This window comes from Bacillus sp. AK128 (genome assembly GCF_053903075.1).
The window spans coordinates 4,552,990-4,668,332 of record NZ_CP096379.1; the positions used below are offsets into that span (position 1 = coordinate 4,552,990).

Annotated in this window: 117 protein-coding genes, 10 tRNA genes, 6 rRNA genes and 2 other annotated features (2 of these 135 only partly in view); of the genes, 1 reads left to right on the forward strand and 132 read right to left on the reverse strand. The window is 39.5% G+C overall.

The genetic code is table 11. The annotated features are described in order from the left end of the window. From M1D60_RS22755 to metG, 126 genes are all read right to left on the reverse strand, one after another. A protein-coding gene (locus tag M1D60_RS22755; RefSeq protein WP_456277059.1) for an energy-coupling factor ABC transporter ATP-binding protein crosses the window boundary here: on the reverse strand, nt 1–171 show its 5' portion. Its footprint begins 699 nt before the window's first position; the window shows 171 of its 870 coding nt (coding positions 1–171); the start codon lies at nt 169–171; its stop codon lies beyond the left edge, outside the window. After that, complete coding sequence (locus tag M1D60_RS22760; RefSeq protein ID WP_456277060.1) at nt 162–989, reverse strand: energy-coupling factor ABC transporter ATP-binding protein; 828 nt, start codon at nt 987–989, stop codon at nt 162–164. The genes M1D60_RS22755 and M1D60_RS22760 overlap by 10 nt, the downstream gene beginning before the upstream one ends. Nucleotides 990–1,111: 122 nt before the next feature. Then, nucleotides 1,112–1,474: a 50S ribosomal protein L17 gene (gene rplQ, locus M1D60_RS22765; protein ID WP_456277061.1), complete on the reverse strand. Its 363-nt coding sequence runs from the start codon at nt 1,472–1,474 to the stop codon at nt 1,112–1,114. Between the two features lie 110 nt (nt 1,475–1,584). Further along, nucleotides 1,585–2,529: a DNA-directed RNA polymerase subunit alpha gene (locus tag M1D60_RS22770; RefSeq protein ID WP_456277062.1), complete on the reverse strand. Its 945-nt coding sequence runs from the start codon at nt 2,527–2,529 to the stop codon at nt 1,585–1,587. 182 nt (nt 2,530–2,711) lie between these two features. Next, nucleotides 2,712–3,101, reverse strand: a complete 390-nt coding sequence (gene rpsK / locus M1D60_RS22775) for a 30S ribosomal protein S11 (RefSeq protein WP_456277063.1) — start codon at nt 3,099–3,101, stop codon at nt 2,712–2,714. A 20-nt stretch (nt 3,102–3,121) separates the two neighbouring features. Further along, nucleotides 3,122–3,487: a 30S ribosomal protein S13 gene (gene rpsM, locus M1D60_RS22780; protein ID WP_456277064.1), complete on the reverse strand. Its 366-nt coding sequence runs from the start codon at nt 3,485–3,487 to the stop codon at nt 3,122–3,124. Between the two features lie 18 nt (nt 3,488–3,505). Next, the gene (rpmJ, locus tag M1D60_RS22785; RefSeq protein WP_003156543.1) at nt 3,506–3,619 is read right to left on the reverse strand and encodes a 50S ribosomal protein L36; all 114 of its coding nucleotides are present in this window, start codon (nt 3,617–3,619) and stop codon (nt 3,506–3,508) included. A gap of 40 nt (nt 3,620–3,659) precedes the next feature. Then, entirely contained in the window at nt 3,660–3,878 is a 219-nt protein-coding gene (gene infA, locus M1D60_RS22790) for a translation initiation factor IF-1 (protein ID WP_163181858.1), read from the reverse strand. Beyond that, nucleotides 3,856–4,191: a KOW domain-containing RNA-binding protein gene (locus tag M1D60_RS22795; RefSeq protein ID WP_456277065.1), complete on the reverse strand. Its 336-nt coding sequence runs from the start codon at nt 4,189–4,191 to the stop codon at nt 3,856–3,858. The genes infA and M1D60_RS22795 overlap by 23 nt, the downstream gene beginning before the upstream one ends. Before the next feature lie 16 nt (nt 4,192–4,207). Then, nucleotides 4,208–4,954 carry a type I methionyl aminopeptidase gene (gene map / locus M1D60_RS22800; protein WP_456277066.1) on the reverse strand — a complete coding sequence of 249 codons (747 nt, stop codon included), beginning with the start codon at nt 4,952–4,954 and terminating at the stop codon, nt 4,208–4,210. After that, on the reverse strand, nt 4,951–5,604 hold the full coding sequence (locus tag M1D60_RS22805; RefSeq protein ID WP_456277067.1) for an adenylate kinase: 654 nt from the start codon (nt 5,602–5,604) through the stop codon (nt 4,951–4,953). The genes map and M1D60_RS22805 overlap by 4 nt, the downstream gene beginning before the upstream one ends. 53 nt (nt 5,605–5,657) lie before the next feature. Then, nucleotides 5,658–6,953, reverse strand: coding sequence for a preprotein translocase subunit SecY (gene secY, locus M1D60_RS22810; RefSeq protein WP_456277068.1), 1,296 nt, complete (start codon nt 6,951–6,953; stop codon nt 5,658–5,660). Beyond that, nucleotides 6,953–7,393 (reverse strand): 50S ribosomal protein L15, encoded by a 441-nt coding sequence (gene rplO, locus M1D60_RS22815; RefSeq protein ID WP_456277069.1) that lies wholly within the window; start codon nt 7,391–7,393, stop codon nt 6,953–6,955. Before rplO ends, secY begins: the two co-directional genes overlap by 1 nt. 33 nt (nt 7,394–7,426) lie before the next feature. After that, nucleotides 7,427–7,609, reverse strand: a complete 183-nt coding sequence (gene rpmD, locus M1D60_RS22820; protein ID WP_163181864.1) for a 50S ribosomal protein L30 — start codon at nt 7,607–7,609, stop codon at nt 7,427–7,429. 13 nt (nt 7,610–7,622) lie between these two features. Then, nucleotides 7,623–8,123: a 30S ribosomal protein S5 gene (rpsE, locus tag M1D60_RS22825; protein WP_456277070.1), complete on the reverse strand. Its 501-nt coding sequence runs from the start codon at nt 8,121–8,123 to the stop codon at nt 7,623–7,625. An 18-nt stretch (nt 8,124–8,141) separates the two neighbouring features. Beyond that, nucleotides 8,142–8,504, reverse strand: coding sequence for a 50S ribosomal protein L18 (gene rplR / locus M1D60_RS22830; RefSeq protein WP_456277071.1), 363 nt, complete (start codon nt 8,502–8,504; stop codon nt 8,142–8,144). A 32-nt stretch (nt 8,505–8,536) separates the two neighbouring features. Next, nucleotides 8,537–9,073 carry a 50S ribosomal protein L6 gene (gene rplF / locus M1D60_RS22835; protein WP_456277072.1) on the reverse strand — a complete coding sequence of 179 codons (537 nt, stop codon included), beginning with the start codon at nt 9,071–9,073 and terminating at the stop codon, nt 8,537–8,539. Nucleotides 9,074–9,104: 31 nt separating this feature from the next. Continuing rightward, a complete protein-coding gene (gene rpsH, locus M1D60_RS22840; RefSeq protein WP_456277073.1) occupies nt 9,105–9,503 on the reverse strand; it encodes a 30S ribosomal protein S8 in 399 nt (132 codons plus the stop codon). A gap of 31 nt (nt 9,504–9,534) precedes the next feature. After that, nucleotides 9,535–9,720: a type Z 30S ribosomal protein S14 gene (locus M1D60_RS22845; protein ID WP_053217608.1), complete on the reverse strand. Its 186-nt coding sequence runs from the start codon at nt 9,718–9,720 to the stop codon at nt 9,535–9,537. Nucleotides 9,721–9,756: 36 nt separating this feature from the next. Continuing rightward, the gene (gene rplE, locus M1D60_RS22850; RefSeq protein ID WP_456277074.1) at nt 9,757–10,296 is read right to left on the reverse strand and encodes a 50S ribosomal protein L5; all 540 of its coding nucleotides are present in this window, start codon (nt 10,294–10,296) and stop codon (nt 9,757–9,759) included. A gap of 22 nt (nt 10,297–10,318) precedes the next feature. Beyond that, a complete protein-coding gene (rplX, locus tag M1D60_RS22855) occupies nt 10,319–10,630 on the reverse strand; it encodes a 50S ribosomal protein L24 (RefSeq protein ID WP_246945560.1) in 312 nt (103 codons plus the stop codon). A 50-nt stretch (nt 10,631–10,680) separates the two neighbouring features. Continuing rightward, entirely contained in the window at nt 10,681–11,049 is a 369-nt protein-coding gene (gene rplN, locus M1D60_RS22860) for a 50S ribosomal protein L14 (RefSeq protein ID WP_163181870.1), read from the reverse strand. A gap of 43 nt (nt 11,050–11,092) precedes the next feature. Next, entirely contained in the window at nt 11,093–11,356 is a 264-nt protein-coding gene (gene rpsQ / locus M1D60_RS22865) for a 30S ribosomal protein S17 (RefSeq protein ID WP_456277075.1), read from the reverse strand. 25 nt (nt 11,357–11,381) lie between these two features. Next, a complete protein-coding gene (gene rpmC / locus M1D60_RS22870) occupies nt 11,382–11,579 on the reverse strand; it encodes a 50S ribosomal protein L29 (protein ID WP_149221290.1) in 198 nt (65 codons plus the stop codon). After that, entirely contained in the window at nt 11,569–12,003 is a 435-nt protein-coding gene (gene rplP, locus M1D60_RS22875) for a 50S ribosomal protein L16 (RefSeq protein ID WP_456277076.1), read from the reverse strand. Before rplP ends, rpmC begins: the two co-directional genes overlap by 11 nt. 2 nt (nt 12,004–12,005) lie before the next feature. Further along, nucleotides 12,006–12,662, reverse strand: a complete 657-nt coding sequence (rpsC, locus tag M1D60_RS22880; protein WP_456277077.1) for a 30S ribosomal protein S3 — start codon at nt 12,660–12,662, stop codon at nt 12,006–12,008. A 3-nt stretch (nt 12,663–12,665) separates the two neighbouring features. Next, the gene (rplV, locus tag M1D60_RS22885) at nt 12,666–13,007 is read right to left on the reverse strand and encodes a 50S ribosomal protein L22 (protein WP_456277078.1); all 342 of its coding nucleotides are present in this window, start codon (nt 13,005–13,007) and stop codon (nt 12,666–12,668) included. Between the two features lie 17 nt (nt 13,008–13,024). Next, nucleotides 13,025–13,303, reverse strand: a complete 279-nt coding sequence (gene rpsS / locus M1D60_RS22890; RefSeq protein ID WP_163181875.1) for a 30S ribosomal protein S19 — start codon at nt 13,301–13,303, stop codon at nt 13,025–13,027. Nucleotides 13,304–13,360: 57 nt separating this feature from the next. Next, nucleotides 13,361–14,191 (reverse strand): 50S ribosomal protein L2, encoded by an 831-nt coding sequence (gene rplB, locus M1D60_RS22895; RefSeq protein ID WP_456277079.1) that lies wholly within the window; start codon nt 14,189–14,191, stop codon nt 13,361–13,363. A 27-nt stretch (nt 14,192–14,218) separates the two neighbouring features. Then, nucleotides 14,219–14,506, reverse strand: a complete 288-nt coding sequence (rplW, locus tag M1D60_RS22900) for a 50S ribosomal protein L23 (protein WP_456277080.1) — start codon at nt 14,504–14,506, stop codon at nt 14,219–14,221. Continuing rightward, nucleotides 14,506–15,129 carry a 50S ribosomal protein L4 gene (gene rplD / locus M1D60_RS22905; RefSeq protein ID WP_456277081.1) on the reverse strand — a complete coding sequence of 208 codons (624 nt, stop codon included), beginning with the start codon at nt 15,127–15,129 and terminating at the stop codon, nt 14,506–14,508. Before rplD ends, rplW begins: the two co-directional genes overlap by 1 nt. A gap of 26 nt (nt 15,130–15,155) precedes the next feature. Continuing rightward, nucleotides 15,156–15,779: a 50S ribosomal protein L3 gene (gene rplC / locus M1D60_RS22910; protein ID WP_456277082.1), complete on the reverse strand. Its 624-nt coding sequence runs from the start codon at nt 15,777–15,779 to the stop codon at nt 15,156–15,158. A 36-nt stretch (nt 15,780–15,815) separates the two neighbouring features. Further along, a complete protein-coding gene (gene rpsJ, locus M1D60_RS22915) occupies nt 15,816–16,124 on the reverse strand; it encodes a 30S ribosomal protein S10 (protein WP_456277083.1) in 309 nt (102 codons plus the stop codon). A gap of 695 nt (nt 16,125–16,819) precedes the next feature. Continuing rightward, a complete protein-coding gene (gene tuf / locus M1D60_RS22920) occupies nt 16,820–18,010 on the reverse strand; it encodes an elongation factor Tu (RefSeq protein ID WP_456277084.1) in 1,191 nt (396 codons plus the stop codon). Nucleotides 18,011–18,149: 139 nt separating this feature from the next. After that, nucleotides 18,150–20,228 (reverse strand): elongation factor G, encoded by a 2,079-nt coding sequence (gene fusA, locus M1D60_RS22925; protein ID WP_456277085.1) that lies wholly within the window; start codon nt 20,226–20,228, stop codon nt 18,150–18,152. A 125-nt stretch (nt 20,229–20,353) separates the two neighbouring features. Next, nucleotides 20,354–20,824, reverse strand: coding sequence for a 30S ribosomal protein S7 (rpsG, locus tag M1D60_RS22930; RefSeq protein ID WP_456277086.1), 471 nt, complete (start codon nt 20,822–20,824; stop codon nt 20,354–20,356). A gap of 44 nt (nt 20,825–20,868) precedes the next feature. Then, nucleotides 20,869–21,291 (reverse strand): 30S ribosomal protein S12, encoded by a 423-nt coding sequence (gene rpsL / locus M1D60_RS22935; protein WP_456277087.1) that lies wholly within the window; start codon nt 21,289–21,291, stop codon nt 20,869–20,871. A gap of 113 nt (nt 21,292–21,404) precedes the next feature. Beyond that, nucleotides 21,405–21,653, reverse strand: coding sequence for a 50S ribosomal protein L7ae-like protein (locus tag M1D60_RS22940; protein ID WP_456277088.1), 249 nt, complete (start codon nt 21,651–21,653; stop codon nt 21,405–21,407). A gap of 100 nt (nt 21,654–21,753) precedes the next feature. Then, nucleotides 21,754–25,392: a DNA-directed RNA polymerase subunit beta' gene (rpoC, locus tag M1D60_RS22945; RefSeq protein ID WP_456277089.1), complete on the reverse strand. Its 3,639-nt coding sequence runs from the start codon at nt 25,390–25,392 to the stop codon at nt 21,754–21,756. A gap of 184 nt (nt 25,393–25,576) precedes the next feature. After that, nucleotides 25,577–29,113 carry a DNA-directed RNA polymerase subunit beta gene (rpoB, locus tag M1D60_RS22950; RefSeq protein ID WP_456277090.1) on the reverse strand — a complete coding sequence of 1,179 codons (3,537 nt, stop codon included), beginning with the start codon at nt 29,111–29,113 and terminating at the stop codon, nt 25,577–25,579. Between the two features lie 288 nt (nt 29,114–29,401). After that, nucleotides 29,402–30,010, reverse strand: coding sequence for a class I SAM-dependent methyltransferase (locus M1D60_RS22955; protein ID WP_456277091.1), 609 nt, complete (start codon nt 30,008–30,010; stop codon nt 29,402–29,404). A 101-nt stretch (nt 30,011–30,111) separates the two neighbouring features. Continuing rightward, complete coding sequence (gene rplL, locus M1D60_RS22960; protein WP_456277092.1) at nt 30,112–30,471, reverse strand: 50S ribosomal protein L7/L12; 360 nt, start codon at nt 30,469–30,471, stop codon at nt 30,112–30,114. 56 nt (nt 30,472–30,527) lie between these two features. After that, nucleotides 30,528–31,028 (reverse strand): 50S ribosomal protein L10, encoded by a 501-nt coding sequence (gene rplJ / locus M1D60_RS22965; protein WP_456277093.1) that lies wholly within the window; start codon nt 31,026–31,028, stop codon nt 30,528–30,530. Nucleotides 31,029–31,071: 43 nt separating this feature from the next. Further along, nucleotides 31,072–31,214, reverse strand: a sequence feature (ribosomal protein L10 leader region). 44 nt (nt 31,215–31,258) lie between these two features. Then, nucleotides 31,259–31,963: a 50S ribosomal protein L1 gene (gene rplA / locus M1D60_RS22970; protein ID WP_456277094.1), complete on the reverse strand. Its 705-nt coding sequence runs from the start codon at nt 31,961–31,963 to the stop codon at nt 31,259–31,261. 116 nt (nt 31,964–32,079) lie between these two features. Next, a complete protein-coding gene (rplK, locus tag M1D60_RS22975) occupies nt 32,080–32,505 on the reverse strand; it encodes a 50S ribosomal protein L11 (RefSeq protein ID WP_163181892.1) in 426 nt (141 codons plus the stop codon). Nucleotides 32,506–32,666: 161 nt separating this feature from the next. After that, the gene (nusG, locus tag M1D60_RS22980) at nt 32,667–33,200 is read right to left on the reverse strand and encodes a transcription termination/antitermination protein NusG (protein ID WP_456277095.1); all 534 of its coding nucleotides are present in this window, start codon (nt 33,198–33,200) and stop codon (nt 32,667–32,669) included. A gap of 457 nt (nt 33,201–33,657) precedes the next feature. After that, entirely contained in the window at nt 33,658–33,840 is a 183-nt protein-coding gene (gene secE / locus M1D60_RS22985) for a preprotein translocase subunit SecE (RefSeq protein WP_456277096.1), read from the reverse strand. Between the two features lie 45 nt (nt 33,841–33,885). After that, entirely contained in the window at nt 33,886–34,032 is a 147-nt protein-coding gene (gene rpmG / locus M1D60_RS22990) for a 50S ribosomal protein L33 (protein ID WP_456277097.1), read from the reverse strand. Between the two features lie 285 nt (nt 34,033–34,317). Then, nucleotides 34,318–34,938 (reverse strand): RNA polymerase sporulation sigma factor SigH, encoded by a 621-nt coding sequence (gene sigH, locus M1D60_RS22995; protein ID WP_456277098.1) that lies wholly within the window; start codon nt 34,936–34,938, stop codon nt 34,318–34,320. Between the two features lie 101 nt (nt 34,939–35,039). Further along, the gene (locus tag M1D60_RS23000) at nt 35,040–35,549 is read right to left on the reverse strand and encodes an NYN domain-containing protein (protein ID WP_456277099.1); all 510 of its coding nucleotides are present in this window, start codon (nt 35,547–35,549) and stop codon (nt 35,040–35,042) included. 5 nt (nt 35,550–35,554) lie between these two features. Beyond that, the gene (gene rlmB / locus M1D60_RS23005) at nt 35,555–36,304 is read right to left on the reverse strand and encodes a 23S rRNA (guanosine(2251)-2'-O)-methyltransferase RlmB (RefSeq protein ID WP_456277100.1); all 750 of its coding nucleotides are present in this window, start codon (nt 36,302–36,304) and stop codon (nt 35,555–35,557) included. Continuing rightward, nucleotides 36,305–36,718 (reverse strand): Mini-ribonuclease 3, encoded by a 414-nt coding sequence (locus tag M1D60_RS23010; protein ID WP_456277101.1) that lies wholly within the window; start codon nt 36,716–36,718, stop codon nt 36,305–36,307. After that, on the reverse strand, nt 36,715–38,115 hold the full coding sequence (gene cysS / locus M1D60_RS23015; protein ID WP_456277102.1) for a cysteine--tRNA ligase: 1,401 nt from the start codon (nt 38,113–38,115) through the stop codon (nt 36,715–36,717). The genes M1D60_RS23010 and cysS overlap by 4 nt, the downstream gene beginning before the upstream one ends. Then, complete coding sequence (gene epsC / locus M1D60_RS23020; protein WP_456279525.1) at nt 38,096–38,752, reverse strand: serine O-acetyltransferase EpsC; 657 nt, start codon at nt 38,750–38,752, stop codon at nt 38,096–38,098. Before epsC ends, cysS begins: the two co-directional genes overlap by 20 nt. Before the next feature lie 129 nt (nt 38,753–38,881). Next, nucleotides 38,882–39,110, reverse strand: a binding site (T-box leader). A gap of 289 nt (nt 39,111–39,399) precedes the next feature. Next, nucleotides 39,400–40,857 carry a glutamate--tRNA ligase gene (gene gltX, locus M1D60_RS23025; protein ID WP_456279526.1) on the reverse strand — a complete coding sequence of 486 codons (1,458 nt, stop codon included), beginning with the start codon at nt 40,855–40,857 and terminating at the stop codon, nt 39,400–39,402. A 193-nt stretch (nt 40,858–41,050) separates the two neighbouring features. Beyond that, nucleotides 41,051–41,533, reverse strand: coding sequence for a 2-C-methyl-D-erythritol 2,4-cyclodiphosphate synthase (ispF, locus tag M1D60_RS23030; RefSeq protein WP_456277103.1), 483 nt, complete (start codon nt 41,531–41,533; stop codon nt 41,051–41,053). 11 nt (nt 41,534–41,544) lie between these two features. Beyond that, a complete protein-coding gene (ispD, locus tag M1D60_RS23035) occupies nt 41,545–42,231 on the reverse strand; it encodes a 2-C-methyl-D-erythritol 4-phosphate cytidylyltransferase (RefSeq protein ID WP_456277104.1) in 687 nt (228 codons plus the stop codon). A 125-nt stretch (nt 42,232–42,356) separates the two neighbouring features. Next, nucleotides 42,357–43,442, reverse strand: a complete 1,086-nt coding sequence (locus M1D60_RS23040) for a PIN domain-containing protein (protein ID WP_456277105.1) — start codon at nt 43,440–43,442, stop codon at nt 42,357–42,359. A gap of 156 nt (nt 43,443–43,598) precedes the next feature. Then, nucleotides 43,599–44,672: a DNA integrity scanning diadenylate cyclase DisA gene (gene disA / locus M1D60_RS23045; protein ID WP_456277106.1), complete on the reverse strand. Its 1,074-nt coding sequence runs from the start codon at nt 44,670–44,672 to the stop codon at nt 43,599–43,601. 4 nt (nt 44,673–44,676) lie between these two features. Beyond that, entirely contained in the window at nt 44,677–46,050 is a 1,374-nt protein-coding gene (gene radA / locus M1D60_RS23050; RefSeq protein WP_456277107.1) for a DNA repair protein RadA, read from the reverse strand. Nucleotides 46,051–46,186: 136 nt separating this feature from the next. Continuing rightward, nucleotides 46,187–48,631, reverse strand: coding sequence for an ATP-dependent protease ATP-binding subunit ClpC (gene clpC / locus M1D60_RS23055; protein ID WP_456277108.1), 2,445 nt, complete (start codon nt 48,629–48,631; stop codon nt 46,187–46,189). After that, nucleotides 48,628–49,728, reverse strand: coding sequence for a protein arginine kinase (locus M1D60_RS23060; RefSeq protein WP_456277109.1), 1,101 nt, complete (start codon nt 49,726–49,728; stop codon nt 48,628–48,630). Before M1D60_RS23060 ends, clpC begins: the two co-directional genes overlap by 4 nt. Nucleotides 49,729–49,730: 2 nt before the next feature. After that, nucleotides 49,731–50,282, reverse strand: coding sequence for a UvrB/UvrC motif-containing protein (locus tag M1D60_RS23065; protein WP_456277110.1), 552 nt, complete (start codon nt 50,280–50,282; stop codon nt 49,731–49,733). A 32-nt stretch (nt 50,283–50,314) separates the two neighbouring features. Further along, complete coding sequence (locus M1D60_RS23070; RefSeq protein WP_456277111.1) at nt 50,315–50,776, reverse strand: CtsR family transcriptional regulator; 462 nt, start codon at nt 50,774–50,776, stop codon at nt 50,315–50,317. Between the two features lie 137 nt (nt 50,777–50,913). Further along, on the reverse strand, nt 50,914–51,582 hold the full coding sequence (locus tag M1D60_RS23075; protein ID WP_456277112.1) for an MgtC/SapB family protein: 669 nt from the start codon (nt 51,580–51,582) through the stop codon (nt 50,914–50,916). A gap of 780 nt (nt 51,583–52,362) precedes the next feature. After that, nucleotides 52,363–52,478: ribosomal RNA gene (gene rrf / locus M1D60_RS23080) — 5S ribosomal RNA — on the reverse strand. Nucleotides 52,479–52,543: 65 nt separating this feature from the next. Next, nucleotides 52,544–55,468: ribosomal RNA gene (locus tag M1D60_RS23085) — 23S ribosomal RNA — on the reverse strand. Between the two features lie 204 nt (nt 55,469–55,672). Continuing rightward, nucleotides 55,673–57,211: ribosomal RNA gene (locus M1D60_RS23090) — 16S ribosomal RNA — on the reverse strand. Between the two features lie 153 nt (nt 57,212–57,364). Then, nucleotides 57,365–57,440: transfer RNA gene (locus M1D60_RS23095), tRNA-Ala, on the reverse strand. A gap of 16 nt (nt 57,441–57,456) precedes the next feature. Next, nucleotides 57,457–57,533 (reverse strand) — tRNA-Pro (locus M1D60_RS23100). 9 nt (nt 57,534–57,542) lie between these two features. Continuing rightward, nucleotides 57,543–57,619, reverse strand: a tRNA-Arg gene (locus tag M1D60_RS23105). A gap of 23 nt (nt 57,620–57,642) precedes the next feature. Continuing rightward, nucleotides 57,643–57,731 (reverse strand) — tRNA-Leu (locus M1D60_RS23110). A gap of 14 nt (nt 57,732–57,745) precedes the next feature. Continuing rightward, nucleotides 57,746–57,820: transfer RNA gene (locus tag M1D60_RS23115), tRNA-Gly, on the reverse strand. 34 nt (nt 57,821–57,854) lie between these two features. After that, a tRNA-Leu gene (locus tag M1D60_RS23120) sits at nt 57,855–57,939 on the reverse strand. 8 nt (nt 57,940–57,947) lie between these two features. Then, nucleotides 57,948–58,023 (reverse strand) — tRNA-Lys (locus M1D60_RS23125). Between the two features lie 8 nt (nt 58,024–58,031). Beyond that, nucleotides 58,032–58,107: transfer RNA gene (locus M1D60_RS23130), tRNA-Thr, on the reverse strand. Nucleotides 58,108–58,314: 207 nt separating this feature from the next. Beyond that, nucleotides 58,315–58,390 (reverse strand) — tRNA-Val (locus M1D60_RS23135). A 12-nt stretch (nt 58,391–58,402) separates the two neighbouring features. Then, a 5S ribosomal RNA gene (rrf, locus tag M1D60_RS23140) occupies nt 58,403–58,518 on the reverse strand. A gap of 127 nt (nt 58,519–58,645) precedes the next feature. Further along, nucleotides 58,646–61,570 (reverse strand): 23S ribosomal RNA (locus M1D60_RS23145). 204 nt (nt 61,571–61,774) lie between these two features. Next, nucleotides 61,775–63,313: ribosomal RNA gene (locus tag M1D60_RS23150) — 16S ribosomal RNA — on the reverse strand. The 16S, 23S and 5S rRNA genes sit together here with 9 tRNA genes alongside, the layout of an rRNA operon. Nucleotides 63,314–63,829: 516 nt before the next feature. Continuing rightward, nucleotides 63,830–65,332, reverse strand: a complete 1,503-nt coding sequence (lysS, locus tag M1D60_RS23155; RefSeq protein ID WP_456277113.1) for a lysine--tRNA ligase — start codon at nt 65,330–65,332, stop codon at nt 63,830–63,832. Nucleotides 65,333–65,450: 118 nt separating this feature from the next. Next, on the reverse strand, nt 65,451–66,452 hold the full coding sequence (gene dusB / locus M1D60_RS23160; protein ID WP_456277114.1) for a tRNA dihydrouridine synthase DusB: 1,002 nt from the start codon (nt 66,450–66,452) through the stop codon (nt 65,451–65,453). A gap of 14 nt (nt 66,453–66,466) precedes the next feature. Further along, nucleotides 66,467–66,676, reverse strand: coding sequence for a helix-turn-helix domain-containing protein (locus M1D60_RS23165; RefSeq protein WP_456277115.1), 210 nt, complete (start codon nt 66,674–66,676; stop codon nt 66,467–66,469). After that, entirely contained in the window at nt 66,628–67,143 is a 516-nt protein-coding gene (folK, locus tag M1D60_RS23170) for a 2-amino-4-hydroxy-6-hydroxymethyldihydropteridine diphosphokinase (RefSeq protein WP_456277116.1), read from the reverse strand. The genes M1D60_RS23165 and folK overlap by 49 nt, the downstream gene beginning before the upstream one ends. Next, entirely contained in the window at nt 67,140–67,502 is a 363-nt protein-coding gene (gene folB / locus M1D60_RS23175; RefSeq protein WP_456277117.1) for a dihydroneopterin aldolase, read from the reverse strand. The genes folK and folB overlap by 4 nt, the downstream gene beginning before the upstream one ends. After that, nucleotides 67,495–68,343: a dihydropteroate synthase gene (gene folP / locus M1D60_RS23180; protein ID WP_456277118.1), complete on the reverse strand. Its 849-nt coding sequence runs from the start codon at nt 68,341–68,343 to the stop codon at nt 67,495–67,497. Before folP ends, folB begins: the two co-directional genes overlap by 8 nt. Nucleotide 68,344: 1 nt before the next feature. Then, nucleotides 68,345–69,208, reverse strand: coding sequence for an aminodeoxychorismate lyase (gene pabC / locus M1D60_RS23185; protein WP_456277119.1), 864 nt, complete (start codon nt 69,206–69,208; stop codon nt 68,345–68,347). Continuing rightward, nucleotides 69,193–69,795: an aminodeoxychorismate/anthranilate synthase component II gene (gene pabA, locus M1D60_RS23190; protein ID WP_456277120.1), complete on the reverse strand. Its 603-nt coding sequence runs from the start codon at nt 69,793–69,795 to the stop codon at nt 69,193–69,195. The genes pabC and pabA overlap by 16 nt, the downstream gene beginning before the upstream one ends. A gap of 16 nt (nt 69,796–69,811) precedes the next feature. Next, the gene (gene pabB / locus M1D60_RS23195; protein WP_456277121.1) at nt 69,812–71,233 is read right to left on the reverse strand and encodes an aminodeoxychorismate synthase, component I; all 1,422 of its coding nucleotides are present in this window, start codon (nt 71,231–71,233) and stop codon (nt 69,812–69,814) included. A 167-nt stretch (nt 71,234–71,400) separates the two neighbouring features. Then, nucleotides 71,401–72,324, reverse strand: a complete 924-nt coding sequence (cysK, locus tag M1D60_RS23200; RefSeq protein WP_456277122.1) for a cysteine synthase A — start codon at nt 72,322–72,324, stop codon at nt 71,401–71,403. Nucleotides 72,325–72,396: 72 nt separating this feature from the next. After that, nucleotides 72,397–73,311, reverse strand: coding sequence for a peptidyl-prolyl cis-trans isomerase (locus M1D60_RS23205; protein WP_456277123.1), 915 nt, complete (start codon nt 73,309–73,311; stop codon nt 72,397–72,399). A gap of 21 nt (nt 73,312–73,332) precedes the next feature. Beyond that, the gene (gene hslO, locus M1D60_RS23210) at nt 73,333–74,208 is read right to left on the reverse strand and encodes an Hsp33 family molecular chaperone HslO (RefSeq protein ID WP_456277124.1); all 876 of its coding nucleotides are present in this window, start codon (nt 74,206–74,208) and stop codon (nt 73,333–73,335) included. 22 nt (nt 74,209–74,230) lie between these two features. Continuing rightward, the gene (locus M1D60_RS23215; RefSeq protein WP_456277125.1) at nt 74,231–75,004 is read right to left on the reverse strand and encodes a type III pantothenate kinase; all 774 of its coding nucleotides are present in this window, start codon (nt 75,002–75,004) and stop codon (nt 74,231–74,233) included. Between the two features lie 208 nt (nt 75,005–75,212). Next, nucleotides 75,213–77,153: an ATP-dependent zinc metalloprotease FtsH gene (gene ftsH / locus M1D60_RS23220; protein ID WP_456277126.1), complete on the reverse strand. Its 1,941-nt coding sequence runs from the start codon at nt 77,151–77,153 to the stop codon at nt 75,213–75,215. 117 nt (nt 77,154–77,270) lie between these two features. Beyond that, on the reverse strand, nt 77,271–77,813 hold the full coding sequence (gene hpt, locus M1D60_RS23225) for a hypoxanthine phosphoribosyltransferase (RefSeq protein WP_456277127.1): 543 nt from the start codon (nt 77,811–77,813) through the stop codon (nt 77,271–77,273). A gap of 24 nt (nt 77,814–77,837) precedes the next feature. Next, nucleotides 77,838–79,220, reverse strand: coding sequence for a tRNA lysidine(34) synthetase TilS (tilS, locus tag M1D60_RS23230; protein WP_456277128.1), 1,383 nt, complete (start codon nt 79,218–79,220; stop codon nt 77,838–77,840). A gap of 80 nt (nt 79,221–79,300) precedes the next feature. Then, complete coding sequence (locus M1D60_RS23235; protein WP_456277129.1) at nt 79,301–80,323, reverse strand: protein kinase domain-containing protein; 1,023 nt, start codon at nt 80,321–80,323, stop codon at nt 79,301–79,303. After that, complete coding sequence (locus M1D60_RS23240; RefSeq protein ID WP_456277130.1) at nt 80,289–81,026, reverse strand: VWA domain-containing protein; 738 nt, start codon at nt 81,024–81,026, stop codon at nt 80,289–80,291. The genes M1D60_RS23235 and M1D60_RS23240 overlap by 35 nt, the downstream gene beginning before the upstream one ends. A 108-nt stretch (nt 81,027–81,134) precedes the next feature. Further along, nucleotides 81,135–83,618 carry a stage II sporulation protein E gene (gene spoIIE / locus M1D60_RS23245; protein ID WP_456277131.1) on the reverse strand — a complete coding sequence of 828 codons (2,484 nt, stop codon included), beginning with the start codon at nt 83,616–83,618 and terminating at the stop codon, nt 81,135–81,137. A gap of 224 nt (nt 83,619–83,842) precedes the next feature. After that, a tRNA-Met gene (locus M1D60_RS23250) sits at nt 83,843–83,916 on the reverse strand. Nucleotides 83,917–84,528: 612 nt separating this feature from the next. Then, nucleotides 84,529–84,972 (reverse strand): S1 domain-containing RNA-binding protein, encoded by a 444-nt coding sequence (locus M1D60_RS23255; protein ID WP_456277132.1) that lies wholly within the window; start codon nt 84,970–84,972, stop codon nt 84,529–84,531. A 72-nt stretch (nt 84,973–85,044) separates the two neighbouring features. Then, on the reverse strand, nt 85,045–85,428 hold the full coding sequence (locus tag M1D60_RS23260; RefSeq protein ID WP_456277133.1) for an FtsB family cell division protein: 384 nt from the start codon (nt 85,426–85,428) through the stop codon (nt 85,045–85,047). Nucleotides 85,429–85,444: 16 nt separating this feature from the next. Beyond that, nucleotides 85,445–86,044: a spore cortex biosynthesis protein YabQ gene (gene yabQ, locus M1D60_RS23265; protein ID WP_456277134.1), complete on the reverse strand. Its 600-nt coding sequence runs from the start codon at nt 86,042–86,044 to the stop codon at nt 85,445–85,447. After that, on the reverse strand, nt 86,041–86,346 hold the full coding sequence (yabP, locus tag M1D60_RS23270; RefSeq protein ID WP_456277135.1) for a sporulation protein YabP: 306 nt from the start codon (nt 86,344–86,346) through the stop codon (nt 86,041–86,043). The genes yabQ and yabP overlap by 4 nt, the downstream gene beginning before the upstream one ends. Nucleotides 86,347–86,417: 71 nt before the next feature. Next, a complete protein-coding gene (locus M1D60_RS23275; RefSeq protein WP_456277136.1) occupies nt 86,418–86,693 on the reverse strand; it encodes an RNA-binding S4 domain-containing protein in 276 nt (91 codons plus the stop codon). Between the two features lie 211 nt (nt 86,694–86,904). Next, entirely contained in the window at nt 86,905–88,368 is a 1,464-nt protein-coding gene (yabN, locus tag M1D60_RS23280) for a bifunctional methyltransferase/pyrophosphohydrolase YabN (RefSeq protein WP_456277137.1), read from the reverse strand. Nucleotides 88,369–88,394: 26 nt separating this feature from the next. Further along, nucleotides 88,395–89,990, reverse strand: a complete 1,596-nt coding sequence (locus tag M1D60_RS23285; protein WP_456277138.1) for a putative polysaccharide biosynthesis protein — start codon at nt 89,988–89,990, stop codon at nt 88,395–88,397. Between the two features lie 174 nt (nt 89,991–90,164). Next, a complete protein-coding gene (gene spoVT / locus M1D60_RS23290; protein ID WP_456277139.1) occupies nt 90,165–90,701 on the reverse strand; it encodes a stage V sporulation protein T in 537 nt (178 codons plus the stop codon). Between the two features lie 173 nt (nt 90,702–90,874). After that, on the reverse strand, nt 90,875–94,417 hold the full coding sequence (gene mfd / locus M1D60_RS23295; protein ID WP_456277140.1) for a transcription-repair coupling factor: 3,543 nt from the start codon (nt 94,415–94,417) through the stop codon (nt 90,875–90,877). Between the two features lie 150 nt (nt 94,418–94,567). Next, the gene (locus M1D60_RS23300; protein ID WP_456277141.1) at nt 94,568–94,798 is read right to left on the reverse strand and encodes an anti-sigma-F factor Fin family protein; all 231 of its coding nucleotides are present in this window, start codon (nt 94,796–94,798) and stop codon (nt 94,568–94,570) included. A gap of 127 nt (nt 94,799–94,925) precedes the next feature. Next, complete coding sequence (gene pth / locus M1D60_RS23305; RefSeq protein WP_456277142.1) at nt 94,926–95,489, reverse strand: aminoacyl-tRNA hydrolase; 564 nt, start codon at nt 95,487–95,489, stop codon at nt 94,926–94,928. A 566-nt stretch (nt 95,490–96,055) separates the two neighbouring features. Then, nucleotides 96,056–96,688, reverse strand: a complete 633-nt coding sequence (locus M1D60_RS23310) for a 50S ribosomal protein L25/general stress protein Ctc (protein WP_456277143.1) — start codon at nt 96,686–96,688, stop codon at nt 96,056–96,058. A 276-nt stretch (nt 96,689–96,964) separates the two neighbouring features. Continuing rightward, nucleotides 96,965–97,915: a ribose-phosphate diphosphokinase gene (locus M1D60_RS23315; protein ID WP_456277144.1), complete on the reverse strand. Its 951-nt coding sequence runs from the start codon at nt 97,913–97,915 to the stop codon at nt 96,965–96,967. A gap of 24 nt (nt 97,916–97,939) precedes the next feature. After that, nucleotides 97,940–99,313: a bifunctional UDP-N-acetylglucosamine diphosphorylase/glucosamine-1-phosphate N-acetyltransferase GlmU gene (gene glmU / locus M1D60_RS23320; RefSeq protein WP_456277145.1), complete on the reverse strand. Its 1,374-nt coding sequence runs from the start codon at nt 99,311–99,313 to the stop codon at nt 97,940–97,942. Between the two features lie 614 nt (nt 99,314–99,927). Continuing rightward, nucleotides 99,928–100,218 carry a septation regulator SpoVG gene (spoVG, locus tag M1D60_RS23325; RefSeq protein WP_163181994.1) on the reverse strand — a complete coding sequence of 97 codons (291 nt, stop codon included), beginning with the start codon at nt 100,216–100,218 and terminating at the stop codon, nt 99,928–99,930. A gap of 286 nt (nt 100,219–100,504) precedes the next feature. Then, nucleotides 100,505–100,879, reverse strand: a complete 375-nt coding sequence (locus tag M1D60_RS23330; protein WP_456277146.1) for a RidA family protein — start codon at nt 100,877–100,879, stop codon at nt 100,505–100,507. Further along, nucleotides 100,876–101,739 (reverse strand): pur operon repressor, encoded by an 864-nt coding sequence (gene purR, locus M1D60_RS23335; RefSeq protein ID WP_456277147.1) that lies wholly within the window; start codon nt 101,737–101,739, stop codon nt 100,876–100,878. Before purR ends, M1D60_RS23330 begins: the two co-directional genes overlap by 4 nt. 59 nt (nt 101,740–101,798) lie before the next feature. Beyond that, nucleotides 101,799–102,668, reverse strand: a complete 870-nt coding sequence (gene ispE / locus M1D60_RS23340) for a 4-(cytidine 5'-diphospho)-2-C-methyl-D-erythritol kinase (protein WP_456277148.1) — start codon at nt 102,666–102,668, stop codon at nt 101,799–101,801. 192 nt (nt 102,669–102,860) lie between these two features. Then, complete coding sequence (locus M1D60_RS23345; protein WP_456279527.1) at nt 102,861–103,019, reverse strand: small, acid-soluble spore protein, alpha/beta type; 159 nt, start codon at nt 103,017–103,019, stop codon at nt 102,861–102,863. Nucleotides 103,020–103,131: 112 nt separating this feature from the next. After that, entirely contained in the window at nt 103,132–103,401 is a 270-nt protein-coding gene (veg, locus tag M1D60_RS23350; protein WP_456277149.1) for a biofilm formation stimulator Veg, read from the reverse strand. A 260-nt stretch (nt 103,402–103,661) separates the two neighbouring features. Further along, on the reverse strand, nt 103,662–104,537 hold the full coding sequence (gene yabG / locus M1D60_RS23355; protein ID WP_456279528.1) for a sporulation peptidase YabG: 876 nt from the start codon (nt 104,535–104,537) through the stop codon (nt 103,662–103,664). Between the two features lie 166 nt (nt 104,538–104,703). Further along, nucleotides 104,704–105,579: a 16S rRNA (adenine(1518)-N(6)/adenine(1519)-N(6))-dimethyltransferase RsmA gene (gene rsmA, locus M1D60_RS23360; protein ID WP_456277150.1), complete on the reverse strand. Its 876-nt coding sequence runs from the start codon at nt 105,577–105,579 to the stop codon at nt 104,704–104,706. Beyond that, nucleotides 105,576–106,145, reverse strand: a complete 570-nt coding sequence (gene rnmV, locus M1D60_RS23365) for a ribonuclease M5 (RefSeq protein ID WP_456277151.1) — start codon at nt 106,143–106,145, stop codon at nt 105,576–105,578. The genes rsmA and rnmV overlap by 4 nt, the downstream gene beginning before the upstream one ends. Before the next feature lie 164 nt (nt 106,146–106,309). Then, a complete protein-coding gene (locus tag M1D60_RS23370) occupies nt 106,310–107,506 on the reverse strand; it encodes a ubiquitin-like domain-containing protein (protein WP_456277152.1) in 1,197 nt (398 codons plus the stop codon). A gap of 225 nt (nt 107,507–107,731) precedes the next feature. Beyond that, on the reverse strand, nt 107,732–108,499 hold the full coding sequence (locus tag M1D60_RS23375) for a TatD family hydrolase (protein ID WP_456277153.1): 768 nt from the start codon (nt 108,497–108,499) through the stop codon (nt 107,732–107,734). A gap of 177 nt (nt 108,500–108,676) precedes the next feature. Next, on the reverse strand, nt 108,677–110,623 hold the full coding sequence (gene metG / locus M1D60_RS23380; RefSeq protein WP_456277154.1) for a methionine--tRNA ligase: 1,947 nt from the start codon (nt 110,621–110,623) through the stop codon (nt 108,677–108,679). A gap of 498 nt (nt 110,624–111,121) precedes the next feature. Here metG and M1D60_RS23385 point away from each other — a divergent pair, with 498 nt between their 5' ends. Then, entirely contained in the window at nt 111,122–111,406 is a 285-nt protein-coding gene (locus M1D60_RS23385) for an AbrB/MazE/SpoVT family DNA-binding domain-containing protein (RefSeq protein WP_456277155.1), read from the forward strand. Between the two features lie 165 nt (nt 111,407–111,571). Here M1D60_RS23385 and rsmI read toward each other — a convergent pair whose 3' ends face one another. The 6 genes from rsmI to holB form a co-directional block, all read right to left on the reverse strand. After that, nucleotides 111,572–112,447 (reverse strand): 16S rRNA (cytidine(1402)-2'-O)-methyltransferase, encoded by an 876-nt coding sequence (gene rsmI, locus M1D60_RS23390; RefSeq protein WP_456277156.1) that lies wholly within the window; start codon nt 112,445–112,447, stop codon nt 111,572–111,574. Continuing rightward, nucleotides 112,422–112,709: a GIY-YIG nuclease family protein gene (locus M1D60_RS23395; protein ID WP_456277157.1), complete on the reverse strand. Its 288-nt coding sequence runs from the start codon at nt 112,707–112,709 to the stop codon at nt 112,422–112,424. The genes rsmI and M1D60_RS23395 overlap by 26 nt, the downstream gene beginning before the upstream one ends. Continuing rightward, the gene (locus M1D60_RS23400; protein ID WP_456277158.1) at nt 112,696–113,439 is read right to left on the reverse strand and encodes a tRNA1(Val) (adenine(37)-N6)-methyltransferase; all 744 of its coding nucleotides are present in this window, start codon (nt 113,437–113,439) and stop codon (nt 112,696–112,698) included. The genes M1D60_RS23395 and M1D60_RS23400 overlap by 14 nt, the downstream gene beginning before the upstream one ends. 66 nt (nt 113,440–113,505) lie before the next feature. Continuing rightward, the gene (gene yabA / locus M1D60_RS23405) at nt 113,506–113,865 is read right to left on the reverse strand and encodes a DNA replication initiation control protein YabA (RefSeq protein ID WP_456277159.1); all 360 of its coding nucleotides are present in this window, start codon (nt 113,863–113,865) and stop codon (nt 113,506–113,508) included. A gap of 13 nt (nt 113,866–113,878) precedes the next feature. Beyond that, nucleotides 113,879–114,706, reverse strand: a complete 828-nt coding sequence (locus M1D60_RS23410) for a PSP1 domain-containing protein (RefSeq protein ID WP_456277160.1) — start codon at nt 114,704–114,706, stop codon at nt 113,879–113,881. A 1-nt stretch (nt 114,707) separates the two neighbouring features. After that, on the reverse strand, nt 114,708–115,343 hold the 3' portion of the coding sequence (holB, locus tag M1D60_RS23415; protein ID WP_456277161.1) for a DNA polymerase III subunit delta'. It continues 357 nt past the right edge of the window; the window shows 636 of its 993 coding nt (coding positions 358–993); its start codon lies beyond the right edge, outside the window — the gene reads right to left on this strand; the stop codon is at nt 114,708–114,710.

Here is a 115,343-nt window from a genome sequence, read left to right on the forward strand (position 1 = left end):
AAGTAGTCCATTGAGATGTTGTATGATGGTAGACTTTCCAGACCCTGTATGACCAATTATCGTCATGAAGGTGCCGGGCATAATATCTAAATCAATGTCAGCTAGAGCAAGTCTTTCAAATGGTGTGTTGGCTTGATAAAGGTGTGTTAAATGACGGATAGTTATTTCCATAATTCACTAATCAATCCTTCTACTGAAAATGGAACTTCCTTTAAAGATATCCCTTTTTCCTTAAGCTTCTGACCAAGTTTGATTGGAAAGGGAACATCGAGACCGATCTCCTCTAATTCCCGGTCAAGCTTAAATATCTCCCTTGGGGGACCTTCAGCAAAGATGGATCCCTCGTTAAATACTATCATTCGATCTGCCTGCGCAGCTTCTTCGAGATCATGGGTAATGGAAACAACAGTTATATCTTTATCTTGCTTCAATTTATTAATGGTCTGAATAACTTCTAATCTACCTTGAGGATCTAGCATCGAGGTAGCCTCATCAAGCAATAGAATAGCTGGCTGGATAGCCAATATACTTGCAATTGCCACGCGTTGCTTCTGGCCACCAGATAGATGGTGTGGTTCTTGATCTAGAAAATCATTCATTTTTACAAGGGTTAAGCAATCTTCTATTCTTGTAATCATTTCCTCGCGTGGAACCCCTCTATTTTCTAAGCCAAAAGCCACATCATCCTTAACGGTTGTTCCCACAAACTGATTATCTGGATTCTGAAAAACCATTCCGACTTCCGCGCGGTAATCCCATATTGTCTCTTCTGTTAAGGGAGTTTCATTATAGAGTAGAATGGTACCATTTGTTGGAAGGAGTAGACCATTAAGTAGCTTAGCCATTGTAGACTTTCCTGAACCATTATGACCAACAATTGCGAGCCATTCACCTTGAAATACAGTAAAACTAACTTCTTTTAAAGCTTGGACGTCTTGATTTGGATATTGATAGGACAATTGTTTTACGGTAATAATTGGCTCCCCCATGTTTTCCCTCCGACTATCAGCATAACTTTTCATTCATCATATGTATAAAATACCAAAAAAACAAAAAAGGGCATAGATCCAGTTTAGAACTGACCCGCCCTTTAGTAGTGATGTTTATAATATTACACTAATTCAATAATCACCATTGGTGCACCGTCTCCACGACGTGGTCCAAGCTTAAGGATACGTGTATATCCACCTTGACGTTCTGTGTAACGAGGTGCGATGTCACCGAATAGCTTTTGAATAGCGTCTTGGTTAGTTTCTTCGTTCGCTACTTCATGACGGATGTAAGCAGCTGCTTGACGACGTGCATGTAAGTCTCCACGCTTACCTAATGTAATCATCTTTTCAACAACTGATTTTAATTCTTTCGCTCTTGCTTCAGTAGTTTCGATACGCTCGTTGATGATTAAGTCAGTAGCTAGGTCACGAAGTAAAGCTTTACGTTGAGCACTTGTACGCCCTAATTTCTGATATGCCATCGGAAGTTCCCTCCTTTTGTTGAAATCTCTGTATCTTTTAGAAGAACTAAAGTCCCCTTTAAGCTCCTCGAATAATAGGCAATAACTAGTATAATAAAGTTGAAGCTAGATTAGTCATCCTTGCGAAGGCCTAAACCTAATTCTTCAAGCTTATGTTTTACTTCCTCAAGCGACTTGCGTCCGAGGTTACGAACCTTCATCATATCTTCTTCGGTTTTATGTGCAAGTTCTTGTACGGTATTAATACCAGCACGCTTTAGGCAATTGTAAGAACGAACTGATAAATCAAGTTCTTCAATTGTCATTTCAAGCACTTTTTCCTTTTGGTCCTCTTCTTTTTCTACCATGATTTCAGCATTTTGAGCCTCATCAGTCAGACCAACAAAAATATTAAGATGTTCGGTTAAAATTTTAGCCCCAAGTGCAACTGCCTCTTTTGGACCAATGCTTCCATCTGTCCATACATCAAGAGTCAGCTTGTCGAAGTTAGACACTTGACCTACACGTGTGTTCTCAACTTGATACGTAACACGTGAAACTGGTGTGTAGATTGAATCAATTGGAATAACTCCAATTGGCTGATCTTCTCTCTTGTTTAAATCAGCAGGTGTGTATCCTCTACCACGTCTTGCTGTCAAACGCATACGAAGAGTAGCGTCCTTTGAAAGTGTCGCGATATGAAGATCAGGATTTAAGATTTCTACATCACTATCATAAGTAATGTCAGCAGCAGTGACTGTTCCATCACCCTGCACATCAATCTCTAAAGTCTTTTCGTCATCTGAATAGATTTTAAGAGCTAATTTCTTAAGATTTAGGATGATCGTAGTAACATCTTCCACGACACCTTCAATAGTTGAGAACTCATGCTGTACACCGTCTATTTGTATAGCAGATACAGCAGCACCAGGTAGTGAGGATAATAGTATACGACGTAAGGAGTTACCCAAAGTTGTACCATATCCACGCTCAAGTGGTTCCACGACAAATTTACCATACTTGGCATCATCGCTGATTTCAACCGTTTCGATTTTTGGTTTTTCAATTTCGATCATTTATAAACCCTCCTCCAAAACGTCGAAACCCCGGCTAGACAGTAAGTCTAACCGAAATTCCCCATTAGGCAGTTCCCGTTTTGCGCACAACAACTTGATCAATTGTTTCTAATGAATGTATCTACAAAAATATTGTATCATATCCCATTATAGACAGGGTTTCAAAATCTATACAGAAAAAATTAAACGCGACGACGTTTTGGCGGACGGCAACCATTATGAGGTACTGGAGTTACGTCCCTAATCGCTGTTACTTCAAGACCTGCTGCTTGAAGAGCACGGATCGCTGCTTCACGACCTGCACCTGGTCCTTTAACAGTAACTTCTAAAGTTTTTAAACCATGTTCCATTGCAACCTTCGCAGCAGCTTCAGCAGCCATTTGAGAAGCGAATGGAGTTGATTTACGTGAACCCTTGAAGCCTAGTGCACCAGCACTCGACCATGATAATGCATTTCCGTGGGAATCAGTAATAGTTACAATCGTGTTGTTAAATGTAGAACGGATATGAGCTATACCAGTCTCGACATTCTTTTTAACACGACGCTTACGTGTATTCGTTTTACGAGCCATCGATCATTTACCCTCCTTTACTATTTCTTTTTATTTGCTACAGTACGACGTGGACCCTTACGAGTACGCGCGTTATTTTTCGTATTTTGACCACGAACTGGTAAGCTACGACGGTGACGTAAACCGCGGTAAGAACCAATTTCGATTAGACGCTTAATGTTTAATGAGATTTCACGACGAAGATCTCCTTCAACCTTTAAACGGTCAATTGCATCACGGATTTTTCCTAATTCATCTTCTGTAAGATCACGAACACGAGTATCTTCAGAAACACCAGCTTCAGCAAGTACCTGCTGAGCAGTTGTTTTACCGATTCCAAAGATATAAGTTAAGGAAATTACAACACGCTTATCACGTGGAACATCAACACCTGCAATACGTGCCATTAGTGCACCTCCTTCAAATTAACCTTGTTTTTGCTTATGTTTTGGGTTTTCACAAATAACCATGACTTTACCTTTTCGGCGAATAACTTTACATTTTTCGCAAATCGGCTTTACGGATGGTCTCACTTTCATCTTTTAAACCTCCTTAATAGTACGGAGTGCTGAGTGTATTTTATTTAAAACGATACGTAATTCGACCACGAGTTAGATCGTATGGTGATAATTCAACTGTAACCTTATCACCTGGTAGTATACGTATAAAATGCATGCGGATTTTACCTGAAACATGAGCCAGCACAACGTGACCGTTTTCTAACTCAACTTTAAACATTGCATTAGGCAATGTATCTATGATGGTACCTTCAACTTCAATTACATCGTCTTTCGCCATCAACAAGCTCTCCCTTCTCCAAATCAGCAATCTGCTCACTGACAAACTTTGTCAAAGCATATCGAAGCTTTCCGTTTGTCACACGACCTGATTCACTTATACTGCTCTGAACTTCCGGAGAAACGTCTTCAAATAATTCAAGATGGTTAATATTCTTCTTTTTAGGTTTATCGTATTTTCGCTTATCACCATCAGCGATTAATACAAACCGTTCGTCCAGAATTCGTATTATTATAGCATACTGTCCTACATCTCTGCCTTGTGTAATAGAGACAAACTGACCTATTCGTGGACTAGAATCAGAATCACTCATCCTTTACCACCTTCACTTAGGCTTTTGTTAATATTTCACAACCTTCTTCTGTGATTGCAATGGTATGTTCGAAGTGAGCACAACGTTTACCATCAACAGTCACAACTGTCCAGTCGTCTTGTAATGTTTTAACATAGCGGCTACCAGCATTCACCATCGGTTCAATAGCTAAAACCATTCCTGGCTTTAATCTTGGCCCTTTACCAGGAGGACCATAATGCGGGATTTGAGGATCCTCATGTAGCTCTTGACCTACACCGTGACCTACATATTCACGAACTACGGAAAACTGATTAGCTTCCACGTACTCTTGAATAGCGTGAGAAATGTTTGTCAAGCGCACTCCCGATTTAGCTTCCTTTAATCCTAAGTAGAGGGACTCCTCGGTTACATCTAATAAACGCTGATCCTCTTCAGATATGGTTCCTACACCGTAAGTCCATGCGGAATCACCGTGGTAACCATTGTACTTCGCACCGATATCAATGCTGATAATATCGCCATCCTGTAACACTCGACCACCAGGAATACCATGAACAAGTTCTTCATTCACAGAAGCACATATACTACCTGGAAAACCACTGTAACCCTTGAAAGAAGGAATTGCATCATATTGACGAATCAATTTTTCAGCAACAGCATCTAATTCAAGTGTTGAGACTCCAGGTTTAATATGCTTTTTCAACTCTTGGTGAGTTAAGGCTACAATACGACCTGCTTCACGCATTATATCAATCTCGCGAGGCGTTTTACAAATGATCATTTGCTAATGCCCCCAAGGTATTCATTAATATCTGCAAAAACATCTTCAATTTCTTTCTCACCATTAATTGTACGTAGATAACCTTTACCTTCATAAAAATCTAATAATGGTTTCATCTGCTTTGTATTAACTTCTAGACGGTTGCCAACTGTTTCGGCATTATCGTCTTCACGTTGATACAATTCTCCTCCACACTTGTCACAAACACCATCAACTGCAGGAGGATTGAAAACTAAATGATACGTAGATCCACAGTTTTTACAGATTCGTCTTCCAGTAAGACGATCCATTAGTAGACCTTGATCTACATGGATGTGAATTACATAATCTATTGTACGTTCTAGTTGGTTTAATAAATCTTCTAATGCTTCTGCTTGAGCCACTGTACGTGGAAAACCATCAAGAAGAAAACCTTTCTTACAATCATCTTTGCCTAAGCGCTCACGAACAATACCTATTGTTACTTCATCCGGTACTAGCTGTCCCTGATCCATAAATGACTTTGCTTTTAATCCTAATTCAGTTCCTTCTTTAATAGCGGTACGGAACATATCACCCGTAGAAATATGAGGGATATTGTACTGTTCTACTATTTGTTCAGCTTGAGTGCCTTTTCCAGCTCCCGGTAAACCCATTAGTATTAAATTCATTTATATTCTCCCCCATCAGTCATTATAAGGAAGTGGGAATATACTTCCCACACCTATTGCTTAATAAAGCCTTTATAATGCCTTTTCACAAGTTGACTTTCTAGCCCTTTCATTGTCTCAAGTGCAACACCTACGACAATAAGTAAACTAGTTCCCCCAATTTGTGCTGAAGGTGGTAAATTAGCAAAGTTAATGAAGAAAACAGGTAGAACAGAAATAACTGCTAAGAATAATGATCCTACAAAGATTAGACGATATAGTATCTTAGTTAAAAACTCTTGCGTATTTCTTCCTGGGCGAATACCCGGAATATAACCACCTTGCTTTTTCAGATTATCAGACATTTGTTCAGGATTTACTTGTACAAATGTGTAGAAATAAGAGAAAGCAATGATTAGTGCAACATAGATAATCATTCCGACCGGTTTTGTATAATCAAAGGTGTTGGTAATCCAAGTTGTCACATCATTGGTTCCAAAAAACGAAGCAATCGTTGGTGGAGTAATGATAAATGAAACAGCAAAGATTACTGGAATAACACCTGCTGCGTTAACTTTTAAAGGAATATGAGAAGATTGTCCTCCAACCGGGCTATTACCAACCAGTTTTTTTGCATATTGTACTGGTATTTTACGAATTGCCTGTTGAATAAAGATAACACCTACGATAATTGCTAGTACTGCGATTAACAGAATAAGTACTGTTACAATATTTAGGAACAGTTGATCTCCTGGATTTTCAAATTGCTGAGCATAAATCTGGTTGACTGTCGTTGGAATAGCAGCCACAATCCCTGCAAAAATCAAAATGGAAATCCCATTCCCTACCCCTTTAGCAGTGATTTGTTCACCAAGCCACATTAAGAAGGCAGTTCCTGCTGTTAATACAGTTGCAATAAACAAATAGGTTAGAATACTTGGGTTCTGGATCAATTGACCGCCTGCTAGATTATTAAATCCAATCGACATCCCAATAGCCTGGATAAATCCAAGTACAATTGTACCATATCGGGTAAACTGAGCTAGTTTACGACGCCCTACTTCTCCTTGCTTTGACCATTCAGTAAACTTAGGGACAACATCCATCTGTAATAATTGTACAATGATGGATGCTGTAATATAAGGCATAATACCCATAGCAAATATTGAGAAGTTTTGTAGAGCTCCTCCACCAAATGTATTAAGGATTCCGAATACATTTAGTTCATCCTGAACCTTTAACACTTCTGCCTCTACTCCAGGTACCGGAATAAATGTTCCGATTCTGAATACAACAAGCATCAGTAAGGTAAAAATGATTTTATTTCTAATATCACTCACGCGCATAAAATTGGAGATTGTCTGAAACATTAAACCACCTCAGTTTTACCGCCAGCCGCCTCAATCGCTTCCTTTGCTGAAGAAGAGAATTTATGAGCCTTAACAGTAAGTTTCTTTTCTAGCACACCTTTTCCAAGGATTTTAACGCCAGCTGTATACTTGCTGATCACACCAGTTTCTAATAAAAGTTCTGGAGTAATTTCAGTTCCTTCTTCAAATCGATTAAGAGTATCTAAGTTAACAATCGTAAACTCTTTACGATGGATGTTAGTGAATCCACGCTTTGGAAGACGTTGGAATAATGGTGTTTGACCACCTTCAAATCCTGGACGAACTCCACCACCAGAACGAGCATTTTGACCTTTATGACCTTTACCGGAAGTCTTACCTTGACCAGTACCAATACCACGTCCTAGACGTTTACGTTCCTTACGAGAACCCTCAGTTGGTTTTAATTCATGAAGTTTCATTTGGGCACCTCCTTATTATAGCATTATATAGGATTATTGTTCTTTTACAGTAACAAGGTGAGATACTTTGTTAATCATTCCGCGAATCGCAGCATTATCTTCGTGAACAACTGTTTGGTGCATCTTGTTTAAACCTAAAGTCTTAACAGTTACACGTTGATTCTCTGGACGACCAATTACACTGCGAGTGAGGGTAATTTCTAATTTGTTTGCCATGATAATTCCCTCCTTATCCTAACAGTTCTTCTACCGTTTTGCCACGTAGCTTTGCAACATCCTCGGCACGCTTAAGTTCTTTTAAACCATTAATAGTAGCACGAACCATATTGATTGGTGTGTTAGTACCTAATGATTTAGATAGGATATCACCAACACCAGCTAATTCTAATACCGCACGAACTGGTCCACCAGCGATAACCCCAGTACCTTCAGAAGCAGGTTTTAAAAGAATATTACCAGCTCCGAATTGACCAATTACTTGGTGAGGAATTGTTGTACCAACCATAGGTACAGTTACTAAGTTTTTCTTTGCATCTTCGATAGCCTTACGGATAGCATCTGGCACCTCTTGCGCTTTACCAGTTCCAAATCCAACATGACCATTCTTATCACCTACAACCACTAGAGCAGCAAAGCGGAAACGACGTCCACCTTTAACAACTTTTGCTACACGGTTTACGGCAACTACACGTTCTTCTAGTTCCAATTTGTTTGGATCAATGCGACGCATGTATGTCCCTCCTTTATTTTAGAATTCAAGACCTGCTTCACGAGCAGCATCTGCTAAAGCTTTAACACGTCCGTGGTATAAATATCCACCGCGGTCAAATACTACTGAGCTAACTCCTTTTTCAATCGCACGCTTTGCTACAAGTTCACCTACAGCCTTTGCTGCATCAGCGTTACCAGTTGAATCTACAGAAAGCTCTTTATCTAAAGTAGATGCACTTGCAAGTGTTACAGAATTAGTGTCATCAATTACTTGTGCATATATATGTTGATTAGAACGGAACACATTAAGACGTGGGCGTTGAGCCGTACCTGTTAACTTAGAACGTACTCGTGCATGACGTTTTTTACGTGTCGAATTTTTATCTGGTTTCGTAATCATTCAGGTCACTCCTTTCTCTTACCTATTGATCATTACTTCGCAGTCTTACCTTCCTTACGACGTACAAATTCACCTTCATAGCGAATACCTTTACCTTTATAAGGCTCTGGTGGACGAACGTCGCGGATATTAGCTGCTAACGCACCAACGCGCTCTTTATCAATACCCTTAATTGTAATCTTTGTGTTAGCAGGAACTTCGATTTCAATTCCTTGCTCAGGTGTGATTTCAACTGGATGTGAGTAACCTACGTTAAGTACTAGCTTGTTACCTTGCTTAGAAGCACGGTAACCAACCCCTACTAACTCAAGTCCTCTAGTATATCCATTTGTTACACCCTCAACCATGTTACCAAGCAAGCTAGCTGTAGTACCATGTAGAGATCTATGTTCTTTGTTATCAGAAGGACGTACTACTGTTAACACGTTATCTTCAAGTTTAATTTCCATATCTGGGTGGAACGTACGAGTTAATTCTCCCTTAGGTCCCTTAATTGTTACTGTGTTATTGTTATTAGTTACAGTAACACCAGCTGGAATCTCAATTGGTTTTTTACCGATACGAGACATTCTGTTTTCACCTCTCTTTTCTTACAAGTGATTACCAAACGTATGCAAGTACTTCTCCGCCTACTTGCTTCTGGCGAGCTTCCTTATCAGTGATAACACCGTTAGAAGTTGACACGATTGCGATACCAAGTCCATTAAGTACACGTGGCACTTCATCTGCCTTCGCGTATACACGTAGACCTGGCTTACTGATTTTCTTTAATCCAGTAATAACACGTTCGTTATTAGCTCCGTACTTAAGGAAAATACGTAAAATACCTTGTTTGTTATCTTCTACGAATTCGACATCACGAACGAAACCTTCACGCTTTAAAATATCAGCGATTTCTCTCTTCAATTTTGATGCAGGGATTTCTAATTTCTCGTGACGAACCATGTTCGCATTACGAATGCGAGTAAGCATATCTGCAATTGGATCTGTCATGACCATTGAATTTTACCTCCTTCCCAACCTTTGAGTATTACCAACTAGCTTTCTTAACACCAGGAATTTGCCCCTTATAAGCAAGTTCACGGAAACAAATACGGCAAAGTTTAAATTTACGAAGTACTGAGTGTGGACGTCCGCAACGTTCGCAGCGTGTATACTCTTGAACCTGAAATTTTTGTTTGCGCTTTTGCTTTGCAATCATCGATTTTTTAGCCACAGTTTCGCCTCCTCTTCATTAGTTGGCATCTATCTATTACTTTTGGAACGGCATTCCAAATTGAGTGAGTAGTTCACGAGCCTCTTCATCTGTATTCGCAGTTGTAACGATAACAATATCCATACCTCTTACTTTTGATACTTTATCATAATCAATTTCAGGGAAGATTAATTGTTCCTTTACACCTAACGTGTAATTTCCACGTCCATCAAAAGATTTCTTTGAAATCCCACGGAAGTCACGTACACGTGGTAAAGATACTGAGACTAGCTTATCAAGGAATTGATACATTTTCTCTCCACGAAGTGTAACCTTTGTTCCGATTGGCATACCTTCACGAAGACGGAAGCCAGCAATTGATTTCTTTGCTTTTGTTACAACTGGCTTTTGACCAGTAATTGTTGTTAATTCTTCAACAGCTGTGTCTAATGCCTTTGCGTTTGCAACAGCATCACCAACACCCATGTTGATTACGATCTTTTCAAGTTTTGGAACTTGCATAACTGATTGATAATTGAACTTACTCATAAGAGCAGGAGTAATTTCGTTGTTAAATTTCTCTTTTAGGCGGTTCATTCCATTGACCTCCTTTCACACGTTATTTATCTAAAGATTGGCCTGATTTTTTTGCAACACGCACTTTTTTTCCATCTACTAATTGATATCCTACTCTTGTCGGCTCACCGCTCTTTGGATCTAACGGCATTACATTAGATACATGAATCGCTGCCTCTTGGCTAATGATTCCCCCTTGAGGGTTTGCTTGTGATGGTTTCGAATGCTTCTTTACCACGTTTACTCCTTCAACAAGGACGCGGTTCTTCTTTGGAAAAGCTTCAAGGATCACACCTTGTTTACCTTTGTCTTTTCCGGAGATAACCTGTACTTTATCGCCTTTTTTCACATGCATCGATCGTGCACCTCCTCTAACAAGGCATCTTTTATTTTTTGAAGCATATATTATAGAACTTCCGGAGCTAGTGATACAATCTTCATGAAGTTGTTATCACGTAGTTCACGTGCAACTGGTCCAAAGATACGTGTACCACGAGGACTCTTGTCATCACGAATAATTACACATGCATTTTCATCAAAACGAATATATGAACCATCTTTACGACGAACACTGCTCTTCGTTCTTACTACTACTGCTTTAACAACGTCACCTTTTTTAACAACGCCTCCTGGTGTTGCTTGTTTCACTGTAACAACGATCACATCACCAATACCTGCAGTCTTTCTTCCAGAACCACCAAGTACTTTAATCGTTAACACTTCACGAGCACCAGAGTTGTCAGCTACCTTTAAACGACTCTCTTGTTGAATCATACTATGAAACCTCCCTTCGGAATAAACATGATCCGAACATTAATTAGATAATTACTGCTTTCTCAACAACCTCTACAAGGCGGAAACGTTTCGTCGCAGATAAAGGACGAGTTTCCATTATACGTACGATATCGCCTAATTTTGCTTCATTTAACTCATCATGAGCTTTGAATTTCTTAGAGTATTTAACACGCTTACCGTATAGAGTATGTTTTTTATAAGTTTCAACTAGAACCGTTACTGTTTTATCCATTTTGTCAGAAACAACACGTCCAGTGTAAACCTTACGTTGGTTACGCTCAGTCATTCAGCAAACCTCCTCTCAGGGTTGATTATTTAACGCTTAGCTCTCTTTCACGCACTACAGTTTTCATACGAGCGATTGATTTGCGTACTTCGCGAATGCGAGCTGTGTTTTCTAATTGACCAGTAGCTAATTGGAATCGAAGATTAAACAATTCCTCTTTAAGTGATTTCACTTTTTGTTCAATTTCGGCAGTGGTTAGATCACGGATTTCATTAGCCTTCATTAGATTCACCACCAATTTCTTCACGTTTTACGAACTTAGTCTTAATTGGGAGCTTATGTGCAGCAAGTCTTAGTGCTTCGCGAGCAACCTCTTCAGATACACCGGCAATTTCAAACATGATCTTACCAGGCTTTACTACTGCTACCCATCCTTCTGGAGCACCTTTACCAGATCCCATACGTACTTCCAAAGGCTTTGCTGTATAAGGCTTAGAAGGGAAAATCTTAATCCAAACCTTACCACCACGCTTCATGTAACGAGTCATCGCGATACGCGCTGCTTCGATTTGACGGTTAGTAATCCAAGATGCTTCAAGTGCTTGTAATCCATATTCACCAAAGTGTACTTCCGTACCACCTTTAGCACGCCCGCGCATTTTTCCACGGTGTTCTCTACGGTATTTCACACGTTTAGGTAATAACATAATTATTTTCCTCCTTCCGCTTCTTTCTTTCTAGTAGGAAGGACTTCACCACGATAGATCCATACTTTTACGCCTAGCTTACCGTATGTTGTGTCAGCTTCTGCTGTTGCATAATCGATATCAGCGCGAAGTGTATGAAGTGGAACAGTTCCTTCACTGTAAGACTCAGAACGAGCGATGTCAGCACCACCAAGACGACCAGATACCATTGTTTTAATACCTTGAGATCCTGCTCTCATAGCACGTTGAATCGCTTGCTTTTGGGCACGACGGAATGATACACGGTTTTCAAGTTGGCGAGCAATGTTTTCAGCAACTAGTTGTGCATCAAGATCGGCTCTCTTAATTTCCATAATGTTGATATGAACTCTTTTGTTTGTTAACTGGTTAAGAGCTTTACGAAGTGCTTCTACTTCAGAACCGCCCTTACCGATTACCATACCTGGCTTAGCTGTGTGAACTGTAATGTTTACACGGTTTGCCGCACGTTCAATTTCAATCTTTGATACTGATGCATCTGTTAAACGCTTTGAAACGTATTCACGGATTTTAATATCTTCATGTAATAGATCTGCATAGTCCTTACCAGCGTACCATTTTGATTCCCAATCACGAATGATACCAACTCGCAGACCGACCGGATTAACCTTTTGACCCACAGCTTATCCCTCCTTCTTTTCTGATAGTACGATTGTAATGTGACTCGTACGTTTATTAATTGCACTTGCACGACCCATCGCACGTGGACGGAAACGCTTCAGTGTAGGACCTTCGTCTACAAATGCTTGTGCAACTACTAAGTTATTAACTTCCATTTCATAATTATGTTCAGCATTCGCCATTGCAGAGTTTAATACCTTCTCAACAACTGGAGATGCAGCTTTTGGTGTATGGCGTAGAATTGCAATTGCTTCGCCTACTTGCTTTCCTCGAATTAGATCAACTACTAAGCGTACTTTACGAGGAGCAATACGAACTGTTCTAGCTATTGCTTTCGCTTGCATCGAGATGCCTCCTCTCATTAACGTCTTGTTTTCTTATCGTCACTATCGTGACCTTTGTACGAACGTGTAGGTGCAAATTCACCTAATTTATGTCCAACCATGTCCTCAGTAACATAAACTGGCACATGTTTACGGCCATCATAAACAGCGATTGTATGACCAATGAATTGCGGGAAAATAGTAGAGCGACGAGACCAAGTCTTAATAACTTGCTTTTGTCCTGCCTCAGTCATTTTCTCAACTTTGCTCATTAAATGATCATCCACAAATGGTCCTTTTTTCAAGCTGCGACCCATATTTGACCCTCCCTTTGAATTCGAGCTACGGTTCTAGTGAACCGTAGTGCAAATCCGTTATTTTTTACGACGACGAACAATAAACTTATCAGACTTGTTTTTCTTCTTACGAGTCTTGTAACCAAGTGTCGGTTTGCCCCATGGAGTCATAGGAGACTTACGACCGATTGGAGAACGACCTTCACCACCACCGTGTGGATGGTCATTAGGGTTCATTACAGATCCACGTACTGTTGGACGCTTGCCTAACCAACGAGAACGACCTGCTTTACCAATCTTGATTAGTTCGTGTTGCTCGTTCCCAACTTGACCTACAGATGCACGACAAGTAGCAAGAATCATACGAACTTCACCAGAAGTTAAACGTACTAATACGTATTTACCTTCTTTACCTAGTACTTGTGCAGATGAACCAGCAGAACGTACTAACTGTCCACCTTTACCAGGCTTAAGCTCGATATTGTGAATAACTGTACCTACTGGAATATTAGCTAATGGTAATGCGTTACCTACTTTGATATCCGCTTCAGTTCCTGAAGTGATTTCCATTCCTACTTTTAGACCTTTAGGAGCTAGGATATAACGCTTTTCTCCATCAACGTAATTAATTAACGCAATGTTTGCCGAACGGTTTGGATCGTATTCGATCGTAGCAACGCGTCCTGGTATACCATCTTTGTCGCGTTTAAAATCGATAATACGGTATTGGCGCTTATGTCCGCCACCTTGATGACGTACAGTAATTTTACCTTGGTTATTACGACCAGCCTTTTTGCTTAATGGTGCTAGAAGTGATTTTTCCGGCTTATCCGTAGTAATTTCAGCAAAGTCAGAAGCTGTCATTCCACGACGACCATTAGAGGTTGGTTTATACTTTTTAATCGCCATTTTCGTTTCCCTCCTTATCTTTAAAAATTATACTTCAAAGAATTCTAATTCTTTGCTTTCAGCAGTTAGCTTAACGATCGCTTTCTTACGACGTGGAGTATATCCACTGTGACGACCCATACGCTTAAACTTACCTTTATAGTTTTGTACATTTACTTTTTCAACTTTAACGTTAAAGATTTCTTCAATCGCATCTTTAACTTCAGTTTTATTAGCTCTTACATCCACTTCAAACGTGTACTTCTTTTCTGCCATTAGATCAGCAGAACGTTCAGTAATCACGGGGCGCTTAATAATATCACGAGGATCTCTCATTATGCAAGCACCTCCTCTACTTTTTCCACCGCAGCTTTTGTTAATAAAAGCTTATCGTGGTTTAGTACATCTAATACATTAATTCCGTCTGCAGCAACTACTGTTACTCCAGGAAGATTACGCGCAGCTAAAGTAACAGCTTCGTTAAAGTCACCAGTAACGATTAAAGCCTTACTATCCACGTTTAAACCTTTTAATACTGATACCATTTCCTTTGTCTTTGGAGCAGCAAGTGCTAGGTTATCAAGTACTAAAATGTTTTCTTCACGTACTTTTGTAGATAACGCAGATTTAATAGCTAAACGACGTACCTTTTTAGGTAATTTAAAGCTATAGCTTCTTGGTGTCGGTCCGAATACGATACCACCACCACGCCATTGTGGAGAACGGATTGACCCTTGACGAGCACGACCAGTTCCTTTTTGACGCCATGGCTTACGTCCACCACCACGTACTTCAGAACGATTCTTTACTTTATGAGATCCTTGACGTAAGGAAGCTCTTTGCATGATCACAGCTTCGAATAATACACTTTCATTCGGCTCTATTCCGAATACAGTATCATTTAATTCGATATCTCCTACTGTTGAACCAGTTTGGTTATACAATGCAACTTTCGGCATTTGTACTCCTCCTTTCTTGTAGATATTTATTTAGATTTTACTGAGCTTTTAACAGTAACTAGAGCTCTTTTAGCACCCGGAACATTACCTTTAATTAATAGAAGGTTACGTTCAACGTCTATTTTAATGATTTCTAGGTTTTGTACGGTAATTTGCTCTCCACCCATTTGTCCAGCTAGCTTTTTACCTTTAAATACACGGTTTGGAGCTACTGGTCCCATTGAACCTGGGCGACGATGGTAACGAGAACCGTGTGACATTGGTCCACGTGATTGTCCATGACGCTTAATAACACCTTGGAAACCTTTACCTTTTGAAATTCCTGTAACATCTACTGCTTCGCCTTCAGCGAAAATACTAACATTGACTTCCTGACCAACTTCTAATTCAGAAGTTCCACGTAATTCACGGATGAAGCGCTTAGGAGCAGTGTTTGCTTTAGTAGCATGGCCCTTTTGCGGCTTATTTGCGCGATTTTCTTTAAGGTTGTCAAAGCCTAATTGTACTGCTTCATAACCATCAGTCTCTGCAGTTTTCTTTTGTAACACCACGTTTGGTGCTGCCTCAACTACAGTTACAGGGATTAAGTTGCCATTTTCAGTAAACACTTGCGTCATACCGAGCTTTCTACCTAAGATTCCTTTGGTCATTCGTCACACCTCCTACTTTCTTTTCATTTATGTTTATTAAAGTTTAATTTCGATGTCTACACCAGACGGTAGATCTAATCTCATTAGAGAATCAACCGTTTGTGGCGTTGGATTAATGATGTCGATTAAGCGCTTATGAGTACGCATTTCGAATTGCTCACGAGAATCCTTGTACTTATGAACCGCACGAAGAATTGTGTATATAGACTTTTCAGTCGGTAACGGAATCGGACCTGAAACAGTTGCACCAGATCGCTTTGCAGTTTCAACAATTTTCTCTGCTGATTGGTCTAGAATTCTGTGATCATACGCCTTTAAACGGATACGAATTTTTTCTTTTGCCATTATTTTCCCTCCTTTTCGCCTATTTGGAATAGACAGTTCTCATCGGAAATTTCCTTACACTCGCCATGGCAAAGCGGCCGGGTGTATCAGCAACCTTCCAAATCATCGCAGTCAAAGACCAACATTGTCTATTATATAAAAAAATAATCTTGAATGCAAGAAAAACATGAATAATTTCTGTTCTTACGCACTTGAATATTATATCTTTTAAACTTACGAGATGCAAGTTGATATGAATATTTATAAAATAGCAGTTTTTTCTATTTAGATAATCAGTATATATATAGAAGAAACAGAATTATTTATTGAATTTAAGATTACTTGGAAGTAAGGGAATATCCAGTATTAGAATGCATTTAAGTTATTTAGTATAACAGTGACTTTCATAGTTATATCAGCGACAATTAGTGATTTATCGGCAACTTTATTATTATATCAGCAACAATTAGTGTTTTATCGGCTACTTCATTATTATACCAGCAACAATTAGTGTTTTATCGGCTACTTCATTACTATATCAGCGACTTTTAGTCTTTTATCAGCAACTCCCAAATCTACTTCAATATTCAATCATCCAATGCAGTTCCAAAACTATTCCAATCAGATCAGCAGAACCAGCATCCCCTAATATCAGAATTCATTCGGAAAAAAAGAACAGATACACAATTGTGTATCTGTTCTTTTTACTTTATATATTACTCTTGAATCGAAGCTACTACTCCAGCACCTACAGTACGTCCACCCTCACGGATAGAGAACTTAGTACCTTCTTCAACTGCGATTGGAGCAATTAGTTCAACAGTCATTTCGATGTTGTCACCAGGCATAACCATTTCTACGCCTTCTGGAAGATTACAAATACCAGTAATGTCAGAAGTACGGAAATAGAATTGTGGACGGTAGTTAGTGAAGAATGGAGTATGACGTCCACCTTCTTCTTTAGAAAGAACATAAACTTCCGCTTTGAACTTTGTGTGTGGAGTAATAGTCTTAGGCTTAGCTAAAACTTGTCCACGCTCGATATCTTCACGTGCAACACCACGAAGTAATGCACCAATGTTATCTCCAGCTTCTGCATAATCAAGAAGCTTACGGAACATTTCAACACCAGTTACAGTAGTTGACTTAGGCTCTTCAGTGAAACCAACGATTTCTACTACGTCACCAACTTTAACTACTCCACGCTCTACACGACCAGTAGCAACTGTTCCACGACCTGTGATTGAGAATACATCCTCAACAGGCATCATGAATGGCTTCTCTGTGTCACGCTCAGGAGTTGGGATATAACTATCTACAGCTTCCATAAGCTCATAGATTTTAGCTTCCCACTCAGCTTCTCCTTCAAGAGCTTTAAGAGCAGAACCACGGATTACAGGAGTGTCATCTCCAGGGAAGTCGTATTCAGAAAGAAGGTCACGAACTTCCATTTCAACTAATTCTAGTAATTCTTCGTCGTCTACCATATCACACTTGTTTAAGAATACTACAAGGTGAGGTACACCTACCTGACGAGATAATAGGATGTGCTCACGAGTTTGTGGCATTGGACCATCAGTTGCAGATACAACTAGGATTCCGCCGTCCATTTGAGCAGCACCAGTGATCATGTTCTTAACATAGTCAGCATGTCCTGGGCAGTCAACGTGTGCATAGTGACGGTTATCAGTTTCGTACTCAACGTGTGCAGTTGAGATTGTGATACCACGCTCTCTTTCTTCAGGAGCAGCATCAATTTGATCGTAGTTCATTGCAGTTCCTCTTCCGTATTTCTTATGAAGAGTGATAGTGATAGCTGCAGTTAATGTAGTTTTACCATGGTCAACGTGTCCGATTGTACCAATGTTAGCATGTGGTTTTGAACGGTCGAATTTCTCTTTACCCATTTCGAAAATCCTCCTTAAGATAGATGAAATTTTACTACTCATTATATAAGTATGTAATGTTTTGAAAGGGTCTTGTATATACAAGACCACTTTCAAGTCTTACATAAGTAGTTATACTTTAGAATGCGGTGAAAATCAATTATTCACCTTTATTTTTTTTAATAATTTCTTCTTGGATAGACTTTGGAACATCTTCGTAGTGATCAAAGTGCATTGTGAATACTCCGCGACCTTGAGTATTTGAACGAAGTGATGTTGCATATCCAAACATCTCAGAAAGTGGAACCATTGCACGCACTACTTGTGCGTTACCACGAGCTTCCATACCCTCTACACGTCCACGACGTGAAGTGATACCACCCATGATATCTCCCATGTATTCTTCTGGGATTACAACTTCTACCTTCATGATTGGCTCTAATACGACTGGACTACATTTTGAAGCAGCAGCTTTAAGTGCCATTGAAGCAGCAATCTTAAACGCCATTTCAGATGAGTCAACATCATGGTAAGAACCGTCAAATAACTTAGCTTTGATATCAACAAGTGGGAATCCAGCTAATACACCATTTTGTAGCGCATCTTCTAGTCCAGCTTGTACTGCAGGGATGTATTCACGCGGAACAGTACCACCCACAACAGCATTTTCGAATTCAAAGCCTTTACCTTCTTCGTTAGGAGCGAACTCAATCCAAACGTGTCCATATTGTCCACGTCCACCTGATTGACGTGCAAACTTACCTTCTACAGATGCAGAACCACGGAAAGTTTCACGGTAAGCAACCTGAGGAGCACCTACGTTAGCTTCTACTTTAAACTCACGTCTCATACGGTCAACTAGGATATCAAGGTGAAGTTCACCCATACCCGCGATAATCGTTTGACCAGTCTCTTGATCAGTGTGAGCTCTGAAAGTAGGATCTTCTTCCTGAAGCTTTTGTAGAGCAGTTGTCATCTTATCTTGGTCACCTTTAGATTTAGGTTCAACAGACAACTGAATTACAGGCTCAGGGAAGTTCATTGATTCTAGGATAACTAGAGATTTCTCATCACATAGTGTATCACCAGTAGTTGTATCTTTCAAACCTACAGCTGCAGCGATATCTCCTGAGTGTACGATTGAAATTTCTTCACGGCTGTTAGCATGCATTTGTAGGATACGTCCTACACGCTCACGCTTACCTTTTGTAGAGTTTTGAACATATGACCCAGAGCTTAATGTACCAGAGTACACACGGAAGAACGTTAACTTCCCAACATAAGGATCTGTCATAACTTTAAACGCTAGTGCTGCAAACGGTGCTTCATCACTTGAAGGACGTGTAACTTCTTCCTCAGAATCAGGAAGCGTACCTTTTATTGCTGGTACGTCTAATGGTGATGGAAGGTAGTCAATAACAGCATCTAACATTTTTTGAACACCTTTGTTTTTGAAAGCTGAACCACAAATTACTGGATAAAATTCAACGCTTAAAGTACCTTTACGAATCGCTGCTTTTAGCTCTTCGTTAGAGATTTCTTCTCCACCAAGATATCTTTCCATTAAATCTTCATCTAATTCAGCAACTGCTTCAATTAGCTTTTCACGGTATTCTTGAGCTTGATCCATATATTCTTCTGGAATATCACCAACTTGAATATCTGTACCTAAATCATTACCGTAGAAAGTTGCAGTCATTTCTACTAGGTCAATGATTCCTTCGAATTGATCTTCAGCACCAATAGGTAATTGAATTGGAGCAGCGTTAGCATTTAGACGATCATGAAGGGTTCCTACAGAATATAAGAAGTCAGCACCAATTTTGTCCATCTTGTTTACGAATACAACACGTGGTACACCATATGTTGTTGCTTGACGCCAAACTGTTTCAGTTTGTGGTTCTACTCCAGACTGAGCATCAAGAACTGCTACAGCACCATCAAGTACACGTAATGAACGCTCAACTTCAACTGTGAAGTCTACGTGTCCTGGTGTATCGATGATGTTAACACGGTGTCCCTTCCACTGTGCAGTTGTTGCTGCAGAAGTGATTGTGATCCCACGTTCTTGTTCTTGCTCCATCCAGTCCATTTGAGATGCACCTTCATGAGTTTCACCAATCTTATGAATACGACCTGTATAATAAAGAACACGCTCAGTAGTCGTAGTTTTACCAGCATCAATATGTGCCATGATACCGATATTACGAGTATTTTCTAAGGAGAACTCTCTTGCCATTTGGTCTTTCTCCTTCCATTTATTATTATTAGTTTTTTTTTAAGTATAAACTGCTTTCAAAAAGCTTAGGAAAAGAGCCAATGAGTATATCTCCTAGCTCCCTTCCAACTTTCCGAATATCAATCCTACCAGCGGTAGTGAGCAAACGCTTTGTTTGCTTCTGCCATTTTATGCATATCTTCACGCTTCTTAACAGATGCTCCAGTGTTATTAGCTGCGTCTAAGATTTCATTTGCTAAGCGTTCTTCCATAGTCTTTTCTCCACGAAGACGTGAATAGTTTACTAAGTAACGAAGACCTAGTGTAGTACGACGATCTGGGCGAACTTCGATCGGCACCTGATAGTTAGCTCCACCTACACGGCGTGCCTTTACTTCAAGTACAGGCATTACATTTTTCATTGCTTGTTCGAACACTTCCATTGCTTCCTTACCAGAACGCTCTTGAACTAATTCAAAAGCTTTGTAAAGAATGGCTTGAGATTTACCTCTCTTACCATCAACCATCATACGATTGATTAGGCGTGTTACTAGCTTTGATTTATAAATCGGATCTGGTAATACGTCTCTCTTTGCTACAGGACCTTTACGTGGCATGTTATGTCCCCCTTTCTCAATTGTTATTCATATTTTGAAGAAAATTACTTTTTAGCTGCTTTTGGTCTCTTTGTTCCATACTTAGAACGACCTTGCATACGCTTGTCTACACCAGCAGTGTCAAGCGCACCACGAACGATGTGATAACGTACCCCTGGTAAGTCCTTTACACGACCACCACGGATTAACACAACGCTGTGTTCTTGTAGGTTATGTCCAATCCCAGGAATATACGCTGTAACCTCGATACCGTTTGTTAAACGTACACGAGCATATTTACGTAATGCTGAGTTTGGCTTCTTTGGTGTCATTGTACCTACACGAGTACAAACACCACGCTTTTGTGGAGAAGATAAGTTTGTTTGTACCTTCTTGAAGCTGTTATAACCTTTATTTAATGCAGGAGATTTAGATTTTTCAACCTTGCTCTCGCGTCCTTTACGAACTAACTGATTAATTGTTGGCATTTTTTGTTTTCCTCCCTTCACTTTAAGTCCACATACCCAGGTGGTTCACACTTGGGCAAAAACAAAGTTTTTGTAGAACAATACAGTGTTGCATCGTTCCACAAAAACAGGTTTTAATTAATGATTGCTACCGTCGCAGCCCCTACTTCTATTCCACAAGCTTTACCAAGCTTTTTCATAGAATCAACATTCGTAATAGATACCTGTTGCTCCTTTGCTGTCTGTATTACTTTGTGAGTAACACGGGGATCAGCATCGACAGCTACTACAATCTCTCTTACTTCACCGTTTTTAAGGGCTTTTATGGTCTGCTTTGTTCCTACAATTATATTGTAAGCCTGCGACACTTTTTCATAAGACATTCTCATATCCTCCAAAGTAACAGGTTTTTAGAAGCACCTTGGATATAGTAACATTCTAACACATTAAATGTCAACTATTTGTTGGGTGAAAAACCCCATTTTATTGAAGTGCATTCTCTGCTTCTGGTTGAGACACACCTTCTGGAAGACTTCCATCCGGGTTAAATTCCTCATCATTAGCGGTTACTGGAATAACTTTTCGGTAACGCGCCATTCCTGTTCCGGCTGGAACTAGCTTACCAATAATTACATTTTCCTTTAATCCTAGTAACTCGTCACGCTTACCTTTAATCGCTGCATCTGTTAGGACACGAGTCGTTTCTTGGAAGGAAGCTGCTGATAAGAATGAGTCTGTTTCAAGAGACGCTTTTGTAATACCTAGTAAAACTGGTCTACCTGTAGCTGGCTGTTTACCTTCTAAAAGGACCTGCATATTAGCTTGAGTGAATTGATGTACATCAAGTAATGAGCCTGGTAATACATCCGTTTCACCAGCATCCATTACACGAATCTTTCTAAGCATTTGACGTACCATTACCTCAACGTGCTTATCACCAATTTCAACACCCTGCATACGATAAACTTTTTGTACTTCTTTTAGTAAGTATTCTTGAACCGCAGTGATGTCTTTTACTTTTAAAAGTTCTTTCGGATCAATTGAACCTTCCGTCAGCTCTTGACCACGTTCGATCTTTTGTCCTTCTGTAACCTTTACGCGTGCACCAAATGGAGCCGTGTATGCTTTTGATTCAACTTCACCTTGGATCGTAATTTCTTGCTTATCACGAGAATCACTAATTGCTGAAACAACACCATCAATCTCAGAGATAATCGCTTGCCCCTTTGGATTTCTCGCTTCAAACAACTCCTGGATACGAGGTAAACCTTGAGTAATATCGTCCCCGGCAACCCCACCAGTATGGAATGTACGCATCGTTAACTGTGTACCTGGCTCACCAATTGATTGCGCTGCAATAATTCCTACTGCTTCTCCAACTTCAACCTCTGAACCAGTCGCAAGATTACGTCCATAACACTTCTTACACACACCATGACGTGTATTACATGTAAATGCCGAACGGATGCGAACTTGTTCGATACCAGCTTCTGTAATGATACGAGCGAAATCTTCAGTAATTAAACCATTTTCCTCGACAATTACTTCATTTGTTTCAGGATGTTTAATTGGTTTTCTTGCATATCTACCAATTAAACGCTCATCTAAACGTTCAATTACTTCAGTTCCATCTTTTAACGCTGCAACTAGTAACCCTCTATCTGTGCCACAGTCATCTTCACGGACAATAACATCTTGCGCAACGTCTACGAGACGTCTTGTTAAGTACCCTGAGTCAGCTGTTTTAAGTGCTGTATCGGCAAGACCTTTACGAGCACCGTGAGTGGAGATAAAGTATTCTAACACTGTTAATCCTTCACGGAAACTAGATTTGATCGGTAATTCGATGATACGACCAGCCGGGTTAGCCATCAGTCCACGCATACCAGCTAACTGTGTGAAGTTAGATGCGTTACCACGGGCACCTGAGTCAGACATCATGAAGATTGGGTTCAAGTGATCTAATGATTCCATTAGTTTTCCTTGAATTACATCCTTAGCAGCACTCCAGATCGAGATAACACGATCGTAACGCTCTTCATCTGTAATTAGACCACGTCTAAATTGCTTTAATACGTTATCCACTTTCCCTTGAGCTTCAGTGATGATGACTTCTTTTTCAGCTAATACGATAATATCAGATACACCAACAGTAATACCTGCTTTAGTTGAATATCTAAAACCTAGGTTTTTCATTCTATCTAGCATTTTAGATGTATCCGTAATCTTAAAGCGCTTGAAGACCTCTGCAATGATATTACCAAGAATCTTCTTCTTAAAAGGAGCAATCTCCTCACGAGAAGCAATTTCCTTCTTAATATCTGCACCCTTCTCAACAAAGTACTTAGTAGGCGTTTCCTTCTCTAAGTTATATTGAGTTGGCTCATTAATATATGGGAATGAATCAGGTAAAATCTCATTAAAGATTAATTTACCTACAGTTGTAACTAATAATAGATTTTTCTGTTCCTCAGTAAAGGTTTGGTTATTTAATGAACCAGCATAGACAGCCACACGTGTGTGTAGATGTACATATCCATTTTGGTAAGCAATTAATGCTTCGTTTGTATCTTTAAAGACCATACCTTCCCCGATTGCTCCAGCTCTTTCAAGGGTTAGATAATAGTTTCCTAATACCATATCTTGTGAAGGTGTAACAACTGGTTTACCATCTTTCGGGTTAAGGATGTTTTGTGCTGCTAACATTAATAAACGAGCTTCAGCTTGAGCTTCAGCAGATAGCGGAACGTGAACAGCCATTTGGTCACCATCAAAGTCAGCGTTATAAGCTGTACATACAAGTGGATGAAGTCGAATAGCACGACCTTCAACCAATGTTGGTTCAAATGCCTGAATTCCTAGCCTGTGAAGAGTTGGAGCACGATTTAATAGTACCGGATGCTCTCTAATTACAGATTCTAACACATCCCAGACATCTGGAGAGACACGTTCAATTTTACGCTTCGCACTCTTAATGTTATGAGCTAATCCACGTTCAACAAGTTCCTTCATAACAAAAGGCTTAAATAGTTCTAACGCCATTTCCTTAGGCAGACCACATTGGTACATCTTTAGGTTAGGTCCTACGACAATAACAGAACGACCTGAGTAGTCAACACGCTTACCTAGTAGGTTTTGACGGAAACGTCCCTGCTTCCCCTTCAGCATGTGTGAAAGTGATTTTAACGGTCTATTTCCTGGTCCTGTTACCGGTCTACCACGACGGCCATTATCAATTAACGCATCTACTGCTTCTTGTAGCATTCTTTTTTCGTTTTGCACGATTATGCTTGGAGCACCTAAATCTAATAGACGCTTCAGACGATTGTTACGGTTAATAACACGACGGTATAAATCATTTAAGTCAGAAGTCGCAAAACGACCACCATCTAATTGAACCATCGGACGAAGCTCTGGCGGGATTACGGGAAGTACATCTAGAATCATCCAAGAAGGCTCATTACCTGAGTTTCTGAAAGCTTCTAATACCTCTAATCGTTTAATAGCTCTTGTACGACGTTGTCCTTGTGCAGTCTTTAACTCTTCCTTTAGACCATTCACTTCTTTTTGTAGCTCAATATCTTGAAGAAGCTTTTTAATTGCTTCTGCACCCATTGATGCTTGGAATGACTGACCATACTTTTCACGGTATGCACGATATTCCTTTTCAGAAAGAAGTTGCTTTCTTTCTAAAGGTGTATCACCTGTTTCCGTTACAACGTAAGAAGCAAAATAAATAACTTCTTCAAGTGCACGAGGTGACATATCTAATACTAGGCCCATACGGCTCGGGATACCTTTAAAATACCAGATATGAGAAACTGGAGCAGCTAATTCAATATGACCCATACGTTCACGACGAACCTTTGCACGAGTAACCTCTACTCCACAACGATCACATACAACACCCTTATAACGAACACGCTTATATTTACCACAATGACATTCCCAGTCCTTTGTAGGTCCGAAAATCCGTTCACAGAACAGTCCATCTTTTTCTGGCTTTAACGTACGATAGTTAATAGTTTCAGGCTTCTTAACTTCCCCAAAAGACCAAGAGCGAATCTTGTCTGGTGAAGAAAGTCCAATCTTCATATATTCAAAGTTATTAACATCTATCAAGGGGCCTACCTCCCTTTATTTTACGTCAGACTTTTTGTATCTTCCTTCTGACCGTTTAACACATGAAACCATATTACTCACACATAAAATCAAATGCCTTTTTGATAGACGGGGAAAGAGAAATCTACTGATTTCTCCCCCATCCTTTTGAAATGACCCGATTACGTATCGTTTCTATATTGAATTAAACTTCATTCGTAGCTTCTACTTCAATATTAAGCTTATCCGCTGATTGATCCTCATCGTCATCAAGATCTCTCATCTCGATTTCCTTATCATCACTAGATAAGATCTTAACATCCATACCTAAGCTTTGAAGTTCTTTAATTAATACCTTGAATGATTCTGGAACACCAGGTTCTGGAACATTCTCTCCTTTAACAATTGCCTCGTACGTTTTCACACGTCCCACAACGTCATCTGATTTTACAGTAAGGATTTCTTGAAGCGTATAAGCAGCACCGTAAGCCTCAAGTGCCCATACTTCCATCTCACCGAAACGCTGACCACCGAACTGTGCTTTACCACCAAGTGGCTGCTGAGTAACTAGTGAGTATGGTCCAGTCGAACGTGCGTGGAGCTTATCATCAACCATGTGAGCAAGCTTGATCATATACATGATCCCGACAGAAACACGATTATCAAACGGTTCACCTGAACGTCCATCATAAAGCACTGTTTTTGCATCACGGGACATACCAGCTTCTAATAACGTATCCCATACATCTTCTTCACGAGCACCATCAAATACTGGAGACGCCACATGAATACCTAAGTATCTAGCAGCCATACCAAGGTGTAATTCTAACACCTGACCGATGTTCATACGAGACGGAACCCCTAATGGGTTTAACATGATATCAACCGGTGTACCATCAGGTAAGTACGGCATATCTTCTTCAGGAAGGATACGGGAGATAACACCTTTGTTTCCGTGTCGACCTGCCATCTTATCCCCTTCAGAGATTTTACGCTTTTGAACGATATATACACGAACTAATTGATTCACACCTGGTGGTAGTTCGTCCCCATCTTCACGATTGAACACTTTTACATCTAAGACAATTCCGCCCCCACCATGTGGAACGCGTAATGAAGTGTCACGGACTTCACGTGCTTTTTCTCCGAAGATTGCATGTAATAGACGTTCTTCAGCCGTTAATTCTGTAACACCCTTTGGAGTTACTTTACCTACTAGTAAGTCTCCATCCTTAACCTCAGCACCGACGCGAATGATTCCACGATCATCAAGGTTCTTAAGGGCATCTTCCCCAACGTTTGGAATATCACGAGTAATTTCTTCTGGTCCAAGCTTAGTATCACGTGCTTCTGATTCATATTCTTCAATATGAACAGACGTGTATACATCATCTTTTACCAATCTCTCACTCATGATAATAGCATCCTCGTAGTTGTAACCATCCCAAGTCATGAAGGCAACAAGCACATTACGACCAAGTGCAAGTTCACCTGATTCCATAGAAGGTCCATCTGCAAGAATCTCACCTTTTACTACCTCATCACCCACACTTACGATTGGACGTTGGTTGTAGCAGGTTCCTTGGTTAGAACGAATGAATTTTTGAAGCTTATATTTATCAAGGTTCCCCTTAACTTTTTCACCATCAACTTCCGTATAACGTCTAACTAGAATTTCTTTAGCTTGAACCTTTTCGACTACACCTGGGAATTTACATATAACCGCAGCACCTGAGTCTTTACCAGACACATACTCCATACCAGTTCCAACTAAAGGAGCTTCAGGATTTAAAAGAGGTACTGCTTGACGTTGCATGTTTGCTCCCATTAGAGCACGGTTCGAGTCATCATTCTCTAGGAACGGTATACAAGCTGTTGCAGCAGAAACGACCTGTTTAGGAGATACATCCATGTAGTCAACACGGTCTTTATTTACAACGGTATTTTCACCACGGAAACGTGCCACAATATCGTCATTAACAAATGCTCCATCGTCTGATAGGATCGCGTTTGCTTGCGCTACAACATAATTATCTTCTTCATCAGCAGTTAGGTAATCTATTTGACTCGTAACACGACCAGTTTCAGGATCAACCTTACGATATGGTGTTTCTATAAAGCCAAAACGATTTACTTTTGCATAGCTTGATAAAGAGTTAATTAATCCAATGTTCGGACCTTCCGGCGTCTCAATCGGACACATTCTTCCATAGTGAGAATAGTGAACGTCACGGACTTCGAAACCAGCACGCTCACGTGTTAAACCACCAGGCCCTAACGCTGATAGTCTTCTCTTATGCGTTAATTCAGCTAGTGGATTCGTTTGATCCATGAACTGAGATAACTGAGAGCTACCAAAGAACTCCTTAATAGAAGCGATAACTGGTCTAATATTGATCAGCGCTTGTGGAGTAATGGCATTCGTGTCTTGAATCGACATTCTTTCACGAACCACACGCTCCATTCTAGATAAACCAATACGGAATTGGTTTTGTAATAGCTCACCAACTGAACGTAAACGACGGTTACCTAAATGGTCAATATCATCTGTATCTCCTACTTTATATAGAAGATTAAAGAAATAACTAATAGAAGAAATAATATCAGCTGGCGCAATATTTTTAATGCGTTCTTCTATATTAGAATTACCTAACACATTAATGACATGGTCGCCTTCGCCTTCAACAGGGGCATAAATTTTAATAGACTGAAGAGTAATATCTTCCTCTAACACACCACCTGATGGTCGAATCGTCTTATATCCAATATTTTTCTCAAGCGCCGGTAGTACACGATCTAATGTACGACGATCTAAAACCGTACCCTTTTCGACAAGAATTTCTCCCGTTTCAGGATCTACTAGAGAATCTGCTAAACGCTGGTTAAATAGACGATTTTTAATATGTAGCTTCTTATTAATCTTGTAACGTCCAACATTTGCTAAATCATACCGCTTAGGATCAAAAAATCTAGATTCTAATAGACTCTTCGCATTTTCTACTGTTGGAGGCTCTCCCGGACGTAGACGCTCATAGATTTCTAACAAAGCCTTTTCAGTGGTTTCAGTATTATCCTTATCTAGGGTATTACGTAGATACTCGTTGTCCCCTAGTAAATCTATGATTTCTTGATCAGAGCCAAACCCAAGAGCACGCAAAAGAACCGTAACCGGTAGCTTCCGAGTACGATCAATACGAACATATACCACATCTTTGGCATCTGTTTCATATTCAAGCCAAGCACCACGGTTTGGAATGACGGTAGCAGTGAAACCACGCTTACCGTTTTTATCAATTTTCCCACTGTAATAAACACTAGGAGAACGAACAAGCTGGGAAACGATTACACGTTCAGCACCATTGATGACAAACGTTCCTGTTTCTGTCATTAAAGGGAAATCCCCCATAAATACATCTTGTTCCTTCACTTCGCCTGTTTCTTTGTTGATCAGACGAACCTTCACCCTTAAAGGTGCAGAATATGTAACGTCTCTTTCTTTTGATTCTTCCACAGAGTACTTTGGTTCACCTAAGCTATAATCTATAAACTCAAGTGATAAATTACCTGTAAAATCTTCAATCGGAGAAATGTCTTGGAACATTTCACGCAATCCCTCATCAAGAAACCATTGATATGAAGAGGTTTGGATTTCAATAAGATTTGGTAATTCTAGAACTTCACTTATACGAGCATAGCTTCTACGTTGGCGGTGGCGTCCATACTGAACTAGTTGACCTGTCAACTGATTCACCCCTCAAATCAAGCAATTTTATTTCACATCAGAAACAATTGAAGCTTCTGAGATGATGTCTAAATCAAATACTACTAACTATTAAACCATTCTTGTAACTACCTATTTCGTCAGACAAAAAGAAAAAGGGTTTCTACTTAGAAAACCACATTTATACATAATGTCCTATTGAATTAGTTTTCCCTTGACAGTCCACTAATATACATATAAATGCATAAAAAAACCAAGGAAAAATAATATATTGGCATTATATAATGCTAACACAGGTAAAATTATCCGTCAACCGTTTTTTCTCGTAGCTTTTATTATAAAATACCCCTTACTCTTATCTACAATTTCAACTTCAGTCGTTAAAGTTTTTAGCTTCTCCACCGCTGATGGTGCGCCTTGTTTCTTCTGAATGACCACCCAAAGCTCTCCACCTTCTACTAAACGATGATAGCTGTCTTCTAAAATTTCATGGACTACCTTTTTCCCAGCCCGAATCGGTGGATTGGTGATGATTGTCGAGTAACTAGATTGCCGTACGTTTTGAAGCGCATTACTATAATAGATTTCAACATTTTCCACACCATTGTTTTGTGCGTTCTTCTCAGCTAGAGCTAGCGCTCGTTCATTGACATCTACCATTTCAACGGTTCGATCTGGAAATTCCTTAGCTATTGTTAATCCTATTGGACCATAGCCACACCCAACATCCAATATTCTACCCTCTACATTTGCAATAGATATAGAGTCTATTAATAACCTTGACCCAAAATCTATTTCATTTTTTGAAAATACACCTTGATCTGTTGTAAAAACAAACGAATGTCCACGGAGCGTAAAACGAAAAGTCTGCGGTTTACTTTCTACCGATGGGTTTTGAGAATAATAATGTTCACTCAATTAAAACACCCCCTTTTACAATTAGTATCAACGTTAAGGCGATTCTTTAACCGTATAAAAATAAGCTCGCTATAGTAGCGAGCTTACCTTTTATTTTATGATTACTTAACTTCTACGTTAGCTCCAACTTCTTCAAGCTTAGCTTTGATTTCTTCTGCTTCTTCTTTAGCTACGCCTTCTTTAAGTGGCTTTGGAGCGTTGTCAACTAGGTCTTTAGCTTCTTTTAAGCCTAAACCAGTGATTTCACGAACAACTTTGATAACCTTAATCTTTTGGTCACCAGCGCTTGCAAGGATTACGTCGAATTCAGTCTTTTCTTCAACAGCAGCTGCACCAGCACCAGCAGCAGCTACAGGAGCAGCAGCAGTTACTCCGAATTCTTCTTCAATTGCTTTTACTAAGTCGTTAAGTTCTAAAACAGTCATGCCTTTAACTACTTCAATGATTTGTTCTTTAGTCATGAGAATATCCTCCTTTTATTTTTAAAGAAATGTTTTTGTTTTTTTAGGCTACTAAATTAAGCGCCTTGTTCTTCTTTCTGATCTGCAACTGCTTTTGTAACAAGAGCAAGATTGCGGATTGGAGCTTGTAGTACGCTAAGTAACATAGAAAGTAATCCTTCACGAGATGGAAGTTCAGCAAGAGCTTTAACATCCTCAAGTGATGCGATGTTACCTTCAATTACACCAGCTTTAATTTCAAGCTTTTCGTTCTTTTTCGCAAATTCGTTGATGATCTTTGCAGGAGCCACAACATCTTCAGATCCGAATGCAATTGCATTAGGTCCTGTTAAATATTCGTTTAGCCCTTCAAGACCAACCTGTTCAGCAGCACGACGAGTTAAAGTGTTTTTATACACCTTAAATTCAATCCCAGCTTCACGAAGTTGCTTACGTAATTCTGTTACCTGTGCAACCGTTAATCCACGGTAGTCTACAACGATTGTTGATTTGCTTTCACGAAGCTTATCAGCAATTTCTGTTACAGTTTGTTTTTTGAGTTCAACTACACTGCTCATTTCTACACCTCCTGTAAGTTACTACATATATACCGACCTGTAAGGGTGTATTAAAAAACCTCCACGCCCTAAGTAGACATGGAGGTTAGGTTAGACGCAATAAGATTGCTTCTTTATCTAATCACCTCGGTAGGAAATTAAGCTATTACAAGCACCTACTGTCTACGGTATAAATGTTTATTTTAAACAACATTTAATATATTACAGTCATTAAGACTGAAAGTCAACTATTAGTTTTTGATTGCTACGAAAGTTGAAGGATCTACTTTTACTCCAGGACCCATTGTTGAACTTAAAGCAACGTTCTTCATGTAAGTTCCTTTTGCAGCAGCAGGCTTAACCTTTAATAGCGTGTCATAAATAGTAGTGAAGTTTTCAGCTAACTTTTGATCGTCAAATGAAACTTTCCCTACTGGTACGTGAATAATACCAGATTTATCTACACGATATTCAACTTTACCAGCTTTAATTTCATTAACTGCTTTCGTTACATCAAATGTAACTGTTCCAGTTTTAGGGTTTGGCATTAAACCTTTAGGTCCTAAAACACGACCAAGCTTACCAACTTCACCCATCATGTCAGGTGTTGCTACGATTACATCAAACTCGAACCAACCTTGGTTGATTTTGTTGATGAAGTCAGCATCTCCTACATAATCAGCTCCAGCAGCTTCAGCTTCCTTCGCCTTTTCACCCTTAGCAAATACTAATACACGTTGAGTCTTACCAGTACCATTAGGTAGTACTACTGCTCCACGGATTTGTTGATCTGCTTTCTTAGGGTCAACTCCTAAACGGAATGCAGCTTCAACTGTCGCATCAAACTTTGCAACACTTGTCTTTTTTACAAGATCAATCGCTTCTGCAACAGCATATGCTTTAGAGCGATCAACAAGCTTAGCAGCTTCTAAATACTTCTTACCTCTTTTAGCCATTTTACATTTTCCTCCTCGATTGTGGTTTTAACGGATATTCCTCCCACGAATAAAGGTTGCGAAATGGGACTTGTCCATAATCCGCAACCTTAACCATCCATTAGAGAATCACAGGATTAGTCTTCAATAACAATTCCCATGCTGCGCGCTGTACCTTCTACCATTTTCATAGCAGCTTCAACGCTTGCTGCGTTTAAGTCAGGCATTTTTTGTTCTGCGATTTCGCGAACCTTATCACGCTTAACTGTAGCAACTTTTTTCTTGTTAGGCTCACCAGAACCTGACTGAATACCAGCTACTACTTTCAAAAGAACAGCAGCAGGTGGAGTTTTTGTAATAAATGTAAATGAACGGTCTTCAAATACCGTAATTTCAACAGGAATAATTAGACCAGCTTGATCAGCAGTACGAGCATTGAATTCTTTACAGAATCCCATGATATTCACACCTGCTTGACCTAACGCAGGACCTACTGGTGGCGCAGGATTTGCTTTACCTGCAGGAATTTGAAGCTTTACAATTTTAATAACTTTTTTAGCCACGAGACACACCTCCTTAAAGTCCGTGATGTGGTAATAGGGTTTTTACCCTCCCACTCATCTTTCTTTTATAAAAAAGAATTTGACTAATACCATCTTCTTTTTGAAGACATATTGACCTTTGCAATATTACCACTTTTTATTATCAAATTCAAGTTATTCTTTTAGATTTTTTCTATTTGTGAGAAGTCTAGCTCCACCGGAGTTTCTCTTCCGAACATATTTACATGAACCTTGGCCTTTTGTTTGATCTTATCAATCTCTTCAATTGAACCTGTAAAGTTAGTGAAAGGTCCCTCTGTAACTTTAACACTTTCTTTTAGTTCGAACTTCACATCGATTCTCGTTTGTTCCATACCCATACGCTTCAGAATAAACGCAATTTCTTCAGGCTGTAGAGGAGTTGGCTTTGAACCATGACCTGCTGAACCAACGAATCCTGTTACACCAGGTGTATTTCTAACTACATACCAGGAATCATCTGTCATAATAATTTCCGCAAGTACATACCCAGGAAATACCTTTTTCTTCGTTACCTTTTTCTTACCATTCTTCATTTCTGTTTCTTCTTCTTCTGGAACAATGACACGAAAGATCTTATCTTGCATCCCCATTGATTCTACACGCTTTTCTAAATTTGCTTTTACCTTATTCTCATACCCTGAGTAAGTATGAACAACATACCATTGTTTTTCCATGTGTTAGGACGCTTGTCCTTCCCTCCCAAAAAATCAAAATAGCTTTTAATTATGTAAATCCTGCATGTGAGTTTTTTTATGAGCCTGTGTATTTTAATTAAAGGTGGCTTTCGTATGATTTGTTGGTTTCTAAAATTTATAAGCTCTGTTAAAGTTTGTTGTTGATTTTCGTTCCAGGACACTCGCTTTCCGCGGGCGGGTTCGTGATCCTCCTCGGCGCTTCTCGCCTGTGGGGTCTCCCTTACCACGCTTCTCCCGCAGGAGTCTCGCATCCTTCCACTTCAATCAACTCTGCTAAAACCAACATGTTTTTTAACCGAACCTAAAAATCATAGAGTTATAAAAATAATCTTTACGAAAAAACCATACTTAAAAAAGACAAATTAAAAAACCCGTTTAACGGGCTTTTTACAAGTTTCTTCAGGTCTATCCACATTATACCATGAATTTACCAATATTATTCAAGTATTAAACGAATTAAAGAAGAAATACCCGTATCAATAACGGCGAAGAACACAGCTACAAATGCTACAGTCGATACAACTGTAATCGTATAGCGAGTAAGCTCTCTTCTCTTAGGCCAACTTACTTTCTTCATTTCACGAACTACATTTCGTAAAAATTTCGTCAAACGTTGCATGTTGATTACCTCCAGCTATATTACACACATCTCTATATAGAGCCATCATTTCGTTTCGCGATGATTCGTGTGGGTATTGCATGTCTTACAGAATTTATTTACTTCAAGCCTCTCTGCCTGATCTGCTCTTTTCATTGTTGTATAATTGCGTTGGCTACATACCTCACAAGCTAGCACTACTTTTTTCCTCATTAATAGCATCCTCTTATAGGCTTAAAAAATTGTTTTTTAATCTATAAAAATGTATCATAGCAAGAAATTGGATGTCAACAAGCCTTTTTTTTACAAGGATGTTTTCATTTAGAATGTTGCTTTGCATAAAGTATCCCAAACGCCCGATTCCCCCTTAGTACCAAGGATGTTGCTTCGCATAAAGAGAGTCGTTCTTTTCTAATCAATACTCAATTTTTTTATTAAAATGGTTATACACCCAAACTAAAGTCACGATAGTAACAAAGTTTTAGAATAGAGAGCTTTTTATAAAGAGAGTTCTCTTAGCTCTAAATAACGTTCAAGCTTTCGCTTCACACGCTGGAGGGCATTATCAATGGATTTAACATGACGATTCAATTCTTCTGATATTTCCTGATAGGATTGACCATCTAGGTATAGTACAAGCACTTTCCGTTCTAAGTCACTAAGGAGCTCTGCCATCTTTACTTCAATATCATCAAATTCCTCTTGGTTAATAATTAATTCTTCTGGGTCTAGGATTTTAGCACCAGAAATTACGTCCATAAGAGTACGATCTGATTCTTCATCATAAATTGGCTTGTCCAATGATACATATGAATTAAGAGGTATATGCTTTTGCCTTGTTGCCGTTTTTATAGCCGTAATAATTTGTCTCGTAATACATAGCTCCGCAAACGCTTTAAAAGAGGAGAGCTTGTCCTCCTTAAAATCCCTAATCGCTTTATAGAGACCAATCATACCTTCTTGAATTATATCTTCACGGTCTGCTCCTATTAAGAAATAAGAGCGTGCTTTAGCGCGCACAAAATTTCGATACTTATTGATTAAATAATCCAGGGCATCTGTATCACCCTGATGAACATAATCAACTAGAATCTCATCCTCTAACTCTACGAACTTCATGTTGTCACTTTCCTTGAGGTATGAACTCACTCCTATCCCTCCGGACTCTCACACAGTAGTTAGCAATATTATACAGTAGACTTTTCGACAGCGTCAACCGTTCATCTCTCTCCTCGACGCCATTTTTCAAAAATTTCTGCCATTTCATCCGACAGTTGAATTCTAGAGGATGGTTTCTTTTCATGTTTTTTCTGTAGTGTCGTTTTGATTTGCTTTTCAATTACATTCATTTCTGTTAGGAGCTCCTTCGCTGATTTCCTAAGGGCTCCTTGACCAAAAATTACCCATTGCTCTGTGTAGTCTGAGGTGGCCACATGGATTTGAGTACGAACATTTTTCAACTGTTTAGCTAATTTTTCAATTCTTTCATCGGCTGTTTCATTTTCTCTAGTGAAAATAACTTCTACTTTGTAATTTTTATTTTTCTTTTCGATTCCTTTTACCTGATGTGCATCAAATACAACAATCACCCGATAACCAGAAGCTGCCTTATATTCTGCCATTTTTTCAATTAACAAATCTCTTGCAGCTGATAGATCTTTTTGCTTTAACTCTCTTAATTTAGGCCATGCCCCAATAATGTTGTAGCCATCTACAAGCAATACATCCATATACCTTATTCCCCAAGAGGCTGTCTCTTACGAAGCACCTCAAACATTAATAAGCTCCCGGCAACGGATGCATTTAGAGAGGTCACTTTCCCCACCATTGGTAAACGTATTAAAAAGTCACATTTATCCCGAACTAATCGGCTCATCCCTTTACCCTCACTTCCAATGACGATTCCAATTGGGAGGGTTACATCCATCTGACGGTAATCAGTTGTACCTGTCGCATCCGTACCGATAATCCAAACCCCTTTTTCCTTTAATTCATCAATCGTTCTTGCCATATTGGTTACCCGAACAACTGGTACATATTCAATTGCACCTGTTGATGCCTTCGCAACAGTTGCGGTTAATCCAACTGCTCTACGTTTAGGAATGATTACCCCATGGGCACCTGTTGCATCCGCGGTTCTTAGTATGGAACCTAAGTTATGAGGATCTTCAATTTCATCTAGAAGGATAAAAAATGGATCTTCTCCCTTTTCTTTTGCAGATGCAAATAAGTCATCTAATTCTGCATATTGATAAGCAGCCACCTGGGCCACAATTCCCTGATGGTTTCCATCATATAATTGATCAAGCTTCTTTCTTGGAGCAATTTGAACAACCACACCTGATTCTTTGGCTAACTGCATAATTTGTCCGGTTTGCCCCTTGAGAGCTCCTTCTGCAATCAGAATCTTATTAATATCCCTACCAGAGCGCAATGCCTCTAGTACGGGATTTTTCCCTATTACGATTTCTTGGTCTTGTGACATTTAATTGCCTCCTTTCCTATTTTCAATTAATTGAATCGATAATTCGATAAGCTCTGTTAACCGATCATCATTCTTTGTTAAATAATGATAGCCAATTAACGCTTCAAATGCAGTACTATACCGATATGTTTGGACATCTGTATTTTTCGGAACGGTCCCTGATTTGGCATTTCTTCCACGTTTAATAATGACCTCTTCAGCTTCTGTTACATGGTTTCTATTCAATAGCTCATGGACTATGTATGCCTGTGCTTTTGCAGAAACAAAGTTTGTTGCTTCACGATGTAGCTGGTTGGGTCTCACACTCCCTTTTAAAAGGAGGTGATGCCTAATACTTGCTTCATAAATGGCATCACCCATATAGGCTAAAGCTAAACTGTTTAATAAGTCGGCATTAATGTCCTTATCCATCATCCTCTTTTCCATCTAGTACCTTGTGGTGTATCTTCTAGGATAATGTTCATCGCTTTTAACTCGTCACGAATCTGATCAGCACGTGTGAAATTGCGATTTTTTCTAGCATCTATTCTCTCTTGTAATAACGCATCAATTTCCTCATCTAACAATTCCTGTTCCTGTTCAGGATTTAATCCTAAAACCTCCATTATTTCCTCAAATAAAGAAGTGAATTGGTTGATTACCTGTTCAGAAGTCGTTTTCTCCATTAAATATAAATTAGCTGTTTTAGATAGCTCAAATAATACAGAAATCGCATTAGCTGTATTAAAATCATCGTCCATCTCAACTTTAAAGGATTCTCGAATACCTTCTAGCTTTTGAATCCAATTCTCATTCTCCTCGGTTAAATTGGTACTAGTTTCACTCCGATGCTTAAGGTTTTCATAAGATGTCATGATACGTTCAAACCCATTCTTTGCACTATCTACTAGATCCTGGCTAAAATTAATCGGATGCCGATAATGTACCGATAACATAAAGAATCGAAGCACCTGTGGATCTACTGTTTTAATAATGTCATGAACTAATATAAAGTTACCAAGAGACTTTGACATCTTTTCATTATTAATATTAATATACCCGTTATGCATCCAATAATTTGCAAAGGTTTCCTCATTAAGTGCTTCTGATTGGGCAATTTCATTTTCATGATGAGGAAACGTTAAATCCTGGCCACCCGCATGAATGTCAATCGTATTTCCAAGGTATTTCTTCGCCATCGCTGAGCATTCTATATGCCAACCCGGGCGGCCGTTCCCCCAAGGGCTCTCCCAATAAATTTCCCCATCCTTTGCATCCTTCCATAGAGCAAAATCTAATGGATCTTGCTTCTTCTCTCCCACTTCTATCCTTGCACCAGAGCGCAGATCCTCAATCGGTTGGTGAGAAAGTTTACCATAGCCATCAAAGGCACGTGTCTTAAAATATACGTCACCCTCTGATTCATAAGCAAACCCTTTTTCAATTAGCTTTTCAATGAACTCAACGATAATATCCATACTTTCCGTAACTCTTGGATGGTGGTCTGCCTTCTTGCACCCAAGCGCAGATACATCTTCATGGTAGGCATCAATAAAACGGTCTGCAATGACTGGAACAGTCTCACCAAGTTCGTTTGCAACTCTAATTAATTTATCATCCACATCCGTGAAGTTTGAAATAAACTGGACATCATAACCTCGATACTCAAAATAACGTCTAACTGTATCAAATACAATCGCAGGTCTCGCATTACCGATATGGATGTAATTATAGACCGTAGGACCACAAACATACATCTTGACCTTGCCCTCTTCAAGTGGTTGGAATAACTCTTTCTTTCTAGTAAGTGTATTATATAGTTGGATAGCCACTCTCAATCTTCCCTTCTTTTAATTGTTTTAACTCCCTTTGCAATCCCTCAATCTCCCGCTCTAACTCCTTAAATTTATCTGCAACCGGATCTGGTAAATTACAATGATCCAAATCCTGCTTAATTCTTACTCCATCTTGAATTACGACTCTTCCTGGGATACCGACAGCAGTTGAATTGGCTGGAACATCATGTAACACAACCGACCCCGCTCCGATTTTAGAGTGTTCACCTATGGTAATAGATCCTAATACTTTCGCTCCCGTTGCAATGAGCGCATGATCTTTGATGGTTGGATGACGTTTTCCCTTTTCTTTTCCTGTCCCTCCAAGGGTAACACCTTGGAAGATGATTACATTATTTCCAATTTCACAAGTCTCACCAATTACAACACCCATACCATGATCGATAAAAAAACGTCTTCCTATTTTGGCGGCAGGATGAATCTCGATTCCTGTAAAAAATCTACTTATTTGCGAGACACATCTCGCTATAAAAAACATCTTTCGTTTATAAAACGCATGGGCCACTCGGTGTGCCCATATAGCGTGAAGACCAGAATAAGTTAGAACAACTTCCATCGTGCTTCTTGCTGCTGGGTCTTGCTCAAATACAACCTGGATATCTTCTTTCAGCATTCTAAGCCAACGAAACAAGCGACTCCCTCCTTTTAAGCAATAGTTGAGATAGTTTTCTAGAGTCCTTTAATTACTTATCTTCCTTATTGGAATACTTTACAAATAAAAAAGCGTCTCTGTGTATATACACACAGAGACGCTTTGATGCGCGGTTCCACTCTGTTTAGACTTCCTCTGCAGGCTGCCTCAACTTTAAAACTCAATTAACGGTGAGTATCCGCTTCTGTCTACTATAAATTTCGACAGAAGACTCAGAGGTGCATTTCAGTTATAGCGTTCTTGAACCACTTTCAGCCGGTGATGGTTCTCTCTGAAAAAGAACAGTTCCTATACTTACTTTCCTCATCAACATTTTTGGTTTATATTAATTCTGTTTTTATTGTTTAAGGCTGTTTTCGTATTGCCTTTTTAAAATTGGTCCGTTGATTTCCGCTGCAGGTACTCGCTTTCCGCGGGGAGGGATGTGAGCCTCCTCGGCTGCGCCTGTGGGGTCTCACACTTCCCTCTATCTCCCGCAGGAGTCGAGTACCTTCCACTCCAACCAACTTTAGATGCTAACAAAGGTGCATAAAGAGTAACAACCTTTGCTAAAAGAGCCTTATTAAAATAGATATCTTATGTTACTATATTACACTATTTAAAATTTGTTAACCAATAAGTTGTTCAATTCTAGCGATAACCTTCTCTTTACCGAGTAGTGCAATTGCCTTTGGAAGGTCAGGACCATGTGTTTGGCCTGTGGTTGCTACACGAATTGGCATAAATAAGTTTTTACCTTTTTGTCCTGTTCCTTTTTGTGTTGCTTTAATGGCTGCTTTAACCTCATCTGGTCCAAATACGTCTAATTCTTTCAAATGAGATAAAAACGCAGTCATGACTTCTGGAACTTGCTCTTCTGCAATTACAGCTTTTGCTTCTTCATCATACTCTAATTCTGTTTTAAAGAAAAGCTCAGAAAGTTCAACAATTTCAGCACCATAGCTCATCTGTTCCTGATACAAAGCAATTAGATCTCTAGCCCAGCTTTCTTCCTCTGCCGTTCTAGTTTCACTTACTTTACCAGCTTTGATTAAATGAGGTAAAGCTAATTGCACTAATGTGTCGATATCAACTGTTTTTACATATTGGTTATTCATCCATTCGAGCTTTTGTGTATCAAATACAGCTGGAGATTTCGATAATCTTGATGGATCAAAGATTTCAATAAATTGATCCTTACTAAAGATTTCTTCCTCCCCTCCAGGAGACCACCCTAATAGTCCAATAAAATTAAATAAAGCTTCCGGTAAATAACCTAGTTCCTCATATTGTTCAATAAATTGGATAATGCTTTCATCTCGTTTGCTCAGCTTTTTGCGTTGATCATTAACAATCAATGTCATATGACCAAACGTCGGAATATCCCAGTTGAACGCTTCATAGATCATCAGTTGCTTCGGTGTATTAGAGATATGATCTTCTCCTCTTAGGACGTGAGTAATTTTCATTAAATGATCATCAACTGCTACTGCAAAATTGTAGGTTGGCATGCCATCCTTTTTGACAATAACAAAATCACCCATTCCCTCTGATTCAAAGCTTATATCACCCTTCACCATATCATTAAAGCGATATACCTTTCCGTCTGGCACACGGAAGCGAATACTTGGGAGTCTTCCTTCTTTTTCAAATGCTTCGCGTTCTGCATCCGTTAAATGACGATGACGTCCTGAATAGTGAGGTGTTTCTCCTCTAGCTGTCTGTTCTTCTCGCTCTTGTTCAAGCTCTTCTTCTGAACAGTAGCATTTATATGCAAGACCCTTTTCAAGCAGCTCTTCATAATATTTCTTATAAATTTCTGTACGTTCCGATTGACGATAAGGCCCATATTCACCGCCTACATCTGTGCTTTCATCCCAGTCGATTCCTAACCATTTTAAATATTTCAGCTGGCTTTCTTCTCCACCTTCAATATTTCTCTTTTGATCTGTATCTTCAATTCGAATGATGAATTTTCCATTTTGATTTCTGGCAAATAAATAATTGAATAAAGCTGTCCTTGCATTACCAACATGTAAATGACCTGTTGGGCTTGGCGCATATCTTACACGTACTTCATTTAATATCATGTCAACACCATCCTATTTTCTTTTATATCTATTCGGGGTCGATTATGTTGTTTGATTTTAGGTATATGAATTCAGCACTTCCACACTATCATCAACAATACTCTTTGATACAGCATTCTTATGTATACTTGATCAATCAAAGCTTATTTTATCACCTGTTTATATACCTTGCATCTCTTTTTCACAGTGACTATCTCTCTTTTTTCTGAATTAATACAACAGCCTGGGCTGCTATCCCCTCACCTCTACCCGTAAAACCTAGCTTTTCAGTAGTGGTGGCCTTCACATTTACTTGCTCTGCATCAGCATTTAATAACTCCGCAATTCTCGCTCTCATTGGTTCAATATAGGGTGCCATTTTAGGCTTTTGTGCAATTATAGTACAATCGACATTTGTTAGCTGATATCCTTTATTTCCTACCAATTCCCACACATGTGACAAAAGCTTAGCTGAATCAGCCCCTTTAAAAGCTGGATCTGTATCCGGAAAATGCTTACCAATATCCCCTTCTCCAATTGCTCCTAAACAAGCATCTGCAATTGTGTGAAGCAATACATCTGCATCAGAATGCCCTATTAAACCCAATTCATAAGGTATCGTGATTCCACCTATAATCAGTGGAACTCCCTCACCTAATTGATGTACATCAAAACCCTGTCCAATTCGAAACATGTTACTCCCCCTTATTCTTTTCGCTTCTTTAATATCGATTCGCCATGAATTAAATCCTCTTGTGTTGTTAGCTTAATATTATCGTAATCTCCTGTTACCACACTCACAGGCCTATCTAACTTTTCAAATAAGCTTGCATCATCTGTCCCTATAACACTATGCTTAAAGGCAAACTCGTAGGCATCAACCAATTCCTGAACACGAAAAGCCTGTGGGGTTTGTACAGCCCACAAGCTCGAACGCTCCACCGTTTCCTCTACCCGACCATTGATCACTCTCTTAATTGTATCCTTAACAGGAACTGCTAAAATAGCTGCTCCTGTCAGTAAAGCCTCTTGAACAAGTGAATGGATTTTTTCTTTTGTTATAAAAGGCCTTGCACCATCATGGACCAATATAAGCTCAGTAGATGGCTCCACCTGCTTTAGGCCGTTATAGACACTATGCTGCCGTTCCTCTCCGCCTACAACGATATGCTTTACTTTTTGAATATGATATTCCTCTAGTAGCTCCGTAAAAGAACCCGCTTCATCCTTATTAATAACGAGGATCACCTCAGAGCATGCTTCATCTTGTTCAAACACCAATAAAGTATGAATAATGACAGGAACCTCACCTAATAAGATGAACTGTTTATTTTTACCAGCCTTCATCCTCTTCCCCTGACCAGCAGCAGGAATAATAACCTTATACTCCATAGATCCTCCATATAAAAGTGTAACCGACACTCTACACCCACATTTTTAGATTTTGAAAAGAAGAAGGAATTTTTCACCTTCTTCTCTTCTACTCAACTATTCATTTTAATATGTTAGTAATAAGATTACAAAGCCTTTTCTAATAGCTTGGGCTTGGCAAAAATCATTCGACCTGCAGATGTTTGAAGAACACTAGTAACCAATACATCAATACGTTTACCAATGTAGTCTCTTCCATCCTCGACTACAATCATCGTTCCATCATCTAGATAAGCGACACCCTGGTTATATTCTTTTCCATCTTTAATAACCTGAACATTTAACTCTTCACCTGGAAGCACAACCGGCTTAACGGCATTTGCTAAATCATTAATATTTAGCACAGCTACATTTTGAAGCTCACATACTTTATTTAAGTTAAAATCATTCGTAACCACAACACCAGATGTCAACTTCGCAAGCTTTACCAGTTTGCTATCAACCTCTTGGATTTCCTCAAAGTCACCCTCATAAATTTCAACCTTGATTGCTAGTTCCTTTTGGATTCTATTCAAAATATCTAATCCACGACGCCCACGATTTCGTTTAAGAACGTCGGAGGAATCTGCAATATGTTGTAATTCTTCTAGAACAAACTGAGGAATAACAATGGTTCCCTCTAAAAAACCTGTTTGGCAAATATCTGCCACTCGACCATCAATGATTACGCTTGTATCTAATATTTTTAAGGCTCCTTTTACCACAACTTCCTCTTCAAGCTCTTTTTTCTTTCCCTTATTGGATATGGAAAAGAGTGATATAAGCTCATCGCGTTTCTTAAAGCCAACCTGGAAGCCCAAATATCCTAATAGAAGCGTAAGGAGAATAGGGATGACAGTATTAACTAACGGAAACTCTATCGTCTTGATTGGAATCGCAATAAGGAAGGCTACAATTAAACCAAATATTAATCCTAAACTTCCGAATAACACCTCTGCAACAGGCGCTTTTACTAATCCTTCTTCAATCCACTTAATAAATTCAACTACATAATCTACTAACCAAAATGTGATGATAAAAAATATAATGGCACCTAAACCAGCTCTAGTATAAGGAGAGTCCATAAAAGGAATAGTATTCACTTCTAATAATGAAAATAAGGACGGGATAAAAAATACTCCTAATGTTCCACCAACAAGTAAGAAGCTTAGTTGCACAACTCGTTTTATCATACATTCACCTCCTATTTATTCATTATAAACACTTTGTCTTCTTTAAAACCTATTATTACAAGACTTTATTAAAAATGTTGTCTTTTTGACATAGACTTGTAAAAAGAACTCCATAAAGATGATAGAAAGGCTAGCTAAATGATGGAAAATCCACATCTACATTTGTCGATCGATAAAATGCTGTTCTTGAAGTCTCCTTAAACCCTCTCTTATCTTTTTCGACCTTACCTCTCCAATTCCCTCTACTTTATCTAATTCATTTGGAGAAGCTTTTAATATGTTCTTAAAGTCTCCAAAAGTAGCGATGATGTTCATAATGATTGGCAGAGGAAGTCTTGGGATCTTATAAAGAATTCGATATCCTCTAGGGGTTACCGGGTCTTCAATATTTGTAGTAGAAGAGTACTTTAGTAACTTTAAAATGATGGAATCATCTAGTAGTTCAGTATTAGAAAGTAATTGTAGCCTTTTCACAATTGGATAAGGATCGCTATTCTCCACATTTGAATAATCACGGATTAATAGAGCGGCTTCATCCTCAATATGAGCAATTAACTCTGTCATTTGTAGACGAATTAGCCTTCCTTCCACCCCCAATTCATCAATATAACTCAATATTTCATTTTTAATTCTGAGTACCATTTCAATACGATGTAGAACCTGGACTACTTCTGATAGTGTGACCAAATCTTCAAATTCTAAAGCACCTAAATTGGTAATACTTTGTTCTAAAACCGTCTTATATTTTTCTAATGTTTGTATCGCTTGATTTGCTTTTGTTAAAATGACACCGATATCCTTTAGAGCATAGCGAAAATTACCTTGATAGAGAGTGATCACATTACGCCGCTCTGATATAGCAATTACTAAGCTACCCGTCTGTTTTGCCACTCTTTCTGCAGTACGGTGTCTCATCCCTGTTTCGGATGAGAGGATTGTTGGATTTGGAATCAGCTGAGCATTAGCAAACAGAATTTTATTACCAGCTTCATTTAATATAATGGCTCCATCCATTTTAGCTAATTCATACAGCTGCGCAGGTGAGAAAGGACAATTGATTGAAAACCCTCCATCTACAACCGAGCGGACATAATCATTATAACCAACAACAATTAGACCGCCTGTTTTCGCTCGTAATACATTGTCAATCCCTTCTCGAATTGGTGTACCTGGGGCAATAAATTGAAGAATTTCTGTGATGTCTTTTTCTCTCTGCTTGTAATCTTCCATTCACCTAGCCTCCTAATGTAATTTGCAAAGCCTGCCTTACATGCTCAACACCTACAACCTGGATATCAGCTGGAACGTTCCAATTACCTATATTCTTTTCAGGAATAATCGCTCGTTTAAAACCTAATTTTGCGGCTTCCTGCACTCTTTGTTCTATTCTTGATACCCTTCTAACTTCACCCGTTAAACCTACTTCTCCAATTAATATATCCGTAGCTGAAGATGGTTGATCCCTAAAACTAGAGGCAATGCTGACAGCAACTGCCAAGTCAATGGCCGGTTCGTCTAGCTTTACACCTCCTGCAACTTTTAAATAAGCATCCTGGTTTTGAAGTAGCAATCCTACCCGCTTTTCAAGTACTGCCATTAATAAAGAAACACGATTCACATCTAGTCCAGTGGCCATTCGACGTGGGTTACCAAAGCTCGTCGGAGAAACAAGAGCTTGAATTTCAACAAGAACAGGTCTAGTGCCCTCCATGGAGGCCACAACCGTAGAACCAGCTGCACCCTTGGACCTCTCTTCTAAAAAGATTTCCGACGGATTTAAGACCTCTTCTAGGCCCTCCTCTTTCATCTCGAAGATTCCCATTTCATTGGTTGAACCAAAGCGGTTTTTTACCGCACGGAGGATTCGGTAAGAGTGATGTCTTTCTCCTTCAAAGTAAAGGACTGTATCCACCATATGCTCTAACAAACGAGGCCCTGCAATGGCTCCTTCTTTTGTAACATGACCTACAATAAATATCGCTATTCCCTTTGTTTTGGCAATTCGCATAAGCTCTGAAGTACACTCTCTTACTTGAGAAACACTACCTGGTGCAGATTGGACCTCTGGATGGTAAATAGTTTGAATGGAATCGACTACAACAAAGGATGGATTCGTATCCTCAATCGATTTCGTGATTAACTCTAGATCTGTTTCAGCTAAAACGTATAAGGAATCAGAGGAAACGTGTAATCGTTCTGCTCTTAATTTAGTTTGCTTTACTGATTCTTCTCCTGATATATATAGAACGCTTTGATTAGAAGCTAAATAGGAGGAAATTTGTAAAAGGAGTGTTGATTTACCGATTCCAGGATCTCCACCAATTAAAACGAGTGAACCACGGACAATTCCACCACCTAATACACGATTAAACTCAGTTATATCCGTTTTAATTCTTGGCTCTTGAATCGTTTCAACATCCTTTAGCTTAATTGCCTTGGACATTCCCTCATTAGCCGATGCTGTAAAGGTTAGCTTTCTACCAGACTTACTTGGCTCTAACTCTTCGGTAAATGTATTCCATGCCCCACAACCTGGACATTTCCCCATCCATTTGGGTGATTCATAACCGCATGCTTGGCAAGTAAATTTTGTTTTTCTCTTCGCCATAATTTCTCCCTTTCTATACCTTACCAATCTATTCTTTAATTTATGATATCATAATGTACTTTTATCCATTTAACCGTATGATTTGAGAGTGAATGAAAGGCATAAATGAAAAAAAGAGAGGGCTATACTAGCCCTCTTACAATGTAGTGGATTTCTCCACTTGCTTCACAACAAACTCATTGTCTTCTACACTTAATTCTACCTTTTGACCTTTTTCAATTGCGCCCTTTAACAATTCTTCAGACAAACGGTCTTCTACGTTTTTCTGAATGCTTCTTCTTAATGGACGTGCACCATATTCTAGGTCATTACCTTCCTCAGCGAGCTTATCCAAAGCAGCATCTGTTACGACTAAATCGATGTATTGTTCAGTTAACCGCTTCGTTAATTGCTCTGTCATTAGGGAAACAATCTCTCGTAAATGTTTCTTTTCTAATGAATGGAAAACGATTATTTCATCAATACGGTTTAAGAACTCCGGACGGAAGGCTTTCTTAAGTTCACCCATTACCTTACCCTTCATATCCTTATAATCCTGTCCTTCATCCTGAACATTGAAACCGACATACTTATTACGTTTTAATGTATCAGCACCAACATTGGAAGTCATAATGACAATTGTATTTCTAAAGTCAACCGTACGACCTTTTGAATCTGTTAGTCGCCCATCTTCTAATACCTGTAGTAAAACATTAAATACGTCTGGATGAGCTTTTTCCACTTCATCTAGTAGTACAACAGAATAAGGTTTACGACGAACCTTCTCTGTTAATTGTCCACCCTCTTCATATCCAACATATCCTGGAGGTGAACCAACTAATCTTGAAGTCGAGTGCTTTTCCATGTATTCTGACATATCGATTCTGATCATGGAATCCTCATCACCAAACATCGCTTCTGCTAGTGCACGAGCAAGCTCTGTTTTACCAACACCAGTTGGTCCTAGGAAAATGAATGATCCAATTGGACGTTTAGGATCCTTTAAGCCAGCTCTAGCACGACGCACTGCCTTGGAAACAGCCACAACCGCTTCTTGTTGACCAATGACTCTAGAATGAAGAATCTCTTCTAATTTTAATAGTTTCTCTGTCTCAGACTCAGCAAGCTTTGATACCGGGATTCGAGTCCAACTAGCAACAACTAATGCGATATCCTCCGTTGTTACCTCTGAGTTTTCCTGACCTTGCTTTTCTTTCCATGATTTCTTCGTTTCTTCAAGTTGTTCTCTTAGACGTTGTTCTGTATCTCTTAAAGATGCTGCTTTTTCAAACTCTTGACTCTGTACAGCTGCATCCTTTTCTTTTCTTACTTCTTCAAGCTGATTCTCAAGCTCCTTTAAATTAGGAGGAGTCGTATACGAACGTAGACGAACCTTTGAAGCAGCTTCATCAATTAAATCAATCGCTTTATCCGGTAAGAAGCGATCTGTAATATAACGATCAGATAGCTTAACAGCCTCAGCAATAGCCTCATCTGTAATCGATACACGATGATGTGCTTCATAACGGTCACGAAGGCCTTTTAGGATTTGGATTGACTCATCAAGAGTTGGCTCATCCACTTGAATAGGCTGGAAACGACGTTCTAGTGCCGCATCCTTTTCAATGTACTTGCGATACTCATCTAGAGTAGTAGCACCAATACACTGTAGCTCTCCTCTTGCTAAGGATGGCTTAAGAATATTTGACGCATCGATTGCACCTTCTGCACCACCAGCACCAATCAACGTATGGAGCTCATCAATGAATAGAATAATATTACCAGCCTGGCGAATTTCATCCATTACCTTCTTCAAACGATCCTCAAACTCACCACGGTACTTAGTACCTGCTACAACAGTACCCATATCTAACGTCATAACACGCTTATCACGTAATGTCTCAGGCACTTCATTATTGATAATTTGTTGGGCTAATCCTTCTGCAATTGCTGTTTTACCAACACCAGGCTCCCCAATTAAAACTGGGTTGTTTTTCGTTCGACGACTAAGTACCTCAATTACACGCTGAATTTCCTTACTTCTTCCGATAACGGGATCCAAACTTCCCTCTCTAGCAATTGCTGTTAGATCTCTTGCTAGACTATCCAATGTAGGAGTATTAGCATGCACAGATGCACCTCCTTGATGTGAGCCTGATGAGGATTCATTGCTACCTAATAGCTGTAACACCTGTTGACGAGCTTTATTTAAGCTTACACCTAAATTATTTAATACCCGTGCAGCTACTCCTTCACCTTCACGAATGAGTCCTAATAGAATATGTTCGGTACCTACATACGAATGACCAAGCTTTCTTGCCTCATCCATAGAAAGTTCAATTACCTTCTTGGCTCTTGGCGTATAATGAATCGTTTGAGAAGCATCCTGGCCTCTACCAATCAAGGTTTCTACTTCCTGCTGAATTTTATCAGGACTTAACCCTAAGGCTTGAAGCGCTTTAGCTGCAATCCCTTCACCTTCACGGACAAGTCCAAGTAATATATGTTCAGTTCCGATATTATTGTGTCCCAGTCGAACTGCTTCCTCTTGAGCCAAAGCTAACACCTTTTGAGCACGTTCAGTAAATCGTCCAAACATCATATCGTTTTGCCTCCCTCGTCTTCTAATGTATTAGTTTTCTCCATATTTAATCTTTCTCTTATTAAGGTTGCTCTTCTTATATCACGTTCAGCTGGCCTTAAAGGACCACCTGCGTACTGCTGTAAAAAACCAGGCTGTGTCAAAATCATTAACTCATTAAGTATATTACTGGAAACATTATTTATGAAACCTAAATCAATCCCGAGTCTAACATCTGATAGACATCTAGCTGCTTCCTTCGATTCTATAATTCTAGAGTGAGCAAGTATACCATATGAACGATGAACTCGATCTTCTAATTGAATCTTTGACGTTTTCACTAACGCCTCTCTTGCAGATCTCTCCTGCACAATGAGCTGATGAACGACACTTTTTAGATCCTCTACAATATCCTCCTCTGTCTTCCCCAAAGTGATTTGGTTAGAAATCTGAAAGATATTTCCTAATGCTTCACTACCTTCACCATAAATTCCTCTCACAACTAATCCCAGTTGGTTAATAGCAGGGATAATCTTGCTCATTTGTTGGGTGATGACAAGACCAGGCAGGTGCATCATTACAGAGGCCCTCATTCCAGTCCCTACATTAGTTGGACAACTTGTTAAATAGCCCCTCTTCTCATCAAATGCATAATCAACATGCTCCTCAATCCAATCATCAAGTTGATTAGCCGCTTGTAGTGCTTCAGTTAGTTGTAACCCAGGAAATAAGCACTGAATTCGTATATGATCCTCTTCATTCATCATAATACTGATTTCTTCATTCTCTGAAAGGAGACAGGCCCCAAAAGAGGTTTCCTCAGCAAGATGCGGACTAATTAGATGCTTCTCCACTAATACCCTTTTCTCAATCGGTTGAAGCTCATTCATCTTTAGTAATTCAAATTTTCCAACCTCATCATATGTCTTATCTAAAAAATTCTCTTCAAACAGCTGAATAATTTCCTTGGCATCCTCATTCGTAGTGATAATCGGGAATGGATACCTCTCTATATTTCTAGCAAGTCTAATCCTACTACTTAATACTATGTCTGAATCTGGACCATCTTGACTCATCCATGGACTTATTGCTTGTTCTATAAACCGTTGAAGTGACATGATTAATGTCCCTCCCCTTGATCCGACCTTAGTGATGCTTCTAATTCTCTAATTTGGTCTCTTAATTTTGCTGCATTTTCAAACTCTTCACTTTCAATTAATTCCTTAAGTTCTAACCTTAATGTATCAATTTGCTTTTTAATGTGGATACTCCCGCCAATCCTTTTAGGAATCTTTCCGGTATGAATCGTATTACCACTATGGAGTCTCCTTAAAACAGGATCAAGCTGATTCTGAAACGCTTTATAACAATGAGAGCATCCAAACCTACCAACCTTCGCAAATTGCTGAAATGTTAGTTTACAGCGCTCACACTGGATAACCTCTTTTGGAGTAAACGCATTAGTTGAATCCTTTTTAAAATGCTGATGTTCAAAATTTAAAAGTCCTGCTAACAGATTATTAAATGAAAAACCAGCACCCTCAGAGAACATGGACAAATCACCCTTCTCCTTGGCACAATGGTCACAAATATGAATTTCTGATTTCTCACCATTTACTATTTTAGTAAAGTGCAAAGTAGCAGGTCTCTGCTGACATTCCTGACAAACCATTTCCTCACACTCCCATAAAAATTGACCCTCGTTTATTTATACTTTAAAGTACTTAACATGGATTTCATTAATCTAGCTCTTAGTTCGTCACGATGAGGTAGATTTAATAAGAGAACAGATCGATCCATAACACTTAACATGATTCTTGCTTCCTTTTTGGTAATAATCTCCTCTTCCACTAGCCTTAAGATTATATCCTCAGCATTGCTTTGAGTCAGCTCTTTGTTTATGAGCTGAATAATTTGATCGAGTAGATGTGTTCGGTCATCAATTTCTACTTTAACAATGCGAATATAACCTCCACCACCACGTTTACTTTCTACAATATATCCTCTTTCTAATGTAAAACGGGTGTTAATCACATAATTAATCTGAGAAGGAACACATTGAAACTTATCTGCTATTTCGTTCCGCTTAATTTCAATCGCTTTTTCGCCACTAATATCAAGTACTTGCTTTAAATACTGTTCAATAACATCAGATATGTTTCTCACTCAACCCCCAACCCTTTCTGACTTTGACTATCTTTGACTTTAATAATATTATATAAAGCCTACCAATAATTTTCAACTAACAACACTTTTCCCTACATCTATCCTAGCCAAAAAACAAAGAAAACATGATGATAAGCTTATAATTTAGCAAAATTTTGTACACCTTCTATCTTATACAGCTCCTTTATTACCTCTATTTGCTCTCTTCCCTTTAATTCAAACGTAATTTTTATCTCATTTTTATTACTTTCCTCGGTAGTAATTTTATTAATTCTCCCAATATGACCGTTAATACATTCAATAACATCAACTAAAGCATCCCTGGATAAGACTATTTCAATGGTTGCTTTTCTTCTACCTTGTAAAAAAAGATTTTCAAATTTATTTAGCGTTATTAAAATAATCAGGATAATGGCTGTCGTTATAATGGCTACTCCATATAAACCAGCCCCAATTATAAGCCCTAATCCTGCGACCACCCATATCGATGCAGCTGTGGTTAGTCCACGTACAGTTGAATCCTTAACTAATATAGTACCTGCTCCTAAAAATCCAATTCCACTAATAACATAAGAAGGAATACGAGCCGGATCAAACTGTATATGCTCATGGTCCATCACAGATTCAAATCCAAACAGAGAAAGAATCATCATGAGACATGATCCCACCCCCACTAATAAATGTGTCCTAAAGCCAGCTGGATGCTGATTCACTTCACGTTCAAGACCGATCATTCCGCACAATAAAACAGCCAATAATAATCGCCCCACTATAGTAACTAGTTCATGATGTAATAATAATTGCATTTCCATGTCCTCCTACTGGTTGTTTAAAATATCGTATAGAAAACATGGCCCTAATATGACATTTTGGCGGAATTTGATTCGTTAATTTACTTTTTAAAGCAAGTAGATTATGTACTATAAAAGGTAGATTACTTCAATAAAGTGTGGCGAAAAATGGGGCATAATGTCGTGTTCTAAGATGAAGGGCAAGTGTAACTATCCTAATAGATTCTCTAGGTTTACAAGATGCTTGTAATAGTAGGTTTAGAATAGTGTGGTGATCTAACCTTAAGACTATCAACGGGATTCTCTCCTTTTTCCTCAGGGATAATAGAGTCGTTTTAGAAAAGACCACAAAAAAAGCGCAGCTACAATTGCTACACTTTTCTCTTTTGCTTGGCGACGTCCTACTCTCACAGGGGCAATGCCCTATCTAAAACTGGCGCTACAGTTTTACCTCTGATGAGATACAACTTGCTAATCTATAACGTTTAGATAATTCCACGAAAAATACATCTAATTCCGCAGTTTTTGTGTTAATTCCATGAAAAGAAACGTTAATTCCGCGATTTTTTCTTTTATTCCACGAATTCTTTTAATAATTCCGCAAAAACTGATTTTGGCTATTGTCCAAAATAGAAATTACTGTATGGCGCTAATTTTCTTACTTATGAACTATCAATAAGTTTTATTTACTTATGACAGCCTTATGAACGTCTGGACCTTCTTTTTACATATATGCGAGTCATTTATAATAAAAAACAAAAAAGCGCAGCTACAATAGCTACGCTTTTTCTCTTTGCTTGGCGACGTCCTACTCTCACAGGGGCAATGCCCCAACTACCATCGGCGCTGAAGAGCTTAACTTCCGTGTTCGGAATGGGAACGGGTGTATCCTCTTCGCCATCATCACCAGACAATAAGGGATTAAAATTATTCCCTCAAAACTAGATAATATCGTATGCAAGAATGTCGTTTAAATATGGTTAAGTCCTCGACCTATTAGTATCTGTCAGCTCCACGTGTCGCCACGCTTCCACCTCAGACCTATCAACCTGATCGTCTTTCAGGGGTCTTACTTCAAAGAATGGGAAATCTCATCTTGAGGGGGGCTTCATGCTTAGATGCTTTCAGCACTTATCCCGTCCACACATAGCTACCCAGCGATGCCCTTGGCAGAACAACTGGTACACCAGCGGTGTGTCCATCCCGGTCCTCTCGTACTAAGGACAGCTCCTCTCAAATTTCCTACGCCCACGACGGATAGGGACCGAACTGTCTCACGACGTTCTGAACCCAGCTCGCGTACCGCTTTAATGGGCGAACAGCCCAACCCTTGGGACCGACTACAGCCCCAGGATGCGATGAGCCGACATCGAGGTGCCAAACCTCCCCGTCGATGTGGACTCTTGGGGGAGATAAGCCTGTTATCCCCGGGGTAGCTTTTATCCGTTGAGCGATGGCCCTTCCATGCGGAACCACCGGATCACTAAGCCCGACTTTCGTCCCTGCTCGACTTGTAGGTCTCGCAGTCAAGCTCCCTTGTGCCTTTACACTCTACGAATGATTTCCAACCATTCTGAGGGAACCTTTGGGCGCCTCCGTTACATTTTAGGAGGCGACCGCCCCAGTCAAACTGCCCACCTGACACTGTCTCCCAGCTCGATCAGAGCTGCGGGTTAGAATTTCAATACAGCCAGGGTAGTATCCCACCGACGCCTCCACCGAAGCTGGCGCTCCGGCTTCTCAGGCTCCTACCTATCCTGTACAAGCTGTACCAAAATTCAATATCAGGCTACAGTAAAGCTCCACGGGGTCTTTCCGTCCTGTCGCGGGTAACCTGCATCTTCACAGGTACTATAATTTCACCGAGTCTCTCGTTGAGACAGTGCCCAAATCGTTACACCTTTCGTGCGGGTCAGAACTTACCTGACAAGGAATTTCGCTACCTTAGGACCGTTATAGTTACGGCCGCCGTTTACTGGGGCTTCAATTCAAAGCTTCGCTTGCGCTAACCTCTCCTCTTAACCTTCCAGCACCGGGCAGGTGTCAGCCCCTATACTTCGCCTTGCGGCTTCGCAGAGACCTGTGTTTTTGCTAAACAGTCGCTTGGGCCTTTTCACTGCGGCTCTCTCGGGCTTTCACCCTACCAGAGCACCCCTTCTCCCGAAGTTACGGGGTCATTTTGCCGAGTTCCTTAACGAGAGTTCTCTCGATCACCTTAGGATTCTCTCCTCGCCTACCTGTGTCGGTTTGCGGTACAGGCACCTCTCACCTCGCTAGAGGCTTTTCTTGGCAGTGTGGAATCAAGAACTTCGGTACTATATTTCCCTCGCCATCACAGCTCAGCCTTTATGGTAAGCGGATTTGCCTACTTACCAGCCTAACTGCTTGGACGCGCACTTCCAATCGCGCGATTCTCTATCCTCCTGCGTCCCCCCATTGCTCAAACGGTGAGGAGGTGGTACAGGAATATCAACCTGTTGTCCATCGCCTACGCCTTTCGGCCTCGGCTTAGGTCCTGACTAACCCTGAGCGGACGAGCCTTCCTCAGGAAACCTTAGGCATTCGGTGGACAAGATTCTCACTTGTCTTTCGCTACTCATACCGGCATTCTCACTTCTAAGCGCTCCACCAGTCCTTACGGTCTAGCTTCAACGCCCTTAGAACGCTCTCCTACCAATGTCGTTAGACATTCCACAGCTTCGGTGATACGTTTAGCCCCGGTACATTTTCGGCGCAGAGTCACTCGACCAGTGAGCTATTACGCACTCTTTAAATGGTGGCTGCTTCTAAGCCAACATCCTGGTTGTCTGGGCAACTCCACATCCTTTTCCACTTAACGTATACTTTGGGACCTTAGCTGGTGGTCTGGGCTGTTTCCCTTTCGACTACGGATCTTATCACTCGCAGTCTGACTCCCGAGTATAAGTCTTTGGCATTCGGAGTTTGACTGAATTCGGTAACCCGATGAGGGCCCCTAGTCCAATCAGTGCTCTACCTCCAAGACTCTCAAACTCGAGGCTAGCCCTAAAGCTATTTCGGAGAGAACCAGCTATCTCCAGGTTCGATTGGAATTTCTCCGCTACCCACACCTCATCCCCGCACTTTTCAACGTGCGTGGGTTCGGGCCTCCATTCAGTGTTACCTGAACTTCACCCTGGACATGGGTAGATCACCTGGTTTCGGGTCTACGACCACGTACTCAATCGCCCTATTCAGACTCGCTTTCGCTGCGGCTCCGTCTTCTCAACTTAACCTTGCACGGGATCGTAACTCGCCGGTTCATTCTACAAAAGGCACGCCATCACCCGTTAACGGGCTCTGACTACTTGTAGGCACACGGTTTCAGGATCTGTTTCACTCCCCTTCCGGGGTGCTTTTCACCTTTCCCTCACGGTACTGGTTCACTATCGGTCACTAGGGAGTATTTAGCCTTGGGAGATGGTCCTCCCTGCTTCCGACGGGATTTCTCGTGTCCCGCCGTACTCAGGATCCACTCAGGAGGGAACGAAGTTTCAGCTACAGGGCTGTTACCTTCTATGGCTGGCCTTTCCAGACCGCTTCACTTACCTCGTTCCTTTGTAACTCCATGTTGAGTGTCCTACAACCCCAAGAGGCAAGCCTCTTGGTTTGGGCTTCTTCCGTTTCGCTCGCCGCTACTCAGGAAATCGCGAATTGCTTTCTCTTCCTCCGGGTACTAAGATGTTTCAGTTCCCCGGGTCTGCCATCATCACCCTATGTATTCAGGTGAAGATACTACCCCATTACGAGCAGTGGGTTTCCCCATTCGGAAATCTCCGGATCAAAGCTTACTTACAGCTCCCCGAAGCATATCGTTGTTAGTCACGTCCTTCATCGGCTCCTAGTGCCAAGGCATCCACCGTGCGCCCTTAACAACTTAACCGTTGTTAAAGATCATTCGATCAATTTCTTGACTTTCTTACATACGAATTATTATCTAGTTTTCAAGGAACAAGCTTTTTTGCCTAGAGGCAAAATAAGCATCCATCAAGTCACTTGGACAAGATGCTGAGAGATGATTCTCTCAAAACTAAACAAAACGTTCAAGCGCTATTTTATGGAAACGAAAGTTTCCAATTTTCCTTAGAAAGGAGGTGATCCAGCCGCACCTTCCGATACGGCTACCTTGTTACGACTTCACCCCAATCATCTGTCCCACCTTCGGCGGCTGGCCCCCTAAGGTTACCTCACCGACTTCGGGTGTTACAAACTCTCGTGGTGTGACGGGCGGTGTGTACAAGGCCCGGGAACGTATTCACCGCGGCATGCTGATCCGCGATTACTAGCGATTCCGGCTTCATGCAGGCGAGTTGCAGCCTGCAATCCGAACTGAGAATGGTTTTATGGGATTTGCTCAACCTCGCAGTTTTGCTGCCCTTTGTACCATCCATTGTAGCACGTGTGTAGCCCAGGTCATAAGGGGCATGATGATTTGACGTCATCCCCACCTTCCTCCGGTTTGTCACCGGCAGTCACCTTAGAGTGCCCAACTAAATGCTGGCAACTAAGATCAAGGGTTGCGCTCGTTGCGGGACTTAACCCAACATCTCACGACACGAGCTGACGACAACCATGCACCACCTGTCACCTTTGTCCCCGAAGGGAAATTCCTATCTCTAGGAAGGTCAAAGGGATGTCAAGACCTGGTAAGGTTCTTCGCGTTGCTTCGAATTAAACCACATGCTCCACCGCTTGTGCGGGCCCCCGTCAATTCCTTTGAGTTTCAGTCTTGCGACCGTACTCCCCAGGCGGAGTGCTTAATGCGTTAACTTCAGCACTAAAGGGCGGAAACCCTCTAACACTTAGCACTCATCGTTTACGGCGTGGACTACCAGGGTATCTAATCCTGTTTGCTCCCCACGCTTTCGCGCCTCAGCGTCAGTTACAGACCAGAAAGTCGCCTTCGCCACTGGTGTTCCTCCACATCTCTACGCATTTCACCGCTACACGTGGAATTCCACTTTCCTCTTCTGTACTCAAGTCCCCCAGTTTCCAATGACCCTCCACGGTTGAGCCGTGGGCTTTCACATCAGACTTAAAGGACCGCCTGCGCGCGCTTTACGCCCAATAATTCCGGACAACGCTTGCCACCTACGTATTACCGCGGCTGCTGGCACGTAGTTAGCCGTGGCTTTCTGGTTAGGTACCGTCAAGGTACCGCCCTATTCGAACGGTACTTGTTCTTCCCTAACAACAGAGCTTTACGACCCGAAGGCCTTCATCGCTCACGCGGCGTTGCTCCGTCAGACTTTCGTCCATTGCGGAAGATTCCCTACTGCTGCCTCCCGTAGGAGTCTGGGCCGTGTCTCAGTCCCAGTGTGGCCGATCACCCTCTCAGGTCGGCTACGCATCGTCGCCTTGGTGAGCCGTTACCTCACCAACTAGCTAATGCGCCGCGGGCCCATCTGCAAGTGATAGCCGAAGCCATCTTTTATTCAGTCACCAGGAGGTGTCTGAAATTATCCGGTATTAGCTCCGGTTTCCCGAAGTTATCCCAGTCTTACAGGCAGGTTGCCCACGTGTTACTCACCCGTCCGCCGCTAATCTCCAAAGAGATTCGCTCGACTTGCATGTATTAGGCACGCCGCCAGCGTTCGTCCTGAGCCAGGATCAAACTCTCCAATAAAGTGTTTGATTGCTCATTACACCGGCAATCTACTGAGTCAATTCGCGTTAACGAAAATAACTAATAGTAGATTTAAAAATTTATTACTTTGCGTTGGCTATAAAACCAACACGCTTGACGTTTTGTTTAGTTTTCAAAGAACTTTTAAATTTATGGTGGAGCCTAGCGGGATCGAACCGCTGACCTCCTGCGTGCAAGGCAGGCGCTCTCCCAGCTGAGCTAAGGCCCCATATTCTAATCTCTAATGGTCGGGAAGACAGGATTTGAACCTGCGACCCCCTGGTCCCAAACCAGGTGCTCTACCAAGCTGAGCCACTTCCCGTTCACAATATGGCGCGCCCGAGAGGAGTCGAACCCCTAACCTTTTGATCCGTAGTCAAACGCTCTATCCAATTGAGCTACGGGCGCTAAAATAGTTTTTTAAAAAACTATGGTGCCGAGGACCGGAATCGAACCGGTACGGTAGTCACCTACCGCAGGATTTTAAGTCCTGTGCGTCTGCCAGTTCCGCCACCCCGGCAATACATGAACTCTTGGAGCGGAAGACGGGATTCGAACCCGCGACCCCCACCTTGGCAAGGTGGTGTTCTACCACTGAACTACTTCCGCAACAATGTATTGCAATAGATAATTTAATTGAATTTGGTGCGGATGAAGGGAGTCGAACCCCCACGCCGTAAGGCGCTAGATCCTAAGTCTAGTGCGTCTGCCAATTCCGCCACATCCGCGCACAAAATGGTGAGCCATGAAGGACTCGAACCTTCGACCCTCTGATTAAAAGTCAGATGCTCTACCGACTGAGCTAATGGCTCTAATTAAGTGGTGCCGGCTATAGGATTTGAACCCACGACCTACTGATTACAAGTCAGTTGCTCTACCAACTGAGCTAAGCCGGCGTATTAAAATTTCTTACTAACTAAATATTTGCTGGTAATGTCATCCCAATCTCAGGAAGCTTAATCAAGTAGAAACTCGATTGGTATGCTGAAGCTTTCGCTTCGAAGATTATTCCGACGTGCTCTACAAACTGAGCTAAGCCGGCGTATAAAAATAATGATTAAAAATTTTAACGGAAAGTTTTTTTCGCTTCCGCGAAAAAACTATGGTGGAGGATGACGGGATCGAACCGCCGACCCCCTGCTTGTAAGGCAGGTGCTCTCCCAGCTGAGCTAATCCTCCGAGTTTGATACAGCCTGGCAACGTCCTACTCTCACAGGGGCAATGCCCCAACTACCATCGGCGCTGAAGAGCTTAACTTCCGTGTTCGGAATGGGAACGGGTGTGGCCTCTTCGCCATCATTACCAGACTATATTTTTTAATCACTAGGAAATCTAGCGACTTTTTTAATTATACTCATTTCACGAGGAAATGCAAGAGAAAATTTTCATTCCCTCAAAACTAGATAATATCGTATGCAAGAATGTCGTTTAAATATGGTTAAGTCCTCGACCTATTAGTATCTGTCAGCTCCACGTGTCGCCACGCTTCCACCTCAGACCTATCAACCTGATCGTCTTTCAGGGGTCTTACTTCAAAGAATGGGAAATCTCATCTTGAGGGGGGCTTCATGCTTAGATGCTTTCAGCACTTATCCCGTCCACACATAGCTACCCAGCGATGCCCTTGGCAGAACAACTGGTACACCAGCGGTGTGTCCATCCCGGTCCTCTCGTACTAAGGACAGCTCCTCTCAAATTTCCTACGCCCACGACGGATAGGGACCGAACTGTCTCACGACGTTCTGAACCCAGCTCGCGTACCGCTTTAATGGGCGAACAGCCCAACCCTTGGGACCGACTACAGCCCCAGGATGCGATGAGCCGACATCGAGGTGCCAAACCTCCCCGTCGATGTGGACTCTTGGGGGAGATAAGCCTGTTATCCCCGGGGTAGCTTTTATCCGTTGAGCGATGGCCCTTCCATGCGGAACCACCGGATCACTAAGCCCGACTTTCGTCCCTGCTCGACTTGTAGGTCTCGCAGTCAAGCTCCCTTGTGCCTTTACACTCTACGAATGATTTCCAACCATTCTGAGGGAACCTTTGGGCGCCTCCGTTACATTTTAGGAGGCGACCGCCCCAGTCAAACTGCCCACCTGACACTGTCTCCCAGCTCGATCAGAGCTGCGGGTTAGAATTTCAATACAGCCAGGGTAGTATCCCACCGACGCCTCCACCGAAGCTGGCGCTCCGGCTTCTCAGGCTCCTACCTATCCTGTACAAGCTGTACCAAAATTCAATATCAGGCTACAGTAAAGCTCCACGGGGTCTTTCCGTCCTGTCGCGGGTAACCTGCATCTTCACAGGTACTATAATTTCACCGAGTCTCTCGTTGAGACAGTGCCCAAATCGTTACACCTTTCGTGCGGGTCAGAACTTACCTGACAAGGAATTTCGCTACCTTAGGACCGTTATAGTTACGGCCGCCGTTTACTGGGGCTTCAATTCAAAGCTTCGCTTGCGCTAACCTCTCCTCTTAACCTTCCAGCACCGGGCAGGTGTCAGCCCCTATACTTCGCCTTGCGGCTTCGCAGAGACCTGTGTTTTTGCTAAACAGTCGCTTGGGCCTTTTCACTGCGGCTCTCTCGGGCTTTCACCCTACCAGAGCACCCCTTCTCCCGAAGTTACGGGGTCATTTTGCCGAGTTCCTTAACGAGAGTTCTCTCGATCACCTTAGGATTCTCTCCTCGCCTACCTGTGTCGGTTTGCGGTACAGGCACCTCTCACCTCGCTAGAGGCTTTTCTTGGCAGTGTGGAATCAAGAACTTCGGTACTATATTTCCCTCGCCATCACAGCTCAGCCTTTATGGTAAGCGGATTTGCCTACTTACCAGCCTAACTGCTTGGACGCGCACTTCCAATCGCGCGATTCTCTATCCTCCTGCGTCCCCCCATTGCTCAAACGGTGAGGAGGTGGTACAGGAATATCAACCTGTTGTCCATCGCCTACGCCTTTCGGCCTCGGCTTAGGTCCTGACTAACCCTGAGCGGACGAGCCTTCCTCAGGAAACCTTAGGCATTCGGTGGACAAGATTCTCACTTGTCTTTCGCTACTCATACCGGCATTCTCACTTCTAAGCGCTCCACCAGTCCTTACGGTCTAGCTTCAACGCCCTTAGAACGCTCTCCTACCAATGTCGTTAGACATTCCACAGCTTCGGTGATACGTTTAGCCCCGGTACATTTTCGGCGCAGAGTCACTCGACCAGTGAGCTATTACGCACTCTTTAAATGGTGGCTGCTTCTAAGCCAACATCCTGGTTGTCTGGGCAACTCCACATCCTTTTCCACTTAACGTATACTTTGGGACCTTAGCTGGTGGTCTGGGCTGTTTCCCTTTCGACTACGGATCTTATCACTCGCAGTCTGACTCCCGAGTATAAGTCTTTGGCATTCGGAGTTTGACTGAATTCGGTAACCCGATGAGGGCCCCTAGTCCAATCAGTGCTCTACCTCCAAGACTCTCAAACTCGAGGCTAGCCCTAAAGCTATTTCGGAGAGAACCAGCTATCTCCAGGTTCGATTGGAATTTCTCCGCTACCCACACCTCATCCCCGCACTTTTCAACGTGCGTGGGTTCGGGCCTCCATTCAGTGTTACCTGAACTTCACCCTGGACATGGGTAGATCACCTGGTTTCGGGTCTACGACCACGTACTCAATCGCCCTATTCAGACTCGCTTTCGCTGCGGCTCCGTCTTCTCAACTTAACCTTGCACGGGATCGTAACTCGCCGGTTCATTCTACAAAAGGCACGCCATCACCCGTTAACGGGCTCTGACTACTTGTAGGCACACGGTTTCAGGATCTGTTTCACTCCCCTTCCGGGGTGCTTTTCACCTTTCCCTCACGGTACTGGTTCACTATCGGTCACTAGGGAGTATTTAGCCTTGGGAGATGGTCCTCCCTGCTTCCGACGGGATTTCTCGTGTCCCGCCGTACTCAGGATCCACTCAGGAGGGAACGAAGTTTCAGCTACAGGGCTGTTACCTTCTATGGCTGGCCTTTCCAGACCGCTTCACTTACCTCGTTCCTTTGTAACTCCATGTTGAGTGTCCTACAACCCCAAGAGGCAAGCCTCTTGGTTTGGGCTTCTTCCGTTTCGCTCGCCGCTACTCAGGAAATCGCGAATTGCTTTCTCTTCCTCCGGGTACTAAGATGTTTCAGTTCCCCGGGTCTGCCATCATCACCCTATGTATTCAGGTGAAGATACTACCCCATTACGAGCAGTGGGTTTCCCCATTCGGAAATCTCCGGATCAAAGCTTACTTACAGCTCCCCGAAGCATATCGTTGTTAGTCACGTCCTTCATCGGCTCCTAGTGCCAAGGCATCCACCGTGCGCCCTTAACAACTTAACCGTTGTTAAAGATCATTCGATCAATTTCTTGACTTTCTTACATACGAATTATTATCTAGTTTTCAAGGAACAAGCTTTTTTGCCTAGAGGCAAAATAAGCATCCATCAAGTCACTTGGACAAGATGCTGAGAGATGATTCTCTCAAAACTAAACAAAACGTTCAAGCGCTATTTTATGGAAACGAAAGTTTCCAATTTTCCTTAGAAAGGAGGTGATCCAGCCGCACCTTCCGATACGGCTACCTTGTTACGACTTCACCCCAATCATCTGTCCCACCTTCGGCGGCTGGCCCCCTAAGGTTACCTCACCGACTTCGGGTGTTACAAACTCTCGTGGTGTGACGGGCGGTGTGTACAAGGCCCGGGAACGTATTCACCGCGGCATGCTGATCCGCGATTACTAGCGATTCCGGCTTCATGCAGGCGAGTTGCAGCCTGCAATCCGAACTGAGAATGGTTTTATGGGATTTGCTCAACCTCGCGGTTTTGCTGCCCTTTGTACCATCCATTGTAGCACGTGTGTAGCCCAGGTCATAAGGGGCATGATGATTTGACGTCATCCCCACCTTCCTCCGGTTTGTCACCGGCAGTCACCTTAGAGTGCCCAACTAAATGCTGGCAACTAAGATCAAGGGTTGCGCTCGTTGCGGGACTTAACCCAACATCTCACGACACGAGCTGACGACAACCATGCACCACCTGTCACCTTTGTCCCCGAAGGGAAATTCCTATCTCTAGGAAGGTCAAAGGGATGTCAAGACCTGGTAAGGTTCTTCGCGTTGCTTCGAATTAAACCACATGCTCCACCGCTTGTGCGGGCCCCCGTCAATTCCTTTGAGTTTCAGTCTTGCGACCGTACTCCCCAGGCGGAGTGCTTAATGCGTTAACTTCAGCACTAAAGGGCGGAAACCCTCTAACACTTAGCACTCATCGTTTACGGCGTGGACTACCAGGGTATCTAATCCTGTTTGCTCCCCACGCTTTCGCGCCTCAGCGTCAGTTACAGACCAGAAAGTCGCCTTCGCCACTGGTGTTCCTCCACATCTCTACGCATTTCACCGCTACACGTGGAATTCCACTTTCCTCTTCTGTACTCAAGTCCCCCAGTTTCCAATGACCCTCCACGGTTGAGCCGTGGGCTTTCACATCAGACTTAAAGGACCGCCTGCGCGCGCTTTACGCCCAATAATTCCGGACAACGCTTGCCACCTACGTATTACCGCGGCTGCTGGCACGTAGTTAGCCGTGGCTTTCTGGTTAGGTACCGTCAAGGTACCGCCCTATTCGAACGGTACTTGTTCTTCCCTAACAACAGAGCTTTACGACCCGAAGGCCTTCATCGCTCACGCGGCGTTGCTCCGTCAGACTTTCGTCCATTGCGGAAGATTCCCTACTGCTGCCTCCCGTAGGAGTCTGGGCCGTGTCTCAGTCCCAGTGTGGCCGATCACCCTCTCAGGTCGGCTACGCATCGTCGCCTTGGTGAGCCGTTACCTCACCAACTAGCTAATGCGCCGCGGGCCCATCTGTAAGTGATAGCCGAAGCCATCTTTTATTCAGTCACCAGGAGGTGTCTGAAATTATCCGGTATTAGCTCCGGTTTCCCGAAGTTATCCCAGTCTTACAGGCAGGTTGCCCACGTGTTACTCACCCGTCCGCCGCTAATCTCCGAAGAGATTCGCTCGACTTGCATGTATTAGGCACGCCGCCAGCGTTCGTCCTGAGCCAGGATCAAACTCTCCAATAAAGTGTTTGATTGCTCATTACACCGGCAATCTACTGAGTTACTTCACGTTAGCGAAAATAACTAATAGTAGATTTAATAATTTATTACTTTGCGTTGGTTATAAAACCAACACGCTTGACGTTTTGTTTAGTTTTCAAAGAACTTTTCGCCCTGTCTTCCAAAAGCGACTTTATTAATATACCATCTTTAAATTACGAAGTCAACAATTTTTTTAAGTTTTTTTAAGCTTTTTTAAAATCTTCTTAATGACTTAAATTAACTTTTGCGACAACGTTTATTACTATACCATTCACTTCTATTACATTCAACAGGTATTTTTTTACTTTTTGCTATTATTAATAAGATTTGTCCGTTCTTACTACAAGACACCCAATTTCTAAACTTGCATAGGATCTGTGTAGGCCATATGTTAGCTGTTGACTAGCCACTATATATAGAGAGTGTATTTATTCTCGCCCTTCCATTACAATCAACTAAATAAAAAAGCCCACCAACTATTTCGGCAGGCTTCTTGATCTATTCTGATTTGGAAACTTCTCTATGTCTCATCTGAGGGAAGAGTAATACGTCACGAATTGACGGAGAGTTGGTTAACAGCATTACTAAACGGTCAATACCGATACCAAGCCCACCAGTTGGAGGCATTCCATATTCTAATGCCTCGATGAAGTCCTCATCCATTTCATGAGCCTCGTCATTTCCTTGTTCTTTTTCTTTTAACTGAGCTTCAAAGCGCTCTCGTTGATCAATAGGGTCATTTAATTCTGTAAATGCATTTGCATGCTCTCTAGCTACGATAAATAATTCAAAACGATCCGTAAAACGGGGATCTTCTGGATTCTTTTTAGCTAAAGGGGAAATTTCAACAGGGTGGCCGTAAATAAAGGTTGGCTGGATGAGCTGCTCCTCTATTTTTTGCTCAAAGAATTCATTTACTATATGGCCGTATTGCATATGGTTAGTTACCTCTACACCATGTTCCTTAGCAAGCTCTCTTGCTTCTTCAACGGTCATTTCTTTCCAGAAATCAACACCTACATACTCCTTTATAGCGTCTACCATATGTAGTCGTTTCCATTCTGGTTCTAGGTTTACTGTGTGCTCACCATATTGAACAGTCGTTGTTCCCAGTACTTCTTTTGCTATATGCGCGATTACATTTTCAGTAAGGCTCATGATATCCTTATAGTCTGCATAAGCAGCATATAGCTCTAGCATTGTAAATTCGGGATTATGTCTAGTTGAAATCCCTTCGTTTCTGAATACTCGTCCAATTTCATAGACCTTTTCAAGTCCACCTACAATTAGACGCTTTAGGTGTAGCTCAATCGCTATACGCATATAAAGTGTCATATCTAAAGCATTATGATGAGTAATGAACGGTCTTGCAGAAGCTCCACCCGCTATAGAGTGCATAGTTGGAGTTTCCACCTCTAGATACCCTTGACTGTCTAAGTATCTTCTCATTGACTGTATAATTTTACTTCTTAAAATAAACGTTTCACGACTTTCCATATTCGTAATCAAATCTAAATATCTCTGTCTATAACGCTGCTCTACATCCTTAAGACCATGGAACTTTTCTGGTAGTGGCTTTAAAGACTTTGTTAATAATTCAAATGAATTTGCCTTAATTGAAAGCTCCCCTACCTTTGTCTTAAAAACAGTTCCTGTTACACCAACGATATCACCGAGGTCAGCTGTGTCAAAAACATCATATGCCTCTTCGCCAATTGCATCCTGTCTAATATACAGTTGGACTTGACCAGTAAGGTCTTGAATATGCGTGAATCCAGCCTTACCCTTTCCTCTTTTGGTCATAATTCGACCTGCAATGGATACATTAATTGTTTCTTCATCTAACTCTTCTTTAGATACTTCACCATATAATGATAGTAATTCTTTAGATGTATGCGTACGATCAAATCGTTTACCAAAAGGATCTAGTCCTTTTTCTCGTAGCTTATGTAGTTTACTTCTCCGTACTTTTAACTGGTCATTTAATTCCTCAAAACTCATCCTTTTCTCACTCCAAGCACATTGGTATATAAATGAATAAAACTGCCAGTAACATACTGGCAGTGGGCAATCTTCTTTATGGGTATTATAGGTTAGTATGAAAGGGAAGTCAAACGGATTAGCCAACTTGAATTTGATTTTCTTGGTCTGCTTCTGCTTCTTCGACTAAGTAAGACAAAAGTGATACTAAGTCAGCGCGAGTATTACACTCATTAATACCATTACGGACTTTTGCATTTCCACGGATTCCTTTTAAATACCATGCAGCATGCTTTCGCATTTCACGAACTGCCACAAATTCTCCCTTTAAGGCAATTAATCGGTCTAAATGAAGGATACAAACATTGATCTTCTCACGAACTGAAGGTTCAGGGGCTAGTTCACCCGTTTCCAGATACTTAACTGTCTGATAGATCATCCATGGGTTTCCTAATGCCGCACGGCCAATCATCACTCCGTCTACACCTGTCTCATCTAGCATTCTCTTTGCATCCTGTGGAGTTTGAACATCCCCATTACCGATCACAGGGATAGAAACAGACTGTTTTACTTCTTTAATGATATCCCAGTTTGCATGACCCTCATACATTTGTACACGAGTACGTCCGTGAAGGGCAACCGCTTTTCCACCCGCACGTTCAACGGCTCTTGCATTTTCAATCGCGTAGATATGGTTTTCATCCCAACCCATACGCATCTTTACCGTAACTGGTTTATCTACAGCATCAGCAACTGCCGCTACCATTTCATAAATCTTGTTAGGATCTAGTAACCATTTCGCACCGGCATCACATTTTGTTATTTTTGGAACAGGGCAGCCCATATTAATATCAATAATATCTGCAGTTGTGTTCTTATCTACAAACTTAGCTGCTTCTACTAGGGTTTCTTTCTCCCCACCAAAAATCTGTAAGCTTAATGGTTTCTCTTGTTCATCTATATAAAGCATGCCCATTGTTTTAGCGTTTTTATAGAGAATTGCTTTATCACTAACCATTTCAGCACATACAAGTCCAGCTCCAAATTCCTTTACCGTTAGACGAAAGGCGGAATTACATACTCCCGCCATCGGGGCCAATACAACTTGGTTTTTCATTTGGATATCGCCGATTTTCAACATTGTTCTTACCTCCTTTATTCATTATTTGGAGTTAATTCATCTAAAGATATATTAAGCGCACTCGCAATATTGTCTAACAATTCTTGACTAGGCAGTCTATTACCACGTTCTACTTCCCCAAGTACAGAGACTGAAATTCCTAAGTCTTTTGCAAAATCTTCTTGTGTGTATCCTTTTAGCTTTCGAAAAGCCCGAATACGTCTTCCCCATTTCTCCGCTTCCATACTCTAACACCTTCTCTATCTGTTAATTCCTCATATATATGTTTGATATTTCTATCGCTAATAGTTAGTCTCGGATTGATCTCATATAAAGGCACAATCACAAATGCGCGCTCTGTCATCCTTGGATGAGGAATACTTAAGTCATCTGCTTCAATATTTTCTTGGTTAAAGAGTAAAATGTCAAGGTCTAACGTTCTTGGACCCCACTTAATTTCCCTATTCCTTCCACAACCCTGCTCAATTTTTTGTAGAATAGACAATAATTGATGAGCAGTCTTATTGGTATAAACTTCTATTACCATATTTAAAAATGAATCTTGTTCAACAAATCCTACCGGGTCTGTTTCAAAAATAGAAGAATACTTTATCAATTCTATATCATGTTCAAGTAGTGCTGTTATTCCAGATCTCAAATAATAAGAGCGATCCTTTATATTTGAGCCTAGCCCAATAAATACTCTATTCATGTTCTACCTCTCGTTAAACTGACACTCACTGCCTTATAGTATCCTTGAATAGGTGGGTCTGGTTTAATAAAGCGGATGCTGCATTCTTCGACTTTTGAAAATGACTGTAACACTTGCTCACAAATATCCTCTGCAACTGCTTCTACTAATTTTCTTGGCTCACCTTCTACAATCTTCTTACAAAGGTTATAAACCTCAGCATAATTGACGGTGTCATCTAAATGATCACTCTTTCCTGGTTTAGAAAGATCCATTGATAAGGTTAGGTCAACAATGAATCGTTGACCTAGCTTGGTTTCCTCAGGAAGAACGCCGTGATAACCATAAAATATCATCTCATGAAGTTCAATTTTATCCATTTCCTTTTCCTCCTCTTCCAACCAATACATCCATTACCTTTGCCATTTTAGAAATGGACGCCACATCATGAACACGCATAATATGACAGCCCTTTTGAATCCCTAGGCAAACAGTAGCACCCGTTCCTTCCATTCTCTCATTAGGGGGGATATCAAGGATTTGACCAATAAATGACTTTCTAGAAGTGCCAAGTAAGACAGGATATCCCATCGCTACGATTTGATCTAGATTTTGTAATACCTCTATATTCATATCAAAATCTTTTGCAAACCCTATTCCCGGGTCTAAAATGATTTGATCGTCCTTAACACCAGCAAATTTGGCAATGGAGATGCTTTCCATTAGGTCAGAAATAACATCCTTCATAAGATTGGAATAGTTCTTGTTTTCCCTGTTATGCATGAGGATGATAGGCACTTGAAAATGAGCAGCAACCTTGGCCATTTTAGGATCTGCCTTTGCTCCCCAAACATCATTTATAATATGGGCTCCCGCTTCAATTGCTTGCTTTGCGACCTCTGCTTTGTATGTATCAATTGAAATGGGAGCATCCATTTTTTTCGAAAGCTCCTGAATGATTGGGATGGTTCGCTCGAGTTCCTCTTCCAGTTCTACCTTAACAGAGCCTGGTCTAGTTGATTCACCACCAATATCAATAATATCAGCACCTTCTTGAATCATTTGAGTAGCATGTCGAATAGCCAATTCATGAGTGGTATAGCTTCCACCATCTGAAAATGAATCGGGGGTTACATTTAAAATCCCCATTATGTATGTTTTTTGGCTAAAATCTAATTGATTGGAACTTCCTTTCGTTCCATTAATAGCAATAGTAGACAATTTAACGTAAACCTCCAACTTCATTCATCGTAAGTAAGAACGATGTATAGTGGTGATAATCCTCCTGTAGTTGCTTCGTAAGCTCTCCACTTTTACTTAAATAGCTTAGATCACCAATTTGTTTGATGGGGATGATTTCTTGAATAGAATTTGTCACAAACACTTCATCACTAGAAAGAAGCAATTCTTTTCGATAGAAACCCTCCTCACATCTAATTCCTTTTTCTTGAAGGAGCTTGATTACAAATTGTCTGGTAATCCCATTTAAAATACCGGTATCAAGATGCGGAGTGTACACAATTTTTCCTTTAACCCAAAAGAGATTAGAGACAATCCCTTCTGCAAGATAACCCTCCTTCGTTAGAAAGATTCCCTCCTTGTCAGGAGCTTGTCCGATTTCTCTCTTTCCTAATATATTATTTAAATAATGGTGGGATTTTAAGCGGTGTTTACCTTCCGGTGTGTTTCGGACCGTTTCAAGGAACACCCCTTCTTTCTCATCAACCATCCTAGGAATTGGTTTCATATAAATAATCGTAGTAGGTGCTTCGTAGGTTTCTAGCGGAAGTCCTAAGCTACTTACACCGGCTGAGACATTCAATCTTATATAAGCATCTCTAAGATTGTTTTTTTCTAGGAGCTCCTGAATGACATCTAGAAGCTTCTTGTTTGTTTCCTCCCAGCGGATATCTAATTCTCTTAGTCCGTGACGTAATCTCTCCATATGGTCTTGGAACAAAAAAGAATGGCCTTGATATACTCGAAAAGTTTCAAATAAACCAAGACCATACATAAATCCATGATCAAATATTGAGATTAAGGCTTCTTCTTCTTTTATAATACGGCCATTTATATAGATGTACATTCTGGTGTCTTTTGTTTTCCTCCATATAGATCAATGAAATTTTGAAGTAATCTCTTACCAGCTGAGGTCATAATAGACTCTGGGTGGAATTGAACACCCTCTATCGCTAGGTCCTTATGTCTGATCGCCATAATTTCCCCTTCCTCTGTCCAAGCTGTTACCTCAAAAACTTCAGGCAATGTTTCCTTTTTTACAATTAATGAATGGTATCTTGTCGCCGTAAATGGCTCCTCTACCCCTTCAAAAATCGTTTTTTGATTATGCAAAATCGGTGATGTCTTTCCATGCATGAGGCGGTCAGCCCTAACCACATCTCCACCGAATACTTGAGCAATCGATTGATGACCTAGACAAACACCAAATATCGGTATTTTCCCTGCAAAATATTCAATCGCTTCTAAGCTAATTCCCGCTTCATTTGGACTACAAGGCCCTGGTGAAATCATCAGGAAGTCAGGATGTAACTCCTCGATTTCTTTAATCGTAATTTGGTCATTTCTTTTAACGACTAACTCTTGACCAAGTTCCCCTAAATATTGCACCAAATTAAATGTAAATGAATCATAGTTATCAATCATTAAAATCATCCTAATCTCTCCTCCGCTAAACTTGTTCTACTACTTCTCTGTTCTGCTCAGCTACTTCCTTTGACTTCCATAAAGCTCTTGCCTTCTTAAGTGATTCCTTGTATTCAAAGGCTGGGTTAGAATCGATTACGACCCCTGCACCTGCTTGAATGTAGGCAATGCCCTTTTTCACCAGCATGGTTCGAATCGTAATATTTAATTCCATATCACCATTATACCCAATCCAGCCAATAGAGCCAGTGTAAATACCTCTTCTGACAGGTTCAAGCTCTTCAATTATTTCCATTGTCCGAACCTTTGGAGCCCCCGTTATCGTTCCTCCAGGGAATACCGCATCAATCACATCGTACGTATCATATTGATTAGACAGTGTCCCTTTTACATTGGAAACAATATGCATAACATGGGAGTAACGTTCTATTACCATAAACTCATCTACTTCAACGGTTCCATACCTACAAACCTTTCCTAGATCATTGCGCTCTAGATCTACAAGCATAACATGCTCCGCTCGTTCCTTTTCATTTTCGATCAACTCAGAGGCCAGCTTCTCATCCTCCAATTCATCCTTACCTCTAGAACGAGTACCAGCAATCGGTCTTGTACTAATTTGTTCTCCTTGCTTCTTAACGAGAAGTTCAGGTGAACCACTTACAATCTGAAATTCGGGTGTCTGGACATATGCCATATAAGGTGATGGATTAATTTTTCTTAATGCGGTATATACGTCTATTGGAGATACATGTAATTCCTGTGCTTGTCTAACAGATAAGTTTACCTGGAAAACATCTCCTTGAGCGATATAGTCCTGGATTTTCTCCACCGCCAGCTTAAATTTATTTTCCGGCAAAGAAACATGAGTGTTAACTGCACCCTGAACAAGGTTTCCATCAGTATGTTGTTGAGGTGAATTTTCCCATAAACCCTTTAAAGTCTCTAGTTTGAAGTCAACCAATTTTTCTTTTGTGTCTTTTTCCATGCAAGATATGATATATAATAGTTGCTCATCATGATCATAAACAAAGATATCGTTAAATACTAGAAAATATAGGTCGGGAATTTGAAGGTCGTCCTTTGAATGATTAGGAAGCTTTTCGATATATCTCACATAATCATAGCTTATATATCCAATTGCACCACCCTGAAAAAAGGGTAGATCCTGATTCTGTTCAAATTCAAACTGACTCATCCATTCCCTCATGAGATGGAGAGGATTCCCATCTCGGACTGTGTATGAGCCTCCTTCCTTTATTTCTAGTTGTCCAGTCTTTCCTGTTAGTATAGTTACAGGCTCTAAACCAAACATACTATAGCGGCCGCCTCTACCACTTTCAAGTAGAGCGTGATTTGCGAAGCTTTTACTTACTTGCTTAAACTGAGGAAACCAATCATCCTGATGTATTTTAACTGTTTTATAAAAGGGATACCTCTTACTCATTCACATCACGCTCCTTAACAATACTTTTATCATACATGATTCTCTATATGTAAACATTAGTATCGTTCTTATTTTTACTCCATTTGGAGAATCACTTTTTATTTCATTTAAAATAGAAAATAAATGATTCATAGAAAAAAAGCAACCCCAAAAGGCTGCTTTCTCATCTATTCTTCAAATTGATATAGTGGTGTACTTAAGTAACGTTCTCCATTACTCGGAATGATTGCTAGAACCTTTTTGCCTTTTCCAAGCTCTTTTGCAACTTTTAAGGCTGCAAAAACTGCTGCACCTGAAGAAATACCACCTAAGAGACCTTCTTCACGAGCGGCACGTCGACCATAGTCAAACGCTTCATCATTCTTAACATGGATAATACCATCATAAATTTTAGTATTTAAAATCTCAGGTACAAAGTTAGCACCAATTCCTTGAATTTTATGTGGGCCTGGCTTACCGCCAGCTAGAATAGGAGAGTCCGCAGGTTCAACTGCATATAACTTAATAGATGGATAATGTTCTTTTAGAACTGATCCTGCACCAGTAATTGTTCCACCAGTACCAATACCAGCAATAAATGCATCTAACTGATCACCCATTTGCTTTACAATCTCAGGACCAGTTGTTAGACGATGAACCTCTGGGTTTGCTTCATTTTTGAACTGCTGAGGCATAAAATAACCATGCTCATTGGCAAGCTCTTCTGCTTTTGTAACTGCACCGTTCATACCCTCTGGACCAGGAGTTAACACTAGTTCTGCTCCATAAGCACGTAAAAGATTACGTCTTTCCATACTCATGGTTTCAGGCATTGACACAATAAGCTTATAGCCTTTAGCTGCCGCAACCATCGCTAAACCAATTCCAGTATTACCACTAGTAGGTTCAATAATGGTATCACCTGGTTTTAACGTGCCATTTTTCTCAGCAGCTTCCACCATCGCCAATGCAATTCGATCTTTTACACTGCTTCCAGGATTCATAAACTCAAGCTTTAGATAAACATCAGCCATATCCTCGTCAACAAGCTTGTTTAACTTTACAATAGGTGTTTCCCCAATTAGTTCGGTAATTGAATTTGCAACTCTCATTCTTCCACCCCTTAATCCCTAGTATTTTTATTGGTTTTATATTATAAAAATTAACAAAAGCTGTTTGAATTGTCAATTATTTTGATTATCATAAAACCAGTCTACTTCTACCTCATTCCAAAAATGTTCAGCTGTCACTTTTCCTTCTATTTGTCCTAAAGCAAGCTGTCTATGAATGTGATCTTTTACATCTTCGAATGAATATTTCTTTCCCTCTTCGACTTCATGTAAAAACAGGATTGCAAATTCATCGCCCACCTTCACAGGTCCTTTCCATTCATCCTTAGCTAAATCCGATAGAACAGCCTCATACTCTTCTGGTATATAACCACTTTCCATTGTGACATATCCTAAGTCTCCACCTTGATTAGAGGTAAATTCATCTATTGATCTTTCCATGGCCAATACGGAGAAGTTTGAGCCATTATCTAATTCCTTTATTACAGTTTCAGCCTCTTCCTCTGTTCCTACTCTTATGTGGGAAAGATGATAGGTGGTTGGGATGTCATATAGACTTTGATTCTCATCATAAAACTTTTGTACATCTTCTGCAGGAATGGTCACATCTCGAGTAAGCATTTCTTCTAGAAGGATATTATATTCAATTTGGTTCTTTAAATCTTCCTCATCTGATATCTTTTCATGATCGATAGAGTTGTACATAGCTTTGATAATCGCTAACTCTTGCTCTACAACCTCATCAGATACTGTTATATTATATTGTTCAGCAAGCTGATAAATCACTTCATGATTGATTATATCTTTTAGTGTTTCTTTACCATATAATTTTTCAAGCTGATGAAGCCATTCCTGCTGAGTTATATTCTGATCCCCAATAGTTGCCACTACCTCGTCCGTAACAGTAGCCGTTGCCACTTCAGCAGGCTCACTAACTCTTTCTTGACTACCATTTAACCACATTCCAATTGTTAAACAGTTGGTTACTACAAGGGTAAAAACAATAACCCAGATTGCCTTATTGTTCATGCTTCAACTCTCCCTGCTTTATCATTCTTTTGGTAATAAAGAAATCAGTTCTTCTTTGCTGAGGTGATACATTTCATTGCAGAAGTGACATTGAGCCTCGGCTTGCCCTTCTTTTTCAATCATGTCTTCAATCTCTTCTTTCCCCAGAATTTTAATAGCATTTTCAATCCGCTCCTTTGAACATTGACATTCAAATGAGATTGGCATCTTATCTAATACTTTCACATTTCCTTGTCCAAGTACCTCGTCTAAGATTTCTTCTGGTGTTAGACCCTTTTGAATGAGCTTCGAAATGGGTTCAATAGTACCTAGTCTCTTCTCGATAAAATCTATTGTCTCATCAGTGGTTCCTGGTAGTAACTGAATAATAAATCCACCTGATGCCAAAATTGTATTATCTGGATTTACCAATACGCCAACTCCTACAGAAGAAGGTGTTTGCTCAGATGAAGCAAAGTAATACGTGAAATCTTCTCCAAGCTCTCCAGACACAATAGGGACCTGTCCTGAGAAGTGATCTCTTAAACCAAGATCCTTTACAACAGATAACGTACCAGAGGATCCAACTGCTCTAGCTACATCAAGTTTCCCATGCTGATTTAAATCGAAATGTACATGTGGATTGGTTAAATAGCCTCTTACATGACCTTTACCATCACTATCGACGATGATCGCGCCAATAGGGCCTCCACCTTCAATTTTGATCGTAAGTTTATCATTACCTTTTAACATAGCACCCATCATCACACCAGCGGTCATTGCACGCCCTAATGCAGCAGAAGCTGTTGGCCATGTGTCATGTCTTCTTTGTGCCTCACTAACGGTTTCAGTTGATTTCACTGCAAAAGCTCTTACCTGATTATTATAGGCAAGTGCACGAATTAAGTAATCTGACAAAACAATTCTCCTTCCTATTCGGTTACTCTTTGGTTGCGTTGCGTAGATAAATAATTTGTAGTCCTTTTAACGTTAGAAATGGATTAATAATATCGATTAAATGGGATTCCTTAGCAATTAAAGTTGCTAGACCTCCTGTTGCTATTACTAAGGGATTTGAATTAGTTTCATTCTTCATCCTTGTAACAATACCTTCAACTTGCCCAACATAGCCATATACAATTCCTGCTTGCATCGCATTAATGGTATTTTTCCCAACAATAGTCTCTGGTCTAGAAATCTCAATCCTTGGTAACTTAGCGGCTCTTGAATATAGAGCTTCTGTCGAAATAGCAATCCCAGGCGCTATAGCTCCACCCATATACTGCTTATGCTCATTTATGTAACAATAAGTAGTTGCTGTTCCAAAATCTACGATAATGAGTGGTCCACCGTATTCAGCTATGCCTGCCACAGCATTAACAATTCGGTCCGCCCCAACCTCTCTGGGGTTCTCATACTTAATATTGAGGCCTGTTTTAATTCCTGGTCCAACAACTAAAGGTTGGATTCCAAAATATTTCACACACATCTTTTCTAACGAAAACATGATCGGTGGAACAACGGAGGAGATAATAATCCCTTTTATTTCTGAAAACGAAAGATTTTCATGCTCTAGCAGTGCTTTTATAAGCATGGCATATTCATCCTCTGTCTTATTTCGATTCGTTTCAAATCTCCAGTGATGCATTAACACATTTCCTTTAAAAACGCCCAATACAGTATTGGAATTGCCCACATCTAGTACTAAAATCACGGCTTTCACACCTTCTGTTGTTTCAAATAATGATTAAACCTAATCCCCTACATCTTATCACAAAATGGATGATTAAGGACATTAGAAGACGCTTAAAGTCAGGGTAGAACTTAACCGTGACTCAACCGTCACAACTTTAGAAACGAGTCAAAAGTTCAACCTCCTGCATATAATGGCAAAAAAAGAAGCTAGGGGATCCCCCTAACTTCTAGCGATTTTCTTCATTTTTATCTTCTTCAGTACGATCTTCTTTTTTGCTATTGATGTTTACTTTTACATCTTCTGACTTATCCTCTGTGGCCAAGGTTGTGACCGGTCGCTCCGGTAGCATACCTTTTTCGACAAGGCTCTTGATTTGTGCAGCATCAAGAGTTTCCACCTCAAGGAGAGTCTTAGCAATTAGTTCAAGTTTATCGCGATTTTCAGTAAGGATTTTTCTTGCTCTTTCATAAGATTCCTTGATGAACGTCTGAATTTCTAAGTCAATTTCATAAGCAATTTTATCACTATAATTTTGCTCATTATGAATATCTCTACCTAAGAACACCTGACCACCTTGTGGTTGACCAAATTGAAGTGGTCCAAGCTTATCACTCATCCCATATTCAGTAACCATCTTACGGGCAATCCCTGTTGCTCGCTGGAAGTCATTGTGTGCACCAGTACTAACTTCACCGAATACAATCTCCTCTGCTACACGTCCACCAAGTAGCCCAGTGATTTTATCAAGTAATTCAGGCTTCGTCATAAAGTAACGATCCTCTTTAGGAAGCATAACCGCATACCCACCAGCTTGCCCTCTTGGTACTATCGTTACTTTGTGAACCATATCGGCTTCATCAAGGACAACCCCGATAATAACATGGCCCGCTTCATGGTAAGCAACGATATTTCGTTCCTTCTTAGACACCACTCGGCTTTTCTTAGCTGGACCTGCAATAACACGATCGGTTGCTTCATCCATGTCCTCAGGTTCAATGAATTTCTTATTTTGTCTAGCTGCAACTAGTGCTGCCTCGTTTAACAGGTTTTCAAGGTCTGCTCCTGAGAACCCTGGAGTACGCTGAGCAATTGCCTTTAAATCAATATGCTCTGATAGTGGTTTGTTATGTGCATGTACTTTTAGTACTGCTTCACGACCATTGACATCAGGACGATCTACTGTAATTTGACGGTCAAAACGACCTGGACGCAATAATGCTGGGTCTAAAATATCTGGACGGTTAGTTGCAGCTACGATAATAATTCCTTCGTTTGCTCCGAATCCATCCATTTCAACTAGTAACTGGTTTAAGGTCTGCTCTCTTTCATCATGACCTCCACCTAATCCAGCTCCACGTTGACGACCAACTGCATCAATTTCATCTATAAAGATAATACAAGGTGCATTCTTTTTCGCATTTTCGAATAGATCACGAACACGTGATGCCCCTACCCCAACAAACATCTCAACAAAGTCAGAACCACTGATTGAGAAGAAAGGCACACCTGCTTCTCCTGCAACAGCACGAGCTAGTAGGGTTTTACCAGTACCAGGAGGTCCTACTAAGAGAACACCTTTTGGAATACGTGCACCTAATTCAGCAAACTTCCTTGGATCTTTAAGGAACTCAACGACTTCAACAAGTTCCTGTTTTTCTTCATCCGCCCCTGCTACATCCTTAAAGCGAACCTTTTTCTTTTCTTCACTATAAAGCTTAGCTTTACTCTTACCAAAGTTCATCACACGGCTACCACCGCCCTGTGCCTGATTTAGTAAGAAGAAGAATAAAATAAAGATAATGACAAACGGAATGATAGAAGTAAAGAATGTAACCCAGCCGCTCGTTTCTTCTGCTGGAAGTGGTTCTACATCATTACCCTGTTCAGCTAGTGCATCAATACGCTCAAGCGCTTGAGGACTATTCGTTACATATGTAAGAAATGTTGTGTCTTCATCATAAGATGCTAATTGTCCACGGATTTCATATACTCCGCGTTCAGGCTGGATGGTTATGTTAGTAACTTCTCCATTTTCTAAGTGTTCTATAAACTGATCATATGTAAGCTGCTCGGTCTGTTGGTTTGTACCATTGAAGAAGCTTACTACACCTATTACAACTAAGAAAATTAATAAATAAAAGATAGTATTACGGAAGATCCGATTCATCCCTTACCTCCTCCCAAAACAAACAAACTATATTAAATATTACCATATGACAATAATGTATTACAAATCATTACCCCTATATCACATACATTTAAAGACTATACCTAATTACCCATCTTATACAGATTTGTAAACCTCAGGTTTTAACACACCAATATATGGTAGGTTTCGGTATCTTTCAGCGAAGTCAAGGCCATAACCAACCACAAACTCATCTGGAACAACAAATCCTACAAAGTCAGCCTTAATATCAGCCTGTCTACCCGTTGGTTTATCTAACAGTGTAACAATCTTAATTGTTTTTGCTTTGCGGTACTTAAATAGCTCTACAAGGTAACTTAATGTTAAACCACTATCAATGATATCCTCAATGATTAAGATATCTCTTCCTTCAACAGAAGTGTTTAAATCCTTAATGATTTTAACCTCTCCTGAAGATACAGTGGAGTTACCATAGCTTGAAACATCCATAAAATCCATTTCAAGATGTGTCTCTACTCTTTTAAGCAAATCCCCCATAAAAGGCATTGCTCCCTTTAGGACACCTACAGCCAATGGGAAACGATCCTTGTATTCTGCAGTTAACATATTACCTAACTCTAAAACCTTCTTTTGAATCTCTTCCTCAGTTACCAATACTTTTTCAATTTCTTCGTGCATGCTTTTGGTCCTCCTAGAAGTTCATTACCTTTTATAGAATAAAACTGTATACGACGACTTATACCTGTCATTCGTCTCAAACCTCGATTTTTTCAGGCCAGGGACCCATAAAATCTCTCCGTTTTGATCCTCGACAATGGGCCATTGATCACGCTCAATCATCGGAATCTTCTCATCAATAAAAATATCCTTTACTTTCTTCGAACCATTGATACCCTTTAGTTGAATTCGATCACCTTGCTTACGATTTCTTACAATTAAAGGAAAAGCAGTTGAAGTTGAATCTAACACTAAAGTTGAATTAGTAGTAGAACTAGGATATTTCTGATAAGTTTCGGACCAAACCATTCCCCCTGAAGGCAGTATTACCTTGTCCTCATTCTCTAAAAAATAAGTGTATGTATTTACTGTATCCTCTTTAAAGGTAAAAATACAGATATTATACGACCTTCTTATTATTAAACCTTTAGGGAAATGCAAAACTCCCGAGGGATGATTACTCCTGGCTAAACGGATGATTTCTTCGATATGTAAAAAACTTAAAGAGCTAGGTAAATGAACATAAAGATAGTTTAATATTAGTTGAAGTCCCCTTCTTTGTAAAGGAATAGGCAAACCTAATAGTTCGTTCAAGGAGATTTCCACATGCATTTGTTTTTTCTTTTTAATAACTGTATTCATACTTTCTACTGTTAATGACTCTAAATAGCTTTCATCCTCGAATTGCCGTTCACTAAATTGCTGAAATAATGCATGTACATTAGGATTCTCCTGTTTTAAGAATGGTAGTATATTTTTTCGGAATCTATTTCTTGTATATACATCCTTAGCGTTCGAAGGATCTATTCGAGGGTTCAAGCCGTGTTTATGACAGTAATCTACGATCTCCTCTTTTGTAACAGACAAAAAAGGTCTTATGATATATCCTCTACCAAATGGACGTTTGGCTTGGATTCCTGCCGCAGATTTCCCGAGTGCCCCTCTTACTAGTCTCATAAGTATGGTCTCAACTTGATCATCGCCATGCTGACCTAGGGCTAGGTAGCGTGCATTATATTTTTCCATTACTTCTTGGTAAAATCGGTAGCGACATTCTCTTGCTGCTATCTGAGCTGAAATCCCTTGTTCCTTTTGGTGGCTTGCTACATCTACTTGAATTCCCTCAAATTGGACACCTATCTCTTGACAATAGTCTTTTACAAACAGCAATTCTTCTGCGGATTCCTTACCACGAAACATATGGTCCATGTGAGCCGCAATCAGATGATATCCCTTTTTATCTTTATGTACAGCTAGAAAATGCAGCAAGGAAAGTGAATCAGGCCCTCCGGATACTCCGACGACGATTGTTGAGCTTTCCTCTATTAAATGATGGTTATCAATAAATCGTTGAACCTTTTCTTCCATATCCACTCGATCCCAATTCTTTATAAATTAATCATAAAATATGTAGCTTTTCCTTGATCTTAATCCTATCGTACCATTCCTTATAGTAACTGACCATAAATATATAGAACATATGCTAATCCTAAGAAAACAATGATTAATACGGTTTCTATATACCCCTTTTTGCTCTTCCCTTTTTTAGATGTCCGTTGCTGGTATTGTTTTGCTGGTTTCATCGGAGCAGGTTTTACCTGTTTATTAGGCTTTTGCTGTTTAATTCTTGTTTTTTCATTAGGGGCTGAATAGTTCACCTTATTACTCATTGAGTTCACAAGGTCTTTTCTCATATCTATTGACTGTTTATATTTTCCTTCCAACGCATTAAAAAGGACTCCTTGATATTTTTGTAAAGAGGGGGTTGAACTGATCACTCGTTTTAACTGCTGATATCCATCCTGTTCTTTTTGGAACCTTTTTGGATAAGCAGCATTAACCATGACCATCGCTACAGCAAATAAGTCATAGGAGGGTTCCGCCACCCTTGATCCCATTCCCCAGTATCCTCTATCAAAAAACTCAGTAAACTCCTTAATAGATCTACCTTGTATTGTAACGCCCCCCACATCTAACCACCGAATTTGCGGTGGTGGGCCCGTTACTAATAGATTATCAGGCTTTAAATCACCAAATACCCAACCAGCATCATGAAGTCTATTTAAATCCATTAGAAGCTGTGAACAAAGAATTCCTGTCCATTCATCCCCTCGATTGGCGATAAAATGAATAAAGTTTTCACCTTTTACATATTCCATCACATAAAAAGGAACGGTTACTCCTAGCTCAGGCCTATGCCAATCATCAACATCTAGCAAAGAAGGTCCAAGGGTATACTCCTGGACCTTTGAAAAATGCTTTAATACATTCACCTCTGAGGTAATTGACATACTATTATCACTTAATTTAATGGCTACCAATCCACTTGTACTACTAGCTAGATAGACATATCCATTTGCGCCATAGCCTAATGCTTTTAATATTCGATAGGACTCTTTATGCCATTTACCAGTAATAACTGTCCCTGAAGATGCTTTACATGCCAGATTCTTCGAGGTATTGTTCATCACGGGAAATCAAGCTCCTTAATGATCGTTTCTTTCCAAAATGAGATAAAGCTTCTCTGATGGCTGGGCCTGTTGGGGTAATTCCACCAGATGTCAGTTTTGGAAATACAGAGGTTAATGATTCTAGTTTCGGTGTCCAATCTAGTATTTTCTCTACCTCTTTCTTTTTCCCAGGAAATACGAAGACAGAAAATCTGTTATCACCCATTCTTGCATTTAAACTAAGAGAAAGATCTAACAGAGCTTCTTTGACTGTAGGAAGTTTATTTTTCATACTAGCACTTGTATCAACTAACACTAGTACCTCTAGCTCTACCGTTTCCCCTAATTCATCAACAACCTCCATCACTTCTCCTCTTTTTTCAGGAGGCAACTCCTCCATCGAACTATTAGAACCTAATATCTGTTGAAGCTCTTTATTTACCACACCTTGTAGTGTTTGTGTCATTGCTTTACGGGTTACCATCTGTACCGTTTGTGATAAAGCCTGCGAGTAAACAACCTGACTTACTCCTCCGCCGGACATAGCAATCCCTTCAATCTCTTCCATACCTTTTTCTTCTATTGTATCCTCTTCCATTACACCGATGACATTAACAGTAATCCCTTGTTCCTTTGCGAGTGCTGCCATTGCTATCGGATCTTCCCCTTGATTTGAGCAACCATCAGTAATTAATAGAATTTGCTTTAATGTACCTTTTTTCAAGTTTCATCCCCTCCTTGATAATGTATTATCATCATGGACGAGAGCATTCTATTTTATACGTTTCTATTAGAAAATTTATATCGAAAAACTAGTAGTTTATAAAATTACCTATGCTGACTCATTACCTTTTTTTCGGTGTAAAGGTATTGCAGCCCACCTTGGTAGATTCCTTTTCATTTTCGCGACGACAACCGTCATATCGTCTTCAATCTGTCCACCTCTAGAGCGGATAACCTCCTCCATGATAATGTCTGCTACCTCTTGAGGATCATCAGTTTTAAGCTCATTAATTTTCCTCTTCATCCACATGTCGTAATTTTCAACATGCTTAGGGCCTTCAAAAATGCCATCACTCATCATGATCAATAAATCACCCGCCTTTAATTGTTCACTTACAACCTCAACATCGAACTCTTGAATAATTCCCATTGGCAGATTACTACCTTCAACCTTTATAACCTTTTCGCCTCTTTTTACAAAACTAGGAGTCGACCCAATTTTAAGGAATTTAGAACTTCCATCTTGCAAATCAATCATCGCTAAATCAAGAGTTGTAAATATTTCATCCGTTGTTCTTAATGCTAAGATTGAGTTGATCGACTTAATCGCAACTTTTTCTTCAATCCCACTTTTCAGTATTTTTTGAAGAAGTAACAGTGTTTCATTACTTTCTAAATGTGCTCTCTCTCCATTACCCATTCCATCACTAATAGCTATTGCATACTTTCCTGCACCTAATTCTATGGTGGAATAGCTATCACCTGAAACAAAGCCGCCTCCTTTTGCAGCATTGGCAATTCCTGTTTCCACAACATAGGTTTTAGCCGATCCAAAACTCACATGGCAATTCCCATTAGGATACGCTGAACATTCTTCACGCTTAACAACAATGGTCTCTTGCATAATTTCAGATAATATAGGGGCAATTAACTTCTCGCATTCCCCCCTACCATTGCAATAAGGAATACTCATTTCAATATCTACATTCCCTTGTTCAAGGCTATAAATTTCTGCATGGCCGATTTCAATCCCAAACTCTCTTAAAGCATCTAGAATTTGCTCTTCTTGAATCGTGTGGTTCTCTCGCTCACGTTGAATCTCCCTTGCAAAATCCCCCATTACCTGGGAAACTCCTAACAACTGATCAGCAACTAAGCGTCGACTGTCCTTCACCTGTTTTTTCAACTTGCGATTCGCTTGGTAAAAGGTTAACTCATGCTGAATCGCATCAATCACTTTAGTAGATTTTACACAGTATTTATCCCATTCTCTTTGGTAATTTATATTTCTATTAAGCGTTAAATCTTCAGATTCTTGCATAATTTTATGCATATGCTCATAGGTTGTATTAAAGTTTTTTGACCAACAAAAGTCTTTTTTAAAGCAGGTCTGACAAGTTTTTTCCGTAACGTTACTCAAAAAGTAGTCTATTTCCCGCTCGTCATCCTTATCATCCTGATTGATACCGTATTGGGAAAAACTGCTAGATAGCGCCTGGAAGACACTTGAAAACTGCTCAACACGGTTGGCTGTCACATCCCTGATTTTCCTTACATATTGCTGTTGTTCTGCTGAATGTTCTGCTGTACCTGGTATAAACCTTGCAATCTTGGAGATAAGAGATTGAGGCGTTGCAAAAAATAAGGAAATAGCTAGTAGGGATTCAAAAACGGTGTTTAATAGATTGGCTTGATCAGCACCATATAGACCAATTAGTAATGTACCAATTAATAGCCCAACTCCAACCCCAAACTTTTTTCCTTCTTTTAAAAGACCACCGAGTAGTCCTGAAAAGGCAAGTAAACTCATTTGGTACAAGCTTGCTACATTCGCAAGACTCAGAATTAATCCAGTTACCACCCCAACAGTAGACCCGACTGTCGCGCCTGCACAGAATGCAAAAACTAACACTAAATACCTTGAGAAAATATGTTCTATCGATAAATCATAAAAGGTCCACCCTATCGTACCTGTTAAGATCGAAGCTAATAATATAACTAACGAAATCATCTCTTCTGTCTTAAGAGCTTGTTTTCGTCTTTTCATACTAATCAAAGGGACACTTTGTAAGAAAATCATCGTGAGGATAAAGCTAAGTCCCGCTTCCACCGCTACCATTGATAAATGATAGAGTGAAAAATCTCCTGTTGTAACGGCTGTGAAAATAAGATTACCAGCAATGACCGATCCAAATACAAGATAAGGTAAAACCTTGACTAACGATGAGTTGAATCTAGTAATAATTAACCGGGCAGTTAAAAATAGTAGAATCGTAAGTAGGACAAGCCCACCTTTTTCAAATCCAATAGTAGCAGCTCCCGCAATTAGAGAAATCATCGCAAGTATCGACTTGTCCCTTTTCATGGTAAACACAGCTGCAAAATAAGGAACAGTAAACGGCATGATTTGCTCTAGTATCAATGCTCTTCCAAGTAGAAAGCCTATTATTATCAGCAGTAAACCTTTTTGAAACAATATACTTTCAACTGTGGTTTGTAGCCTGTTTATTCCATGTGACAAAGAATTTTGCACTCGATCGACAACTGTTACTTGTGCGACTACCTCGGTAACATTCCTTCCTGTTTCGTGCATAATATCTCCCCCAGCGAATATAGTTGATTGTAATTATATCGAACGAATTTTTAGTATTTTGTCAAAAGAACAAGACAAGCCCAAAGAATCGTTCGACTATTTTCACTTAAAGAGAACAGAATTTGGGGTATTTTTCATAAAATAGCACTATTTCAATTGGGAAGAACAAAAAAAGAGACAACAAAAAAACTGTATCTTTTTTAAAAGATACAGTTTTTTTAGGATAGCGGCGGAGGGAGTCGAACCCACGACCTCACGGGTATGAACCGTACGCTCTAGCCAGCTGAGCTACACCGCCGTAATTAAATTGTAAGCACAATTGCTATAATACAATCGAACCCCTAATCTGTCAACAAAGATTTGTCGAGAATCAACGAAAACAACCCAATGGATAAATAATGTCGGAATATATTTGGTATAAGGAAAAGCGGAGGTGCCCCGTTTTGCCCCGACAAGTAAATGTTCCTCGAGGGCCTAGGTGCTGCAGCTAGACATACAGAAAGCGGAAGGCATCCGCTTCAACTGTAATAATAAGGAATTTCGTTGATAAAACAGTGGTTTTCGTCGATAAAATGAAAGGGTTCGGTGATAAACCTTAGAAATCGTTGATAAACTGAAAATTGCGTTGATAAAGATAGTCATTTCGTTGATAAACTACGTTTCACGCATAAATGAACTTCTACTTTAGCCTCAAATTTAGTAAACCTGGGCTAAAACTCATTAACTTATTGCAGTAACTTCAATATACGCTCAATCTTTTACTTATTTACTTATAATATCTTTAGCAGTAATGAGGTTTTCAACTAATCCTATCTCTGACTACTACCACAAAATAAAAAGAGAGCCAGAATGGCCCCCCTTATCATAGTTAGAACAACTTCTTTATATAATATTGATAGACAGCAACATGTTATCCGCGTTTTGCTCCACGTCCACCACGTTTCGATTCAGTATGACGCTTAAGGGTAGACAAACGATCCTCACTATCCTTTAAAAAGCGATTCATCTTTTGTTCGAACGTTTCTTGCTCGCGTTGGTCACGATAACCTCCACTTTGTCGGTTTGAATTACGAGGGCGCTGTGAGCTAGATGGGCGTGATGAGTTTGCTTGAGGTGGTCTTTCCTTTGCTTTTTTAATAGAAAGGCCAATCTTCCCATCCTTTTCTACATTAATGACTTTAACTTCTACTTCATCTCCAACCTTTAAGTGTTCATTAATGTCCTTAACATAGTTATCAGCTACTTCACTGATATGAACTAGCCCTGTTGAGCCACCAGGCAGCTCTATAAATGCTCCAAATTTCGTAATTCCTGTTACCTTTCCCTGTAACTTGCTGCCTACTTCGATTGACATAAAAAAATTGCTCCTCCTTAGTTTAGTCGAAAATCAAATTTTTTTTATTATACATAATCAGAAATTGTAGTGTCAATTAGACGACTCTTCATTAGGTATTGAGAAGATGATTTCATTATCCTCTGACAGGAAATAATCACGTCTTGCGATTTTTGCTATATATTCGTCATCGTTTAACTTAACAATTTCTTCCTCCAGCATGGTCTGCTGCTTTTCCATTCCTTTAAGCTCGGATTGAAGCTGATCTCTTTCTTCTAGTTTATTTTCATAAGCTGCAACTTGTGAAAGAAATGTTGAAATCATGATATAACCTAAAATACCTACTATGACACTAAATGCAGTTAAACGTCTAACCATTCCTCGACGACGATGTAAAACGAGCTTTTCTCGTTGCTCAACAATTTTATAGTAGTCTGATTGGATTTGCTTAATTTTGTCATTCTTAAATGAATCCATGCTCGTTTTGATCCTCCTAACTGCGAAACTTATTCCACCATTTTTGCCATATTACTTTGAAATTCTTTGTTTTTTCTAAAATTCCTGCTATTTTATAAAAAAAGATTTTAACCCGTTTAGGAGTGAGCTTCCAACAAAGGATTCCGATCCATTTAAAAGGTGTTATTATTAACCTGAAAATGAACAGTCCGATGGTGAGTACAAGTTTCCATAATCCGAGTAAAGAAATAACTAGCAACTGGATTATATAGCGAATTGGCTGAATGAGCAAGACTGTTATTAATCTTGCAAAAAATTTATATGTTCGAACGGCAAACATAATTAAATGTTCTAATAGTCTTTTATAGTAAGATTGGAACAAGCTTTGATAGGCTGCAAATCCACATAATAAAGCTAGAAAAACATAAAATCGAAGTTCCCCTTCATTCACCACTAATAAGGTATAGAAAATAACAAGCCCTTGAACAACCCAAAAGGCCACATCATTAATAAATACAAACCAGTTTGCACGTTCAGGCCGCTTAAGAAAGCGACCATACGTGTCTAATGCTGCTCCAACCCAATTTCCCATGCCAAACATGGCAAGCATCGTATAGAATTGGACCGTTAAACTCATCGGAATAACTTGCTAAAGAGTCCTTTAGCCTTCTCCGCGTGTTGCTCATCTAAATAGATAATATCAAAGATTCGTCCCTTTATGGATACAATCCCCTTGTCAACATCAAGGTTCTTCATCTGAAGACCCTGACCACGAATTGCTAGAATCCCCATTACCGTTTCTAGCAGAAACTCTTCATTATCAAAGCTTTCTACCTGCTTTACCCCGGTAATGTCCAATAAGCGTCTTCCTCTCATCACTACATCGTGTTCAGGAGTATTTGTTTTGTTCTGCGTTCCCATATCATAATATTGGCTCATGGAATCATCCCTCACTATTCATTGACTTTATAGTCATTATATGAGGAGATTGTTAATTTAGAACAAGCCTTCTAATAAGGAAGATCGTCTGTTGCAATTTTTTCTTCTTTGACTACCGTATACAGCTGTGTTGCCAGCTCTTTTTTTGTTGTCTCTTGAATAGAATCGATCTGAACGGTTACTAATTTTTGGCCAAAGCGAACGGTCAAGGTATCGCCTACCTTTACATTGGAGCTAGCCTTTGCCTCTATGCCATTAATAGAAATTCTCCCTTGATCAGCGACTTCTTTCGCTAACGTACGTCTTTTAATTAATCTTGACACCTTTAGAAATTTATCTAATCTCACTGTTTCCCCTTCTTTCTCTTTAGTTCTTTTCTAAAACTTTGTTGCTTTTTGATCCTCTAGTTTAGATGTGCCCTTCGTTTTTTGTACCAATTGTGTATAAAGATAGAAAAGGATGACTCTTTTCTTCTAAAGTAACACCTTACAACTACGGTGAAAATTTGGCTTCTGGGATTTTTACAAAAACACAATCTATACGATAACAGCCTTCTCTTTACTCTTTTTTCTTTGCTTCTTCCCAAAGAAGATCTAACTCGTCAAGTGTGAGCTTTTCGAACTGAAGCTCCTGTTCATGTATTCTTTGCTCCATATATTGAAATCTATTTTTAAACTTAGTATTCGTCTGCATGATGGCAATTTCAGGGTCAATCTTATAAAATCTAGCCAGGTTCACGATAACAAATAAAATATCCCCTAATTCCTTCGCGGCCTTTTCCTTTGGTGAGTCATCGGTGATTTCAGCTTTAAACTCTTCTATTTCTTCATAAAGTTTTTCCCAAATCGGGCCAACCTCGGTCCAATCAAAACCAACCTTTGCCGCGTTCTTTTGAATGGCATCTGCCATTAATAGTCCTGGTAGACTACTTGGGATTTCAGCTAATATGGAGTTTGCATCTTGAGTTGGTTTTTCCTGTCTTTTTATATCATCCCACAATGCGACGACATCTTTTGCATTTTCCGCTGTTTGCACATCAAAAACATGAGGATGCCTTCTTATCATCTTTTCAGTAATTCCTCGAATCACATCATTAATCGAAAACCATCCTTCGTCTTCACCAATTTGTGCATGAAGCATGACCTGAAGTAGAACATCTCCTAGCTCCTCAACAAGATGTTCATCATCCTCCTCATCAATTGCTTCTAGTACCTCGTAGGCTTCCTCAATTAAATATGGCTTTAGGCTTTGATGGGTTTGCTCTTGATCCCACGGACATCCCCCTGGACCTCTCAATGCCGCAATAACAGATCGTAAAGAGTTGAAATCTTGATACAATAGAGAGTCCTCAAGTACCGGTGGAACGTAAACAGTAGTGAGGTTACTGATATTCATCCCATGATCCAGCTCGTACAAAGGGACTTGTTTAACTATCTGATTAGAAGTCCCTGCTGCCGTGACAATATATACTTCGTATTCATCAGGTAACCTCTCCATTAGAGCTAGCTTAACATTTGAAGCGACAAAATGATCATAAACCTGACATATAACCATATGCTGCTTTAATTCTAATTGGTTAGCATTAAATTCTGTTCCATCCACCAGTTGGAAGCCTTGAATCGGATCGATTTCTAAAGCTGTAAACAGAGGATCTAGAAAACTACTTCCTCCTTCAATAACAATCTTATAGCCATCTTTCCGCTTTTCCAACAAAAGTTCGACTGTTTTTTCTGCTACAAGTGGATGGCCTGGTACAGCATAAATCACATCTTGTGTAATTGCCTTTTGACAAAGTGTCTCTACGATTTCCTCATAGACATAATGAAATTGATCATGCTTTTCATAAATATCATCAAAGCTTTGAATGCTTATACCTTCCTTTTCTAACTCTAAAACAACAGGGTGCTCCTTCGTTCTTACATATATAAGCGGAGATTCCTTAATCCTCTTATACATCTTTAACGTGAGTTGTTCTAATTCACCAGCCCCTAAACCCAATACATATATTGTTGGAATAGACATCTGATTTCCTCCTCCCCTTCCTTACTTTATTTTAGCCATTTTTGTAAAACAGGCCATTCTGATAAGTCTTCTTTATTAAAAACCCGTACTTTGACTACAATAAGGATAAACACAGCACCTCCAACTACAATGGAGCTTAAAGAAAAAAAGGTACTAGCCATTCTAGTTGGTTGTATAGATATCAAAGTAAAGTATATCCATTCATAGCCTTTAATCAAGAGGACCATGACTGCTCCAGCTAGCAACGACTTCCCTATCATGTTAAATTCAAGTACGGTTCCGCTCCTAATCACTTTGAAAAGTATTCCTACACTTAAAACGGCAATAATACCCACAGAAAGAACAGTTGCAATAGCTGCTCCAACCGAACCATGAACAGGGATTAACCAGCTATTTAACACCCATTTTAAGACTAAACCGACTAACACAATATAGACTGATTGAGCGATGTATCCAAGTCCTTGAGCAATAGCTAAAGCTGTTAGACTTACTGACATAAACATAATCGATATACTTAAAACAGACAGCATATACGTTCCGTTACTATTTCTAAAAAGCATATGATTCGTATTTTCCATAATGGCAACCAATCCAAAGGATGCACCCGTTCCCACCAGCAAACTTATTTTAATGGCCATTCGGCTGTTTTTTAGGATTGATGCATAATGCCCATTTTGCTTTGCCTTTGCAATTATCGGAACAAGTGATAAAGAAAGAGATGTAGCTAACACCACTCCTAATTGTAAAAGTGGCTGGCCACGATCAAAAACACCCTTTTCAATTTTAGCCTCAACTGGATGTTGCCCCGCTTGAATCAAATAATTATATAGCGTAAAGGAATCCACTAATTGAAGTAAGACTAACGTAAGTCCTGTTAAACAGATGGCTACACCACTAAACAGGAATGTCTTAAATGGGAATTCCTTTAAATTTTCGGTAGAGAATATGTAAATGAAATCCTTCCATTTCCATGTACCCTCTTGTCTCATTTGGAAAAGAAGTAGTACAGCTACAGCAGTAAGCCCACCTGTAAGTGAACCGAAAATTGCTCCCGCTCCTATTACATATAAGCTAAATCCTTTCGAAATCAGTAAAAACGCTAGTAATAGAATTGTACCCACTCGAATGAATTGCTCAGCTATTTGGGAAAGTGCAGTTGGAAGCATATTTCCTTTTCCTTGAAAATTCCCTCTAAACACAGAAATAAACGGTAAGATTAGAAAAGTATAAGATACCATTTCAATCGGAAGCTGAAGGGAAGGATCCCCCATCAGTTCCGCGATATGTAATGAAAACTGAAATAAAATAACAAAAATCAATAAACATAAAATCATTAGTGTACAAAAGCTTAATGCAATTATTGACTTAATCTGTAACATATTATTTGTTTTTTGCTCGGATATCAATTTTGAGATAACAACAGGAAACCCATATAGCGAAAGAGCCAAAGCAATCCCATAAAACGGATAAACCTGCTGATAAATATAAAAACCCACATCCCCGACAATGTTTTGAAAAGGGATTCGATAAAGTGCGCTTAGGATTTTTGACAGAAGTCCCGCTAAAGTTAGTAGTAACGCTCCATGCCAAATGGTTTGTTTAGAAGATTTCAGGACATTCACGGCAAGCTTCCTTTCACTAAGAGTTCGCGGATGTATTATAACACAAACAGAGGTAATATCCATTTATTTAGTGGGAATCCCTGCTATCACAGGTCTAAGTCCTTGTTCTATACAAACCATAATCTCTATAAGCTAAAAATAATAGGACAGCATCTGCTGTCCTATTACTAAAGATTATTGTTCCATTTGTCTTGCTAAGAAACCAGCTGCTGTTTCGACAGCTTTTTGCTCTACTTCACCAAGAGTGCCTTCTTTAGAAAGAATCACCACTGCCCCAATCGGATCTCCATTTGCAACAATCGGCCCTATTGTATAGGATGAAATGGTTTCTTCATTTCCTTCTAAAATAGCGAATTGCTTTTCTGTTGTTTCTAATATAGATCCACGGTCTTCCATGACCTTCTCAATATTTTCGCTAATATTCTTATTTAAGTATTCTTTCTTAGATCCACCTGAAACCGCAATAAATGTATCACGATCACAAATTAAAATAGTATGTCCTAAGCTATCATATAATGCATCTGCATATTCTCTTGCAAAATCGCCTAACTCACTAATTGGTGAATATTTCTTAAGTATTACTTCACCATCGCGATCTACGAAAATTTCAAGTGGGTCCCCTTCTCGAATTCGGAGTGTTCTTCTGATTTCTTTAGGAATTACCACACGTCCTAAATCATCAATTCGACGAACTATACCAGTTGCTTTCATCTTAAGATGCCTCACTTTCATTTGATGATTGATGAATCTTGGTGATTGGTTGAATTAAGTTAATTTACCAACTTTGTATATATCACCTTTTGTTGAGATTAGTATCCTTCAGATAGAAAGTTATATACACATCCTAGAAAAAAATCATGAACTGGAATAAGTTACTAACATCTTTATTTTTTGAGCAGGACAGTCTCATTACCTAAGAGTTTTGGTATTTCAGTTAATAGCTGTTTTGCAGTAGCCAACCACTCTTCTGTCTTTATTTTCTTTGTAGGGATTGTCATTTTAAGCTTATTATTTTCAAGCCCTAGGTTAATGTATGAGGCAATTTTATTTGCAGCCATAAATAGCTCTTCACCTTTAATTCTTTGTGTATCTTCCTCTGTCATAAGCATTACAAGCTCTTGTTTAATTTGTTTAATCGTTTCAATCTTAGCTAGACCAGCTAGTATTTTAAGCTCAGTCACTTTTATCAAATAGTCGACTTCTAATGGATAGTCACCGAAACGGTCCATCATTTCCTCTTGAAGCTCTAAAATATCCTCTAATGATGAAATACCTTTAAATCGCTTATAAATCTCAATCTTCTGCCTACCATCCTTAATATACTCTTCTGGTAAATAGGCATCAAGATCCACATCTATTTCCACTGAGATATCCTTTTTCTCATCCATCGTACCTTTTCTAGCTTCAACTGCATCCTTTAGCATTTGAGAATATAAATCAAATCCTACAGAATCAATAAAGCCATGCTGCTGCGCACCTAATAAATTCCCAGCACCACGAATCGATAAATCTCTCATCGCTATTTTAAATCCTGAACCCAGCTCGGTGAATTCCTTTATGGATTGCAACCTTTTTTCAGCAACTTCCGTTAATACCTTATCCCGCTTATACGTGAAATAGGCGTAAGCAATTCGGTTTGAACGACCTACTCTACCTCTTAGCTGATAAAGCTGGGATAGGCCCATTTTATCAGCATCATGGACAATCAGTGTATTAACGTTTGGTATGTCCACACCTGTCTCGATAATGGTTGTACTTACAAGAACGTCCGCTTCACCCTCTAAGAATGTCAGCATAACCGATTCAAGTTCGTTTTCATTCATTTTCCCATGTGCGTAAGTGATTTTAGCATCAGGTACTAACATCGATAGCTCATCTGCTTTTCGCTCAATATCCTCCACCCTATTATAGAGGAAATATACTTGCCCACCCCGAGCAAGCTCTCGTTCAATCGCCTCTCTTACCAATGCTCCATTGTATTCCATTACATAGGTTTGAACAGGAAAACGGTTTTCTGGTGGAGTCTCAATTACCGATAAATCTCTAACTCCGAGCATCGACATATGGAGCGTCCTTGGAATTGGTGTTGCCGTTAATGTTAGTACATCGATATTAGCTTTAAACTGTTTAATTTTCTCCTTGTGAGTCACACCAAACCGTTGTTCCTCATCAATAATTAACAAACCAATATCTTTATACTGAACATCCTTTGAAAGCAGTCGATGCGTCCCTACTACTATATCGACAGTCCCTTGTTTAATTCCCTTAATGGTTTCTGTCTGTTGCTTTCTTGATCTAAAACGGCTTAATAAACCAATTCCAATTGGATAATCCTGAAACCGTTCTTTAATGGTCTCATAGTGCTGCTGCGCAAGGATTGTCGTTGGAACGAGAAAAGCAACTTGTTTTCCATCCATAATTGCTTTAAAGGCTGCACGAATTGCTACTTCTGTTTTCCCATAACCAACATCCCCACATAAAAGACGATCCATTGGTCGTTCACGTTCCATATCCTTTTTTATTTCTTCAATTGAACGGATTTGATCTTCTGTTTCTTGATACGGAAATGAGGTTTCAAATTCCTGCTGTTCGGCCCCATCCTCAGTAAATGCATAGCCTCTACTTGCTTCTCGTTCTGCATAAAGCTTTATAAGATCATCTGCAATATCCTGAACAGAAGATTCAACCTTACTTTTGACCTTCTTCCAGTCAGTTCCTCCAAGCTTATAGACTTTTGGCTCTTTACCTTCGGAACCTACATATTTTTGGACTTGATCAATCTGATCAATCGGTACATAGAGTTTATCATTTCCATGGTATTTAATATGAATATAGTCTTTATGAATTCCATTAATCTCGAGTGTTTCAATTCCTAAATACTTACCAATACCATGATTAATATGAACAACATAATCCCCAACTTTTAATTCAGAATAATTCTTAATTCGCTCTGCATTAGATAGCTTCTGTCTTCGTTGGGATCTTTTCGGAGGCTGCTTTTTAAACAACTCCTCCTCAGTGATCACTGCTACTTTCTGCATCGGAAATTCAAATCCATCATTTAAACGGCCCTGAATAATTTGAATTCTACCGTTTATGATGGAATCATCCCTGCCAATTTTTACACCATCAATTTCATAATCAGCCAACACACGTTCTAATTTCTTAACTCTTTCCTCTGTTGCCCCTAGAAACACAACGGCATACTTGGCCTTCTTCCAACGATCTAACTCATTTTTTAAGACATTCATTTGTCCATGAAATGATTGCATGGCCTTACAAGACATGTTCACAATATTTTGTGGATTGGTATGTGGAACATGACGGAGAAATAAAGACATGTATAATATATTCTTTTTCGACTGATGTAATAGAGGAAAGAAGGAATGAGACAGTTCTAGGTCATGGATTATCTCACCCTCTGCCAATAAGGAGGTTGACCATTCTAGTTCTTCCTTCTCCAAGGACTCAGACATTTCCTGGACACGACTGATTTCATCTACAATGATTACGCCTTCATCGGGAAGATAGTCTAGTAAACTAGCAGGCGCTTCATAAAATAATGATAGATACTTAAACATTTGCTGGAGAACCTGGCCATTTCTAATGGTCTCTATTTCACTAGAGATATTCTCTAAAAACTGCTTCTTAAGCTTTTCATCTTTAATTTTCTTTAAAGATTTAGCAAGACCTTCTTCAAGTCTAGTTGCTCCCTTCAAGAGCTCCTTTTCTTCAAAAAGCATCTCCGTCGCTGGCCCAAAAGCAAAGGAATCTAGCTTATCCTTTGAACGTTGGTCATCTACCTCAAATGTCCGTATCGAATCTACTTCCGTATCAAAGAGCTCAATTCTAACAGGTAGTTCCTCTGTCAATGGATAGATATCAATAATACCACCACGAATGCTAAACTCTCCTGGTGTCGATACCATTGAATTCCTCTCATATCCTAGTTTGATTAGTTCGTGTAAGAACTCATCAACGGAAAGGTCATCCCCGACTTGGACTATTTTCTGAGAGCTTTTCCATCTTTCCTTTGTTGGAAGAAGTCTTCTTAAGCCAGCTACGGGTACCACAATAATACCAGTTTGATGCTGACTCCAATGATTTAATACTTCTATTCTCTGACTCTTTAACTCAGGACTAGCTATCCCTATTTCAGAAGCAATCAACTCATTGACTGGGTATAAAAATACCTCGTGCTCAGGATTAAGTTCTAGTAAATCGTCATATAACTTTTGAGCTTGATACAGATTATGGGTAACAACGATTTGGGGCTTTTTTAATGCTGTATAGATAGTTGACATAAGGACAGTTCTAGCTGAGCCAGATAATCCTGCGACGAGTTGTTCTTTTAGCTTTCCATCTATTCCATTTACAATAGTAGAAACATCTTCACTTTTCTTAAATATATCTTGTAAGCCTATCAAGAATAGCCCTCCTTTCCATCATAAATCCGAATCTATTTTGTTTAAAGATTTCGATGCACATGTATGTAACACTAGGTTTGACCTAGCAAAGATCTTTTATCGATCTACAATATAATAGAAACAGAAAAATGCTTTGGTTTTATCCAAAGCCTAATGTATAAACGTCTGATTTTCATGGAATTGTGGATTTCGATCTAATGCTTCTTGGCAATCTTCACAAATTGTTTTCACTTCTATATCTCCGTTATTCTGATATGATATCATATCCATTCTTTCCTGATCATTTAGCTGGTTAAACCCTAGTTGGTGACTTTCAAGTGACATACTATCGAGTTTCCCTACAGCTACCCCACAATGTCTACATTTATAATGGATGGACATAAGATTCCTCCCCACATTTCATTTATGATTAGTATGAACGGGATTGAGGTATCTTATTCAACATTGTATGTAAACAACTTCTGAAAATGCATATTCTACAAAATTCGAACCCTAGATCATCCAATTACTATGAGCGATTATATTGATTCATCACGTCAAGAAAAGGTTGTTTTAGCCATGATTCACATGCGTCAGCAGTTAACTTAATTGCATCAACAACATCATTAACCTCTTCAGGAGTAAATCTTCCTAAAACATAATCAGAAATGTTCATCCCATTTTGAGGACGATCGATGCCAATTCGAATTCGCTTAAACTCTTGGGTCCCCAGATGTTGAATGACCGACTTCATACCATTTTGTCCACCAGCGCTTCCTTTTGTACGAAGACGGATTTTACCAGTTGGCAAATCTAAATCGTCATAAATGATTACTATATCTTCAGCATCTATATTATAGTAATCCATAAGAGGACGTACTGCTTCTCCTGATAGATTCATATAAGTTAATGGCTTCAATAAAAGTACTTTTTCACCATGAATCACACCTGTTCCAAATATACCTTTAAATTTTTCTTTATCTAATTCAATTTGATGACGATGAGCCAGTTCATCAATAGCAATAAAGCCAACATTATGCCTAGTTTGTGCATATTGTCTCCCTGGGTTCCCTAATCCTACAATTAATTTCATCGTGTACCTCCAAATGACTTCTAAACATCTTCTATATAATAGTATACGAAATCAATGACAAGAAACCTTTATTTTTTAATTTTTTGTTGTTTTGTTGCTTTGTTTAAATAAATTTAAATAAAAATTAGGTCCTATTTATTACTTGTTGTTTATAAGTAATAATATTTTAAGGCTGTTTTCGCATACTTTGTTGCTATTTCACAAAAAATGAATTTTTATTGGGTCCGTTGACTTCCGCTGCAGGCACTCGCTTTCCGTGGGGAGGGACTTGAGCCTCCTCGGCTTTGCCTGCGGGGTCTCAAGCTTCCCTCTATCTCCCACAGGAGTCGAGTGCCTTCCGCTCCAATCAACTCAATACTTTAAAAATGCTAATAAAATAACAACAATCTTTACCAAAAGAGCCTATTTTAAAAATAGAGCTAATCAAACTTTTTGATACTACTAGGTTCACCAACTGCTTTAATCTATCTCATTTTATACTACTCCATTATAATCTTTTTTCCTTCTTACTCATAAAAAATGCATGGTCTTTTTTAACAGACCACGCAATAACATTTATTTGTTGTTTATTTTTCTTCCTCGTCGCCCTCAGTACCTTCATTTTCTACTTCACCATCTTGAGTTTCTCCTGCTTCGACAGTATCCTCAACCTTTGGTGGTAAGACAGAAGCAACTACCTCACTGTCTTCATGGTTAATTGTATAATTTCCACCCTGTAAGATGTCACTGATTTGAATGGTCTCATTTACATCTAAGCTAGAGATATCCACATCAATCGATGAAGGGATATTGCCTGGGAGAGCTGTGACAGATAATTGATGAAGTGATTGTTGAAGGACACCACCTGACTTAACTCCTAACGCCTCACCTACTAGATTAACATTTACATCAACGTCAACCTCTGCCGACATATCCACCACATAAAAGTCTGCATGGATAATTTCATTTTTAAGAGGATCTGTTTGGAGCTCATGAAGCATCACTTGTACATTTTCATCAGAGCCTGTTAAAGTAATGATTCCATTTCGACCAACTTCTCTAATGGTTTTAATAAATTCAATACTATCAACGGAAACTGGTTGGGTTTCTCTTTGAGAACCATAAATAACAGCTGGGAAGCTTCCTCTATTTCGAATCACTCGGTTTTGTGATTTCTTAAGATTTGTTCTTTTCTCTACATTAAGTAATGCTGTAGCCATATAAAAACTCCTCCAATTTGGTAATAGTATAAAAGTTTGTCCTATTATACCTTTTCCCATTGGAGGAAATTTTAAACTTATTTATTTAATCAAGACTGTTTGTATAGATTGTTGCTTTGCTTAGAAATCCCAAAAGCCGGATTTTTACCTTAGTATTAAGATCTTGCTATACATAAAGAGAGTCGCTCTTTTCTAATCTCTACTCAATTTACTTATAATACTGGGTGTACAGCCAAACTTAACGTCACGATAGCAACAAAGTTATAGAAAAGAGCCTTAATCAAAAAGTGTACTTACGGACTGTTCTTCGTGAACACGGATAATCGCTTCCCCAATTAATGGGGCTACGGACAACTCGGTAACCTTATCAATTTTCTTTTCTTCTGCTAGAACAATTGAATTGGTTACAACAAGTTCTTTAATTTTGGAATTTTGGATCCGTTCAATAGCTGGTCCTGATAATACTGGGTGTGTACAACAAGCATACACCTCAGTTGCACCATTCTCTACTAGAGCATTCGCAGCAAGTGTAATAGTTCCAGCTGTATCGATAATATCATCAATTAAAATAGCTGTTTTTCCTTCAATATTACCGACAATGTTCATAACTTCAGAAACGTTTGGCTTCGGACGTCTTTTATCAATAATAGCAATTGGAGCCTTTAGGCGGTCAGCTAATTTCCTTGCTCGTGTTACTCCGCCATGGTCAGGTGACACAATGACAATATCATTTAGATTTTTACCTTCAAAATATTCTGCTAGGATTGGTACTCCCATTAAATGATCAATCGGAATATCAAAGAATCCTTGAATTTGTGGAGCATGAAGGTCAAGCGTAATTACACGTGTCGCTCCAGCAGTTTCTAACAGATTAGCTACTAGCTTCGCTGTAATTGGTTCTCTGGCTCTAGCCTTACGATCCTGTCTTGCATAGCCATAGTAAGGCATAACAATGTTGATTGTTTTAGCTGAAGCTCTTTTTAATGCATCGATTAAAATTAAAAGCTCCATAATATGTTCGTTAACTGGTGCACTTGTTGATTGCACAACATATACGTCACAACCACGGATGCTTTCTTCAATATTAATCTGAATTTCACCATCACTAAACCTAGCAACTGAACATTGCCCAAGCTCTAGGCCAATAAAGCTAGCTATATCAGCTGCAAGCTTTGAATTAGAATTAAGTGTAAACAATTTTAACTTTCGATCGGAATAACGAGACATACGCTTTTAAACCCTCCACTTAAGTTATTCTTTGTTTTTTAATCGACTTGCATAATTTTCTTTATTTGTCTGTCGTGCTCTTGCAATAGATAGAGCTTCTTCCGGAACATTATTAGTAATCGTAGAACCCGCTGCTACATATGCATTTTTCCCGACTGTAACAGGAGCAATTAAGTTAGAATTACACCCAATAAATGCCCCGTCCTCAATAATGGTTTCGAATTTCTTTTTCCCATCATAATTAACTGTAATGGAGCCACAGCCTAAATTGACATCTTCACCAATCTTGGCATCTCCTATATAACTTAAGTGTGAAGCTTTACTTCCTTTTCCGAAGACAGCTTTCTTCAGTTCAACAAAATTCCCGATTTTAACTTCATCTGAAATTTGCGAATCTGGTCTAATGTGTGCAAATGGTCCAATTGCAACATCAGAACCGATTGCACTTTTATGAGCAACTGATTGTTTTATTGTTGTCCGGTCAGCTACTGAACAATCCATAATCTCAGTGTTTGGTCCAATGACACAATCCGAGCCTACTTCTGTTTTTCCTAGTAGACTTGTTCCTGGATAGATCGTTGTATCTCGGCCAATTATTGTATCTGCTGAGATATACGTATTGGATGGATCGATAATCGTCACACCATTCACCATATGTTGATGGTTGATTCGTTCTCTCATCGTCTTTTCTGCTTGTGATAATGCCACACGGTCATTTACTCCTAATGTCTCCTCAAATCGTTCAGTTTGGAAGGCTGAGACCGTTTCACCTTTATCCTTTAATATCTCTATAACATCCGGTAAATAGTACTCTCCTTGAACATTATCATTTGATACTTGAGCTAGCGCTTCAAAAAGTGCCTCATTATCAAAACAATAAGTTCCAGTATTTATTTCCTTCACCAATCTTTCTTCTTCTGATGCATCCTGATGTTCGACGATTCGCTTAACATCCTTATTAGTTTGGCGAATAATTCTACCGTACCCTGTAGGGTCTTCTGTATAAGCAGTTAAGATGGTTGCTTTCGCATTTGTTTCTTCATGATGTTTAAGGAGGGCTTCCATGGTATCCGCTGTAATAAGTGGGGTGTCTCCACAAATTACTAGAGTCGTCCCTTTTTCATTTTGCAAATGATTGCTTGCCTGCAAGACAGCATGAGCAGTACCGAGCTGTTCTTCTTGCAGAGCATATTCACTTCGTTTGCCGATCGTCGATTTTACGAGCTCTGCGCCATGCCCAATAATTGTCACAATCTTATGTAGCTGTAATGTTGAAACATGGTCAATAACATGTTCGACCATTGGCTTTCCACAGACAGGGTGTAATACTTTATATAATTTTGATTTCATTCGAGTTCCTTGACCAGCAGCTAAAACAACAGCATAACGATTTGTCATAGTAACCCCCCAAATATATTTTTGAAATCGTTTTATTTTTCAATACCTTATTATCCATTACGAATATATCTTAAAACCCATCTTATTTCAAGAAAACTAAGCTAGTAAAAAGCTATATGTCTATAATTGACGAATTTTAGACAATATTTAGGAATAATTTAGGCATATATAATATTGTATCAGAGTAGAGTAGGGGTTTAAGGATTCTGATTTATTAATTTTTTCTTACTGATGACTATATATAAATATTTTAGTTTTCATGCTCAGTTAAACCTTACTCTTAAAAAAGCCTATTTTTAATGAAGGCTCTTTTTAGCATGGTTTATTGTTTTTATAGGATAGTTTCCTTTTATTCCTCTCTTCTCTTCTTTTTCGCAAGGCTGTGTTAAACCTCGTTGTTGATTTTCGTTACAGGACACTCGCTTTCCGTGGGGCGTGCGGTGAGCCTCCTCGGCTGCGCCTGTGGGGTCTCGCCTGTCACGCTACTCCCACAGGAGTCTCGCGTCCTTCCACTTCAATCAACTGTGCAAATAAATCAACATTGTACTTTAACAGAGCCTTTCGCAAAAAAAAAAGAGCCTAGCTATTTAACTATGGCTCCTGCATTGTTATTTTTATGATGCTCCAGCTTCTTCAAGCTCGACTTCTAACTCACCAACACGATGATACTCAGCTAAAACAGCATCTTGAATCTTCCCACGAGTAGACGAGTTAATTGGATGAGCGATATCACGAAACTCCCCATCTGGTGTCCGCTTGCTAGGCATTGCTACAAACAAACCGTTGTTTCCATCAATTACTCTAATATCATGAACAACAAATTCATGATCAAGTGTGATAGATGCAATAGCTCGCATACGTCCTTCGGTATTAACGCGGCGTAATCTCACGTCTGTCACTTCCATTATGTTCACCACCTTTTCCCTTTATAAAACTTATTTAAGTAATTCAACGGAATTTTCTGTTTTCCTTCTTTTTTAAAAAATTTTTTTTATAAATCTACAAATTTTTTAAGTTTTCTTAATTATAACTACTAGGTCCTTTTACTTAATTAATTTCCAAATATTATAATAAGCCCTTTTCATGGTTGATTTGATTTAATTAAAGTGAAAAGAGCCAAAGATGAACCTGTTTTATTCATATAAATGAGTCCACAAAAAAACCTTCTCGTAATTGAGAAGGTTTTCGCTCTTATTTAATTAATGCAATGACTTCAATCTCAACTTTTACATCCTTTGGTAATCTAGCCACTTGTACACATGAGCGAGCAGGCTTATGATCCGAGAAGTATTCGCCATACACTTCGTTAAACGGGATAAAATTATTCATGTCACTTAAAAACACCGTTGTTTTTACTACAGTTTGAAAAGAAGCACCTGCTTCCTCTAGTACTGCAGCTAGATTCTTAAAAACCTGATGTGTTTCTTCTTGAATAGTCCCTGTTAATAATTCACCATCTGCCGTTAAAGGGATTTGACCTGAGCTATAAAACATATTATTTACTACGATACCTTGTGAATAAGGACCTATGGCCTGAGGAGCCTTAACCGTTTGAACAATCTTCATTCTTCTTCCCCTCCAAAGTTTGAAATAATTACTTGTTCATAATGACTTATAAAATTCCCTGGTAAAACATCTATTGCTTTTTCTTTTAATTTTACTTCTGAAAGTTGAACGAGTGAATAATAATCTTCAACGAGACGTTCTTCAATGTCTTCTTCTGATTCAACTAAAACGCCAATTCCAGCAACCTTCGCATCAAATTCCTCTAATAGGCTAACCATTCCATTAATGGTTCCACCGGCCTTCATGAAGTCATCGATAATGAGGACATTCGATCCCACTGCTAAGCTTCTACGTGCTAATAACATCGTTTGGATTCTCTTAGATGAACCTGATACATAATTGATACTAACAGTTGATCCCTCTGTTACCTTACTGTCTCTTCTAACAATGACAACAGGAACATTTAGATAATTGGCAACCGCATAGGCAAGTGGAATCCCTTTTGTTGCAACAGTCATCACAACATCAATTTTCTTGGTGGCAAAAAGGGATGCAAACATTAGACCAATTTTTTTAACTAGAGAAGGATTACCTAGTATATCTGTTAAATACAAGTACCCGCCTGGTAGTAGTCTTTCTGGCTTTCTGAACAATTGACAAAGCTCATCAATAAAAGCAATAGCCTCTTCCTTTGCTAACGTAGGGATGTATTTTACACCGCCTGCTGCACCTGCAACGGTTAACAAAGTACCAACTCCAGACTCTTCAAATGTCTGTTTAATAATCCCTAAATCCTCACTTATTGAAGATTTAGCTGATTGATAACGATCTGCAAAATATGTAAGTGGTACTAACTCATGGGGATGCTGTATTAAATAATAGGTCATATCCACTAGTCTACCACTTCGTTTGATCTTCATTTTTGTCCACCACCTATAAATCCGAATGTTTTAAGTAAATATACCATCATTATACGGATTTAATCAAGATGGTTTCGTTCACCCACTAATCGAACGGCAAATACTTGATCACAGAAACCTCTTAAACCATTATAAACCCGTTGCATTCTTGAATCATGCTGAACAAGTCCAAAAACAGTTGGTCCACTTCCACTCATTAATACCGCATCAGCACCAAAGCGCTTCATCTGATCTTTAATCTGTAAAACCTCTGGATGCATCTTTAAAGTTACTTCCTCTAAAACATTACCCATCTCATGACAAATACCTTGATAATTTTGATTACGAATAGATTGAACCATCTGATCTACATTAGGATGTGCCACTTTTGACAGATCGAGGTTACCATAAACATCAGCAGTTGAGACACCTATTGCTGGCTTAGCTAGCACGACCCAGCAATGTGGAGGTGGTTCAATTGGAGTAATTTTCTCGCCTCTTCCTGTTGCTAAGGCTGTACCGCCATAAACACAAAAAGATACATCCGAACCGATTTCAGCCCCGATTTCTGCTAATTCATCTAAACTTAGTCCTAAATTCCAAAGCTGGTTTAACCCCCTAAGTGTAGCCGCTGCATCACTACTTCCTCCTGCCAAGCCGGCAGCAACAGGTATAGACTTTGTAATGGAGATTGATACTCCCTTAGAAAGGTTATATTTATTTTTTAATAGGACTGCTGCTTGATAAGCTAAGTTTCGATTATCATCTGGAACAAATCTATTTTGAGAGCTTATCTTAATTTGATTTGTTTCTAGCAACTCAAGCTCAACCCGGTCCGCAAGATCTATCGTTGTCATTACCATCTTCACTTCATGATAGCCATCATCACGTTTATGAAGCACATCTAATGCAAGATTAATCTTAGCCGGTGCTTTAACAAGAATCCTCATACCTTCACCTACTTTACGAACTTCCATATATTACGATATTGTACCATAAAGTATCTAGTAAAAACTAAAACTCGACAACTTTTAACAAAAGTATGGAGTTATTTAGCACTTTATAAACCCATTATTTAAACAAAAAAGACACCAAAGCAAAACCTTTGGTGTCATCGTAGTATGTTCCTGTATAAAAACCACTTATGTTTGGTTCTGTTTCAGTTGACTTTGTGCAATTTGAACAGCTCGTTTCACCATGTTTCCAGCCTCTTTGGAGGTAATGCCTCCCCAACCATCTTGCTGTACAGTATCATAAAAACCTAATTCTTTAGCTAGCTCTTCTTTAAAGTGCTCTGACATGATCCCTCGACGACGTCTACTCAAAAAAACAGCTCCTTTCCAATACTACGACATTAATAGTATTGGAAAGAAGCCGTTATAATTATAGTACTTAATATTATCCATGTTGTAATTATTGCCCTGTTAGTGCAATACCGCTTGTTTTATCATCAAAAAAAGTTAATTCAACCGTTTCTGTTAGAACATCTGCATAGCTGTAAGAAACTCGTTCAAATGAATTCTCATCCTGGTCTAGCTCAATGACAAAAACAGATGGATAGGTTTCTGCAAGTATACCTGAACGTTCAATTGTCTTCCTACGACCACCGTTTGCTCTTAAAGTTAAACGTCTACCAAGGTTTCCATCAAGAGCTTGCTTTATTTCAATAAGTGTTTTACCCATTTCACTCCACCTCGCTATAAATTTATACTAACACACCACCGTCCGAAAGTCAAATAAATTATAAATTATAACAATGTTATTAAAGTGTTGTCAATTAATAATTTACAACAATTTTCTGTACGAACATATATATTTTGTCTAATTTTGTAATAATTATGTAGAAGTTTGTAATGTTATTGTTTCTTTCTTTTATTTATACATTCATTGTTGGGTATAGTTGTAATTAATAGCCTCTAATGTTATTCATCAGAGGCTTTCATTTAATCGCTATATTTATTAAAAGGCATTCCCGTTCTTAATACTCCCTTTGTTTCAATACCGCCTAGACCCTTCTGTCCAGTCAGTGTGTTTCTAACCACGTCCCATACATTAATATGGTCCATAAATGGGGTAAAACTTATTCTTGCTACAATATATACAGGATCTAACGCATGAATATTCACTCGAGAAGGAGAGCTGGCAAAATTTGCACCTGCCCGTATTAGAGACTCAAAATGAGATTGACAGGCACCTGCAAATATGACTAGTTGATCTAGATTAGGAACCTTTTTTCTAGCCTCCATAACAGTCCGCACAAAATGTCTAGAGTGTCGATAGGCTTTTAAGTCAGATACCTTCCCTTTTGACTTCGAGTAAGCATCATGCCCAGTAATCACAAGGATATCGGGTCTAATCTTCTCAATGAGTCCACCTATTCTTTCTGGCATCTCTTTCTCATTACAATGTACTCCATAAACAGGAACTCCTATTTTTTCATATAAGGATAGGCACTTTTTTAAATAATTTGGATCCCCATCCAGATGTAGAACCTTCCCTGGCATTTGAAAAAATTCATAGTCTCCCTTATAACCATTTGTAGCATGGTATTCACTTTTTTCTCTTGCAAGATGATAATCTTGCTTAAAAAGTGAGAAGGAGCTTTCTTGCTTTTCAATTTCCTCGGTCAGATATCTCTCCTGCTCCAGATCATCCAAAAGCTTTAGATCTGAAAAAGGAGCATCTGCAATCAAACGTATGTCTTCTCCATATAGTAATGCCTTTTCCATTCCATCTTCGTGTTTGATTTCAATCACTCTAAATAATAAATCGCAATTATATGACAAACGAGCTACTCTCGCTCCTACTTGAAGTTTCATCATTCTCTCCCTCCCATAAAGAATGGGGATTCGCTCATAATAGAATAATCCTCTCAATAGCCTATGTAGGGAGAACTAAAAAGTGCATATTGTATAACCTTTGGTATGAAAAATAACTGATAGTCCCTTTTCAATAAATGCTTATTAAAAAAAATCTAGTCATTGACTAGATTTTCTCATTATATAATGCATCACTTAACCTACCAAATTCTTCAATTGAAAGTGACTCTCCTCTTCGTTCTGGAGCAATTTCAGCTGTTTTTAAGACAGTCAACAACTGTTCTTTTGGCAGCTTTTTAGAAAGATTATGACTTAAATTATTTAAAATGGTTTTCCTTCTCTGTCCAAAGCTGCTTCTAACCACTTCAAAGAAAAAGGACTCATCGATTACCTTAACTGGTGGTTGTGTTCGTCTAGTTAGGCGAATGACGGCTGAATCAACATTCGGCTGTGGTACAAATACCGTCTTAGGGACAGTCATCACAGTTTTTGCTTCTGTATAGTATTGGACTGCTATGGAAAGTGAGCCATATTCCTTTGAATTAGGTCCAGCTGCCATTCTGTCAGCAACCTCTTTCTGTAGCATGACGACAATTCCCCTTAACGGTAATCTCTCCTCTAAGAGCTTCATAAGAATAGGAGTAGTAACGTAGTAAGGTAAATTAGCGACAACCATAATATCCTTCTCTGCTCCAAACTCAGCCTGAATAACCTCTCTTACATCTGCTTTAAGGACATCCTGGTGAATCACTTTAACATTAGGATAGGGTGATAATGTATCCTGAAGAATTGGTAAGAGACGTTGATCAATTTCAAAAGCCACTACTTTTTTTGCACGTTTGGCTAGTTGTTCAGTTAATGCTCCAATACCAGGTCCTATTTCTATCGCACAGCTTTCTTCACCTAATTCTGCAAAGTCTACAATATTATCTAAAATATTTGTATCAATTAAGAAGTTTTGTCCAAGGCTTTTCTTAAAAGAGAAACCGTATTTAGCTAGTATTTCTTTTGTCCTTGTAGGGGTTGCAATATCTTTAGTCACTTTTTTTCCTCCTGAAGTACTTGTTTAACAGCCATTTCAAATTGTTCCCTTGTAATTTGAAACATTTGAAGTCGCTTATACAGCTGTTTTCCATTCATATAGCCTATTTTTAAAAGCAAACCAAGCTTCTCACGTCTTTGCCTTGCTTGGCTTCCTGCAATTAACCCTAGGTAGACAAGCTCATCCCACCCGATTACTTCTTTAATTTCAATCCACTCCTGTTGTACCTCAGAAAGGGCATGCCTAATCACCTCAACAGAAGCATGCTCTACACCTACCTTACGCTTTCTTTTATCCAAGGCATCCTGTCTCTGAATAAAAGCATGCTTACAGCCTGGAACATGCTGAGAAACGATCTTCCTAATTTTTTCTCCAGGATAATCAGGATCAGTAAAAATAATGACTCCCCTTTTTTCCTGGGCTAACTTTATTTTATGGAGAGTTTCTTCATTTACCGCTGAACCATTTGTCTCAATTGTATCGGCAGAAACAGCTTTTTGAATAGCAACGGTGTCATCCTTGCCCTCCACCACAATAATTTCTTTTATTTTCATTTTTTCCTCCAAAAGCTGAAACTTTTATATATATTGTTTCGTCTTATATAGTAGATATTAACTGTTATGTATTTAGTATGTACAGCTTTGAAAATAAGACCTTCATTATAGAATAGCATTTTATATAACGCAAAAGGCACAAAAAAACAGGGGACTAAATCCCCTGCAGTATAGCACTATTCCAAGATTTTTATCTTAACTGTTTTACGTCCCCAACGATAAGCCTCTGCTTTCGTTGCAAAGAAAACGTCAATCTTATTACCTTTAATAGCAGAACCTGTGTCACCTGCCACTGCATATCCATAGCCTTCTACATAGACTTTAGTGCCAAGTGGAATGACATTTGGGTCAACTGCAATTACTTTAGCATTAGGATTTGCCTTTAGGTTAATTCCGGTACTAGTAATACCTGAACATCCATTACAATAGGCTGTAAATGCTGTTGAAGTAACATAGAACTCTTTCGCTACATTTCCACTTCCTCTGGAAACCTGTGGCTGTTTAACAACTTTCGTTCCTACTGCGACAATTCGGTCCTTACTTTCTTTTAAGGTTTCAGTTTTAAGTAACTCTCTTGAAACCTCTTTACCATTTTCGATGATCACTTCATAATGTTTAGCAACTTTTCCAGTCTCACCGCTGTTCACGACCTTTTCAGTGCCTTTTGTTAAGTTAGCATCTTTTTTAGTAACAACTGCATAATCTACGGATTCTTCCACTACATCGGTGACCTTTTCTACCCTAGTAACCGAAACGGTTGAGTTTGCTACTACCATTTCTTCTAGCCCTGGTTCTACACGGTCCAATTCATTTAGTGTTACACTCTGCTTCTCTAAAAAGTCAGCGACAGTAGTCGAAGTTGTCCATACCTGCTTTTCTTCTCCGCCAACATTCATCATTAGTTGAAAAGCACTTTCAACTAAAACTTCCATATTTGCCTTGATTGAAGCACTAAGCTCTGGTTCTACTTTATCATGTTCTGTTACTTTAATATTCTCTGATTCTAGTAAATCTTGTACCGTCTCAGTTGTGGTCCATACTTTTGTCTCTTCTTCATTAATGACCAACTCAACTGGTATTGCAGCTTTCCAGACGACTTCGATATCGTCTTTTATGACTGTGTCTAAGCTGTGGTTAACAAAATCTTCATTACGAAGCTCAATAGCCTGCTCTGATAAGACGTCTCCCACTGTGTTAGCGTGTGTCCTGATCACTTGTTCTTCCCCATTAAGTGTCAGAGTAACAGTTTGCTTCGTTTCCTCATATACTGCATAGCAAGTTAGGCCTGCAAAAACTACGAAACTAGCAATTAACGTCACAAGCTTCTTAGATGTCATTGGTGCGGAAAACAGCTTTTTCATGTTATTAATCACGATGAAAAACGCCTCCTTCTCTCCTTGAGAGATTATAAAGAGTAAATTTTGTTTTGTCAAATCTCCTCTTGCTCGGACCGTATACCCTATTATGAACAACTAGTTCAAATTTTGAAAGGAAGACTTATCGACAAGGTTATCCTATGAAGGGAAAGAGACATGTAGAACTTTTTTGAATTTTCTTATAGTTGGACATGTTTGGTAACAATTCGACAGATTCTATTGTTAGTTTATGTTAAATATTTGACGAGCATTGTCGTACGTTTTTTGGACAACCTCTTCGTATGTTAACCCTTTTAGTTCTGCAATCTCTTGCGCAACTAATGCAACGTAACTAGGCTCATTTCTTTTTCCACGATAAGGATGAGGTGCCAAATATGGGCAGTCAGTTTCAATAAGTAAATTTTCTAAAGGTAATTCTTTTGCTACTTCCTTTGGCTTTTTGGCATTTTTAAAGGTAACAGGACCACCAAATGAAATATAAAAATTCATGTCGATGCATTCCTTCGCTACTTCTAAGCTACCACTATAGCAATGCATAATGCCTCCAACCTCTGCTGCATTCTCTTCCTTTAGTATATCTACAATATCCTGTGTTGCCTCACGATTATGAATAATAATCGGCAGCTTAACTCGTCTAGCTAACTGGATTTGTTTACGGAATACTTCTTTTTGAATATCCTTTGGTGACTTATCCCAATGATAATCGAGCCCCATTTCGCCGATGGCTACCACCTTTGGATGAAATGACAGCTCTTCAATCCATTGTAGATCTTCATCTGTCATATCAATGGCGTCCACTGGATGCCAACCTACAGAAGCATATATGAAGGAATACGTTTCAGCTAGTTCAATAGCCTTTTTTATCGTTGGTCTATCAAAGCCAACGACAACCATTTTTCGTACACCTTGTTGCTGAGCTCTTTCTATCACTTCTTCAAGATCATCATTAAACTGATCTGCATTTAAATGTACATGTGTATCAAATAACATAGTCAAGCTCCTTTAGTCATTTTAGCATGAATTTTCATGACATAGCTTACGCTAATCTTACAATTACATTACAAACTCTGGTTTTATTTACCTTACGTCAATATGCATTAACTGTGCCATTATGAGAAAAGAAACAGATAGGTGTAGCACCTACACCTATCTTAGTATTCCCATATATTATTTTACAAGTGAACCATTTGGTAGGGATTGGTCAACAGAAGCTACAGAAAGAATCCCATCCTGTTCGCCAGCTAAAATCATACCCTCTGATTTCTCACCTCTTAGCGTCACTGGTTTTAAATTGGTTACGCAAATTACTTTTTTACCAATAAGATCCTCTGGCTTATAGTACTTAGCAATTCCTGAGACGACCTGTCTTTTTTCATAGCCTAAATCAAGCTGAATCTTTAACAGTTTGTCTGCCTTTTTAACCGGTTCAGCCGCATAAACCTCAGCTACTCTTAATTCTACCTTCATAAACTCATCAATGGTGATTTCTTTTGGTGCATTTGACTCTTTTTTCTCTACTAGCTTAGGAGCAGTGCCCTGCATTTTTTCTTTGATATATTCAACCTCATCATTCATATCAAGTCTAGGGAATATCGGTTGCCCTTGAACTACCTTTGTTCCTGCTGGAATGACTCCGTATTGTTCCATGCTATCCCAGGAGGTTAAGCTTTCTCCGTTAATACCTAACTGATTCCAAACCTCGACTGGGGTTTTCGTTAAGAATGGTTGAAGCATAATGGATACATGTCTTAACGATTCTGAAAGATGAGACATTACTGATCCAAGAACATCTCGCTTTCCCTCATCCTTAGCTAACACCCATGGTTGTGTTTCATCTATATATTTATTCGTTCTTGATACTAACTGCCAGAGTGCTGTTAAGGCAACCGAGAATTGCATATCCTCCATTGCTTCCTCCACTTTACGTCTTGTTTCTTTTGTCATTTGTTCTAGCTGATCATCAAAAACGCTATGCGTTCCGCTATATACAGGAATCACACCGTCAAAATACTTCTGAATCATAGCAACCGTACGATTTAATAAATTACCAAGGTCATTTGCTAAATCAAAATTAATTCTTTCAATAAATCCTTCTGGTGTAAACACGCCATCTGAACCAAATGGAACCTCTCTTAATAAATAATAACGAAGTGAATCCAAACCGTAACGATCGATTAACGTGACAGGATCTACTACGTTACCTTTAGATTTTGACATCTTTCCATCCTTCATAAGGAGCCAGCCATGTGCAAAAACTTTTTTAGGTAAGGGTAAATCTAAAGCCATCAGCATAATAGGCCAATATATAGTATGGAAACGAACAATTTCTTTTCCAACTAAATGAACATTTGCTGGCCAGAACTTCTGATAGTTTTCATCATTCTCAGTTCCGTAGCCAAGTGCTGTAATATAGTTAGAAAGTGCATCAATCCAAACATAAATAACATGCTTTGGATCACCTGGTACTTTTACTCCCCAATCAAAGGTAGTACGGGAAACAGCAAGATCCTCAAGGCCAGGCTTTATAAAATTATTAATCATTTCATTCTTTCTTGATTCCGGTTGAATAAAGCCGGGATTTTCTTCATAGTACTGCAACAGTCGATCAGCATATTTACTCATCTTAAAGAAGTAGGATTCTTCCTTTACCTTTTCTACAGAACGATTACAGTCAGGACAATTACCATCCTCTAACTGTCTTTCTGTGTAAAAGGATTCACATGGTGTACAATACCAACCTTCATATTGATCTAAGTAAATATCACCCTGCTCTACTAAACGAGCAAAGATTTTCCCTACTACACTTTTATGTCGATCTTCTGTTGTTCTAATAAAATCATCATATGTAATTTCTAATTTATCCCATAGTTCTTTAATTCCTTCAACAATATCGTCCACATATTTTTGAGGAGTAACTCCCTTTTCCTCCGCATTTCTTTGTATCTTCTGACCATGCTCGTCAGTTCCCGTTAAATAAAAAACATCAAACCCACGTAAACGTTTATAGCGAGCCATTGCATCCCCTGCAACAGTTGTATAAGCATGTCCAATATGTAGCTTTCCACTTGGATAATAGATTGGCGTTGTTAGATAAAACGTTTTATGATCTGCCATTTAATAGCCCCCTATATTCAGTTATTATCATCTTTTACTATCTTATCAAAAATTATGGAATTATAAAGAAATAAACAAAAATATACAAAATCATTTGTAGTATCCATAACAATTACAAAGCAAACTAATACATTCATCTATTCCAATTACCGAAAGAAAATATACATTTATTTCAATTTTATATTAGATTTTGGTTTTAAATGGAAATCTGCGGGTATATAAAACCAAGGTGGATGAATTTCCCATGAAATATTTGTCAAATATTTATTGTAATTTGTCGAATAACCTTTACAATTAATTAAGAAATAGAACGGATTTCGAAATGATTACAAAATGCTTTATAACAACATTTTTCATAGAAATTTCACATCTTTTTACAATTTATTAATTGACTGGTTTGGGAATCACTGGTATTATATATTTACAGTTTATGTCGAATTATGACGAAAAACAATGAAATTTGTAATAAATATTTTATGGAGAGGGGAACGTAATTAAATGAAATCTACAGGTATTGTTCGTAAAGTTGATGAATTAGGTCGTGTTGTAATTCCGATTGAATTACGCCGTACATTAGGTATAGCAGAAAAGGATTCTTTAGAAATCTATGTGGATGACGAAAGAATTATCTTAAAAAAATATAAGCCAAACATGACTTGTCATGTAACTGGTGAAGTAAGCGAAGACAATATTGCACTTGCTGGTGGGAAAATCATCCTAAGTCGTGAAGGTGCAGAACAAATCCTAAACGAACTTCAAGGTTCTTTAGCTACTTCTAAATAATACTCAAGGGCTTACATATAGCCACTCTGAGTTAAATATAATTCAAAAAAAGAGCATTCAACATTATGAATGCTCTTTTTATGTAATTAACATCTTACTTCTAGGGTAAAGATCCGACTTCTGGGATTTTTACCAAAACAACATTCTATACAAAAAAGCCTTTTATTACTCCATTATATGATATTCTTCATAAATGTCCCTTTTAGCTGTTTCCCGGTCCATTGCAACCTTTTTAATGGCGTCTTTAGAAGTAAGTTCTTTCTGCTCGATGTACCAATTTACATGCTCCTTAATGGTCATCTCTGCCCACCAGGTTGATTCTTCTCTAATCTCCTCTTCACTTGAGCCCTCTATCAATATACAGCATTCACCTTTTACCTCAGTGTCAGCAAGCCATTGTTGTACCTCTGTGACGCTACCTCTTATAAACTCTTCGAATTTTTTGGTAAGCTCTCTGCAAACAACAATATTCCTTGTCCCCAATACTTCTCCAATTGCATGTACTGTTTCTTTTAAACGATGAGGAGATTCATAAAAAATCATCGTACTTTGTTGATACTTTAAGCGTTCTAGTTCCTTTTTCTTATCCTTTTTTTGTCTTGGTAAGAATCCAAAAAAGGAAAAGCTTTGTGACGGTAAGCCCGAAGCAATTAAAGCAGTAACAGCCGCATTTGCACCGGGAAGTGGAATAACAGGAAAACCAGACTGAAGGGCTTGTGAGACTAATTCATTGCCAGGATCAGAAATTGTTGGCATTCCTGCATCACTAACAAGTGCGATCTGTTTTCCCTCTTTCAGTTCATTAATGAGACGTTCACCACTTTTCTCCTTATTATGCTCATGATAACTGGTAACCGGAGTTTGGATCTCAAAGTAATTGCAAAGTTTCTTCGTCACCCTTGTATCCTCTGCGGCTATTAGAGAGACCTCTTTTAATATTCGAATTGCCCGAAACGTCATATCCTCTAAATTTCCAATTGGTGTAGGAACTAAATATAATGCACCAGTTTCTTCATTATGAAAGCTTTTTTGTTGAATCATATTCAACACCTCTTTCTTTTAAGAAATGCTCCTTGTTTGTTCTTGATAATTGCTTAAATTGATATTCAGCTGACATGGCTAATTGTTTCGTTGGAAAGACTTCATAGTATAATAGCTGAACAGGTTTCCTTGACCTAGTATATTTAGCACCCTTTCCTTCATTATGCTTTTTTACTCTTTCGGTTAGGCTATTGGTATATCCTCCATAAAAGCTATCATCCTTACACGACAGTACATAAAAGTAATGCTTAGGAGTCTCCATAAAGGATCGTATGGACCTCCTTTGTATAGTCACCCTCACTATTGTAAACAACTAATGGAGGTAAGATTTTCAAGTCTGGATTTCCATCCTTTATGCCTTCAATCAACAAGGTATTCGCTTCTTTCCCCTCTTTCGGATAGACAAATTGTAACCGTTTCGGTTCTATTCGATATTTTCTCATTAATGTTACGATATCTAATAATCGCCCAGGCCGATGAACAAAGGCTACTTTACCACCAGTTCGTACTAACTGACTACTGACTCTGATGACATCCTCTAACGTACAGTATATCTCATGCCTCGCAATGGCTAAATGTTCATTTTTATTTTTCTCACTAGTTTCCGGGGTTGGAAAATAAGGGGGATTACAGGTTACTACATCATACTTACCATGACCTAATTGCTTGGGCATGTCCTTAATATCACCATGGATGATTTCAATCTGTTTACCTAATTCATTATATTCAACACTTCGCTTGGCCATCTGAAAGATACGGTCTTGTATTTCCACACCTGTAATAGATCCCTTTGTTCGAGTACTTAGTAACAGCGGAATAACCCCATTACCTGTACAAAGATCAATGAGGTTTCCTTTTTGTATCGGTACATAGACAAATCGAGCTAATAAAACGGTATCTAAGGAAAAAGCAAATACAGATGGACTTTGAATGATTCGTAAGTTTTCAGCTAATAAGTAATCAAGTCGTTCATCATTATGTAAATTAACCATTTGTTAATTCCTTTCCATTTACTGTCTAAGGAAAATAGCCTTCCCTGTAACAGGAAAGGCCATACATTACTTCTTATTTAAAAAGGAGAGACAGAATAAGCAGTCTCCTTCTTTTCTAATACTTCCATAATGGACATTACAAATATGAAAACCTTCTTGGTATAGTCTGGCTAAGTTATCATAGCCTTCCCCAATATCAACAGGCTTATTATTAATTTCCTTAGAGGCTTGCTCTATATTCACCTGTTGTTCTTCATTGACTTGTTGATCAAGTCGTTTTCGTAGATGGGCATTTTCTACCAGAAGTTCATTGTTTTCTTCTATAAGTTCGGCTAAATGTTGTTTGAGCTCACCAAGTTGTTTATACAAATCACCGATTTGTTCTTCCATACTACTAACAGAGTCAAATATCTCTTTTTTATCCACTTGCTCCACCTCATTAATCTGTAGCTTGGATAGAAACGGCTCCTTCTTGGATTAATTCATCAAGTGTAAATTCAACAACACGCTCAATATCAGGTAATTCTACTTGGATGAGGCGTTCTAATATATTTAATCCTACAACCCTACCTAATCCATTAGGCGTTTCAATCGGTTCCCCAATATCAGGTAAAGCCTCTTTTGCCGTTTCATATTCGTCGTTTTCATATTTTAAACAACACATCAAACGACCACATAGCCCAGAAATTTTCGATGGGTTTAATGAGAGGTTTTGGTCCTTAGCCATTTTTATAGATACTGGTTCAAAATCTCCGAGAAATGTTGAACAACATAGCATTCTTCCACAAGGCCCAATGCCGCCAAGCATTTTTGCTTCATCTCTTACACCAATTTGCCGTAATTCTATTCTCGTGCGGAAGATAGCAGCTAAATCCTTTACAAGCTCTCTAAAGTCTACACGACCATCTGCAGTAAAATAGAAGATCACCTTATTACGATCAAAGGTATATTCAACATCAACTAGCTTCATATCTAATCCATGCTCAATGACCTTTTCTTCACATACTTGATAAGCTTCCAAAGCAGCCTTCTTATTCTCATCAACTGTCATTTTATCCTTAGGATCAGCAATTCGAATCACTTTCTTTAGTGGAAGTACTACATCCTCAGCATCCACTTTCTTATTACTAATCACAACTTTACCATACTCGATACCACGGACTGTCTCCACAATAACAAATTCCTCATCTGGAATTGTGAATTCTGCTGGATCGAAATAATATATTTTACCCGCTTTTTTAAAGCGAACTCCTACTACATCATACAAGCTAGGATCCCTCCTGCAAATTAAGCACCAATTGTTCCATCATTAACTGACCTTGCACATTGGCGTTAAGGCGTTTTTTTGCCTCTAGAATAGCGGCCATTTTTTCAACAACACTTTTTTGTGACAATTGGAGGGCTCGTTGTTTTTGTTGTTCCAAAACATCACGATACACAACCGCTTCTTCCTCTCCAATTATAATGGAAAGTAGATCTCTATAATAGAGCAATAGTAAGTCTAATCCTGTTTCAATCTGCTCTCTTTCTTTAAAGTGCTGGATCCATTTTTCTTGTATAAAAAATAGACCTGACGGTGAATCTATTACTTCACATAATTGTAACACTATTTTTCTTGACTCTGCAAACCAATCGTCCTGTACTAGACTTTGAGCCTGGTCAATGCTATTGGTTAACTGAACCACTACTAAAGCAACCAATGGGTTTACACCTTCATTTATTAACTGTTCCGATAACAATGTCTTTGGAACAGTTTTGGTAGAAAGTGTTTGGCATCTTGAAATAATCGTATCTATCATTTTATTCAACTGCTCTGTAATCAGAACAGCAGTAGTTTCTTGGTTCGGTTCTTCTAAAAACTTTAATAAGCTATTAGAAGCATTTACTGTCATTTTATCAGCATG

Excerpts from the sequence above, each read along its gene's own strand:
- M1D60_RS22760 (WP_456277060.1), bottom strand. The coding sequence starts at position 989 with ATGGGGGAGCCAATTATTACCGTAAAACAATTGTCCTATCAATATCCA.
- rplQ (WP_456277061.1), bottom strand. The coding sequence starts at position 1,474 with ATGGCATATCAGAAATTAGGGCGTACAAGTGCTCAACGTAAAGCTTTA.
- M1D60_RS22770 (WP_456277062.1), bottom strand. The coding sequence starts at position 2,529 with ATGATCGAAATTGAAAAACCAAAAATCGAAACGGTTGAAATCAGCGAT.
- rpsK (WP_456277063.1), bottom strand. The coding sequence starts at position 3,101 with ATGGCTCGTAAAACGAATACACGTAAGCGTCGTGTTAAAAAGAATGTC.
- rpsM (WP_456277064.1), bottom strand. The coding sequence starts at position 3,487 with ATGGCACGTATTGCAGGTGTTGATGTTCCACGTGATAAGCGTGTTGTA.
- rpmJ (WP_003156543.1), bottom strand. The coding sequence starts at position 3,619 with ATGAAAGTGAGACCATCCGTAAAGCCGATTTGCGAAAAATGTAAAGTT.
- infA (WP_163181858.1), bottom strand. The coding sequence starts at position 3,878 with ATGGCGAAAGACGATGTAATTGAAGTTGAAGGTACCATCATAGATACA.
- M1D60_RS22795 (WP_456277065.1), bottom strand. The coding sequence starts at position 4,191 with ATGAGTGATTCTGATTCTAGTCCACGAATAGGTCAGTTTGTCTCTATT.
- map (WP_456277066.1), bottom strand. The coding sequence starts at position 4,954 with ATGATCATTTGTAAAACGCCTCGCGAGATTGATATAATGCGTGAAGCA.
- M1D60_RS22805 (WP_456277067.1), bottom strand. The coding sequence starts at position 5,604 with ATGAATTTAATACTAATGGGTTTACCGGGAGCTGGAAAAGGCACTCAA.
- secY (WP_456277068.1), bottom strand. The coding sequence starts at position 6,953 with ATGTTTCAGACAATCTCCAATTTTATGCGCGTGAGTGATATTAGAAAT.
- rplO (WP_456277069.1), bottom strand. The coding sequence starts at position 7,393 with ATGAAACTTCATGAATTAAAACCAACTGAGGGTTCTCGTAAGGAACGT.
- rpmD (WP_163181864.1), bottom strand. The coding sequence starts at position 7,609 with ATGGCAAACAAATTAGAAATTACCCTCACTCGCAGTGTAATTGGTCGT.
- rpsE (WP_456277070.1), bottom strand. The coding sequence starts at position 8,123 with ATGCGTCGCATTGATCCAAACAAATTGGAACTAGAAGAACGTGTAGTT.
- rplR (WP_456277071.1), bottom strand. The coding sequence starts at position 8,504 with ATGATTACGAAACCAGATAAAAATTCGACACGTAAAAAACGTCATGCA.
- rplF (WP_456277072.1), bottom strand. The coding sequence starts at position 9,073 with ATGTCTCGTATCGGTAAAAAACCAATTGAGATTCCAGCTGGTGTTACT.
- rpsH (WP_456277073.1), bottom strand. The coding sequence starts at position 9,503 with ATGGTCATGACAGATCCAATTGCAGATATGCTTACTCGCATTCGTAAT.
- rplE (WP_456277074.1), bottom strand. The coding sequence starts at position 10,296 with ATGAACCGCCTAAAAGAGAAATTTAACAACGAAATTACTCCTGCTCTT.
- rplX (WP_246945560.1), bottom strand. The coding sequence starts at position 10,630 with ATGCATGTGAAAAAAGGCGATAAAGTACAGGTTATCTCCGGAAAAGAC.
- rplN (WP_163181870.1), bottom strand. The coding sequence starts at position 11,049 with ATGATTCAACAAGAGAGTCGTTTAAAGGTAGCTGACAACTCTGGTGCT.
- rpsQ (WP_456277075.1), bottom strand. The coding sequence starts at position 11,356 with ATGACTGAGCGTAACCAACGTAAGGTTTACACTGGACGTGTTGTTTCT.
- rpmC (WP_149221290.1), bottom strand. The coding sequence starts at position 11,579 with ATGAAGGCTAATGAAATCCGTGATCTAACCACTGCCGAAATTGAACAA.
- rplP (WP_456277076.1), bottom strand. The coding sequence starts at position 12,003 with ATGTTATTACCTAAACGTGTGAAATACCGTAGAGAACACCGTGGAAAA.
- rplV (WP_456277078.1), bottom strand. The coding sequence starts at position 13,007 with ATGCAAGCGAAAGCAATAGCTAGAACAGTTCGTATTGCTCCTCGTAAA.
- rpsS (WP_163181875.1), bottom strand. The coding sequence starts at position 13,303 with ATGGGTCGCAGCTTGAAAAAAGGACCATTTGTGGATGATCATTTAATG.
- rplB (WP_456277079.1), bottom strand. The coding sequence starts at position 14,191 with ATGGCGATTAAAAAGTATAAACCAACCTCTAATGGTCGTCGTGGAATG.
- rplW (WP_456277080.1), bottom strand. The coding sequence starts at position 14,506 with ATGAGAGATCCTCGTGATATTATTAAGCGCCCCGTGATTACTGAACGT.
- rplD (WP_456277081.1), bottom strand. The coding sequence starts at position 15,129 with ATGCCGAAAGTTGCATTGTATAACCAAACTGGTTCAACAGTAGGAGAT.
- rplC (WP_456277082.1), bottom strand. The coding sequence starts at position 15,779 with ATGACCAAAGGAATCTTAGGTAGAAAGCTCGGTATGACGCAAGTGTTT.
- rpsJ (WP_456277083.1), bottom strand. The coding sequence starts at position 16,124 with ATGGCAAAAGAAAAAATTCGTATCCGTTTAAAGGCGTATGATCACAGA.
- tuf (WP_456277084.1), bottom strand. The coding sequence starts at position 18,010 with ATGGGTAAAGAGAAATTCGACCGTTCAAAACCACATGCTAACATTGGT.
- fusA (WP_456277085.1), bottom strand. The coding sequence starts at position 20,228 with ATGGCAAGAGAGTTCTCCTTAGAAAATACTCGTAATATCGGTATCATG.
- rpsG (WP_456277086.1), bottom strand. The coding sequence starts at position 20,824 with ATGCCACGTAAAGGTCCTGTAGCAAAGAGAGACGTATTACCAGATCCG.
- rpsL (WP_456277087.1), bottom strand. The coding sequence starts at position 21,291 with ATGCCAACAATTAATCAGTTAGTTCGTAAAGGACGCGAGAGCAAGGTT.
- M1D60_RS22940 (WP_456277088.1), bottom strand. The coding sequence starts at position 21,653 with ATGTCTTATGAAAAAGTGTCGCAGGCTTACAATATAATTGTAGGAACA.
- rplL (WP_456277092.1), bottom strand. The coding sequence starts at position 30,471 with ATGACTAAAGAACAAATCATTGAAGTAGTTAAAGGCATGACTGTTTTA.
- rplJ (WP_456277093.1), bottom strand. The coding sequence starts at position 31,028 with ATGAGCAGTGTAGTTGAACTCAAAAAACAAACTGTAACAGAAATTGCT.
- rplA (WP_456277094.1), bottom strand. The coding sequence starts at position 31,963 with ATGGCTAAAAGAGGTAAGAAGTATTTAGAAGCTGCTAAGCTTGTTGAT.
- nusG (WP_456277095.1), bottom strand. The coding sequence starts at position 33,200 with ATGGAAAAACAATGGTATGTTGTTCATACTTACTCAGGGTATGAGAAT.
- secE (WP_456277096.1), bottom strand. The coding sequence starts at position 33,840 with ATGCAACGTTTGACGAAATTTTTACGAAATGTAGTTCGTGAAATGAAG.
- rpmG (WP_456277097.1), bottom strand. The coding sequence starts at position 34,032 with ATGAGGAAAAAAGTAGTGCTAGCTTGTGAGGTATGTAGCCAACGCAAT.
- sigH (WP_456277098.1), bottom strand. The coding sequence starts at position 34,938 with ATGAAGTTCGTAGAGTTAGAGGATGAGATTCTAGTTGATTATGTTCAT.
- M1D60_RS23000 (WP_456277099.1), bottom strand. The coding sequence starts at position 35,549 with ATGGATGTATTGCTTGTAGATGGCTACAACATTATTGGGGCATGGCCT.
- rlmB (WP_456277100.1), bottom strand. The coding sequence starts at position 36,304 with ATGTCACAAGACCAAGAAATCGTAATAGGGAAAAATCCCGTACTAGAG.
- M1D60_RS23010 (WP_456277101.1), bottom strand. The coding sequence starts at position 36,718 with ATGATGGATAAGGACATTAATGCCGACTTATTAAACAGTTTAGCTTTA.
- epsC (WP_456279525.1), bottom strand. The coding sequence starts at position 38,752 with ATGCTGAAAGAAGATATCCAGGTTGTATTTGAGCAAGACCCAGCAGCA.
- ispF (WP_456277103.1), bottom strand. The coding sequence starts at position 41,533 with ATGTTTCGAATTGGACAGGGTTTTGATGTACATCAATTAGGTGAGGGA.
- ispD (WP_456277104.1), bottom strand. The coding sequence starts at position 42,231 with ATGGAGTATAAGGTTATTATTCCTGCTGCTGGTCAGGGGAAGAGGATG.
- M1D60_RS23040 (WP_456277105.1), bottom strand. The coding sequence starts at position 43,442 with ATGATAAAACGAGTTGTGCAACTAAGCTTCTTACTTGTTGGTGGAACA.
- disA (WP_456277106.1), bottom strand. The coding sequence starts at position 44,672 with ATGGAAGATTACAAGCAGAGAGAAAAAGACATCACAGAAATTCTTCAA.
- radA (WP_456277107.1), bottom strand. The coding sequence starts at position 46,050 with ATGGCGAAGAGAAAAACAAAATTTACTTGCCAAGCATGCGGTTATGAA.
- clpC (WP_456277108.1), bottom strand. The coding sequence starts at position 48,631 with ATGATGTTTGGACGATTTACTGAACGTGCTCAAAAGGTGTTAGCTTTG.
- M1D60_RS23060 (WP_456277109.1), bottom strand. The coding sequence starts at position 49,728 with ATGTCACTTCAACGGTTTATAGAACAAGCAATAAGTCCATGGATGAGT.
- M1D60_RS23065 (WP_456277110.1), bottom strand. The coding sequence starts at position 50,282 with ATGGTTTGTCAGGAATGTCAGCAGAGACCTGCTACTTTGCACTTTACT.
- M1D60_RS23075 (WP_456277112.1), bottom strand. The coding sequence starts at position 51,582 with ATGCAATTATTATTACATCATGAACTAGTTACTATAGTGGGGCGATTA.
- lysS (WP_456277113.1), bottom strand. The coding sequence starts at position 65,332 with ATGAGTTTTGAGGAATTAAATGACCAGTTAAAAGTACGGAGAAGTAAA.
- dusB (WP_456277114.1), bottom strand. The coding sequence starts at position 66,452 with ATGTTGAAAATCGGCGATATCCAAATGAAAAACCAAGTTGTATTGGCC.
- M1D60_RS23165 (WP_456277115.1), bottom strand. The coding sequence starts at position 66,676 with ATGGAAGCGGAGAAATGGGGAAGACGTATTCGGGCTTTTCGAAAGCTA.
- folK (WP_456277116.1), bottom strand. The coding sequence starts at position 67,143 with ATGAATAGAGTATTTATTGGGCTAGGCTCAAATATAAAGGATCGCTCT.
- folB (WP_456277117.1), bottom strand. The coding sequence starts at position 67,502 with ATGGATAAAATTGAACTTCATGAGATGATATTTTATGGTTATCACGGC.
- pabC (WP_456277119.1), bottom strand. The coding sequence starts at position 69,208 with ATGTACATCTATATAAATGGCCGTATTATAAAAGAAGAAGAAGCCTTA.
- pabA (WP_456277120.1), bottom strand. The coding sequence starts at position 69,795 with ATGATTTTAATGATTGATAACTATGATTCATTTACATTTAATTTGGTG.
- pabB (WP_456277121.1), bottom strand. The coding sequence starts at position 71,233 with ATGAGTAAGAGGTATCCCTTTTATAAAACAGTTAAAATACATCAGGAT.
- cysK (WP_456277122.1), bottom strand. The coding sequence starts at position 72,324 with ATGAGAGTTGCAAATTCAATTACCGAACTAATTGGGGAAACACCTATT.
- M1D60_RS23205 (WP_456277123.1), bottom strand. The coding sequence starts at position 73,311 with ATGAACAATAAGGCAATCTGGGTTATTGTTTTTACCCTTGTAGTAACC.
- ftsH (WP_456277126.1), bottom strand. The coding sequence starts at position 77,153 with ATGAATCGGATCTTCCGTAATACTATCTTTTATTTATTAATTTTCTTA.
- hpt (WP_456277127.1), bottom strand. The coding sequence starts at position 77,813 with ATGCACGAAGAAATTGAAAAAGTATTGGTAACTGAGGAAGAGATTCAA.
- tilS (WP_456277128.1), bottom strand. The coding sequence starts at position 79,220 with ATGGAAGAAAAGGTTCAACGATTTATTGATAACCATCATTTAATAGAG.
- spoIIE (WP_456277131.1), bottom strand. The coding sequence starts at position 83,618 with ATGCACGAAACAGGAAGGAATGTTACCGAGGTAGTCGCACAAGTAACA.
- M1D60_RS23255 (WP_456277132.1), bottom strand. The coding sequence starts at position 84,972 with ATGTCAATCGAAGTAGGCAGCAAGTTACAGGGAAAGGTAACAGGAATT.
- M1D60_RS23260 (WP_456277133.1), bottom strand. The coding sequence starts at position 85,428 with ATGGATTCATTTAAGAATGACAAAATTAAGCAAATCCAATCAGACTAC.
- yabQ (WP_456277134.1), bottom strand. The coding sequence starts at position 86,044 with ATGAGTTTAACGGTCCAATTCTATACGATGCTTGCCATGTTTGGCATG.
- yabP (WP_456277135.1), bottom strand. The coding sequence starts at position 86,346 with ATGAGCCAATATTATGATATGGGAACGCAGAACAAAACAAATACTCCT.
- yabN (WP_456277137.1), bottom strand. The coding sequence starts at position 88,368 with ATGTCTATTCCAACAATATATGTATTGGGTTTAGGGGCTGGTGAATTA.
- spoVT (WP_456277139.1), bottom strand. The coding sequence starts at position 90,701 with ATGAAAGCAACTGGTATAGTTCGTCGAATTGATGATTTAGGACGTGTG.
- M1D60_RS23300 (WP_456277141.1), bottom strand. The coding sequence starts at position 94,798 with ATGTCCATCCATTATAAATGTAGACATTGTGGGGTAGCTGTAGGGAAA.
- pth (WP_456277142.1), bottom strand. The coding sequence starts at position 95,489 with ATGAAATTAATTGTAGGATTAGGGAACCCAGGGAGACAATATGCACAA.
- M1D60_RS23310 (WP_456277143.1), bottom strand. The coding sequence starts at position 96,688 with ATGGCTACAGCATTACTTAATGTAGAGAAAAGAACAAATCTTAAGAAA.
- M1D60_RS23315 (WP_456277144.1), bottom strand. The coding sequence starts at position 97,915 with ATGTCTCGTTATTCCGATCGAAAGTTAAAATTGTTTACACTTAATTCT.
- glmU (WP_456277145.1), bottom strand. The coding sequence starts at position 99,313 with ATGACAAATCGTTATGCTGTTGTTTTAGCTGCTGGTCAAGGAACTCGA.
- spoVG (WP_163181994.1), bottom strand. The coding sequence starts at position 100,218 with ATGGAAGTGACAGACGTGAGATTACGCCGCGTTAATACCGAAGGACGT.
- M1D60_RS23330 (WP_456277146.1), bottom strand. The coding sequence starts at position 100,879 with ATGAAGATTGTTCAAACGGTTAAGGCTCCTCAGGCCATAGGTCCTTAT.
- purR (WP_456277147.1), bottom strand. The coding sequence starts at position 101,739 with ATGAAGATCAAACGAAGTGGTAGACTAGTGGATATGACCTATTATTTA.
- ispE (WP_456277148.1), bottom strand. The coding sequence starts at position 102,668 with ATGAGGATTCTTGTTAAAGCACCGGCTAAGATTAATCTTGCATTAGAT.
- M1D60_RS23345 (WP_456279527.1), bottom strand. The coding sequence starts at position 103,019 with ATGTCAGAGCACTTTAAAGAAGAGCTAGCTAAAGAATTAGGTTTTTAT.
- veg (WP_456277149.1), bottom strand. The coding sequence starts at position 103,401 with ATGGGTAAAACACTTATTGAAATAAAGCAAGCTCTTGATGGAAACCTT.
- yabG (WP_456279528.1), bottom strand. The coding sequence starts at position 104,537 with ATGAAACTTCAAGTAGGAGCGAGAGTAGCTCGTTTGTCATATAATTGC.
- M1D60_RS23375 (WP_456277153.1), bottom strand. The coding sequence starts at position 108,499 with ATGTTATTTGATACACATGTACATTTAAATGCAGATCAGTTTAATGAT.
- metG (WP_456277154.1), bottom strand. The coding sequence starts at position 110,623 with ATGGCAGATCATAAAACGTTTTATCTAACAACGCCAATCTATTATCCA.
- M1D60_RS23385 (WP_456277155.1), top strand. The coding sequence starts at position 111,122 with ATGAAATCTACAGGTATTGTTCGTAAAGTTGATGAATTAGGTCGTGTT.
- rsmI (WP_456277156.1), bottom strand. The coding sequence starts at position 112,447 with ATGATTCAACAAAAAAGCTTTCATAATGAAGAAACTGGTGCATTATAT.
- M1D60_RS23395 (WP_456277157.1), bottom strand. The coding sequence starts at position 112,709 with ATGGAGACTCCTAAGCATTACTTTTATGTACTGTCGTGTAAGGATGAT.
- M1D60_RS23400 (WP_456277158.1), bottom strand. The coding sequence starts at position 113,439 with ATGGTTAATTTACATAATGATGAACGACTTGATTACTTATTAGCTGAA.